The sequence below is a fragment of the Sphingomonas paludis genome (assembly GCF_053502515.1).
Window position 1 is genome coordinate 1,400,715 of record NZ_CP187558.1, and the last position, 110,500, is coordinate 1,511,214.

Genomic DNA, 110,500 nt, shown 5'->3' on the forward strand with positions numbered 1-110,500 from the left:
AGACGCTGTATCTGGTCGGCGACATCATCGATGGCTGGCGGCTGAAAAAGAAGTTCTATTGGCCGGCGGCGCACAACGACATCGTCTGGCGCATCCTGAAGCGCGCCCGACGCGGCACGCGGATTATCTATGTCCCCGGCAATCACGACGAAATGTTCCGCCAGTTCACGGGCCTGAATTTCGGCGGGGTGGAGATCAAGCGCCAAGCGATCCACGAAACCGCAGACGGCCGCCGATTGCTGGTGCTGCATGGCGACGAATTCGACGCGATCACCCTGTCCCATCGCTGGCTGGCGCATCTAGGCGATGCCGCCTATACCTTCATGATGGCGCTGAACCGGTGGGTGAATGCCTATCGGCGTTGGGCCAACATGCCTTACTGGTCGTTGTCGAAGCACGCCAAGAAGAAGGTGAAAAACGCGGTGGAGTTCATTTCGAACTTCGAGGAGATCGTGGCGCGCGAGGCAGCTTCGCGCGGGGTGGACGGCGTCATCGCCGGCCATATCCACACCGCCGATGCACGGATGATCGACGGTATCGAATATTATAATGACGGCGACTGGGTGGAGGGATGCACCGCCCTGGTCGAGCATTTCGACGGGCGGATGGAGGTGCTGCACTGGGCCGATGAGATCGCGGCCCGGGACGGGATTGCGCCGCCCCTTGTGGAAACCCGGGTCGCGGCATGATTCCAATGCGGATCGCACTCGTCACGGATGCCTGGGAACCCCAGGTCAACGGCGTGGTCCGCACCCTGAAGTCCGTCCGTCGCGTGCTGGAGGCACAGGGCCATCAGGTGATGGTGATTTCGCCCGACCAGTTCTATTCGGTCCCCTGTCCCACCTATCCCGAAATCCGGCTGGCGATGGCGCGGACCGCCACTATCGGTGCCCGGTTGGCCGCGTTCGGACCCGACGCCATTCACCTGGCCACAGAAGGGCCGCTCTGCCTGGCAGCGCGGCGGTGGTGCCTGCGCCGCGGCTTTCCCTTCACCACCGCCTATCACACCCAGTTCCCGGACTATGTCTCGGCACGCACCGGCATCCCGGCGGAGCTGATCTGGCGCTATATCCGCTGGTTTCACGCCCCGGCTCAGGCGATCCTGGCATCGACGCCCAGCATCCGTCAGACCCTGATCGACCATGGCCTGCCGCAGGTACGGCATTGGGGCAGGGGCGTCGATCTGGCGAAGTTCCAGCCGGGGCTGGCCCCCCATCCCGAACTCGCCGCCCTGCCACGCCCGCTGCAGCTTTATGTCGGGCGCGTCGCCATCGAGAAGAACCTGGAAGCCTTTCTGAGCGTCGATCATCCGGGAACGAAGGTGGTGGTGGGCGACGGACCCGCGCGCGGTGCGCTGGAGGCGGCTCACCCAAAGGCCGTGTTCATGGGGCCGCGTTTCGGTTCGGAACTTGCTGCCTGTTATTCGGCGGCGGACGTGTTTGTGTTTCCCAGCCGCACGGACACATTCGGGCTGGTGATGATCGAGGCACTGGCCTGCGGCGTGCCCGTCGCTGCCTATCCGGTCACCGGGCCGATCGACGTCGTGACGCCACAGGTGGGGGCGCTGGACCCCGATCTGGGGACTGCAATCGCCGCCGCACTGACACGCGACCGTGCTGCCTGTGCCGCCTATGGCCAGGGGTTCACTTGGGAAGCGAGCGCGGCCCAATTCCTGGACGCGCTGGTCCCGTTCGACAGCGCGTTCCGCCGCGCGGCCTGACGGCGCGGTTTGCTTTCCTTTCGTCCTCCCGGCGCAGGGCCGGGAGGACGGTTGGCGCTGGTCGGGCGCCTATTGGCCGACGGTTATCTTGACGAAACCGGTCACCGCCAGCGGATTGCGGCCATAGGCGTCATCCAGCGCTTCCGGCTTGAAATACGTCGCCACCGATCCGCCGAGCGCCAGTTCGACATCCTTGTTCAGCAGGATGCGATGGGCATAGCCACCCTCCAGCTTGGCGACGCGGAACGGCTGGCCGTGCAGGGGATCGCCCTCCGGAAACAGCTCGTCATTGGCGACATTCTCGTATCGCCCGAACAGGCTGTGGCGCGGCGTCAGGTTCCAGTTCGCCTCCGCCAGCCAGGCGGTGAGCACCGGGCCGGGCAGCCGATTCTTGGACGAAAAGGCCAGCGTGGCGTTCAGGTCGCGCGTGGCATAGTGCACGCTGGCGGTCGTCCGCGCTTCGTTCTCGTCCGGGTGAAGCGCCTCTGGGGCCTTCAGCCTCCCGAAACTGACCTGTGCGGTAAGGTTCTCGCTGGGTGCCCAGGTGGCGCGCACCGACCAGCTGTCCAGCGCCGGAGTCTCGATGCCCCAGCGTTCCTCGTCCGGCTCGCGCCCGCGAAAGGCCGATGCCTCCACCTGGAACCGCTTGGCCGCGATCCCGCCCGTCACGACGCCATAAGCGATATGCGTCGAATCGAACCAGTGATGGGTGATCGGCCCCAGCGCCAGATACTGCGCCGAACGGCGATGCATGAAGGCGGACGGACCAAGCGCCGGTTCGCCGACCGGGCCGCCATAGACAAACAGGCGAGTGTCATCCGTTTCGCCCAACGCCAAGTCGATCCGCGCGGCCAGTTCCATGAACAGGTCGTGCGGATGCTGACGGTCGATCAGCGCCTCGCCATTGGCGGTTTCGCCGGTGGTGAACAGGTTCGGGTATCCCCGCGCGCCCATGGTCGGGTCCGCGCTCATCCCCAGGCGCAGCTGAAACTGGGTGCGGTCGCCGAGCGCGCGGTCGGCCATCACCATCGCCATGCTGGGGGCATAGATCTGAGTGTCGCCGCGCGGGCCGGACTGGTCGGTCGCCGCGCCAAAGACGAAGCCATGGATCATCACGCCCCAGCCGCCCGCCTGGGTGTGGATCGCCCGCATCGGTTCGGCATCGGGCAGGCGGGCAGTGCCCGACCCGGCGTTCATCATGGCCGGGTGCATGGCATGGCCGCCATGGTCCATAGCGGAATGATCCATGGCCGAATGGTCCATGGTGCTGTGATCCACGGCGCCGTGATCCATGTTGGAATGATCCATCGGGGAATCGGTGGGGGCAGGGGCGGAGGCAGGCTGCTGATGGCCTTGATGATCCTGCGCCAACGCCGGAACAGGCGACAGCGCAGCCGCGACGCATGCCGCAAGCAGAACGGGTTTCATTGATGGCTACTCCGGTGATCTGAGATGACGCGCAGGCGGAATTGCCCGCGCCGGTTCAGACCATCGGTCGTGGCGGCGGGGTTGCTGGCGGCGGCGGGGGCAATGGATTGCCGCGAGCGCCGGTCATCGGGGCGAGGATCAGGCGGTGGCCGAGCGGCGCGGCCACCACTGCCGGGCGAAGGGTCGCCGGTGCGACACAGCCAATGCACAGGTCCGACGTACCGTCCCCCTGATCCGGCTGGTTCGGCATTTCCCGATCCGGCGCGTGCATTCCGCCATGGCCCGGGCCGTCAATCGTCATCGCGGCATGGCCGACCGCCCGGTCGGGCTGATGGCACGCCATCGCCGCCTGGGGCAGCGAAAGCATGGCAACTAGGGCCAACAGGAACAGGCGCACCAGCATCCCGTGCCCTTTACCTGGCCATCATCCAGATGGCCATGCCCACCATGCCCAGATTTTCGGTCAGGCTGACAAAGCCGAGCGGCACGTTGCTGCTGCCCCCCACACAGGCGCATTTCAGCGTCCTGCGGTCGACATAGACCGCCTTGAAGACCGAAACGGCCCCGATCCCGCCGATGAACAGCGCCACCGGCACGCTGATCCAGTGCAGTACGTCCGCCACCATCAGCACGCCGGCAAGCCCCTCTGCAAAGGGATAGATGCGACCATAGGGTACCCATCGGCGGGCGAGCAGATCATAGCCCAGAAACATGGTGGCGAACCGCTCCACATCCTGCAGCTTCAGCATGGCGAGCAGACACATCGCCATGCCGACGAACCATTCGGCCGCCCGGACCGTGAACGGTGTACCCAGGGTCGCCGTGCTGGCGGCCATCGCCATCGCGGCCGCCATGCCGAACAACGCGATGACCGGCCGATAGCTGGTGGCCGATGGGTCAGCGACCTTCAGCCCGAAAAACCGCCGCAGATCGTCATATCCGCCGATCCGGCGGCCATCGATGAATACCTGCGGCGTGGTTGCCACGTCATGCCGAGCCTTGAAGGCGTCGGTCGTCGGCCGGTCGGGCAGCAGATGATCGTCCACGGCATAGCCGCGGCTGCGCAGCAGGTGCAAAGCCTTCAGCCCATAGGGGCAGATGTGATCCGGCGTCGCCATGCGCCAGAGTTCAGCGTGTCGGTCCGTCATTGTCGCGCCCTGAGTTGCGGTGGCATGAAGTGCTGCGACCGCCCATATAGGGTCCGGACCATGGTACGGAGTCAAGCCGCATGTCGTCGCTGACCATCGCCGCCCTTGCCCGCGCTGCCGGCGTGGGCGTGGAAACGGTGCGCTATTATCAGCGCCGGGGGTTGCTGCCGGTTCCCGATCGTGCGCCGTTCGGTGGCATTCGCCGGTACGATGCGGCGGCGGTGCAGCGATTGCGGTTCATCCGCCATGCCCAGGCGGCTGGATTCACGCTGGAGGAAATCGGCGTGCTGCTGCAACTGGATGCGCTGGACGACCGGGCAGAAGCGCGGTCAATGGCCAAGGCGCGGATCGCGGCGCTGGATGCACGGATCGCCGAATTGCAGGCGGCGCGCACGGCGCTAGCGCGGCTGGCGGACGAATGCGGGTCGGGCGGTGCCGGGCCGTGCCCCATCCTGACCGCGTTCGATCAGGATGCGGCCGCGCTAGAAGGGGTCAGACGTTGAAGCGGAACAGCATCACGTCGCCGTCCTTGACCAGATATTCCTTGCCCTCCTGCCGCAGCTTGCCCGCATCGCGCGCGCCGGTTTCGCCGCCCAGCGCGACATAATCGTCATAGGCGATGGTTTCGGCGCGGATGAAGCCGCGTTCGAAATCGGTATGGATGGCGCCTGCCGCCTGCGGCGCTTTCGCGCCCGCCTCGACGGTCCAGGCGCGCGCCTCCTTTGGCCCGACGGTAAAGAAGGTCAACAGCTGGAGCAGCCGGTATCCGGCGCGGATCACGCGGGCGAGGCCGGTTTCCGACAGGCCCAGCTCGGCCAGGAACTCGGCGCGTTCCTCGGCCGGCATGGTGGCGATTTCAGCCTCGATCGCAGCCGAGACGACGACGGCCTGAGCGCCCTCTGCCTCAGCCTTTTCGAACACCTTGGCGGACAGCGCATTCCCGTTCGCCGCGTCTTCTTCATTGACGTTGCAGACATAGAGGACGGGCTTTGCGGTCAGCAGCTGCGCCTGGGCAAACACGCGCGCTTCGTCCGCATCCTTCGGCTCGGTCAGCCGGGCGGGTTTGCCCTGGCGCAGCAGGTCGAGCGCCTGACCCAGCACGGCGGCCGCCACCTTGGCTTCCTTGTCGCCCTGTGCCGCCTTTTTCTGGAAATTGGGGACGCGCTTTTCCAACGATTCCAGGTCGGCCAGCATCAGTTCGGTTTCGACCGTTTCAGCGTCGGCGATCGGATCGACCTTATTGTCGACATGCTGGATGTCGTCATTTTCGAAACAGCGCAGGACATGGACGATCGCGTCCACCTCGCGGATGTTGCCCAGGAACTGGTTGCCCAGGCCTTCGCCCTTGCTCGCCCCGCGCACCAGCCCGGCAATGTCGACAAATCCCAGCTGCGTCTCGATGATCTTGGCCGAACCGGCGATGGCGGCCAGCTTCTGCAGCCGCTCGTCGGGCACGGCCACGTTGCCGACATTCGGCTCGATCGTGCAGAACGGGTAATTCGCCGCCTGTGCCGCCGCCGTCTGGGTCAGCGCGTTGAACAGCGTCGATTTGCCAACATTGGGAAGGCCGACAATGCCGCAGCGAAAGCCCATGGGATACTCCGGGAAAAATGGGGGGTGGTCTGGCCGCCGCCCTTAAAGCCCGATGCGCCCATTGGAAAGGGGCGGTTCACCCCGCGCGATAGCGGGCCAGATCGCCTTCGACATAGGCGGTGTTTGCCTCCCGCTGAGCGGCACCCGCCTCGTCATACAGGAACGGCAGGAACGCATAACGCTGTCCGCTGGTGACCGGTGTCGCTTCGTGCAGCAGCGAACAGGAAAAGACGACCGCGCCGCCAGTGGGCGCGCGGTACAGGCGCCGGCCATATTCCGGAAACCTGAGGTCGCCGCCCGCATATGCTTCGCTGTTCAGGTTGATCGTCACCGCAAACCGGCGATGGGCGGTGCCCTTGGTCGTGTTGTCCCGGTGCGGGCGGAAATAGCCGCCATCGCCGTCCCCGTCGTAACAGGCGACGATGAACCGTTCGATTCGCGTTGCGTGAAACTGGAAAGCGCGGGCGATCATGGGGACCAGAAACCGGTGCAACCGGGCGCGAAGCTGGGCGATCAGCGCGGCATCGCCGATGACGTGATCGGCCCGACGCTTATGGGCCGGATCGGCCCTCAGCACCGTCCGCCCGTCCACTTCGCGCATGAACCCCGATTGCTCGCCGCCGTGATCCCGGTACAGCCCGATCAGTCGCTGACAAAGGTCCGGCTCGAATACCCGGGGGACGATCAAAACCGGTGCATGGCCCACCGGGTCGGGCTGGGCGATGGCGCGCTCCAGCATCGCCAGTGCCGCATCGCCCCGATCGATGGGCCATAGCCCGGCCACCCGCAGCATCGGATCGACCAACACCCAGTGCGGCCGATACTGATCGTCGCTGTCCAACGCCCCGAAGGCACGGGAAATGGCGCGGTCATGGTCCAGAAACCAGCGGATACCGGGCAGATGCGTGGCGATGCGCCCCGCGCTGACATCGGCCGGATCGACGGAAACGCCGAACAGGCAGGCCGAATCGTCGTCGAACATTGTCCGGCGGGCCATCGCCTGCTGGATCGCGGGGGCAACGGCGGGGTGACCCGCGCTGCCCGCCAGCAGCATCAGCAGCCAGCGCCCGCCCACCGATTCGAAAACGAATTGCGGATTGCCGTCCAGCACCGGCGCACGGAACCAGGGTGCGGGATCGCCGGGGAGCAGCGGGGCGGCATTGGCGGAGGGCATGGTGGCAAGGCTAATCCGGGCGAACCGGAACGCAAGCCGTCACCGGCGATAATTGAAGCTGATGCTGATCCTGTCGCCCTTGCCCGCATGGGGCATCACCTCGTGCCGCAGCCAGCTTTCCCACAGAAACACGGTCCCGGCGCGCGGCTGGGCGTAGACAAAGGGTTGTAGCGCCTCTTCGGAATCGGCCATGCGGGTCGGCGCAGCCATCATCAGGCCAAGGCGCGGATCCTCCAGCTTCAGCGCGCCCGCACCCGGTGGCACGGCGATATAGACGGTGCCGCTGACGACGCTGTGCGGATGGATATGGCCGCTGTGCGTCGCCCCCGGTTTCATCACATTGACCCACAGGCTGTCGAGTTTCAGCCGCTTGCCGCCAAGATCGAACGCGCAATCCTCGGCGAATGCGGCCACATGACGGTTCAGTTGCCGGACGAGATCGGCGATCGCCGGATCGCGCAGCGGCAGATCATTCAGCGACGCATAGCTGGTATAGCCGCGATAGCCGTGATCCCGGCTCCAGCGCTGGCCCGCGCGGTCCTCCGCCGCCAGCGCAAGCGCGCTGTCCTCCAATTCCGCCAGCAGGGCGGAATCGGCAAGGTCGGCTTCATAGAAACGGGTGGCAAAGAGCGATCGGCTGGGCATGGGCGGTTCAGTAATGCACTTTGCGGCAAATCTGAACCGTTCGTGCTGAGCGGGAAGGTCAGGGTTCAGGGCAGTGGCGGCAGTTCGTCGAGCGTCAGGTAGCGAGGCGAGTTGAAATCGCTGCGCAGTTGATCGGGCGTATTGAACTCGGCTTCGGTCAGCCACCTTGTGTGCCAGGTCATGAACCACAGCCAGTCCGCATCCGGCCCGAGCAACGCCGGGTCGGGCACCGGTCCGTTTTCATGGAGACAGATCGGCACGCTGTCGCCGACGATCGCCTTTACCTGACCGAACATCGCCGCCAGCGGGCCGTGGTCGGGGGCGTAGATGTCGGCACCGGCAATATCATAGCTGTCGCGGCCGGGATCGTAATCGGCGCTGACATTCTGGCCCGCCCAGCCCAGCACCCAGATCAGGTTATCAAGCCCGCGCCGATGGGTGAAATGATCGAAGATCAGCCGCCAAAGCGCCTTGAACCCGGCTGCCCCCCATTGGCCCCACCAGAACCATTCGCCCGAAAATTCGTGCAGCGGCCGCCACAGCACCGGCACGCCCGCATCGCGGATGACGGTCAGCTGATCCGCGATCTGATCGATGTCGCGCATCATTGCCGCGTGCTGGGGTGTGCCGGGCGTCATCGCGGCCTTCAGGTCGAATGGCTGCTTGCTGTTGTCATACCCCGTGCCCTTGTCCGGCGCGCCCCAGTGCCAGCAGATGGTGGGGATGCCGCCGCGCCGGTACCAGGCGATGGCGCGGGCGTTCACATTGGCGAAGTCGGCAGGCTCGATATAGTCCATCCCCAGGATGGCGGGCAGCTTGCCGGTATGGGTTTTCAGATAGTCCAGCTCATAAGTCGGCCCTTCGGCCCGCCAGAAGCTTTCCTGCTGGCCAGTCAGGGTGTGGCGGCCATAGATCGACCAGAGATAGCGATAGAGCGACCGCGCAGACGGACTGGCGGATGGATTGGCCAGGGTGCCGCGCGGCGGCAGGCCGGCGGCGCGAGCGGGGAGGGCGATCAGCGTGCCTGTCGCAGCGGCAGCGGCCAGCAGGTCGCGGCGAGTGGTCATCTTTTCCCCTCCCATTTCGTGGTCCCCGATGGTCGGGCGGGTCCGCGCGGGCGTCAAGTCAGGGCTGGTGCATCCTGAGCGCGACATCGTTCATGAATCGGATATCGTCGCCCGCCGCCAGCCAGGATGCCTCGGCAGCGATGGCACCCAGCATGTCGGTCAGCGGTTCGATCTCATCCTTCGCATAATTGCCGAGCACATGGCCAGTCACCCGGTCCTTGTGCCCCGGATGGCCGATGCCCAGCCGCACGCGGCGGAAATCCGGGCCGATATGCTGGTCGGTCGAGCGCAGGCCGTTATGCCCCGCCGTGCCGCCGCCTGTCTTTACCTTCACCTTGAACGGGGCAAGGTCGAGCTCGTCGTGAAAGACGGTGACGTCGGCAGGGGTCAGCTTGTAGAAATCGAGGGCCGCGCGCACCGCCCGGCCGCTTTCGTTCATGAATGTCGCGGGTTTCAGCAGGATCAGCTTGGTCGACCCGACGCGCCCTTCCTGTGTCCAGCCGCGAAACTGCTGGCGGGGTGCGGAAAAGCCGTGGATTTCGGCGATGGCGTCCAGCACCATAAAGCCGACATTGTGCCGGTGCATCGCATATTGCGCGCCCGGATTGCCGAGGCCGACCCAGAGCTGCATCGTGTGGACTCCCTCTCCCCTTCAGGGGAGAGGGCCGGGGAGAGGGGCTGCCACAAGCGAGCAGCTCGCCCGGAAACCCCTCTCCCAACCCTCGCCCCTGAGCCGCAGGCGAGCGCAGCTCAACGGGAGAGGGCTTTCGGCCAATGTTACTCGGCTTCCGCTTCTTCGGCGGCGGCTTCGCCTTCGGCCGACTTCAGCGCCGATGGGGCGGTGACGGTGGCGATGGTGAAGTCGCGGTCGGTGATCGCGCTTTCCGCGCCCTTGGGCAGGGTGACGGCGGAAATGTGGAGCGAATCGCCCACTTCCAGACCCTTCAGCGAAATCTCGACCTGTTCAGGGATTTCGGCTGCGTCGACGACCAGTTCCAGCTCGTGACGAACGACGTTCAGCACGCCGCCCTTCTTGATGCCGGGGGCCAGTTCCTCGTCGGTGAACACGACGGGGACGGCAACCGTGACGGTCGCGTGCTCGGAAATGCGCAGGAAGTCGACATGCACCGGACGGTCGGTCACGACGTCGAACGCCACGTCCTTGGGCAGGGTGCGGACGGCCTTGCCGCCAACATCGACCATGATGACGGAGTTCATGAAGTGGCCGGTCATCAGCGCCTTCATCAGCTCGCGCTCGTTCACACTGATCGCGGTGGGTTCCTGCTTGTTGCCGTAGATCACGGCGGGCACGCGGCCTTCACGACGAAGCGTGCGGGAGGCTCCCTTGCCAACCCGCTCGCGCGTCTCGGCCGACAGGGTGAGCACTTCGCTCATATGTCGTCTCCAATTGCGCTTGTTAATCCAGTTTCACCGGGCAGGCCTCCAGGGATGACCCTGCACGCGGCAAGCGGGGGCCGGTAGCGGAAAGCGGGCAGATTGGCAAGGTGGACAGGCTCCTGCCCTTGCAGGGGAGCATCAGTTGGATTTCACACGATCCACCTTGATCCCCATGCGCGCCAGTTCGGCCTGAACGCTGTCCGGACCGGCGAAATGGCCGGAGCCGACGGCCATGAAGACCGTGCCGGGGCGATCGAGGCGGGTGCGAATCCATTCAGCCCAGCGACGGTTGCGGGCGGTGACCAGCGGGTCGGTGAGCGCGCGCGGCGATTTCGCCTGATCCTCTGCCAGCACGGCGGCCATGTCGGTGGTGTCGGCGCTGGCCCATGCGGCGAGGGCGCGCTCCGTCCCCTGATGCACCGTCGCCTGATTGTCGAGGATGCGCGTCAGCATTGCGATCTGATCCGCTTCGGACAGGCCAGCGAAGATCGCATATTGATCGGTCGGCTGTTCGAGCCCGGACACCGGCTTTCCCGCCCTTTCGGCCGCGCGCGACAGAACGCGTTCGACACCCAGGCTTTCGTCATAGCCCAGTTCGCGCAAGGGAAGCACCGACAAGCTGGTCGCGGCCAGCCAGGGTGCTGTCCGGTCGAACGCCGTTTCGGCATAGCCGACGCGTTTGAGCGCCGCGCGCAGCTTGTCGGCATAGCCGGGCGGCAGGCGGTCGGGCAGGGCGGGGGTGCCGTCGGGCAGGGTGCCGAGCCGGGAAAGGTCATCGCGCGCTGCCCCAGTCGCGCCGGGGGCCAGTTCCATCACCAACTCGTCCGACGCCTCGAACGCGGTGGCAACTTCATCATTAAACCAGGCGAGTTCGGGTTTCAGCCAATGGACCGTGCCGAACAGGTAGATGGTCGTATCGACATCGCGCACCACCCAGACAGGCGGGTCGACGTCGCGCTGCGGCACCTGCGCGGTCGGCCCGGCCATGGCGAGGGCAGCCAGTACGAGGAGGAGCTTGGGCAGCGGCATGGGTACTGGCTTTACTCGTTGGTATCGTGCGAAGTCGAGGGAAGGCATTGCAGCCAAGATATACAGTCGTGCTCCCGCGAAAGCGGGAGCCCAGGGTTGATCGGCCCATGCCATTGCCAGCCTGGCTCTGGATCCCAGCTTTCGCGGGGACACGGTAAGCAAGCCTTGGCCTGCCGTCCAATCATTGACCATGCCCGTCCCATGGCCTTAAGCGGCGCGGGACATTTTCAGCCACCCGCGAACGGACCACAGCCTTGGCACAGCCGCTCAGTTTCCAGCGCATGATCCTGACGCTCCATGACTATTGGAGCCGCCACGGATGCCTGATCCTGCAACCTTATGACATGCGCATGGGGGCGGGCACCTTCCACACCGCGACGACGCTGCGCGCGCTGGGGCCGGAGCCGTGGAACGCCGCGTTCGTCCAGCCGTGCCGCCGCCCCACCGATGGCCGCTATGGCGAGAACCCCAACCGGTTGCAGCATTATTACCAGTATCAGGTGATCCTGAAGCCCAGCCCGGAAAACCTGCAGGAACTCTATCTGGGGTCGCTCGCCGAAATCGGCATCGACGCGCTGAAACACGATATCCGCTTCGTCGAGGATGACTGGGAAAGCCCGACACTGGGCGCATGGGGCCTGGGCTGGGAAGTGTGGTGCGACGGGATGGAGGTGACGCAGTTCACCTATTTCCAGCAGATGGGCGGGTTCGATTGCAAGCCGGTGGCGGGCGAGCTGACCTACGGCCTCGAACGACTGGCTATGTATATCCAGAATGTCGACAGCGTGTACGACCTGGCGTTCAACGACGCGGGCGTGACGTACGGGGAGGTGTTCCTGGAAAACGAGCGCCAGATGTCGAAGTATAATTTCGAGGTTGCGGACACCGAGACGCTGTTCGAGGGATTTCGCAAGGCGGTGGCCGAGTGCGAGAACTGCCTGACCCACAATGTCCCCATCGCGGCATACGAACAGGCGATCGAAGCGAGCCACTTGTTCAACCTGTTGCAGGCGCGCGGCGTCATCAGCGTCGCGGAGCGTCAGGCCTATATCGGCCGGGTCCGCGACCTCGCCAAGGGAAGCTGCGAGGCGCACATCAAGCACATGATGCCAGCGTGGCAGGCCAAGTTTCCGGAGTGGACGCTGTGACCGATTTTCTGCTGGAGCTGCGGTCCGAGGAAATTCCGGCGCGGATGCAGGATCGGGCGCGGGCCGATCTGGAAAAGCTGTTCGTCGCCGAGCTTGAAAAGGCCAGGCTGAAGGCCGGGGGCATCGTCACCTATGCCACGCCGCGCCGCCTGACCCTGATCGCGCGGGAGTTGCCGGAGGCGACGGCCGCGGTGAGCGAGGAGCTGAAGGGGCCGCCCGCCGATGCGCCCGACGGGGCGGTCGAGGGATTCCTGCGCAAGGCGGGGCTGACCCGCGACGCGCTGGAGACGCGGGACGTGAAGGGGCGCGCGACCCTGTTCGCGGTGATCGAGCGGGCGGGGCGGCCGACCGCGGACCTGCTGGCCGAGGCGATCCCGGCGATCGTCCGCGCCTTTCCCTGGCCCAAGTCGATGCGTTGGGGCGCAGCGTCGATTTCGACCGAATCCTTGCGCTGGGTTCGCCCGTTGCAGGGCATCGTCGGGCTGTTCGGCGACGATGTGGTCGAATGCGAGGTGGCGGGCATCCGGTCGGGCCGCGAGACGATGGGGCACCGGTTCCATCATGACGGCGTCATCACCATCGGGTCGGCGCAGGATTATGTCGAGAAACTGCGCGCGTGCCATGTGGTTGTCGATCAGGACGAGCGGCGGACGATGATCCGCTTGGCCGCCAAGGACCTGGCGGCCGAAGCGGGCCTGACCCTGATCGAGGATGAGGGGCTGGTCGCGGAGAATGCGGGCCTGACCGAATGGCCGGTGCCGCTGATCGGACGGTTCGATCCGGCGTTCCTGGATGTGCCGCCGGAAGTCATTCAGCTAACCGCACGGGTTAATCAGAAATATTTCGTTTGTGCCGATGCGGATGGCAAGCTGGCCAATGCGTTCGTGTGCACCGCCAACATCGCGGCAAGCGATGGCGGGGCCAAGATCGTCGAGGGCAACCAGAAGGTGCTGGCCGCGCGATTGAGCGATGCGCGGTTCTTCTACGACACCGACCTGAAGGTGCCGCTGGAGAAGCAGGCGGAAAAGCTGGCCAAGATCGTGTTCCACGAAAAGCTGGGCACGGTGGCCGACAAGGTCGAGCGCGTGGCAAAGCTGGCCCGGTGGCTGTGCGAGGAGGGGATTGTCCAATCTCCTTCTCCCCTTGCGGGAGAAGGAAGGGGCCCGCTCGCGTCAGCGAGTGGGAAGGATGAGGGGGCGGCCCCGGCCTCGACCCCTCACCCTTCCGCGCCTCCGGCGCTCCCTCCCTCTCCCGCAAGGGGAGAGGGAAGTTTGGCCGACCTTGCCGAACGGGCGGCGCGGCTGTGCAAGGCGGACCTGGTCACCGGCATGGTCGGGGAGTTTCCGGAACTGCAGGGCCTGATGGGCGGATATTACGCCGCCGCGCAGGGCGAGCACCCCGCGGTCGCAGCGGCGATCCGCGATCATTACAAGCCGGTCGGGCAGGGCGACGATGTGCCCACCGATCCGGTGACTGTGGCGGTGTCGCTGGCGGACAAGCTGGATACGATCGTTAGCTTCTTCGCGATGGGGCATCCTCCGACGGGCTCACAAGACCCGTTCGCGCTACGCCGTTCTGCGATCGGTGTCATCTCACTGATCAATCAATCCCGTTTACGCGTTTCGCTGAGCGCGTTAGTTCGTAAGGCATATCGACTGTTCGCAGAGAACCAGGCATCGCGAACCAGCTACGATGGTCTTGAGCACTTTGTTTTCTGGTTTGAGGAAATTCTTGTCTACGAAGCTGGGCAGGAACGATCAGTCTTTCGGTATCAGCCTCTTGATTTCGATAGCTACTCGACATGGGGACGTTTTGAACTTGGTCGAAGCTTAGCCGCACCGATATATGACAAGTCTTACGACGATCTCCACATCGATCACGAAGGTTTGCCTGAGCCATTTTACGTGGAAAGTTTCTGGGCCGCTGACAAGGTTGCTGATTTGCTTGGGCGTTTCTTCGCTGACCGCCTCAAGGTGCAGCAGCGGGAAGCCGGTGTCCGCCATGACCTGATCGATGCGGTGTTTGCGCTGGGCGGGGAGGACGATCTCGTTCGCCTGCTCGCCCGCGTCCATGCGTTGCAGGCGTTCATGGCGACCGAGGATGGGGCGAACCTGCTGGCCGGGTACAAGCGGGCGGCGAATATCCTGAAGAAGGAGGGCTATGGTGCTCCTGCGAAAGCAGGAGCCCAGGGTGGCGAGGGGCCTGACGGCTCTGGGCTCCTGCTTTCGCAGGAGCACGGGGGGGATGGTCGCACGTCCCCTCTCCCAACCCTCTCCCCTGAAGGGGAGAGGGCTTTGGCGCCCGCCGAAGCCGCGCTGATCGCGGCGCTGGATGCGGCCGAGCCGCTGGCGGCCGCTGCGGTGGCGGAGGAGCGGTTCGGCGATGCGATGGCGGCGCTGGCCAGCCTGCGCGCGCCGATCGATGCGTTTTTCACCGACGTGATCGTCAACGACCCCCATCCGGCGATCCGCGCGGCGCGACTGGCGCTGCTGGCGCGGATGCGGGATGCGGTGCACGCCGTCGCCGACTTCAGCCGGATCGAAGGTTAGCGATACCATCGGTCGCTCTGGCCTGTTGCAGCGCAATAAAGCTGTTGCATACGAATGTAGAGTCTGGTGAAGGGGCGCCAAAGCGCCGATGCAGCGACACCGGCGCGGCGTGCCATCCGGCAGGAACGAGGGGCAGGGACGACAGCATGACGCAGTATGTGTACCGTTTTGGTGGCGGCGTTTCGGATGGCGGCAAGGGCGACAAGAACCTGCTCGGCGGCAAGGGGGCGAACCTGGCCGAAATGGCGTCGATCGGCCTGCCGGTGCCCCCGGGCTTTACCATCGGCACGCCGATGTGCGCGGTCTATTACGATAATGGCGAGCAGTTTCCCGACGGCGTGAAGGCCGAGGTTCAGGGCGGCATCGCGCATATCGAGGGGGTGACGGGCAAGCGGTTCGGCGATGCCGCCGATCCGCTGCTGGTGTCGGTCCGCTCCGGCGCGCGGGTGTCGATGCCGGGCATGATGGATACCGTCCTCAACCTGGGCCTCAATGACCGGACGGTCGAGGGACTGGCGACGACGAGCGGGGACGAGCGCTTTGCGTGGGACAGCTATCGCCGGTTCATCCAGATGTATTCCGATGTCGTGCTGGGCCTGGACCATGGCCGGTTCGAGGAGGCGCTGGAGATCGCCAAGGAGGACAACGGATTCTACCTCGACACTGACCTGTCGGCGGCGGACTGGAAGAAGCTCGTCGCCGAATACAAGGCGCTGGTCGAGGAGATGTGGGGCAAGCCGTTCCCGCAGGACGTGCATGACCAGTTGTGGGGCGCGATCGGCGCGGTGTTCGGATCGTGGCAGTCGGAACGGGCCAAGGTCTATCGCCGCCTGAACGACATTCCCGGCGACTGGGGCACCGCCGTCAATGTGCAGGCGATGGTGTTCGGCAACATGGGCGATACCTCGGCCACGGGCGTTGCGTTCACCCGCGATCCGTCGACGGGGCACAATGCCTATTATGGCGAATTCCTGATCAATGCGCAGGGCGAGGATGTGGTGGCGGGCATCCGCACACCGCAATATCTGACCAAGGCGGCGCGCGAGGGCGCGGGGGCCAAGCCGCTGAGCATGGAAGAGGCGATGCCGGAGACCTATGCCGAGCTGGCATCGGTGTTCGACCTGCTGGAGCGGCATTATCGCGACATGCAGGACATCGAATTCACGGTCGAGCGCGGCAAGCTGTGGATGCTGCAGACCCGGTCGGGCAAGCGCACGGCCAAGGCGGCGCTGAAAATCGCGGTGGACATGGCGAACGAGGGGCTGATCACGCAGGCCGAGGCAGTGGCGCGGGTCGATCCGTCGGCGCTGGACCAGCTGCTCCACCCGACACTCGATCCCGCCGCCCCGCGCGATGTGCTGACCAAGGGGCTGCCCGCCAGCCCCGGTGCGGCAAGCGGCACCGTGGTCTTCGATGCCGACACGGCGGAGCGGCACGCGGCGCTGGGCGAGCATGTGATCCTGGTGCGGATCGAAACCAGCCCCGAGGATATTCACGGAATGCATGCGGCGCGCGGCATCCTGACGGCGCGGGGCGGGATGACCAGCCATGCGGCCGTGGTGGCGCGCGGCATGGGCCGCCCCTGTGTGTCCGGCGCGGGCGCGCTGCAGATCGACCCCAGGGCGAAGCTGTTCCGCGTCGGCGGGCGCGAGGTGAAGGAAGGGGATACCCTGACCATCGACGGTGCGACCGGCGAGGTGATGGCAGGCGAGGTGCCGACGATCCAGCCGGAACTGGCCGGGGATTTCGGCACGCTGATGGTGTGGGCCGATGCGGTCCGACGGCTGAAGGTGCGCGCCAATGCGGAGACGCCGCTCGACTGCCGCGCCGCGCGCGAGTTCGGAGCGGAGGGCGTCGGCCTGTGCCGCACCGAACATATGTTCTTCGACGGCGCGCGGATCACCGCGGTGCGTCAGATGATCCTGGCCGAGGACGAAAAGGGCAGGCGGGTCGCGCTGGACAAGCTGCTGCCCGAACAGCGGGCGGATTTCATCGAAATCTTCGAGGTGATGGCGGGCCTGCCCGTCACCATCCGCCTGCTCGATCCGCCGCTGCACGAGTTTCTGCCGCATGAGGAGGCCGAATTCGCCGATGTGGCGGAGGCGGCAGGCGTCGGCATCGAAACGCTGAAGCGGCGCGCGGCGGAGCTGCACGAGGTGAACCCGATGCTGGGTCACCGCGGCTGTCGGCTGGGCGTCACCTATCCCGAGATCTATGAAATGCAGGCACGCGCGATTTTCGAGGCGGCGCTGGCGGTGGCGGAAAAGTCGGGCGCGGCACCGATCCCGGAGGTGATGATCCCGCTGGTCGCCACGCGGCGCGAGCTGGAGCTGATGAAGGCGGTGGTCGACCGGGTGGCCGAAGCGGTGTTTGCCGAGGCGGGCGCGCGGGTCGAGTATCTGGTCGGCACGATGATCGAACTTCCCCGCGCCGCGCTGAAGGCCGGGGAGATTGCCGAGGTGGGTGAGTTCTTCAGCTTTGGCACCAACGACCTGACCCAGACGACTTTGGGCGTCAGCCGCGACGATGCCGCCCGCTTCCTGGGCGTCTATGTCGACAAGGGCATTTATGCCCGCGATCCCTTCGTATCGCTGGACATCGAGGGGGTGGGCGAGCTGATCGCGCTGGCAGCCGAGCGCGGCCGGGCAACGCGGGGCGACATCAAGCTGGGTATCTGCGGCGAGCATGGCGGCGATCCGGCCAGCATCGCGTTCTGCGAGACGCTGGGCCTGGATTATGTCTCGGCCAGTCCTTATCGGGTGCCCATCGCCCGACTGGCGGCGGCACAGGCGGCATTGAAACGATGAGCGAACGGCAACCGAATATCACCCCGGCGGGCTATGACCGGATCTACGGCCTGCATCCGTTCGTGTTCTTCGGCGCGGTGGTGATGATGCAATTGCTGTTCATCGCCCTGATCGTGACGGCGCTCCTGGCCGGGATCGACTGGACCGAGGATCTGATCTGGCCCGGCGGGCCGGAATTGCTGCCGTTCTGAAGATTCCCCTCTGCAAGGGGGAGATGGCGCGCGAAAGCGCGACGGAGGGGTGTCTCCCTCTCAGGTTAGCGCGTCACCCCTCCGTCAGGCCTGCGGCCTGCCACCTCCCCTTGCAGGGGAGGAGCTTGGCTCAGTTGCTCAAGAGCGCGTCGTTGATCGAGCAGGCGGCGGGGCCGAGAATGACGACGAACAGCGTCGGCAGGATGAACAGGATGAGCGGGATGGTCATGATCGCGGGCAGGCGAGCGGCCTTTTCCTCGGCGCGCATCATGCGTTCGTTGCGGAATTCGGCCGACAGCACGCGCAGAGCCGACGCCAGCGGGGTTCCGTATTTCTCGGTCTGGATCATGGTCGTGACCACGCCCTTCACCGCGTCGAGATCGATGCGCATGGCGAGGTTCTCGAACGCCTGACGCCGGTCGGTCAGGAAGCCCAGCTCGATCGCGGTCAGGCTGAATTCCTCGCCCAGTTCCGGGTACGCGCGGCCCAGTTCCCTGGCGACTCGGTGGAAGGCCGCATCGACGGTCAAGCCGGCCTCGGCGCAGATGACGAGCAGGTCGAGCGCATCGGGCAGCCCCTTTCGAATGGCGTCCGACCGCTTCTTGATCTTGTTCTGCAGGAACAGATCGGGCGCCTTGTACGACCCGATAAAGGCGATGGCGACCAGGCCGTATTTCTTCAGCGGAGTCCAATCCGAGAACGCATCGGTGCCATAGACGAAATAGACGGCCAGTCCGCCGATGATGATCGGCAGCACCAGTCGGCCGAAAATCACGGCCGGCGCCCATTGCTTTGCGCGGATGCCCGCCTGAAGCAACCGACGCTGCGCGGTTTTCAGCTGTTCGTCCTGCAACACCTTCAGACTGGACAGCAGCGATTTGATCTTGTCCGCCGTCTCGTGCTTCTGCACCAGCTTGACCCGGCGCTTGGACGTCGATGCGGTGATCCCGGCCTTTAGCTGTTCGCGCCGTTCGGTGAGCGCCTTGACCCGCTTGGCCATCGGATCGCGTACCGTCGTCGCCGCGTAAATGGCGACCAGCACCGAAAACGCGGCAACGGCCGACAACATGGTGGCGACGGAATAGACGTCGACGCCAAGGATGGTGGGGGCGGTATCGGGTGTCAGCATGGCGCCCTCAAATCTCGAAACTGACCATCTTGGCCATGATGAATGCGCCCAGGCCCATCCACACCATGCCGCCAAGTCCGGCCACGATCAGCCGTTCATCCACGAAGAAGCGCTGCATGTAATCGCCGGAAATCATGTAGATCAGGCCGAAGACGATGAACGGCAGCGAACCGACGATATAGGCCGAAGCCTTGGATTCCGACGACATCGCCTTGATCTTCAGCTTCATCTGCATCCGCTGGCGCAGCACGGTTGCCAGGTTGGCCAGGGTTTCGGCAAGGTTGCCGCCGGTTTCGCGCTGAATGGCGATGGTGATGACGAAAAACTGGAATTCGGGCGTGCCCAGGCGATCCGACGTCTCCTGCAGCGCCTGATCCATGGTCTTGCCGATCTTCATCTTGTCCGACACCGACCGGAACTCCTCGCCCACAGGGCCTTCGAGTTCGTTGCCGACGACGGTGATGGTTTCAGTGATCGGCAGGCCCGAGCGCAGGCCGCGGACCAGCAGCTCAATGGCGTCCGGAAACTTGGCGTTGAACTGCGCAAGGCGCCGCTTGATCATGAAATTGACGGCGAAATGTGGCAGACCCGCGCCCAGGAACAGGCCGACGAACAGGCCCAGGAGCGGCGGCAGTCCCTGCAGCCAGACCGCCGCAAAGATGACGACGAAAATGCCCAGGGTAACAAGACCGTACTGGCCGACGGTCCATTTGGTGCCCGTCATCGCCAGGCGTTTTTTCAGTTCGGCAGGGCGGGGCAGGAACCGGCTTGCGGCCACGTCCATCCGGGTTGCGCGCGCATTCGCGATCTTGCGCATCTGCGCTTCCATCGCCTTTTCGGCAACGAACGCCGAATGGCGCGAACGCACCCCGGCAGCACGCCTGGCAGCGATCCGTGCGGTCGACGGGCCGGTGAAGGCAAAGACGACCAGCCCGAGCATGATTGCCAGCCCGGCAGCGACAAAAATGATCGGCATTGCGTCCATGCGTCGTATCCGTCCTTCAAACCCGACGGCCCGGACCGGGTCGTTCCCCGGTCCGTGTCGTTATGCGGATGCCTTTTTACCCTTCAGCGCAACCAGCTTGCCCAGCAGCGACGTGCCGCCGCCGGACTTGGCACCCTTGGTCTTGCCATTGCCCTTGGCCTTGCCGGCATCGGCGGGAGCGCCCGCCTCCGACATCTGGGTGATGCGGGTGGTCAGTTCGATCAGGGGGGCGACTGTCTTGCCGCCCTTGCCCGCTTCGGCCATCGCCTTGCCGAGCTTGGCAGAGGTGACCGCCAGTTTCAGATCGAACGGGACGACGAAATCGACCTTGCGTTCGATCGACTGTTCGAAATCCTTGCGGCTGATTTCCAGCTGCGCCGCGGCCTGAACCCGATTGGCGACGATCAGCACCTGGGTCTGGGGGGCATTGCCCTTGAACCAGGACAGGATGCGGATGGCATCGCGCGCGGCGGCCAGCGTGAACTCGGTGACGATCACCGCGATCTGGATGTCGTTCAGGAGGTGGGGATGCTGAACCAGCATGGCCCGTGGCAGATCGACGACGGTGCATTCGAACGCCGACCGCATTTCCTCCTGCAGCTGATAGAATGCGCCGCCATCGGTCAGGATCGGGGCGTTGATCGGCGCTTCCGCCGACAGGACGGCCAGCCGGTCGCTGGCGCGCACCATGGCGCGTTCGATGAACAGCCCGTCGATGCGGCTGGGATTGTCGATGGCGTCGGTCAGGCCCCGGCCCGGTTCCAGGTCGAGCGCCAGCGCCCCCGTGCCGAAATGCACGTCCAGATCCAGGAACGCGGTCGTCCGGCTGAGCTTCTCGCTGAGCAGCCACGCAATCGACGTCGCCACCGTAGACGCGCCTGTGCCGCCGCGGGTGCCGATGACGGCCAGCGAGCAATGCGCCCGCGCCTCGGTCGGCTCCACCGCCTTCGGGGCGGACAGCATCGCCTGGGCGTTGGCAAAGGTGTCGCGCAGCATGTCGGGGTTGAGCGGCTTCAGCAGGTAGTCCTGGATGCCGCTGGCCACCAGATCGCGGTACAGACGCACATCGTTCACCTGGCCGGCGGCGATGACCACCGTGCCGGGTTCGCACACTTCGGCCAGCGCGTTGATGTCGTTCAGCGGATCGCCGCTTTCCGACAGGTCGACGAACAGGATGTGCGGGCTGGCCGATACCGACAGGGTCTGGACCGCGTTGCGCAGCCCGCCCTTGTTGACCTTTTCAGGCGGCCATCCCAGTTCGACGGCGATCGGGCGCAGTGCCTCCGCCGTGGTTTCGTCGCAGACAAAGGCGACGAAGGGATCGCGGTTGCCCGCGCGTGCCGGGTTCCAGGGCGCGTTCATCAGTTTCCTCCCGTCCCTTCGGACTTGATGCCGCCCGCGCCGGATGCAGGGGCCTTGCGATAGCTGTCGATCGCCTTGACCGCATTGGCCGGATCGGTGGTGCCGCTGCCCGGCTGGCCGCGGACCAGATCGGCCGGATTGGCGATCATGGAGGCCAGGTTGCCGTTCACCGCGCAACCGAAGCCGGGATGGGTGTGGCCATCGAAATTGGACGCATCGAACCCGCTATGGTTCGGGCAGTTCGGCACACTGGCGGTCAACCGGCTGATGACCACGCGGGCAGTGCCGGGGGTCAACGCGCCGGGGGTGACCGGGGCCACCGCATCGACGAACAGGCCGTAGCGCTGTGCCTCTGCCGCCACCTGGGCGCGCACGCCGGGATCGGCACTGGGATCGTCCAGCGCAACCCGGTCGCCATAGCGCAGCTGCAGCGTCCGCATCCATCCGGCCAGCCGGTCCGCCTCGCCATAGGCAAGGCCGGAAGGCCCGGTGGTCACGTCAAACGCATAGTCTGCGCGCGAAACGACCGGCTGATTGACCGTTTCGATGCCGCGCGTGGCATTGTTGCACCCGGCCAGCAGCAGCATCGCCGCCAGCGCCGTCATTGCGGGATAGGAAGTGGACATCATCGCGTTCCCTGTCAGTTGGCGGCGGAAAAGCCGGGCGCGGCGGCCGGACGGCGCGCCTTGCCGGGCTTGCCACTGGTGGCTGGAGTTTCGGTCGCGCGCTGGACCGGCATGGCCGGGGGCAGGGCAGGGCCGCTGGGCAATGCCCCATCGGGGGCGGCGGTCGCCTGGGCACCGATGGACGGGGCCGTCGGGCTTCCGGCCATGGTCGGCACCGGCCGCGGGCTGGAATCGCCGGTCGAAAGCTGGCCCAGCAGGATGCGGCCCAGATCGGTCGGCGCCTTGAACCCGTCGGTCGGCAGGTGGATGTCCGCCATGTTGTTGACCGGCTTGACCAGATAGGGTGTCACGACGATCACCAGTTCGGTTTCGTTGCGCTGGAACGCGTTGGAGCGGAACAGCGCACCCAGGATCGGGATATCCCCCGCGCCCGGCGTCTTGGTGATCGCATTGTCATGCTGGTTCTGGATCAGGCCGCCGATCATCAGGCTCTGGCCGGAACCCAGTTCCACGGTCGTTTCCGCCCGCCGCGTGGTCAGCGCCGGGATCTGCGTGCCGTTCAGCAACACCGCGCCAGCGCTAGACAGCTGCGACACTTCCGGGCGGACGCGCAGGCTGATGCGGCCGTCGGACAGGACCGTCGGCGTATAGGCGAGCGAGACGCCATATTGCTTGTATTCCACCGACACCGCGCCCAGCCCCTGGCTGATCGGGATGGGGATTTCGCCGCCCGCCAGGAACGAGCTGGTTTCGCCCGACATCGCGGTCAGGTTGGGATTGGCCAGCGTGGTCACCTGGCCGTTGCGCTCACCCAGGTCGAGCGAGCCGAGCAGATCCAGACCCAGCAGCCGGCCCGCGCCGTACAGCGCTGCACCCGTGGCCGGGCGGTTCAGAACCGTGCTGCCGGCAGGACCCGTGGTGCCGGGGGCCATCGGACCGCCGGGATTATACTGCGAAAAGATCTGGTTGCCCTGCGAGATCCCGAACTGGAACCCGCCGGTGGCATCCAGCGACGTCAGGTTGACGCCGATATTCTTGACGAAGGTGCGGCTCACCTCGGCAAAGCGCACTTGCAGGTTGACCTGCAGCGGCGTTGCCGTGCGCAGGCGCGACAGCACCTGGGTCGTGTCACCGACATAGGCCTTGACCAGCCGTTCGGCCTCCGCGACGTCGTCGGGATGCTGGACGGTGCCGGTCAGCAACATGATGCCGTTCATCGGCGTTGCGACGATCGCCGCGTCGGGCATCGCCACGTTCAGCATTTCGCCGACGCTGGTGATGTTGTTGCCGACGCGCACCGTGGCGGAATAGACGACCCGGCCAGCCTTGTTGGTGGCATAGACGGTCGTCTGTCCCGGTGCCTTGCCGAACAGATAGATCTGGTTGGGCGAGCGAACCTGGACATCGGCAACCTTGTCGTCTGCGACGAACAGGTCGGACATCGGTGCGCTCAGCGTGACCAGCCGGCCCTGGCCGGTCGACACCTGAACGACTTCCGGCGTAGCGGCGACGGACTGTGCGGCGAGTGGCGAGGCCATCGGCGCGGCGATGGTGGCGACCAGCGCGACCGCGCTGACGGCCGACTTCGCGGCTTTGACTGCGAATTCCATTACTTGGTCCCCCCGACCGGAACTTCGGTCACGTTATTGCCACGGGCCACGCGAACCACCGGCCCCTTGACGACGGCGGGCGCGGCTCCGCCCGGATACGGCACCGGCGCCATCGGGCCGGGACCTGCCACAGCGGCGGCGGCGCCGCCGCCCTTGCCGGGTACGGTCCGGCGCTGGAACCGCGACACATCGGCCCCGGTCGAAAAAGTGCTGGTGCCGGCAACCGGGCTGGACGCGACGCGGGCCAGCATTGCCTTTTCCGCCTTTGGATCGTCCGTGGCGGGCACATCGACATCGCCATTGGCGATTGCTTCTTCCAGTTCGCCGGCGTTGTCGGCGATCGAGCGCAGCGACAGCGACAGGCTGCCCAGCGTCTGGGCGACCGCGATCTGCTCGGCGATCTTGGGCGTGGATTCGACGGTGACGGTCGAATAGGTGGAAACGACGGTGTTGCCGTTTTCGTCCGTCTGCTTGTCGGTCCGCTGGTCGGTGGCCAGCACGCGCAGGTTGCGCAGCACCGTTTCCGACGCCTTCAGCGGCGGACCATCGCCCCCGCCGGCGACCGACTGGGTCAGGATCAGGTCGACCCGGTCACCCGGGAAGACGAAGCCGGCAACGGCGCTCTGTGCGGACACGGGCACGGTGACGGCGCGCATCCCCGGGCCAAGCGCCGCCGCCAGGAAGCCGCGGTCGCCCGGCTTGACCAGCCCGCCCTGCGTAATCGGCTGACCCGCCGGAATGGCGAAACGCACGACCGTGCCCTGCAGCTTGGTGACGTCGGTTTCCGGTCCCGCGACGAAATAGGCCCCCTCGACCAGCTCGGCCGGCCAGGGCTGAAACTTCATCGCCGCCGGATCCAGGATAGTGCCGACCGGCAAGGCGCGCGTGGCCACCAGCACCTTTGGCCCGGTGACGGGCGCGGGCTGGCCGCTGTTGGCCCCGGCCTGAGGCGCGGCCGATCCCATGATCAGGCTGCGTGCCATGAATGCGGTCAGCGCCGCGACAATCAGCGCGCCGACCAGAAGCAAGATTTTCCGTCCGTCCATGACGCAAGCAGCCTTTCCGATGCCGGTCCGGGATTTTCCCCGGAGCGATCAGTCACCCAAAATGGTAAAAATTCGGTTCTCTAAGAATCATTAGCGTGGCGGCCGCGATGGCGACGCCGTACGGAATCTCGGGCCGGCCTGTGCGCTTCAGCCGCCAATGGTCGATCAGCATGATGACGGTCAGCGCGCCGCCGATCAGCGACATCATCACCAGCATCCAGATCAGCGAGCCAAAGGGCAGCCACAGCGCGAGTGCGGCCAGCATCTTCACGTCGCCGCCACCCATCATCCCGAAATGGAACGCGCCGTAGAACAGGATCAGCGTGCCCAGCCCCAAGGCCAGTTGAGTGGCCATTTCGGGCCATGGCGACAGGCCGATGGCGAACCACCAGGGCACGGCCAGCAGCGCAATGCCGCCGTTTTTCCAATTGGCGATTTCGCGAGCGCGCAGATCCTCGATCCCGGCCGAAACCAGGAACACCAGCAGAATGCCGATCAGAAGATAGGCCGAGTAATCCCCCATGGACAAAGGGGTCTAGACGGGATGGCTTATCAAAACGTAACCAGCGCCATGCCCTATGAAGCGGACCCCCGGCGGACCATTCCCTCCACGGCGCGGATCACCCGCTGGGCGGCTGCCGATGGATGGCCGCTTCGCTGTCTGGCCTGGCCGCAGCCCCCGGGCATGCCGGTGCGCGGTTCCATCCTGTTCCAGGGCGGGCGCGGGGACATTTTCGAGAAATATCTGGAAAGCTTCGATCACTGGCATTCGCGCGGCTGGACCATCACCTCCTGCGACTGGCGCGGCCAGGGCGGATCGGGCCGCACGACGCCTGACCGGGCCTGTGGCCATATCGACGATTTTGCGCAGTATATCGCTGACTTTAGAGGGTTTTTCGAGGAATGGCGGGCGGCCGTGCCGGGGCCGCATATCCTGATCGCGCATTCGATGGGCGGCCATTTGATCCTGCGCGCGATGCTGGAACGGGCGGTCGCGCCCGATGCCGTCGTGCTGATCGCGCCCATGCTGGGGTTGAAAGGACCGTTCGGACCGTGGCTGGGGGAACGGGTCGCGCGGATGATGTGCCGCCTGGGTTCGCCGCAGCGTCGGGCGTGGAAGGGAAACGAAAAGCCGTTCACGACCGATACTCGCGCCGAATTGCTGACGCACGATCCGGACCGCTATGCCGATGAACTGTGGTGGCAACAGGCGATGCCCGATCTGGTGACTGGGCCGCCCAGCTGGCAGTGGGTAGCCCAGGCATTTCGTTCGACCAACGCGATGCACGTCGATTCGCGGCTGGCGGAAATCCGGACCCCCATGCTGATGCTGGTCGCCGATGCCGATGCGCTGGTCGATCCGCGCGCTGCCGTCGGCATCGCCCAGCGCCTGCCCGATGCGCGCATCGTCCGCTTCGGCCCCGAAGCCGCGCATGAATTGCTGAGAGAGGCCGATGCGGTCCGCAACCGGGCGCTGGCCGAGATCGACCTGTTCCTGGAAGCGCGCGCGCCGGCCAGAACGGCATCGGCGTGAGCGACGACCGGTTCGATATCGCCATTGTCGGCGCGGGGATTGCCGGGGCCAGCCTGGCCGCGTTCCTTTCCCCCCATGCCCGCATCCTGTTGCTGGAGGGGGAGGCGCATCCCGGCTATCACGCAACCGGTCGGTCGGCGGCATTCTGGTCGGAAAGCTATGGCGGGCCGGGCGTCCAGCCGCTGACGACGGCCTCTGGCCCATGGCTTCGCCAGCCTCCCGATGCCTTTGGCGGCAAGTCGTTCCTGAAGGATCGCGGCGAGCTATTCATCGGGCGGGACCAGGATCGGCCGCTGCTCGAGCGGTTCGTTGCCGATTTCGCCGCCACCGATGTGCCGCTGAGCTGGACCGATCCCAAGGGGCGGATACCGGGCCTGCGCGCCGAATGGACGCTGGCGGTGGTGGAGCCGACCTGCATGGACATCGATGTCGGCGCGCTGCACGGCGCGTGCCTGGGCGTCGCGCGGCGGGGCGGGGTGCGCGTGGAGACGCTGGCCGCGCTGGAACGGGCGGGGGCCGGCTGGCGGCTGGAGACGCGTGGCGGCGAATTTCATGCCGACCTGCTGGTCAATGCGGCCGGGGCATGGGCCGACGATGTGGCCCGTATGGCGGGCGTCGCTCCGCTGGGTATCCGCCCCTATCGCCGGACCATGGTGCAATTGCGGGTCGATCCCCCCGCGCCGATGGACATGCCGCTGGTCCGCGATGCGGAGGACGGGTTTTATTTCAAGCCGGAGGCGGGCGGGCGGCTGTGGCTGTCGCCGCACGACGAGATCCCGGACAGGGCGGGCGATGCCGCGCCGGAGGAACTGGACGTGGCCGTCGCCATCGACCGGTTTCAACGGGCGGTGGACTGGCGGATCGAGGCGGTGGAGCGGAAATGGGCGGGCCTGCGCAGCTTCGCGCCCGATCGCCTGCCCGTTTATGGTTTCGATCCGCAGGTGGAGGGGTTCTACTGGTTTGCCGGGCAGGGGGGCTTCGGCATCCAGACCGCACCCGCCGCCGCGATGATCGCGACCGCCCAGCTGCTGTCGCTGACCCCCGATCCGGCCGTCGCCATGATCGAGGCCGAGCGATACCATCCCGCCCGATTTGGCCACACCTGACTTGGCTTTCCCGTCCATGGGCCTAAACTGTTCCGGCAGGGAATCGACCTGAGCCGGGGAGGCAGGCATGGCGCACAAGTTCGTGATCGAGAAGAACAAGGCGGGCGAGTTCGTCGCCAAGTTCAAATACAATGCCGAAACGATCTTCTGGACCGAAGGCTATAGCAGCAAAGCGTCGGCGAAGAACGCGATCGAATCGATCCTGAAGAACGGGCCGGCGGCCGAGGTCGAGGATCATTCGGCGGACTGAACCCGGGCGATTGCCGTCTCCGTTCTCCGGCCTTCGCCGGGCGACAAGATTGGCTTCGCTGATGCTCAAATCGATAGGGGCAAAGGGGTGACGCGGCTTGGCTCGCTCGGCTAGAGAGCGGGCACGAAATGCCTGTCGGAGGTTCACCCATGCCGTTCGAAGTCCCCTATGTCGCCGATGCCAACCGCTATGACGGGCGGATGCCCTATCGCCGCTGCGGCGTGTCGGGACTGGACCTGCCCGCGATCACGCTTGGCCTGTGGCAGAATTTCGGTGGCACGGACGTGTTCGAGACGGGCCGGGCGATGATCCGCCGGGCGTTCGACCGGGGCGTCACCCATTTCGATCTCGCCAACAATTACGGCCCGCCCTATGGTTCGGCCGAGGAGAATTTCGGACGGGTGCTGGCCAAGGATCTGGCCGCGCACCGCGATGAACTGATCATCTCGTCCAAGGCGGGGTGGGACATGTGGCCCGGCCCCTATGGCGGCATCGGCAGCAGCCGCAAATACCTGATCGCGTCCTGCGACCAGAGCCTGAAGCGGATGGGCCTCGACTATGTCGACATCTTCTATTCGCACCGTGTCGATCCCTCAACGCCGCTGGAGGAAACGATGGGCGCGCTCGCCAGCCTGCATCAACAGGGCAAGGCGCTGTATGTCGGCATCTCCAGCTATTCGCCCGAACTGACGCGGCAGGCAGCGGCGATCCTGAAGGAACACAAGGTGCCGCTGTTGATCCATCAGCCGAGCTATTCGATGCTCAACCGCTGGATCGAGGATGAATTGCTGGGCACGCTGGAGGCGCTGGGGACCGGCTGCATCGCCTTTTCGCCGCTGGCGCAGGGTTTGCTGACATCCAAATATCTGAACGGCGTGCCCGACGATGCGCGCATCCGCCGGTCGGGTTCGATGAGCGAGGAGATGCTGAACGAGGACAATCTGACCCGCATCCGCAAGCTGAACGCCATCGCTTCGGCACGCGGACAGACGCTGGCGCAGATGGCGATCGCCTGGGTATTGCGCGACCCGCGCGTCACCAGCGCCCTGATCGGCGCGCGGACGGTGGAACAGCTCGATGATTCGCTGGATGCGGTAAAGAACCTGGCGTTCAGCGATCAGGAACTGTCCGAGATCGAACCCTGGGCCAGCGAGGGCGCGATCAACAAATGGCTCGATTCCAGCAAGATCGAGGCGCTGCCCGCCGTCTGACCGAACCAGACGAACAGCGGCGAACGATCAGCGGCGCAGGATCAGGTCGACATCCGTGGCGCCGGGGCCGTTCGCCGTCATCGTGACGATATAGGCGGCGTTACCGCGCCCGGTGCCGCCGATCAGGTGCTGGGTGCCGTCGCTCTGGTGTTCGGCGGTCAGCCCGGCCTGGGTGACGCGGGTATAATGCCAGTCGATCATCGTCTGCAGCGGCTGCTGCACCGAATAGCTGACGACGCGCATCTGGCATCCCGGCGCATCCGCGCCTGCCGCCTCGCGCACCGCGGCAGCCGGATGGAGCGGCAGATCGGGCGGCAGTTTCGCCGCCCAGCCGGCCGAATAGCGAAGCGGGCCGCAGACGCCCGACAATTGCTGGCTTTCGGCGAGGCTGGCCAGCGTTTCGCTGGCAGCGGTCCGTTTGCAGGAGGGGCAGGGGCCGGGGGCCGGCGCCTTCATCAGCCCGTCGGCATTAACCTCGGGCCGCTTGGCAACCGCATCGGGTGCGACCGGGGCCGAATAGGGTTCGGCGGGCGGGCGCACCGCATCGCCATTCGCCTGTGACGCCAGCGACGGATCGACCATGATCTGATCCTCCAGCGCGGCGGCGATCACCGGATCGGCGCTGTTGCCGGTATCGAGCAGTTCGGCATCCAGAGCGGCGAGGTTTTTCTCCGCCGCCTCCTGTCCGCCGCATGCGGAGACGAAAGCTGCGAACGCCAGGGCGAAACTCGGTCGGACGACGGCATTCATCACGCAACTCCAGCAGTTTTGATGGTTTTCGCGCCGTAAAGGTTAAGATTGCGCAAAGAAGTCCGGTTAATGGCGAAATAATCTGCGCGCCGCCCTGGCCCTTGGCACGTCCGGCCATGCTTCCCATCTGCATTGCAGGAAACAGGGAGCGTGCAATGGCGTCGACCGCGGATCGTCCGAACACCGACAATCGTCGCCAATGGCTGTGGATCGGCGCTGGCCTTGCCACCGCAGCGGCGGGCGCCTTTGCTCTGTACCGGCTTGGCAATGGCGGGGAGCGGCCCGATTACCAGGTGGAGAGGCAGGACGGCGCGTTCACCGTGCGGGTTTATCCGGCGCTGACCGTCGCTGAAACGCGCTCGATCGGGGTGCGCCGCGCCGCGCTCAATGCCGGGTTTAGCCGATTGGCGGACTATATCTTTGCAAAGGACCGGCCGGGAGAACGTGTTGCGATGACTGCCCCGGTGCTGAGCGATACCACCGACGGCGCTTGGCGCACCCGGTTCATTCTGCCTGCCCATTATACCGAACAGACCGCCCCCGCGCCGCAAGCAGGCGTGACGGTGACGACGCTGGCCGGACGGCGGGTGGCAGCGGTCCAGTTCTCCGGCAACGCCGACGATGCGTTGCTGGCGGATCGGGAGGCTGCGCTGGTCGAGTGGATGGCGCGGCACGACCTTAAAGCGACCGGGCCGGCCGAATACGCGTTCTACAACGCGCCGTTCGTGCCCGGCCCGATGCGTCGGAACGAGGTGATGTTTCCGCTGGCGGATTGACGGTCGGTGCCGATCGACCCGCTGCTCTGCCGGCCAAATATGATATGCGGTGATGGTTCCGCGCCCGCCGCCGGGTCACCATGCCCGTTCAGAAGGAGAGTTCCCTAGATGCTCAATCTGCTTTCGATCCTGATCGGCATCGTCACGCTGATCCTGGTCGCCATCGCCTTTTTCCCATTGCTTGGCTGGGCCAACTGGCTGTTCCTGCCGATGGCGGTCATCGGCGCGGGTCTTGGCGCGCTGTCCGACCGCAACACCGGCCGCAACCTGAACCTGGTGGTCTTGGCGATCGGCGCGTTCCGGCTGATGCTGGGTGGCGGGATTATTTGACGCGTCAGAGCCGCTGGTCGCCTGGATAGGCGAAATAGAGTTCAGCGTCCGCGCTGGCCGACAGGGTGGTCGTGCCCGTAAAGGTCAGGCAGTCGCCCGCCTTCCATTCGACGCCGCCTGCATCGCCCGAACCCGTGACGGGCACGAACCATCCGGTCACCCCGTCGGGCAGCGCAACGGTCCGTTCGCCGCCCGGCCAGCGTTCCAGCACGAATTTCGGCCCTTCGGCCAGCAATTCCCGGTCGTCAGCGACCCGGCCCGGCGCCGGAAGCGCCTGAAACGGGCGGGCGTCGGACACCGCGACCCCATCCTCCAGATGCAGTTCGCGCGGGCGTCCGTAATCGTACAGCCGATAGGTCAGATCGACATTCTGCTGCACCTCGACCAGCGTAATGCCCGCGCCGATGGCATGGACCGTCCCGGCCTCCGAATAGAAATAGTCGCCGGCCTTGACCGGTTTCCAGTCGAGCAGATGCTCGATCGACCCGTCGAGCGACGCAGCGCGCAGTTCGTCGCTGGTCATCGGGGCAAGCGTGCCGAGCGCGATGGTGGAATCTGCCTCGGCCGACAGGATGATCCACGCCTCGTCCTTGCCGCGCGGATAGCCGCGTTCCACCGCCTGCGCGTCGTTCGGATGCACCTGAACCGACAGCTTTTCGCTGGTGAACAGATATTTGACGAGCAGGTCGGGCTGGGCATCGCCCGGCGTCTGAAACCAGATTTCGCCGACAGGATCGCCGTCTGCCGCCGGATCGGCAAATCCGGGCCACAGCTTGTGCCGGCCCCAGGGTTTTTCGACGCGGTGGGTGGTCAGCTGGGTGGCTGGCATGATCAAGATCCTTCGTTCCGGCGAATCGGGCAATCGCTCAACGCGTGTTTCCACAATGCGCTGCACCGCGACAACGGGTCATCAAAAATCATTGGTAGGGCGGTGCGCGCTTCGCTACACAGCCGCCATGGCCATGTTCCCGTTCCGCCCCCTTACCGCCGCGGCGCTTTGCGCGCTTGTCCTGACCAGCGCCTGCAGCAAGACGACGGCAAATGCCGACACGCCCTATATCGCGCGCGACGTCGGCACGCTGTATTCCGCGGCAAAGGACCGGCTGGACCGCAACCAGTACAAGGTCGCCGCCGCCCTGTTCGACGAGGTCGAGCGGCAGCACCCCTATTCCGTCTGGGCGCGCCGGGCCCAGCTGATGGGGGCGTTCAGCTATTATCTGGACCAGGATTACACCAAGGCGATCCAGGGCGCTCAGCGCTTCCTGGCCATCCATCCCGGCAACCGCGATGCGCCCTATGCCTATTACCTGATCGCGCTCAGCTATTACGAACAGATTTCGGACGTTCAGCGCGACCAGAAGATCACCGATCAGGCGCTGGGCGCGCTGGGCGAGCTGATCCGCCGCTATCCGACAAGCCGCTATGCCGCCGATGCGCGGCTGAAGCAGGATCTGGTCCGCGATCACCTGGCGGGCAAGGAGATGGAGGTCGGGCGCTATTATCAGCAGCGCGGCCAGTGGCTGGCCGGCACGTTGCGGTTCCGCAAGGTCGTGGACGAGTTTCAGACGACCAGCCATGCGCCAGAGGCACTGATGCGGCTGACCGAATGCTATCTGGCGCTGGGGCTGCGGCAGGAAGCGGTGAAGTCCGCCGCCGTGCTGGGCGCCAATTATCCGGGGACCGAATGGTATGAACGCGCCTATGCGCTGGTCCGCGACAATGTGCCCGACGCGCCGGTGACGGCGGCGGCGGGCGGCTGATCCGCCGGGCCTGGATCGGCCGGGACAGGAAAACGCCATGCTGACCGCGCTTTCCATCCGCGACGTGGTATTGATCGAGGCGCTGGACCTGGAGTTCGGGCGCGGCCTTGGCGTGCTGACCGGTGAGACGGGGGCGGGCAAATCGATCCTGCTGGATGCGCTCGGCCTGGCACTGGGCGCGCGCGGCGACAGCGGGCTGGTGCGCCAAGGGGCCGCTCAGGCGGTCGTCACCGCAAGTTTCGACGTGCCGCCGGGTCATGCCGCGATCCGCGCGCTGATCGCCGACAACGGGCTGGATCCCGAACCGGGCGAGCCGCTGACCATCCGCCGGATCGTCAAGGCCGATGGCGGCAGTCGCGCGTTCGTCAACGATCAGCCGGCATCGGCCGGGCTGTTGCGCGAACTGGGCGGGATGCTGGTGGAAATCCATGGCCAGCATGACGATCGCGGCCTGTTGAACCCGCGTGGCCACCGCGCGATGCTGGATGCGTTCGGGCGGGTCGATGCCGGCGAAGTGGCGGCCCTGCACCGCGACTGGCGCGCGGCAGAGGCGCGGCTGGCCGAGGCGGTGGCGGAACAGGAAACGGCGGACCGCGACCGCGAATGGCTGGACCATGCGGTCGCCGAGCTGACCGCGCTCGACCCGGAACCGGGCGAGGAGGCCGAACTGGCGACACGCCGCGCGACCATGCAGCGCGGGGAAAAGGTGGCGGGCGAGCTGCAGGGCATTGCCGACCTGCTGGACGGCAGCGACGGCGCGCTGACCCGGCTGCGCCAGGCGGCCCGCATCCTGGAACGGGTGGGAGAGGATCACGAGGCGCTGGCCGAGGCACTGGCGGCGGTCGACCGCGCGATCATCGAGGCGGCCAATGCGCAGGACCAGGTGGATGTCGCCGCCGACGCGCTGGCATTCAATCCGGCGCAACTGGAAGCGGACGAGGCGCGGCTGTTCGAACTGCGCGGCCTTGCGCGCAAGCACCGGGTGCAGCCGGACGACCTGCCGGCGTTGACCGAACAACTGACGGCGCGGCTGGCGCTGATCGAAGGGGGCGGGGCGGCCATTGCGCGGCTGGAACGCGAGGTTGCGACGGCGCGCGCGGCCTATCTGGCGGCAGCCGAGGCGCTGAGCGCGGCGCGGACGGATGCGGGTGCCCGTCTGGATGCGGGGGTCGCAGCGGAGCTGGCCCCGCTGAAGCTGGATGCCGCGCGGTTCCGCACCGTGGTCGAGCCGCTGCCGGAGGCGCAATGGTCGGCGGCGGGGCGCGACCGGGTGGAATTCGAGGTATCGACCAATCCGGGCGCGCCGTTCGCGCCGCTGATGAAGATCGCATCGGGCGGCGAACTGTCCCGGTTCATCCTGGCGATGAAGGTGGCGCTGGCCGAGCGGGGCGGGGCGGCGACGCTGATTTTCGACGAAATCGACCGGGGCGTGGGCGGGGCGGTGGCCAGCGCCATCGGCGAACGGCTGGCGCGGCTGTCATCGGCTGCTCAGCTGCTGGTCGTGACGCACAGCCCGCAGGTCGCGGCGCGGGGCGCGCATCATTACCGCATCGCCAAGGCGCATGACGGGTTGGTGACGCGGACCGGCGTCGTGTTGCTGGACGAGGGCGAGCGCCGCGAAGAAATTGCGCGGATGCTGTCGGGCGCGGAGATCACCGACGAGGCGCGGGCACAGGCGGAACGGCTGCTAGAGGCGGCCTGACCCTTATCTCCCCTCCCCTTCAGGGGAGGGGTCGGGGGTGGGGGATGGGGCGCGTGACGGTCCTTCACCATCCCCCACCCCAACCCCTCCCCAAGGGGGAGGGGCTATCTGATCCGCCACACCCTCAGTGGCGTTTCCCCGTTCAGCGTCACCGGTTCCAGCCAGTCGAACCGCTCCCCCCGCATCAGCCGGGCATAGAAACCGTTCGGTCCCCGTGCGCGGTAGATGGTCGTTTCCGCCATGTTGGGACAGGCGGCCAGCAATGTCGCGCCGTGCGCGGCGGCAATACGCCTGAACTGTTCCGGGCTGCCGGCAAAGGCGTTGTGCACATCCAGGATCGCGCGTTCGTTGCGGTGATAGGGGCCGGCAATGGCGCTGTGCCGGGTCAGGGTGATCAGGCGCGGGCTAAGGTCGATATGGGTAAAGATCGTCTGGGCGGGAAGCTGGGCCAGCGGACGCATTGCGCTGAGCGTATTGCACTGGCGCGCCGCCTGCTGAACGACCTGGCGCCGGGCACCGCCCTTGTCCGGCACCGGCAGCTTGTCGATGACCAGCCCGATGGCCAACCCGGACAGGACCAGCGCGCCGCCGACCGTGCCGAACACGCGCACCGGCATCAGGCGGTGGGTCATGCACCATGGGAGCAGCCACCAGGCGAGTGCGACGCTGCCCACCATGCCGATCAGCTGCGCGGCGGGCGCGGAGCGGACCTGCCAGAGCATCATCGCCCCGGCAAAGGCGATGAAGGCGCTGGCCGCGATCCAGCCGGTCAGGCGGGGCGTACCGCGCGCGCGCCATGCGGCAATCATCGCGCCGATCAGGCCGATCATCGGCACCGATGCCAGCGACAGGCCGGTCTTGAGCGGATGCTGGAAAATCGGCTTGGCCTCTCGCACATTGCCCAGCCAGATCTTGACCAGTTCGTCGGACACGCCCTCCGGACGGGCCAGGCATTGTGGGAACAGGGTGACGAAGGTGCCGCCAACCACCGCGCCCGCCGCCGCCGCCAGCAGCAGCCGGGTCGTCCTGCCGGCTGGGTTCAGCCTGGCGATCAGAAACAACAGCCCGCCGACAGCAAGCATCGCCGATAGCCAGATCGGCGTCAGCGCGTCGCAGCGCATCGCCCAGTTTGCATGGCTGGCGAACACCGCAAATCCCGCCGCGACGCCGCCTGCCAACGTCAGGCCATAAGTCATCAGCCGGTCGCGCCGGCCATCGTCCCACACCCATTCCAGCGTCAGGATCGCCCCCGCCATCACGGCATAGGGCAGCAGCTCCAGCCCGATGGTCAGGCTGACCGCGCTGGCCGCGCCGACCACCGCGCCGCCCCGGCCCCCGCGCGGATCGGCCAGCCCGGCCAGCGTCCAGGCCAGACAGGCGAGTTGCCAGCCATGATGATCGACGCGCATCGGCATGAACATCAACAGCGCGCTGGTGCAGCCGAACAGAAACAGAATGGCCAGCGGCCAGGCGCGCGGCGCAACCAGCCGCCGCACGGTCAGCGACAGCGCGGTCAGCGTGACGCCCAGCGGCAGCAGCGGCGCGATGCCCGCCGCCCATCGCTCTGCCCACGCCCCGCCGACGAACGGCTTCAGCATCACGATCAGCGCGGCGATCGGCAGGTCGACAAGCCGCGACCAGTGAATGTCCAGGCCCCCGGGCGGGTTCAGCCGATATTGCCGCAGGTCGGCCCAGGGCTGACCCGCCAGCCAGGCGCGCACCTGGGCCATGCGCAGATTGTCGTCGGTGTCGGTCAGCACGAAATAGCGGATCTGCGGGTAACGCTGGACGATATAGACCAGCGCAATCGCGGCCCAGGCGATCAGCACCCAGCGCAGCCAGTGGCGATCCAGCTGACGCGTGATCCATCCCGTTCCGACCGACTGACCCGGCAAAAGCGCTTTCCCTTCCCCGCGCCCTTGACTAGGGCGGCTCGGCGCCCGCCCTACAGGCTGGACGGGCGGGAAGGAAGCGGGCACTGGCCCGGCGCGCAACGATGGGTCGGGCAATGATGCTCCAGCGGATGAACGAATTGAGGCAGCATCCCGTCACGGGCCAGTTGCTGCGCTTCGCCGTTGCCGGGGGCATTTCGTCGATCCTGTACACCGGCGTCTATCTGCCGCTGACGATGACCGTCTTTCCCGGCGACCGCGCGGTGCTGGCGGTGCCGTTCGCCTTTGCCGTGGCGGTGACGGCCGGGTTTTTCCTGCACAGCCGTTGGAGCTTCAAGGATCACGGCGTGCGTACCAGCGGCGGGGGTCAGCAGGCGAAATTCGTCGCGGTGCAGGGCGCGGGGCTGATGCTGCACCTGTTGCTCACCTGGGCAATGGTGGGGCAGGCGGGGTTGCCCGAATGGTCGCCGCTGGTACCGGGATTGACACTGGTCCCGCTGCTGACGTTCTGGATCAATCGCCAATGGGTTTTCGGAGGGTAATCGGCCAGCCATGGATCGCATCGTTTACGACCGCATGGCGGCGCATGACACGACGCACTGGTGGTATCGCGCCCGCCGCGAGGTGCTGGCGGACTACATCACCCGCAATGCCGGGCTGACGCCGGGCGCGCGCATCCTGGAAATCGGATGCGGCACCGGCCATAATCTGCCGATGCTGGCCCGGTTCGGCGAGGTGGAGGCGATCGAGATCGACGCTGCCGCTCGCGCCATCGCCAGCGAACGGCTGGGTCGCCCAGTAAACGATGCGCCGCTGCCGGAGCTGCCGGGGGTACCGCGCGGCGCCTATGACATGATCGCCGTGCTCGACGTGATCGAACATATCGCCGACGACGTGGCGGCGCTGAAGGCGATGGCCGATTGCCTGAAACCGGGTGGCGCCATCCTGATCGCGGTTCCCGCGCATCCGTGGATGTGGAGCGCGCACGACGTGGTGAACCATCACCAGCGGCGCTATACCAAGGGGACGCTGGACGCCGCGATCCGTGCGGCTGGACTGACGCATAACGGCCTGCGCTGGTTCAATTCGCTATTGTTCCCGGCCGCCGTAGCCGCGCGCGTGGCCGGCAAGCTGACCGGCAAGGACGACAGCGACGATTCCCCGCCGCCCGCACCGTTGAATGCGGCATTCCAGACCATTTTCCGGCTGGAACGGCATCTGGTCGGGCGCATGCCGCTGCCCCCCGGCCTGTCGATCCTGACACTGGCGCGGCGTAGTTAGGTCTTGGCATCTTCCTTCCCCGCCAGGGGGAAGGATCAATGATGTCGAGGGTCGTTCAATCCGCCTTGCGATAATAACGGACGTAATCGACCTCCATCCGTTGCGGAAATGCGGCGTCGTCAATGCCCTTGCTGCCGCCCCAGGTGCCGCCGACGGCGATGTTCAGGATGAGGCGAAAAGGCTTGTCGAACGGCCATGTCGCCCGGTCGCCCTTGCCGTCATTGTCGAACCGGAAATAGGGTTTGCCGTCCATGGCGATCTCCACGGCCTCCGGCGTCCAGGTGACGCTGTAATCGTGGAACGCTTCGCAGACGTCGGTGACGGGCTGGGTGCCCGTCTTGTGCGTGTTGCGGATATGGTTGAACGCATCGGTATGGACCGATCCGTGGACGACGCCGGGGGTGTGCCCGACATATTCCATGATGTCGATCTCGCCACCGCGCGGCCAGCCCGCATCGGATGCGGCGGGCAGCATCCAGATGGCGGGCCAGGTGCCGCGTCCGCAGGGCAACTTTGCCCGGGTGACGACATGGCCATAGGTCCAGTTCGTCGGCGCGCTGATCATGCGGGCGGATGTATATGCCTGGCCGCCGAAATCGCGAAAGCGGCTCTTGTCGAGCGTTTCCTTGCGCGCCTCGATGATCAGGTGCCCGTTTTCGACGCGGGCATTTTCGGCCCGGTTGGCGGCGTAATATTGCGCTTCGTCATTATACCACCCCTCGGCATTGCGATGGGTGTCATAGGTCCAGCGACCGGTATCGGGCAGGCCCGGCGCGTCGAATTCGTCGGCCCAGGCCAGGGTATAGCCGGTCAGCGGTTCCTGAGCCGATACGGCGGCGAACGGGGCGACAAGCGCGACAACGGGGGCGAGACGAACGATCCACATCGCATGACGATAGAACGGACGCACTTCGCCGCCAATGAAAAAGGGGGGCAAGCGCTCCCGCGCCGCCCCCCGTTTTCGTCCCATGATGGGGTGTGGTTCAGCCCGCCTGTTCGGCCAGCACGGTCAGGCCGCGCTCGTTCACCTCGGCAAAGCCGCCCCTGACGGCCACGACTTCCGGCTCGCCCCGCTCGCTGCGATAGATGGCAAGCTGGCCGTCGCGGATCGTCGACATCATCGGCGCATGGCCCTCCAGCACACCGAAATCCCCTTCGCTGCCGGGAACGACGACCATGTGCACCTGCTCCGAGCGGAGCAGCTTTTCGGGGGTTACGAGTTCGAAGTGCAGCATGTTCATTACCTTCTCCCTCTCCCCTTCAGGGGAGAGGGCTGGGGAGAGGGGCAGTCGGAGAGCGGGTGGCTTGCGGCACGCCCCCTCTCCCAACCCTCTCCCCTGAAGGGGAGAGGGCTAAATCCAATTAAGCGTCAGCCGCCAGCTTCTTGGCTTTTTCCACCGCCTCGTCGATGCCGCCGACCATGTAAAAGGCGGCTTCGGGCAGGTGGTCATATTCGCCGTTCACCACCGCCTTGAACGACTTCACCGTGTCTTCCAGCTGGACGAACTTGCCGGCGATGCCGGTGAACACTTCGGCGACGTGGAAGGGCTGCGACAGGAAGCGCTGGATCTTGCGCGCGCGGCTGACGGTCAGCTTGTCCTCTTCCGACAGCTCGTCCATGCCGAGGATGGCGATGATGTCCTGCAGCGACTTGTACTTCTGAAGGATCGACTGGACGGCGCGGGCGGTTTCGTAATGCTCCTGGCCGACGATGCGCGGCTCGAGCACGCGGCTGGTCGAATCGAGCGGATCGACCGCCGGATAGATGCCGAGCTCCGATATCGCGCGGTTGAGCACGGTCGTCGCGTCAAGGTGCGCGAACGAGGTGGCCGGCGCCGGGTCGGTCAAGTCGTCGGCGGGCACGTACACGGCCTGAACCGAGGTGATCGAGCCCTTGTTGGTCGAGGTGATGCGCTCCTGCAGCGCGCCCATGTCGGTCGACAGGGTCGGCTGATAGCCCACGGCCGACGGGATGCGGCCGAGCAGCGCCGACACTTCAGCGCCCGCCTGGGTGAAGCGGAAGATGTTGTCGACGAAGAACAGCACGTCCTGTCCCTCAACGTCGCGGAAATATTCCGCGATGGTCAGGCCGGACAGGGCGACGCGGGCACGGGCGCCGGGCGGCTCGTTCATCTGGCCATAGACCAGCGCGACCTTGGACCCCTCGGAAATCGCGTTGCCGTCGGCATCCTTGGCGATGACGCCCGCGTCGAGGAATTCGTGATACAGGTCGTTGCCCTCACGCGTCCGCTCGCCCACGCCCGCGAACACCGACGTGCCGCCATGGCCCTTGGCGATGTTGTTGATCAGTTCCTGGATGAGCACGGTCTTGCCGACGCCCGCGCCGCCGAACAGGCCGATCTTGCCGCCCTTGGCATAGGGGGCGAGCAGGTCGATCACCTTGATGCCCGTGACCAGAATTGCGCTGTCGGTCGACTGATCGATGAACTCAGGCGCCTTGGCATGGATCGGCGACTTGAGGTCGGTGGCGACCGGGCCGCGCTCGTCGATCGGCTCGCCGACAACGTTCATGATGCGGCCGAGCGTCGCGGGGCCGACGGGCACCGAAATCTGCGCGCCGGTATCGGTGACGGTCTGGCCGCGGGTCAGGCCCTCGGTCGAATCCATCGCGATGGTGCGGACGGTGTTCTCGCCCAGATGCTGAGCGACTTCCAGCACCAGCCGCTGGCCGTTGTTGCTGGTTTCCAGCGCGCTCAGAATGGCGGGCAGGTTGGTGTCGAACGTCACGTCGACGACGGCGCCGATCACCTGGGAAATGCGACCGACATTGTTGCTGCCGGTGGTGGGGCGGGTCAGTTCAGGCGCGGTTGCCATGGTTCAGTCCTCAGCTTGCGAAAGGTCAGGCGGACGCGGACGGCGTCGGCGGGGTTAGGGTGACGGTGATGGTCTCGCCCGTGGGCGCAACGGTAAAGGCGGCGGCACCGCTGATGGTGCCGCGAGCTTCCTGGCCCCCGGCAACGGCATCGAAAACGGCGTCGTCGGCCAGGTCGAACTGGCCCAGATAATCGCGGACCAGCGCGGCCGTCCGCTGGCGGGCGGCATCGGCATTGGCAGTGTCGGTCAGCAACAGCGTGAAGCGGATGGTATCGATCGCATCGCCCGACGGGCCGGTCGCTGCGAAATCGACGCGATTGGGGCTGGCGGCGGCGGGGTCCGAAATCACCGCCGTGCCGGTGCTGGTGAACCCGCCATCCTTTGCCGCATAGTCGGTCGGCTGGAACCCGAACTGCCTGGCCGCGCCGATGGCCGCCTGGGGCGCAGCGAACAGCCGATCCGGACCGGCCATCGCCGCCACGTCGTTTGCGACCGCCGCCTCATTCTCAAGCACCGTCGGCTGCGGCTCGCAGGCCGACAGCGCAAGGACGCCGAACAGGGAAAGGGCGACGGCGCGGATCATTACAGCGCCTCGGCACCCGAAATGATCTCGACCAGCTCGGTCGTGATCGCCGCCTGACGCTGGCGGTTATATTCGATGTTCAGCCGCTTGATCAGGTCGCCGGCGTTGCGCGTGGCGTTGTCCATCGCGGTCATCTTGCTGCCCTGTTCCGAGGCCGCATTCTCGCGCATGGCGCGGAACAGCTGGATGGCGACGTTGCGCGGCAACAGGTCGGCCAGGATCGATTCCTCGTCCGGTTCATATTCGACCACCGCGCCGCTGGCGTCGTTGACGGCGGCGGCTGGCACCTTGACCGGCAGGATCTGCTGTTCGGTCGGCACCTGGGTCAGCACCGACTTGAACGTGGCATAGAACAGGTGAGCGACGTCGAACTCGCCGCGCTCGAACCGTGCGATCAGATCATCGGCATAGCCCTTGGCCTCGGCAAAGCCCAGCTTGCCCAGGTCGCCCGGCTCGATCGAATGGACGATATCGCCCTTGTAGCTGCGGGCCAGCACGCCGCGTCCCTTGCGGCCGATGGTGTAGAACTTGACCGTCTTGCCCTCGGCGCGCAGCTCCTCGGCACGGCGGCGGGCGGCGCGGGCGATGTTGGTGTTGAACGCACCGGCCAGGCCCTTGTCCGATGTGGCGACGACGATCAGGTGCACCTGGTCCCGACCCGTGCCGGACAGCAGCAACGGACCGCCGGCCTGCTGGCCGACCTTTGCGGCCAGGCTGGCCACCACCGCTTCAAGCCGCTCGGCATAGGGGCGCCCGGCCTCCGCCGCCTCCTGCGCGCGGCGCAGCTTGGCAGCGGCGACCATCTTCATCGCCTTGGTGATCTTCTGGGTCGATTTGACCGACCCGATCCGGATTTTCAGCGCCTTCAGCGTTGCCACTTACCGTCTTCCTTCTTGTGCCCCTGCGGAAGCAGGGGCCCAGAGCATTTGGCGAGCCGCTCAGGGCTCTGGGCTCCTGCCTTCGCAGGAGCACGCTAGATCAAGCGAAGGTCTTGCCGAACGCCGCCAGCGCGTCCTTCAGCTTGGCGCGCGTGTCGTCGGACAGGTCCTTGCTGTCGCGGATCGTCGTCAGCACGTCGGCGTGGTTGGCGCGCATCCAGGACAGCATCGCCGCTTCATACCGGACCACGTCCTGCACTGCCACGGCGTCGATGAACCCTTGCGTGCCGGCAAAGATCGACACGACCTGTTCCTCGAACGGCATCGGGTTGAACTGCGGCTGCTTGAGCAGCTCGGTCAGGCGCGCACCGCGATTGAGCAGCTTCTGCGTCGAGGCGTCCAGGTCCGACCCGAACTGAGCGAAGGCGGCCATTTCGCGGTACTGGGCCAGCTCCAGCTTGATGGAGCCGGCGACCTTCTTCATCGCCTTGGTCTGCGCAGCGGAGCCGACGCGGCTGACCGACAGGCCGACATTGATCGCCGGGCGGATGCCGGAGAAGAACAGCTCGGTTTCCAGGAAGATCTGGCCGTCGGTGATCGAGATCACGTTGGTCGGGATATAGGCCGACACGTCGCCCGCCTGCGTTTCGATGATCGGCAGGGCGGTCAGCGAACCGGCACCCTCGGCATCGTTCATCTTCGCCGCGCGCTCCAGCAGGCGCGAGTGGAGATAGAACACGTCGCCGGGATAGGCTTCGCGGCCCGGCGGGCGGCGCAGCAGCAGCGACATCTGGCGATAGGCCACGGCCTGCTTGGACAGATCGTCATAGACGATGACCGCGTGCATGCCGTTGTCGCGGAAATACTCGCCCATGGCGCAGCCGGTATAGGGCGCCAGGAACTGCAGCGGGGCAGGCTCGGACGCGGTTGCGGCGACGACGATGGAATATTCCATCGCGCCGTTTTCCTCGAGCTGCTTCACGATCTGCGCGACGGTCGAGCGCTTCTGGCCGACGGCGACATAGATGCAATAAAGCTTCTTCGATTCGTCGGTGCCGGCATTGACGCCCTTCTGGTTGATGAAGGTGTCGATCGCGACGGCGGTCTTGCCGGTCTGACGGTCGCCGATGATCAGCTCACGCTGGCCACGGCCGACGGGCACCAGGGCGTCCAGCGCCTTCAGGCCGGTCTGCATCGGCTCGTGCACCGACTTGCGCGGGATGATGCCCGGCGCCTTCACCTCGACGCGGCTGCGCTTCTCGGCGACGATCGGCCCCTTGCCGTCGATCGGGTTGCCCAGGCCGTCAACGACACGGCCCAGCAGGCCGCGGCCGACCGGCACGTCGACGATGGTGTTGGTGCGGCGAACGGTGTCGCCTTCCTTGATCTCGCTGTCCGATCCGAAGATCACGACGCCGACATTGTCCGCTTCCAGGTTCAGGGCCATGCCCTGCACGCCATTGGCGAATTCGACCATCTCGCCCGCCTGGACATTGTCCAGACCATAGATGCGCGCGATGCCGTCGCCGACCGACAGCACCTGGCCGGTTTCGGAGACTTCCGCCTCGGTGCCGAAATTGGCGATCTGGTCCTTGATGACCTTCGAGATTTCTGCGGCGCGAATATCCATGAGAAGTGCCTTAGCCTTTCATCGCGTTGGCGAGAGAATTGAGACGGGTGCGGATCGACGAATCGATCATCTGGGATCCGATGCGGACGACGAGGCCGCCGAGCAGCGCGGGATCGACCGACAGGTCGACGGCCACGTCGCGGCCCATGCGGGTGCGCAACTGCTGCTTCAGCTCGGTGACCTGATCGTCGGTCAGGGGGTGGGCGGAGGTGACCTCTGCCGTCACTTCGCCGCGATGGCTGGCGGCAAGCTGGCCGAATGCGCGGATGATCGCGGGCAGGGCGGCCAGGCGGCCATTCTGCGCCAGCACACCCAGGAACTTGGTGGTGATGGGGTCGATCGCCAGTTCGCGCGCCACCGCGTCGATTGCCGCCATGCTGGCCGCACGCGCGATCAGCGGGCTGGTGGTCAACGCTGCCAGATCATCCGATTCGGCCAGCGCGGCCTTGATCGTCGCCAGGCTCACCTCGACCGATTCGATCGCCTTTGCTTCGCGGGCCAGATCGAACAGCGCGATCGCGTAGCGCCCGTTCAACCCTGCCTGAAGTCCGCCGGAATGATCCACCCGCCCTTTTTCCCCAACTGGAACGATGAAAGGGCGGAGCACCTGGCATCCACCCGAAGTCGCGGCGCGGTTAGCACCGGGATGCACCGGACGCAAGCACTGCCGGCCATCTGGTTGACTAGGAAACCAGTTGTCGTAAGTTTCCTTGGGATCATCGAATGGAATGACCATGCCTTCTGCGCTGCACGATCATCTGGGATATTGGCTGCGGCTGGTGTCGAACCATGTGTCGCACCGGTCCGCTCGCGCACTGGAGGCGAAGGGGGTGTCGGTGGCCGAATGGGTGCTGCTGCGCGAACTTTACGGCGCGGGGGCCGTGCCTCCGAGCGAACTGGCCAGCCGGATGGGCATGACGCGGGGCGCGATCACCAAGCTGGTAGACCGGCTGCGGGCAAAGGGGCTGCTGGTACGCGCGGCGGGGGGCCGGGCGGACCGGCGGTTCCAGACGCTGGCGCTGACCGGGCAGGGCGCGGCGCTGGTGCCGTTGCTGGCGGAAGTCGCGGACGCGAACGAAGCGGCGCTGTTCGGCGTACTGACCGGGGAAGAGCGCGAAACGCTCGACCGGCTGCTCAGTCAATTGGCGAGCCGCTGGGGCGTCAGCGCCCACTCGGTGGAGTGAGGAGGAAGGAAACGCCGATGATCGCGGCGGAACAGGTAGCCGCCCGCGTCATCCTGCGGGTTTTCCCTCCCCGCCTGTCGCGCTAGGCTGGGGACGGTCGATCGGGGGGATTGCTATGCGTAAAGTGATTCTGGGCGCTGCGGCAGTGATGCTGGGGGCGGGCGTGGCCCATGCCGAAAGCGTGACGATGGAGGGTTTCTTCCCTGCCCCCAACCGCGAGGCGAGCCTGTTGACGCGGATCGGCATCGACCGCTTCGACGGGCAGGACGGCCCGGCGACCGCGCTTGCGATCGAGCGGGCGCTCGCGGGTGGCAGGCATTTCACGGTGGTCAGCCTGTCGCGGCGCATGGGCGGCGGCACGGATGAGGTCGATGCGATCCTGTCCGGCGTCGTCACCTCAGGCGTCGAGACCAACCGAATCCAGCTCAGCCGCGAGGAATGCGTGGAGGAAAAGGACAAGCAGTGCGTCAAGAAGGAGATGAAGCCGAAGCAGTGCACCCGGCGCGTCATCAACCTGACCGCTGACCTGCGGCTGGTCCGCCGCGAGGATGGGGCGGTGGTGATGTCCGCCGAACGGCCCTTGCGCGACGAGGTGAGCTATTGTCCCGGCGAAAACCCGCAGCGCACCGCCGAGGAAACGGTGCGCGGCATGATCCAGACCATCGCCGCCAATCTGGCCAGCGATATCACGCCGTCCGTCCGCCGCTATTCGATCCGCTTCCGGGAAAGCCGGTCGGGGATGCCGAAGGATGTCGGCAACCGGTTCAAGGCGGCCGTCGTGCAAACCCAGCGCGATCTGCCCGGTGCCTGCGCGGCATGGGCGGCGATGGAGCCGGAACTGCCGGATCATCCGTCGCTGGCGTTCAACCTGGGCCTGTGCGCCGAATCGCGCGGCGAGTTTCAAGATGCGCTCGCCCGGTTCCAGCGGGCGAGCCAGCTGATCGGACGACGCGGCAATGAGGGCGATGTGGGCGCGGAACGGGTCGCCAGCCTGATCGCGGGCGAAGAGGACCGGGCGGCGCTGGCTGGGCGATAGGGTCGAGGGCCTGCCGGTCGGCCGAGGCGCCTGATCCTATCGTCCGCTCGTACTGAGCTTGTCGAAGCACTGCCCTTTCTGTTGGCCGTGCGCATTGCGGATCGAAGAAGTGCAGCCCTTCGACAAGCTCAGGGCGAACGGTCAGGCAAGCTCGCCCACATCCGCCGCATAATCGCGCTCGACATAGTCGAACCAGTCGAAATCGACCGACATTGCCGTGCCCGCCATGTCCTGTGCCGCCACACCGACGAAGCAGCCGGTGAAGTTGGGCGCGCCGGGCGTCGTCGCCTCGTCCGACAGGATGCTGGCGTCGAACAGTTCCGGCAGCCAGCGCCAGGCCGTCTCGCCAGCCGGTCGCCAGGCGCAGCGAAGCCGTTCGAAATCGATCGCCATGCGCAACTCCAGCGGCCCCGGCGGCACCGGCACGGGGGCAGAAAAGGCATCCGCCGTCGTCGCATCGGGCAGGGCGGACATGACGCGCAGATGCAGGCCGATCTCTGCGTCATGCGTCAAATGCAGGTAATGGAACTTGCCGCTGTTGTAATAGGCGACCAGCCCCGCCGCCTGCTGGTAATGCTGCGGCGACGCCTCGATCCGCGTCGTCACGGTGACACAGTGTGCCTGAAGCCGCCGGGCGACCAGTGCTTGCTCGAACAGGCTGCCGATCGTCTCCCGGCCATACAGCCGCAGATGGCCGGGCCGTTCGGTCAGCGAGAACAGCCGCTCGGGGTGCGGCGTGCGCAGCCACTGGAAGTCGACGGGCAGGTCCGGGCCATCGAAATTCTCGCGCGGTCCCGCGTCGAGCCAGGGCAGTTCCGGCAGGTCCGCCTCCGGCACCGCGATCTGCGGATCGCCGCTGCCGTCCAGCGTCTCCAGCCAGCCATCCTCCGTCCAGCGCATCGGCTGGATCGCGGTTTCGCGGCCCAGCGTGCAGCGCCCCCGATTGGGAATCGGCCGCCCGCACAGATAGACTAGCCAGGGGGTGCCGTCCGGCGTCTCGACCAGATCGCCATGGCCCGCCCGCTGCAAGGGTGCATGGGGACGGTCGCGTGCGGTCAGGACCGGATTGTGCGGGGCCACTTCATAAGGGCCGAGCAGGTCGCGTGACCGGGCCAGGGTGACGGCATGGCCCCAGCCGGTACCGCCCTCGGCCGTGATCAGATAATACCAGCCGTCGCGGTGGTAGAGATGCGGCGCCTCGGTCAGGCCAAGCTCGGTGCCGGGAAAGATCAGGTGCCGTTCACCCACCAGCCGCTGCTCGTCGGGCGCATATTCCTGTGCCACGATGCCCGCGAACCGGTTGCGGCCGGGGCGGTGGTCCCAAAGCTGATTGAGGAACCATTTGCGACCATCAGGCGCGTGGAACAGCGAGGGGTCGAAGCCGCTGGAATTGATGTAGACCGGGTCGGACCAAGGCCCCTCGATGCTGTCCGCCGTCACCAGATAATTGTGGAAGTCGCGCAGGCTCGCGCCCGATGCGCCGCCAACCGTTGTGCGGCCATAGCGTTTGACGTCGGTATAGATCAGCCAGAACCGCTCGCCATCATGGGACAGGCAGGGTGCCCATACCCCGCAGCTGTCGGGGTCTCCGCGCATATCCAGTTGGCTCGCGCGGGTCAGCGGGTGGGTGAGCAGCCGCCAGTGTTTCAGGTCGCGGCTGTGATGGATCTGGACGCCCGGGAACCATTCGAACGTTGAGGTCGCGATGTAATAATCCTCGCCAACTCGGACGATCGACGGATCGGGATTGAATCCAGGCAGGATCGGGTTGCGGATCATGCGATGCCCTTTCGGCTGCTGCGCGCGCGGAATTCGATGGCAATGCCCAGCACCAGCAGCAGTGCGCCGAACGCGAAGCCGACATAGCCCGCCACGCCCGCCGCATCGATCCCGGCAACAGCGCCCAGATAGATCGTCGTAGCGCCGCCCAGCAGGATCGGCACGATCCCGCTTTCCCGTTGTACCGCGCCGGGCTTGACCACCATCGTCCACAGAATGGCGGCGGCGATCAGGTCGAATACCGCCAGGGCGATGAAGAACGGCTCGTAGCCGATCCGCGTCACCAGCGCGCCGATCAGCAGGGTAAAGATCATCACGCCCAGATTTGCCATGGTCCCCGCCATGCCGGCGACCGTGCCCAGTTCGTCGCGGCGGAACAGGTCGCTGGCCAGCGTGATGCAGGTGACCGACAGCACCTGATGCGCGAATGCCCCGATGCTGAGCAGCGCGACGGCGACATAGGGGCTGGTGACCCCGCCGACGAACATCATCGACAGCATCAGCGCCGCGCCCAAGGTAAAGGTCCAGCGCCGCGCATCGATCAGGACGATGCCCCGCCGCTCCAGCCAAAGCACGATCGCGGGCCCCGCCAGACAGCCAAGGTCTGCCGCGACAAAGGGCAGGATGACGGCGATCGCCAGCTCGCCCAGGTTCAGCCCGCGCTCCTCCGACAGGTAGAGCGGCAACCAGAAGGTCAGCGTCGCCCAGGTCGGATCGGCGAGGAAGCGGGGGAGCGCGATGCCCCAGAAATTGCGGCGGCCGAGCAGCGCCAGCACCTTCGGCTTTTCGCCGCTGGCGCGCACATGCGCTTCCTGTCCCTGATCGATCAGCGCGCGTTCGGCATCGGTGACGTTCGGATGCGCTTCCGGTGTATGGTACCAGCGCAGCCACAGGACCACCCAGACCAGCGCCAGCACACCCGCAACATAGAATGCTGCGCGCCAGTCCCACCAGACGATGGAAATGGCGACCAGCGGCCCGGCCAGCGCGATGCCCGCCGATGCGCCAAGGTTATAGATGCCGCCCGCAAAGCCGCGTTCGCGCGCCGGAAACCATTCCGACACGACCTTCAACCCCAGCGTGTGCGACGTCCCCTCGGCAAAACCCAGCGCGGCGCGCAGCGCGGCCAGCCCCTGCCAGCTGGCCACCCAGCCATGCGCCATGGTGAGCAGGCCCCAGGCGGTGGCAAAGATCGCCATGCCGGTGCGCAGGCCGACGCTGTCCAGGATGTATCCGACCACCGGCTGCAACATGATGAACGCCTGGAACACGCCGGTCACCCAGCTATATTCCTCCTTCGTCATCGGCACATCGGCCTGGAACGGCTCGGTCGCCACCGCCACGCCCAGCGTCTGGCGGACCAGATAATTGATGATGGTGCCCAGCATCACGATGCCGATGATCCACCATCTCAGGCCCCTGATCCTGCCGGTCAGCATCCGCGATCGCTCCCTCTCCACGGCCGTCTAAGCCTGTTACCGGTAACCCATAGCCATGGGTGACGGCTTGGCAACCGCTCGCGCGCGGCAGCGATCAGGTGGGGTCGCCGCCTTTTTCCGCAGCGTCGGCCTTCTCCGCCGCCCCTTCAGCGCCCGGCTCCGGCGCTTCCAGCGCCTTGCGGGCTGCCTCCGCATCGCCGGTTTCGACAACCTTGAGGACACGGGCTGCGCGATTATCGGCGGGCGCGTGGGGATCATTGGCGAGCGGCCCCAGCAGGGTCGCCGCCTCCGGCAGCTTGCCGCTACGCACATATTCGGCCGCCGACATCCAGCGCAGCGACTGGTCCTCCGGCGCCAGCCGATGGGCATAATGCAGCGCCTCGATGACGCTGGGATGGGGCGGCGTGCCGACCAGCCCGGCGCTTTGATAGATCATCATCATCGGCACGGGATCATCGGGATCAAGCCGGTTGGCGCGAACCAGGGCGGCGCGGCCCTGCTTGATCAGGGGTTCGGCGTCGCTCGCATCGGCTGCCTGGGCGAGCTTGACCATCGCGACATAGATGTGGCCGCGCCGCTGCTTCGGGTCGATGGCGACCGCGCGCTCCGCAGCGGCCAGCGCCTCGGCCAGGTTGCCTGCATCGAATTCAGCTTCGGCAAGCGCGGTCTGTGCCCAGGCATCGCCGCTGTGACCGGCTGCTGCCTTGCGGACGCGCGGCAACAGCTCGGCCGCCGTCTTTTCGTTGACGCCGCGCGCCGATTCCATGTGCAGATCGATCAGCGCCGCCTCGCCGTCCGTCATCCGCCGCGTGGTTACCGCACCGGGGCGGATCATCGATGCATTGACGCGGTAGCCCGCCAGCTTCTGCATCCGGTAACGGTCCAGTTCCTTGTCCAGCTGCTTCAGGTCGCCGAACACCGCCTTTGCCGCATCCAGGCTGCGGCTGCCGGAATTGATCGCGGCGAGATAGGCGGCAAGCTGGCCCTTGCGGGGCTCCGAAAAGCTCAGATAGTGCGTGAGCAGCCAGGCGAGTCCGTAAAACTGGTCGATCTGCTCCGGCGTCATCTTGCGGTCGCCGCGATCGAGCACCCATTCCAGCGGGATTTGCTTGACCCGCATCAGGCCGTTGGCGCGCATCTGCGCCGGCCACCCGATCACCACGCTGCCGTCGCGCTCCATTCGGGCCGTTGCGAAGAATTCGGCAAAACCTTCGCTGAACCAGCCGGGCACTGCGCCGGTCGTTTCCCGGAACATCAGGTGATGGGCATATTCGTGGAACAGGACGGTCTGCGCATAATCCGTCTGGTCCGAAAACGCGCGGCTGCGAGGGACAAAGATCATGGAATGCCCGGCTCGCGGCACATAGAATCCGCCGACGTTGCGATTGCCGCCAGCCAGCCGGGCCATCTGGTCGTCGGTGCCGACGACATAGACGTTCAGCCGGTTGACCGGGCCTGGATCAGACGGCGCCATGCCGCGCAACAACCGGATGGCGGCATCGAATCGTTCGAGCTGTTCGGCCAGCTCGCGTGCCACCTGTTCGCGCCCTTCGGCATAGACGACGATGCGCGGCGTGCTTGCCTCGTGCCATTCTGCCAGTGCCGTGCCTGGCGCGCCGACCAGGATCAACAGACCGATCAACCAGCGCGTCATGTCCACCCCCATGTGATGCATCCCTTCCCGGCCGGAGCGTAGCGCGCATTGATGCTGGCTCAACCCGAAAAAGGGGAGGGGCGGGGCTTTGGCCGCAAGGCTCGGGATGCGTTCGCCGGACCTTGCAAACACAAGGCGGCATGAAGGAGATGGCATCATGATCGATCAGGACCAGGCATGGGCGGCGGTGACGACGCGGGACCGGGCGGCCGACGGGGCGTTCGTCTTTGCCGTGACGAGCACCGGCATTTATTGTCGGCCAAGCTGCCCGGCGCGGCGACCGGCGCGGGCCAATGTCCGCTTCTTTGCCGATGGCGCGGCGGCGCAGGCGGCGGGATACCGGGCCTGTCTGCGCTGCAGCCCGGACGCGGCGGGGCGGGACCGGGTCGCCGTGGAACGGGCGATCGCGCTGATCGAGGGGACGCCGGATGCAATTGCCCTGACGGCGCTGGCCCAGGCGGTCGGCTATGCCCCGCATCATTTCCTGCGCCTGTTCCGCCGGGCGACCGGGGTGACGCCCGCCGCCTATGCCCGGTCGCTGCGCGCCCGCCGGATGGAGGCTGCAATGAACGAGGAGGGCCGGGTGACGGACGCAATCTATGCCGCAGGCTATGGCGCACCCAGCCGCTTTTACGAAAGCGCCGCCGACCGCATCGGCATGACGCCGTCGGCCTGGCGGGCGGGCGGGGCAGGGGTGACGATCCGCTGGACCATGGCCGACACCGCGCTTGGCCCGCTGCTGATCGCGGCGACCGACCGTGGCCTGTGCCGGGTGGCGTTCGACGAGGATTGGACCAGCCTTGCCACCCGCTTTCCGCGCGCCGAACTGTTGCCCGGCGGCGAGGCGCTGGCTGCGCTGGCCGCGCGGGTGGTGGCTGAGGTTACGCGCCCGGGCAGCGATCCGGCCCTGCCGATCGATGTTCGCGGCACTGCGTTTCAGGAGGCCGTCTGGCAGGCGCTGCGCACGATCCCGCCGGGGGAGACGCTGAGCTATGCCGCACTGGCGGCGCGGGCGGGCAACCCGTCGGCCACCCGCGCGACCGGCTCTGCCTGCGGGGCCAATCCGGTCGCTGTCGTCATCCCCTGCCACCGCGCCCGCCGGGGCGACGGATCGCCCGGAGGCTATGCCTGGGGCCTGGACCGCAAGGCAGCCCTGCTCGCGCGCGAAGGACAGTCGGAGGATTAGGCGGGGCGGGTGCGGAGCAGGGCGATCGAGATGAAGCTGAGCACCGCCACATCGTTCTGGTTGAATACGGTCATGCGCGTCCGAACGCTGCCCATTTCGGGCCGGCTGGCCGACGGACGCTTGTCGAGCACCTCCGTCTCGCAGCGCAGCGTGTCGCCGGGAAAGACGGGTTTCAGCCAGCGCAGCTCGTCGATGCCCGCCGCGCCCAGCGATGCCTGCTGGTCCTGTTCGAACTGCTCGACGATCATCGCCATGGTCATCGCACAGCTATGCCAGCCGCTCGCTGCCAGTCGGCCGAAATGGGTCTGCGCAGCGGCTGCATCGTCCAAGTGAAAGGGTTGCGGGTCATAGGCGCGGGCAAAGGCGATCACCTCTTCCCGCTCGACCGCATACCGGCCGAACCGATGGGTCTCGCCGATCCGGATATCTTCGAAATAGCGCATGACATTAGGTTTCGATCAAAAACCAATATGCTGCAAGCCTCAAATGCTTGCCCTTCTGCGGCATAAGGATTAAGTCATCGGGGTCAGCGGCCATCCCGGAAGGGGTGGCCCTTGTTATTTCTAAAGGATTTTCGAGAGATGGCCCAGCCGCTCATGCCGCACGCGACCGCCGCCTGGCTGGTCGACAACACCGCGCTCAGCTTTCAGCAGATCGCCGATTTCTGCGGCCTGCACATCCTGGAGGTCCAGGCGATCGCCGACGATACCGCCGCCACCAAGCTGACCGGCCGCGATCCGGTGCGCGCGCACGAATTGACGCAGGACGAGATCGAAAAGGGCCAGGCAAACCCCGAATACCGGCTGGTGATGATGAAGGGGCCGGACCAGGTCCGCCGGACGAAGGGGCCGCGCTATACGCCGGTTTCCAAGCGTCAGGACAAGCCGGACGGCATCGCCTGGATCATCCGCAACCACCCGGAGATCAGCGACGGCGCCATCGGCAAGCTGATCGGCACCACCCGCACCACCATCGCCGCGATCCGCGACCGCAGCCATTGGAACATCGCCAACATCACCCCCAAGGATCCGGTCACGCTGGGCCTGTGCACGCAGCGCGAGCTGGACGCACTGGTGGCCAAGGCTGCCAAGGCTGCCGGGATCGAGGCACCGACCGACACGCGGCTGGAAGGCGACCGCGAGGCGTTGATCAGCCAGCTTCGGGCGGAGCGAGAACAGGCCGTGCGCGATGCCGAACAGGCCGCGCTGGGGGAGGCGGCGCCGCAGACGCCAGCCAGCGCCTGGGACAACGCGTTCAAGAAATAATCCCGGCCGGTCTTGTCGGTCCGCTTTCTATCGTTCATTCTTTGTTCCTGATCCGATTCGGAAGGAGGGACCGATGACGGCCGACCTGACGCTTTACACCAACCCGCAGTCGCGGGGGCGCATCGCCCGCTGGGCGCTGGAGGAGGTGGGGGCACCCTATGATGTCGTCGTGCTGGATTACGGCACGACGATGAAGGGCGCCGACTATCTGGCGATCAATCCCATGGGCAAGGTGCCGGCACTGGTCCACCGCGGCCGTGTCGTCACCGAATGTGCGGCAATCTGCGCCTATCTGGCCGATGCGTTTCCCGCCGCCGCGCTGGGGCCGTCCGACGATGAGCGCGCGGATTACTGGCGCTGGCTGTTCTATGCTGCCGGGCCGGCAGAGGCGGCAATTACCAATCGCTATGCCAAGTTCGAGCCGACGGCAGAGCAGGGGTTGATGTTCGGCTATGGCAGCTATGACCGGATGGTCGAGGTGCTGGCCGCGGCGGTTGGCGCTAACGACTATATTGCTGGCAACCGCTTCACCCTGGCCGATGTCTATGTCGGATCGCAGGTCGGCTGGGGTATCCAGTTCGGCACCCTGCCCCGGCACGATGCGTTCGTCGCCTATTGGGACCGGTTGCGGGAACGCCCGGCACTGGTGCGGGCGAACCGGGCGGACGATGCGCTGATGCCGCCCGCACCCGCCTGACCTGAACACTGGACAAGCGAGCGACTTGCCCGCCAAGGTCGGGCGACCGATATCGTCAGGAGGTTGCCCGCTTGTCCCCGTCCACCCAACCGCAATCGCTTCCCCGTTCGCTCGGCTGGCCGCATCTGCTTGCCCTTGGCGTCGGGTCGATCGTGGGGACCGGCATCCTGACGCTGATCGGCGTCGGTGCCGATCGGGCGGGGCCGGCGGTGCTGCTGTCCTTTGCCATCGCCGGGGCGATCTGCGCCTGTGCCGCGCTCGCCTATGCCGAATTGTCGACGATGATGCCGCAGGCGGGCAGCGCTTACAGCTACAGCCGCCGCGTCCTTGGTCCCATGATCGCCTGGATCGTCGGGTGGAGCCTGATCCTGGAATATTCGCTGGTCGTCTCGACCGTCGCCGTCGGCTGGTCGGGCTATGCCGCGCCGCTGCTGACCGCGATCGGTTTTCCCGCCGGACTGACCGAGGGGCCGGAACAGGGCGGGCTGGTCAACCTACCCGCCATCTTCATCATCGCGGTGGTTGCCGGATTGCTGATGCTGGGAACGCGGGAAAGTGCCCGGCTGAACAGCGTGCTCGTGCTGGTCAAGATCGCGACCCTGGCACTGTTCGTGGCGGTCGCGCTGCCCGCGTTCGATTCGGCCAACCTGGAACCGTTCATGCCGTTCGGGTTCGCCAAATCGATCGGGCCGGACGGGACCGAACGGGGCGTGATGGCCGCCGCAGCGATCATCTTTTTCGCATTCTACGGCTTCGACGCCATTTCGACCGCGGCTGAGGAGGCGAAGAACCCGGACCGCGATCTGGCCATCGGCATCGTCGGATCGCTGATCGTCTGTACGCTCATCTACGTCCTGGTGGCGGCTGCCGCGATCGGCGCCATGTCCTTCACCCGCTTTGCCGACAGCCCGGAGCCGCTTGCGCTGATCCTGCGCGAACTGGGTCAGGGCGATGTGGCGCGGATCGTTGGCATCGCCGCCGTCATCGCGCTGCCCACGGTACTGCTTGGATTCCTGTACGGCCAGAGCCGGATTTTCCTGGCGATGACGCGCGACGGGTACCTGCCGCTCTCCCTGTCGACAATTTCGGGGCGGGGGACGCCGGCTCGGGTGATTGCCCTGACTGCGGTTGTCGTTGCCATCATTGCCGGGATCGTGCCGTTGGCGGACATCGCCGCGCTGGCCAATGCCGGAACGCTGATCGCCTTTGCGGCGGTGGGCCTGTGCCTGATCGTGCTTCGCCGGCGAAAGCCCGATGCCCCACGCCCGTTCCGCGCCCCGGCGTTCTGGCTGGTCGGGCTGGGCGCGATTTTCGGCTGTGCCTATCTGTTCATCAGCCTGCCGCTGACGACCATCCTGTATTGCGCGGCATGGAACGCGATCGGCCTGGTCCTCTATTTGATCTATGGCCGCAGCCGCGCGGCGGCCAATCCCGGCTGATCACCGGGCGGTCGACCGCCCCGGCATCCCCGGTCTGACATCCCGTCTCAAAGGCTGTGCGCTAGTTCGCGCGCGGCGAACTCGCCGTTGATGCTGTCGCACGCCTCGGCCAGCAGGCGGGTCGATCCAGATCAACAGGGGTTTCATCGATGCGTACTTCTTCGACCCGTGCCGGCCGTTCGGCTGTCCGACTGATCCGTGCAACCGCGCTGGCTGGCGTTGCCGCCGTGCCGATGACCGCACAGGCGCAGGACGCCTGTGGACCCCTGGTCGATGGCAAGGTGACGTGCGACCCGGCGGGCAACCCCTATGCCGGCGGCATCCGCTATACCAGCCCGGCCGCCAATGGCGGCGCGTTGACGGCAGACAGCGCCGTGCTGGATCTGGAGGTTGCCCTGGCCGACGGCGTTGCGGTCCGGCTGGATCCGGCATCGGCGGCGCGTGACGGGGTGTCGCTGCGCGGGCTGAACGACGGCGATGTTCGCATGACGGGCGGCGGTGCCAGCGTGACGGTCGATGGTACGCAGCGCAGCGGCGTGCGCGCCGTGTCGGATCGCGGGTTCGTCAACATCGGCATCGGCACCGTCAGCGCAAGCGGCGTGGACAGCACCGGCATCCTGGCCGGTACCTTTGCGGGTGGCGCGGTCGATGTTCGGGCAAACCGCGTCATTGTGTCCGGAGAGGGCGCATATGGCGTTTATCTGGGCGGTCCTGCGGGCGGCGATCTGCGCGCAACCATCGGCACGGTTTCGGCGCAGGGCGATTTCGGCGCAGGCGTCTATGCGGAAACCCAAAATGGCGGGACCATCGACCTGTCCGTAGGCAGCGTCGACGCGGACGGAGATCGCAGCATCGGCATCGGCGCGTTTTCCACGGGCGGCGCCGTGTTGGTCGATGCGGGCAATGTGACGGCGACCGGCGATTTCGCAGTCGGCATTGACCTGTTCGGCATCGATGTCGCCGCAACCGTCGATCGGGTCAGCGCCAGCGGCCTGGGCGCGCGCGGCGTCGCTATCACGGCGAACGGAGACGCCGCGCTGACTGCGGGCAGCGTGCAGACGGTGGGCGACAACGCAGCCGCGCTCCGCATCACCGGCGATGCGGTCACCGTGAACATCGGCGATGTCGGCACGCGCGGATTCCTGGCGACGGGCATCCGTGCCACCGCCTTTACGGGCGACGCGGCAATCGTGGTGGATAACGTCACGACCGTCGGGGATTTTGCCGACGGGATCGTTGCATCCAGTTTCGAAGGCGACACCGCCATCCTGGCGCTCGGCACCGTGTCGGTCGATGGAGAAGCGGCCTATGCCATCGACGCCAGCGGTGACCCGGTCAATGTCGTGGCCACCGATATAACCGTGCGCGGCGTCGATGCGCTGGCGGTCGATGCCCGCGGCATCACCACGACCGTCAGCATTTCGGGTATTGTGGATTCCATCGCCGACCAGACGAACGAAGGTGTGGCAACCATCATGGCGCGGGCCGAGCTTGATCCGGCGGTGACGGAAATCCTGCCGCCAGACGGCGTGGCCACGGTGATCCTGAACGGTGCCGTGACGGCGTCGGGCACCGGCAATGGCGGCATCCTGGTCATGGGTGAGCGCGGGGCGACCGTGACGGGCACAGGCAGCGTCCAGACGTTTGGCCAGGGCGCAACGGGGGTGGCCGCGGCCTCGACAGGCGGCGACGTGACGATCGATCTGGGCAGCGTGACCACCAGCGGTGCCGATGCCGCTGCCGTCGCCTCTCAGGCCGGCGGCGGAGGGGCCGTGCGCATCGTGCTGGACCGGGTCGGTACCACCGGCGATGCAGCCGAGGGCATCCTGGCAACATCCGAAACCGGTGCCATCAGTGTTCAGGCTACCCTTGTGGAGACCACCGGAGCGGCCGCGACGGCGGTGTCGGTCGCCAGCCTTGGCGGGCAGGTATCGGTCAGCGGCGGCCAGTTTATCGCGGCTGGCGCTGGGTCGGGCGCGATCGATGTGCAAACGGGTGGCGGGGCGCTGATCGACATCGCCACCGCCGTTGCCAATGGGCCGGCGGCGACCGCGATCAGCGTGACGTCGGGCGCGGACCATCTGGTGCGGGCCGGTTCGGTACTGACGAACGGGGATCTGAGCTTTGGCGTGTCGGCCGCGTCGGCGGGCAACGCGCTGTTCGACATCGGCAGTCTGCGGACCCTGGGGGAGGGGTCGACCGGCCTGCTGGTCCAGGCGGGCGGCGATGCGCGCGGGGCGGCGCAGCTGATCTCGACTGCGGGCGGCGATTCCGCCGGCATCGTCGCGGTCGCCGGCGGCGAAGCGGCGCTGACGCTGGGCGCGGTCACGACCGTCGGCGACCGGTCGGATGCGGTCAATGCCGGTGCCGCCGGGGACGTGACCGTGTCCGTCGACACCGTCGGCACCAGCGGCGCGAACAGCACGGGGCTGTCGGCCAGCAGCGGTGGGGGCGACGTGAACATCGCCCTGGGCACGGCGATCGTCACCGGTGCCGGATCGACGGCGGTGCTGGCGCAATCGGCGGCAGGCAATGTCGGGCTGATCCATGACGGCGGCATCACCGCGTCGGGCGACGGCGGCACCGGCGTGCGCATCCAGGCGGCGGGCGATGTCGCGGCACGGCTGAACGACGTGACGGTATCGGGCAACGGCGCGACCGGCGTTTTCGTGGAAGCGGGCAATGACGTCGCCCTGTCCCTGAACGGCGCGATTGTGACCGACATCGCGAATGGCATGGACGGCGCGGTCAATGCCTATGGCTTTGGCCAGGTCGACATCGTGCTGGACGGGAGCATCGCATCGCGCGGCGACCTGCAGACGGGGATCGTCGCCCGGTCCGACAGCGGAATCACGATCACCGGCAACGGATCGATCGGGACGCGGGGCGAGAATGCACCTGCGGTCGATGCCCAGTCGGCGGCGGGGATCGTGCTGGTCAATCTGGACCGGGTCGAAACCTTTGGCCAGTTCTCGGATGCGATCGTCGCGCGCACCTTTGGCACCACCGTCGTCAATGTGGGTTCGATCACCACCAATGGTCCCACCGCCTTCGGCGTGCTGGCCGAAGGGGGCGAGGGATCGACCGTCATCGCGGGCACCGTCGTCGCGCGGGGTGCCGGTTCGTCGGGCGTGTACAGCAATTCGTTCGGCCTTTCCTCGATCACGGCGGACAGCATCACGGTGGACGGCGACGGCTCCAACGCCGCCTTTGCCGAAGGTGGCTCGACCTTCCTGGACCTGGGCACGGTGGTAGCGAATGGCGCGGCGGTGAACGGTGCGACCACCGCGATCTCCGGACAGGCATCTGCTGGCGACTCGGTGGCGGTCGTCGGATCGGTGACCGCCAATGGCACGGGCATGCGCGGGGTTACGCTCCGTGCCAGCGACGCCGCCAGCCTGACCGTGCGGTCGGGAGGCACGGTGCGTGGCAACACGACCAGCGTCTATCTGGTATCCGGTGCCGGATCGACCGTCCTGAACAACGGCACGATCCGCGCCGGCTCACTGGGTGCGATCTTGGCAGAGGGCGGCCCGGTGGCCATTGCCAATAACGGCGTGATCGAGGGGGGCATCGTCCTGACCGGGGGAAATGACCGGATCGACACGGCCGGCACCCTGATCCTGAACGGCCAGGGGATCGACATGGGGGCCGGAACCGACCGGATCGTCAATCGCGGTTCCGTGCGCCTGTCATCCGCGACCGTCCCGCAATCGTCGGCGATCATCGGCCTGGAGCAGTTCGACAATTTCGGCACGATTCAGCTGGCCAACGGCGTTGCAGGCGACCGGTTGTCGATCAGCGGCGGCTTTGCCGGTCAGGCCGGATCGACGCTGGCGGTGAACGTCGCCGGGTCGACCGCCGATGTCCTTGCCATTGGCGGGACGGCAACCGGCACGACGCGGATCGCCGTCCAGTTCGGGACGGCGGCACCCAGCCTGTTGGCCGGCGTGACGCTGGTCGAAACCGCCAGCGGCACCGCCCCGGGCACCTTTGTCCTGGATGGCATCGCCGACTGCGGGGCCGTTCGCTATGCGCTGGTCACCGATTCCGCCGCCGGCCAGGTTCGGCTGGTGGGCGCCCCGGGTGACAGCGCGGCGCGCCTGATGAAGCTGGTCGAAGGTGCGCGGACCATCCGGGCGATGGGCGCCGAATCGGTTCAGGCCCATCTGGCGACGGGCCGTCAGTTCGACCTGGCATCGGCGGAAACCGGCCGCGTCTGGGGCCAGATGTCGGGCGGCCTGGTCGATCGCGACGAACGCCGCGCGCTCACCAGTTTCGGCTCCACCCGCACCGTCGACCTGTCCTATGAACAGGATCAGTTCGGCGGAATGCTGGGCGTCGATCTGGTGGCCGGTGACGGACTGACCCTTGGCCTGGCCGGTCAGTACCGCGATTCCGCCCTGCGCTTTGGCGGCGGCGAGACGCGGTTCGATTATCAGGCGCTGGGCGGTGTCGTCTATCTGGGCGCGAGCAGCGGTGCGCTGTTTGTCGAGGGACAGGCGAGCTATGACCGGTTCTGGATCGGCGTGGCGGCACCGGCGGCAGGGCTGGCGGCGCGCACCCGGGGCGATGGCTATGGTGCCGAAGCGAGGGTCGGCCTGCGCTTCGGTTCGGCGGATGGCTTCATCGAACCGATTGCCGGGGTGCATTGGGACCGGATCGACATCGATTCCGTTGCGCTGCCGGGCCTGACAGCCAGCTTTTCCAATGGCGAGCAAGTCAATCTGTCGGGCGGGCTGCGCGCCGGCGGGCGGATCGGCGGCCTGATCAGCGCCTATGGCGGGGCAGAGGCGGTGCACCGGGTCCGGGGCGTCAACCGGATCGACTATGCCAGCGGCGGCGTGGTCGCCCGGTACGACAATGTGCCGCTGGACACGTTCGGTCGTGCCCGCATCGGCCTGGCGATCGACAGCGGTGCCGCATCGGGCTTCATCGAGGCGAACGGCGTGTTCGGCGATGGCTATGCCGGTGGGGGTGGCCGCGCGGGCATTCGCGTCCGCTTCTGATCCATCGCGGTCGAAGTGGGGGGCGATCCGTCCGGGGGGGCGGGTCGCCCCTTTTTTGCGCCGCCGGGGCCGTCTGGCTAGTTCAGCTTTTCAATTGCCAGCCGGCACGCGGCCCGCATCTCGGCGATCAGCACCGCGTCGCCACTGTCCAACGGCACGGCGCGCCGATGCGCCTCGATGGTGCGCAGCAACTGGCGCGGCGGCTGGCCGGTCGCCTGGTTCAACGCACGGGCAAAGGTTCGTTCGCTGGTAAAGCCTGCGGTTCGGATCACCGGTTCCAGCGGGGCTTCGGGGGGCATGTCGGACAACAGCGACAGGCCAAGCACCGTCCTGCGCTGGCGGATATAGTTGGATACGCCGTCCAGCGATTCGAACCGGCGATACAGGCTGGCCCGCGAAAGCCCATGGTCCATGCCCAGCTGTTCGGGATTCAGCCGATGATCGCCCAGCCGCAGCTCGATGTCGACCAGCAGGCGGGCAGGGGGCGGGGCGACCGCATCCTTCCACCGTCGCCCGGCCGCGCCCCTGAGCAGCGCCAGCGTGCCGCGTTCCACCATGGCCCCGGCCGCATCGGTCAAATCCGTCAGCTCGGTCCCGATCGCCGCCAGATGATCGGCGATGACCGCGACAAGGGGGTCGTGGGCGGGCAAGGCGGTGGCATGGAGGCGGGAAACCGGGATCCCGGCGGCTGCCGCCAGCAATTGGGGGACCAGCACGATTGGGCAGGAGCGTGTGCTGCCCAAAACGAGCCTGAACGGCCGCATCAGATCGGCAAGGAAGACGCTGCCCGGAACCAGCGCTTCCTCCCCGCCGGTACCCGCAACCGTCGCGCCATCGGGAACCACCAGCAGCATCAAATGGTCGATCGGATAGGCCGCAATATGCGCCGGATCCCGTCCCAGGGTGCCGCCCCCTTCGATCCGGCCCGCCAGAGTCCGGCCGATCCGTCCGTAGCGGACCATGGCCGAGCCATCCTCGACCCCCACCGGGGTACGCAGGAACAGCGAATGGGCAGTGGCTGACTGGTTGCCGAAAACGGAGCGGTCGGCAGGTACGATGAACGCTGCACCGTCGCTTCGCCAATCCTGATCCGACCCCTTCATCCGCCGACCATAACCTATCTGGATTGTCAAAACGTCCCGCTGAATTGCCCAAATGTCTCACATGGTTGCCAATTTATTGACAGGCCGTGGCGGGCCGGTGACAGGTCAGTCATGGCTCTGCATCGGCCCCGACCCGGCGATCCGCTTCCGCTGATCCGGTTTTCCACGCATGATTTTCCCGAACGCGAACGGTTCGGTGCGTGGCAGACGGCAATGGCGCCGATGTTCGATCTGGGCCGACCATCGGCGGATCAGCCCTTTTCCGGCAGTGCGCATACCTGGCTGGCCGGGCCGCTCGCCTTTGGCGGCACCCGCGTCGATGCCATGGACTATGCTCGTGGCCGGGGCAGGATCCGGTCCGACATGCTGGATCATTTCCTGATCCGGCTGGATTTCACGCCGCGGCGGCCGGGCGGCATCATTCGCGTGATCGACCTTGGCCAGCCGATCGACCTGCCGCCCGAACCGATGCATTGCCTGTGCGTCTTCATTCCGCGCGACGTGATGCGTGCCTATGCTCCGGGGGCGGAGCGGTTGCACGGCCAGTTCGTCGACCATGCCCGCGCCCGGCTGTTCGGGGCACATCTGCACTCGCTGGACCGGCATTCGGCGCAGTTCACCGTGGCGGATCAGCAGGTGCTGGTCGCGTCGACCATGACGCTGTTGTCCGCCTGCCTGTTTCCCGACGCGCCGGTGGACCAGCATCGGCTGCAGGCACTGGATGCCAGCCTGTTCGACCGCGCCTGTTCACTGGTCGACGAACGGCTGGAGGAACCGGCGCTGGATGGGGAGATCGTGGCCAGGGCGCTGGGGTTGTCGCGCGCCGGATTGTACCGGCTGTTCGGCGGGATCGGCGGCGTGCAACGCTTCATCCGCGACCGCAGGCTGCGCCGCGCCCATATCCTGTTGTCCCAGGCGACGGACGGCAGCCGCATCAGCCAGATCGCCTATCTGATGGGCTATGACAGTGAAGCGAGCTTCACCCGCGCCTTTCGCCAGCGCTATGGCTATCCGCCCAGCGACATGATCGGGCTCGGCTCCGACTTGGTGGTCCGCACCAATGCGGCGCTGGTCGGGTCGCTGTCGCCGCCCAACCGCCAGGCCCTGTGGGGCGAATGGATGATGCAATTGGCGGGATAGCGTATCGGCCCCCGCCGCAAGCGATCAAGCCTGCATCAGCTTGGGAAAGAACCCTTCATGCGCGGATCGCAGGTCGGTCAGCGGCACGATCCAGTCGCCCTCGTCCAGTTCGAACACGATCCGGTCCTTGATCGTCCGGCCGAGCGGATCGGCGGGTACGTCCGCCTTGTGCGCCGCAGCCATGAAATCGGCGAGGCAGGTGTCGCAGATGGTGACCAGATACAGGCCCTGATCCTCGCCGAAGAAGCTGCCCGCCACGCCGAAGGGTTGGGGCTCGTTCACCAGCACGCCGATGTCGGACGCCAGCGCCATTTCCGCCAGCGCGACCGCGACGCCACCGTCGGACACGTCATGGCATGCCGTGATCCAGCCCCGGTCGATGCAGTCGCGGATGAAGTCGCCGGTGCGCTTTTCGGCTTTCAGATCGACGGGCGGCGGCGGCCCTTCCTCGCGGCCGTGAATCTCGCGCAGCCAGATCGACTGGCCCAGATGCCCGCCGCGTTCGCCGACCGCCAGCACGACGTCGCCGGTTTTCTTGAAGCCGATGGTCACCGATTTCGACCAGTCGGCCAGGATGCCGACGCCGCCGATGGCGGGGGTGGGCAGGATGGCCGATCCGCCGCCCGTCGCCTTGGATTCATTGTAGAGCGACACATTGCCCGACACGATCGGGAAATCGAGCGCGCGGCACGCTTCGCCCATGCCCTCCAGGCAGCCGACGATCTGGCCCATGATCTCTGGCCGCTGCGGATTGGCGAAGTTGAGGCAGTTGGTGACGGCCAGCGGGCGCGCGCCAACGGCGGTCAGGTTGCGCCACGCCTCGGCAATCGCCTGTTTCCCGCCCTCGACCGGATCGGCGAAGCAATAACGCGGCGTGCAATCGGTAGTCATCGCCAGCGCCTTGGTCGTCTCGTGCACCCGCACCACCGCTGCATCGCCGCCGGGGCGCTGCACCGTGTCCGCACCGACCATATGGTCGTACTGTTCCCAGATCCAGCGACGGCTGGCGATATCGGGCGATCCCATCAGGCGAATGAGGTCGATGCCGATATGCTGCGATTCCGGCACGTTCGCCAGTTCCGCCGGAGGCGGGGTGGGGACGTGCGGCCGGTCATACAGCGGTGCTTCGTCGGCCAGCGGCGCAAGTGGGATGTCCGCCACCGTCTCGCCCTGCCATTTCAGCACCATGCGGCCGGTATCCGTCACCGTGCCGATCACCGCGAAATCCAGTTCCCATTTGGTGAAGATCGCCTCTGCCTCCGCCTCGCGGCCGGGCTTCAGCACCATCAGCATCCGTTCCTGCGATTCCGACAGCATCATTTCATAGGGCGTCATGCCCGTTTCGCGCTGAGGCACCGCATCCATGATCAGTTCGATGCCGACCCCGCCCTTGGACGCCATCTCGACGCTGGAGGAGGTGAGGCCAGCCGCGCCCATATCCTGAATGGCGACGATGGCGTCCGATGCCATCAGTTCCAGACACGCCTCGATCAGCAGCTTTTCGGTGAACGGGTCGCCGACCTGCACGGTCGGGCGCTTCTCGTCGGACTTTTCGTCGAAGTCCGCGCTGGCCATGGTCGCGCCGTGGATGCCGTCGCGCCCGGTTTTCGACCCGACATAGACCACCGGATTGCCGATCCCGGCGGCGGCACTGTAGAAAATCTTGTCCGTCTGCGCGACCCCCACGGTCATTGCGTTGACCAGGATGTTGCCATCATAGGCCTTGTGGAAATTCACCTCGCCGCCGACGGTCGGCACGCCGACGCAATTGCCGTATCCGCCGATGCCATGGACGACGCCGGAAATCAGGTGCTTCATCTTCGGATGATCGGGCCGGCCGAAGCGCAGCGCGTTCATGTTGGCGATGGGCCGCGCCCCCATGGTGAATACGTCGCGCAGGATACCGCCCACGCCCGTCGCCGCGCCCTGATAGGGTTCGATATAGCTGGGGTGGTTGTGGCTCTCCATCTTGAAGATCGCCGCCTGGCCGTCGCCGATATCGATGACGCCCGCATTCTCGCCGGGACCGCAGATGACCCAGGGCGCCTCGGTGGGCAGCTTCTTCAGGTGGATGCGGCTGGATTTATAGCTGCAATGTTCCGACCACATCACCGAAAAGATGCCGAGTTCGGTCAGGTTCGGCTCCCGCCCCAGCGCGTGCAGCACACGGGCATATTCTTCGGTGGACAGGCCATGTTCGGCGATGATTTCGGGCGTGATCGCAGTCATGACCGGTGCCTTTAACGGCGGCGGCGATGGCCCGCTAGTCCGCCAATGGAGCAAAAGCCCGGCCCCACCCGTTTTGTCGGCGGATCGATCAGGAGAAATGCGATGTGGATGGCCTTGCTTGCACTGGTTCAGGCCGCGACCGGCCCGCAACTGACCGGCGATTTCAACCGCGACGGCGTGGATGACCGTGCCTATTTCGTCTCTGCCCCCGGCAGAGTGGATCTGATCATGCAATCGGGGGTCGACGATGCAGCACCGATGACGATGCTCAGCATGGCCGATCCGGGGGATCGCCGCTTCTGGGTGGCCCGCCCTGGACGTTATCGGACGGCATGTCCTGACATGGCAGCCGACGACGGCGACCCGTGCCGGGCGGAGCGGATCGTGCTGACGGGGCCGACCGTCGCCTATGGCATCCAGGGGGGCGAGATGACGGCGCTGATCTGGAACGGCGCCGGCTTCGACGCGGTCGATTTGATCCGCTGACAAGCGCTTGCTTAACCCGATGTTGATGCGCAATAGCCATTTGTGCGGGACGGAGGGAGTGGCCGGATGTTCGCTATCGCCAAGCGGTTATGGATACGTCACCAGCCCGATCCGGGTATGGGTGCGGCGCCCGTGATCGCGCCCGCCCGGCCGGCGCCGTTGCCGGGGCGCTGGCAGTGCGATCTGGCGGACGACGGCCTGACATGGTCGCCGGGCGTGTTCGAATTGTTCGGCATCCCGCGCGGCGCGCGACTGGACCGGCGCGAAATCGTCACCCAGTTCGTCGACGAGTCCCGCGACCTTCTGGATCGGCTGCGGACCAATGCCATCGCCAATGCGGAAAGCTTTACGTTCGACGCCAGCATCCGCCGGCTGGACGGGGAGCAGCGCTGGGTTCGGATCACTGCGGACGTCGTGGTAAAGGGGAGGCGGGTCACCCATCTTTACGGTCAGAAACTGGACATCACCGCCGACGTCGGCTCAGTCGCCGCCTGATCCGGGAAATCAGGCTGCGGCGCTTGCCCAGCGGCTCGAACATCGCCCCCGGACCCTCCGGGTCCAGGATCTGATTGTCGGCCAGCCAGATTTTCGCATCGGTCATTTCCGGCATCTGAAACGGCATCAACCGACGGCCATTGTCCGATTCGAGCGATTCGATCGCGGCGACCAGCGATCCGTGGTCGTGCATCGCCCGCGCGACGGTTTCGGCATCGGTGCCGCAATGTTCGGCGATCAGGTCGTTCCGGACCGCTGCGATGGTGCTGAATTCATCCTCGTTCCCGCTGCGATTGGCATCGATCGTCACGTCGCATTCGCTATCCAGGCGCATGGAGCGGTTGTTGAAGTTCGATGATCCGATGCGCAGGATCGCATCGTCCACCACCACCACCTTGGCATGGACATAGATTGGCTGGCCGCCCGCCGTCACGGGATGATAGAGCCGCAGCCGTCCATGGCGGTCATGTCGCATCAGTTCGGCCATGATCAGCGCCCGGGCGCTGTCCATCGCAATCGGTTCCAGCCACCCCTCTGCCGTCACCGGATTGACGATGACGAATTCCGGCCCGTCCGGTTCGTCCAGCCGCCGGGCAATCGCCTCTGCCACCACGCGCGATGCGAAATACTGGCTTTCGGCATAGATGAACCGCTGCGCCGATCCGACCAGATCGACATAGAGCTGTTCGATCTCATGCACCCCGGCTTCGTCGCCCAGTGCCGGGATGGTGCGAGAAACCGCCAGTTCGACATCGGTGAACTGCACTGGAAGGTCGTCCAGCCAGGCAGGGTCGGCGGCCGGCGGTGCGCCGATCGACTGGCCCCCGGCGCGATGCCAGCGTTCGCGCCCAAGATCGCCCAGCGCCGCCGCTGCCTGACCCGACAACGCGGTCGTCACGTCATGCCACGGGCCATAGGGCGTCCCGTTCGGTTCCAGCCGCAGCGGCTGTTCGTCCAGATGCTCGCGCGTGTCCCACCGGTCGACGGTCATGTCGATGCCGCCGCAAAAGGCGATCCGGTCATCGACCACCAGGATCTTCTGATGGTGCGATCCCGCCGGAGGATGCGCGTGATCCAGTTTCAGGTGGATGCGCGGGTGCCGCCACCACCGCGCCATCGTTATCACCGTGGTCGGCTGGAACAGGCTTTTGATCGCGCCGGTATCCCAGCGCAGGATATGGACATGCAGTTTCGGGTTGTGCCGGACCAGCCAGTCGATCAGCTGGCCGATGGCCGCCGGGGCACCGTCCTGCGGCTCGTGCACCAGTCGGATGCGGGCATCGAAGTCCCAGCCGATCAACAGGATCTGGTGCTCCGCCCCCATCATCGCTTCACGCGCGCGGGCGAAATAATCCTCTGCATCGACAATGACCGTCGCCTGATGCGCGGTGGCCAGTCGCCAGCAATTGCGACCGGGTTCCAGGGAAAAGCGCGAATCGGCCATGATTGGCCCCTACAGGATTTCGTGCACCACGTCCTGCGGCCGGCACAGGCGAACGCCCCGATCGGTTTCGACCAGCGGACGCTCGATCAGTACCGGGTGCGCCATCATGGCGTCCAGCACCTGTTGGTCGTCAGCGTCGACGAGCTCCAGCGCGGCAAACAGTTCGGCGGCGGGGCCGTTCCGGGTGCGGAGCCCCTGGCGTGGCGTCATCCCGGCCCGCGCGTAAAGAGCCTTAAGCTGGTCGCGCGTCGGCGGGGTCTTGAGATACTCGATGATCATCACCTCGACACCGGGTGTCTCCTCAAGGATCGCCAGCGTCTTGCGCGACGTCCCGCAAGCAGGATTGTGCCAGATGGTCGCCTTCATCTCCGTTCCCTGACTGATATGGTGACAGGCGCTATCTCCCGGTCGTGCATGATTGCCGACCGGACACGTTCAGCGCGCCGGGGCGCCCTTCAGATACCGGTCGAACCAGGCGATGGTCCGGCTCAGGCTGTCGATCTGGTTTTCCCGCTTGGCAAAGCCATGGCCTTCGGCGGCATAGAATACCACGTCGTTCGGCGTGCCCTTGGCCTTCAGAATATCGGCAACCTCCTGCGCCTGTCCGCGCGGCACGCGAATGTCGTTTTCGCCCTGCAGCGACAGGAGCGGCGCCTTGATATCCTTGATGAAGGTCATCGGCGAAGTCGCTGTATAGACGCCCTTATCCTTGACCGGATCGCCCAGCAGCGAGACGATATATTCGCGCAGCAGCGGGTCCGCCTGTTCGTACATGCTGAACCAGTTGATGATGCCGAACAGCTGGACGCCAGCCGCGAACTCGTCTGGCGTCTTGGCCACGGCCATCAGCGTCATGAACCCGCCATAGGATCCGCCGGTGATGCCGACCTTTTTCGGGTTCACATAGCCGCTGTCGACCAGGAACTGCTTGCCGGCGATCACGTCGTTGAGGTCGCCGCCGCCCAGGTCCTGATAATTGGCGGTCTGAAACGCCTGTCCATAGCCGGTCGAGCCGCGCACATTGGGTTGCAGGACGATATAGCCGCGGCTGGCGAGCGCGGTCGCGGTGCGGTTGAAGCCGTCCTGGCTCTGCCCGGTCGGGCCGCCATGGGGCAGCAGGATCGCCGGGTTGCTGCTGTCGCGCTTCAGGTTGAACGGCATGGTCACGATCCCGCTGACCAGCGTGCCGTCGAAGCTCTTATAGGTCACGATCTCCGATTTCGGCAGGTTGGCGGGCGTCAGGCTGGCCAGGCCCAGCGCCGTGACCGGCGTCGGCTGGCCCGATACAGCGTCGACGATGTGCAGGTCCGCCGTGGTGTCCGCCCCCGAATGGATCGCCAGCAACCGGCGGCCGTCCGGCGAAAACGGCGTCTCTCCCCCGGTCAGGCCATTGAGGCCCGGCGGCAGGGCCAGCGGCCGTTCGGCGAGCGTCGCCACGTCGACCAGCGACACCATGGATCGACCATCCTCGACCGTGCGGACGGTCATCGTCCGGCCATCCGGGCTGAACCCGCCAGAAGACTGAGCCCAGGGCGTCGGTTTCAGCGCGCGCCACCGTTTGGTTGCCACCTCATACAGGGCGGCACGAAGCTGGCCGGTGCCGTCATTGGTGGTCACCGCGATCAGCCTGCCGTCCGGCGATACGTCGGTCGCCTCGAAAATCGTCCTGGCCTTGCCCAGGATCAGCGTCGCCTTGCCGCTGGGCACGTCCACCCGCCAGACCTCTGCCATGGTCGAATCGCTGTTTTCGCGGACTGCGATGATCGCCTTGCCGCCCTCGATCCAGGCGGTGGGGGACCAGCGGAGCTGCGGGTCGCTTTCCTTGACCAGCGGTGTCGTCTTGCCGGTCGTCAGGTCGAACAGCGCCAGATTGACCTGACCCTCGCTTTTCAGCTTGGTCGACATCACCGCCGTCCGCCCGTCCGGACCGATCAGCGGCGTCGTCTCGCGCAGGTCCGGCGTGTTGGTCAGGTTGCGCACCGCACCGCCCTGGGTGGGCACGGCATAGACGTCATATTGCTCGTTCCCGCCCTGGTCCTGCAGGAAATAGAGCAGCTTGCCATCGGGCGACGGGATCAGCCCCGACTGGGCATCGTCGGACCGGGTCAACTGCACCGGCCAGCCGCCCGTCGCCGGAATCTTCCAGATATTGTTGCGGCCGGTCAGGCTGGTGACGAGATAGATTTCCTTGCCGTCGCGGCTCCAAGAGGTCGCGCCCAGCGTGCGGGAATAGGCGAGGTCCTCGACCGGCACCGGCTGGGCATCGGCGTTCGACGGGCTTTGCAGGGCACGCGGATCAGTGACCGGGCGCTCCGGCGAAGCGATCTGCGCGACGGCCGGTGCGGCCGCGAACAGGAACGCGGCCGACGCCGCAAGCATGGATAGACGCATGACTTTCCCCCTGACACTTCGATGCAATGTCAGGGGTATGGCACGGCCCCCACGCCTCAGGAAGCGGTTTCGCCGCCCCCGTCAGCGTCGCGCGCAAGCCATTCCTCTAGCCATTTGATGGTATAATCGCCCGACTGGAAATCCGGCTGTTCGATCAGGCGCTGGTGCAGCGGGATCGTGGTCTTGATCCCCTCGACCACGAATTCTTCCAGCGCGCGCTTCAGCCGCAGGATGCATCCTTCGCGCGTGCGGCCATAGACGATCAGCTTGGCGATCATCGAATCGTAATAGGGCGGCATCCGGTATCCGGCATACAGGCCGCTATCGACACGGACGTGCATCCCGCCGGGGGCGTGGAAATAGCTGACCAGACCCGGAGAGGGGACGAAGGTGCGCGCATCCTCTGCATTGATACGGCATTCGATGGCGTGGCCGCGAAATTCCAGCTTGTCCTGCGTCACCGACAAGGGCTGGCCCTCTGCAACGCGGATCTGTTCGCGGATCAGGTCGACGCCGGTGATCGCCTCGGTCACCGGATGCTCCACCTGGATCCGGGTGTTCATCTCGATGAAGTAGAACTCGCCATTTTCCCACAGGAACTCGATGGTGCCCGCGCCGCGATAGCCCATATCGGCCATCGCCTTGGCACAGATCGCGCCCATCCGTTCGCGGTCGGCCTGGCCCAGCACGGGGGAGGGGGCTTCCTCCAGCACCTTCTGGTGGCGGCGCTGCAGCGAACAGTCGCGCTCGCCCAGGTGGATGGCGTTGCCGTTGCCGTCGCCGAACACCTGAAATTCGATGTGGCGCGGATTGCCGAGATATTTTTCGATATAGACGGTTGCGTCGCCGAACGCGGCCTTCGCCTCCGACCCGGCCTGCTGCATCAATGTTTCGAGTTGATCCTCGCTCTCGCACACCTTCATGCCGCGACCGCCGCCGCCGGACGCCGCCTTGATGATCACGGGATAGCCCGCGCGCGCGGCGATCTCCCGCGCCTCCGCCACATCGCTGACCGCGCCGTCGGATCCGGGCACCAGCGGCAGGCCCAGCGCACCGGCCGTGCGCTTTGCCTCGATCTTGTCGCCCATGATGCGGATATGTTCAGGCTTCGGCCCGACGAAGATCAGGTTATGCAGTTCCACGATCTCGGCGAACTTGGCGTTTTCCGACAGGAAGCCATAGCCGGGATGGATCGCATCCGCGCCGGAAACCTCGGCCGCGGAAATGATGTTGGGGATGTTGAGATAGCTGTCCTTGGCCGCAGGCGGGCCGATGCAGATCGCCTCGTCCGCTAGGCGGACATGCATCGCGTCTGCATCGGCGGTCGAATGCACCGCCACGGTCTTGATGCCCATTTCATGACAGGCACGGTGGATGCGCAGCGCGATTTCGCCGCGATTGGCGATCAGCAGCTTGTTGATCTTGCCCATCGGATCACTCGATGACGACGAGCGGCTGGTCGAACTCGACCGGCTGGCCGCTTTCCACCAGAATGGCCTTGACCGTCCCGCTGTTCGGCGCGGAGATGCGGTTCATCACCTTCATCGCCTCGATGATCAGGATGGTATCGCCCTCGCTGACCGTCTGACCCACTGCGATGAACGGCTTGGCGCCCGGTTCCGCGGTCAGATAGGCGGTACCGACCATGGGCGATTTGACCGCGTTGGTGGCCGACGGGGCGGCCGGGGCACCCGCAGGCGCCGCTACAACCGGTGCCGGTGCCGCAGTTGCGACCTGCATGGCGACCGGTGCAGCCGCCGCGACCTGCAACTGTCGGGCGACGCGAACCTTGCGATCGCCTTCCTCGACTTCGATCTCGCTCAGGCCGGTTTCATCCAGCACGGTGGCCAATGCGCGTACCAGATCGACATCGACCTGCATCGCGCTGCCTGTTTTGTTTTCTTCGCTCATCGACCCCTCGAAGCGTGAATGACAATAATATGGCAGTGTCTCTGTCAGAACCGGGCAGCGGCTTCAAGCGCAAGCAGATAGGACAGGGCGCCGAAACCGGCGATCGTCCCCTTTGCCGCCTGTCCCACCAGGCTGACATGACGAAAGGATTCCCGCCGGTGCGGATTGGACAGATGCACCTCGATCACCGGCGTGCGGATGCCCTTGATCGCATCGTGCAGCGCCACGGAAGTATGGGTGAAAGCACCGGCGTTCAGCAGCACGGCAAGGGCGTCCGATGCCTGCGCCTCGTGCAGCCAGTCGACCAGATGCCCTTCATGGTTGGACTGACGCAGATCGACGGTCAGACCCAGTTCGCGCCCGCGATCCTCCAGCATCCCGGCGATGTCGTCCAGGGTTTCCGACCCGTAAATCGCCGGCTCGCGCGTGCCGAGCAGATTGAGGTTCGGTCCGTTCAGCACATAAACGATCTGGCTCATGATGATGCGCTTTCTGAATGGGAAGCCACGCCATGACGCGGGCGGCGATGCAGGACAAGGTGATCGTCAAAATCTATCGGCGGGCCACGGTTTTTGCCTGTTCGTCAATATCGCGCCCCGATTGAACCTGTCCCGCCTACACGAAGCGGCTGGACATCGCCAGCCGCGTTCCTAAGTGCCACCGCATAGCGAGGACAGACATGACCCATATCGACGGCACCGTGACCATCACCCTGAACGGCGAACATCGCCGCGTGCGCGCCGGCATCAGCATCGCCGAACTGGCGGCGGAGATTGGCCTGGCGCCGGAAAAGGTGGCGGTGGAGCGCAATCTGGAAATCGTGCCGCGGTCGACGCTGGCCGATGTGCGGGTCGAGGATGGCGACGAGCTGGAGATCGTGCATTTCGTCGGCGGTGGCGATCATCAGCCGGTGGCGGAGGACAGCTGGACGGTGGCGGGTCGCACCTTTCGATCGCGCCTGATCGTCGGCACCGGCAAGTACCGGGACTTTGCCCAGAACGCAGCGGCGGTCGAGGCATCGGGTGCCGAGATCGTGACCGTGGCGGTGCGGCGGGTCAACGTGTCCGACCCGAAGGCACCGATGCTGACCGACTATATCGACCCCAAAAAGGTCACCTATCTGCCCAACACCGCCGGGTGCTTCGACGCCGAAAGCGCCATCCGCACGCTTCGCCTGGCGCGCGAGGCGGGGGGATGGGACCTGGTCAAGCTGGAGGTGCTGGGCGAGGCACGGACCCTCTATCCCAACATGGTCGAAACGCTGCGCGCGACGGAGGTGCTGGCCAAGGAGGGGTTCCTGCCCATGGTCTATTGCACCGACGATCCCATCGCCGCGCAGCAGTTGGAAAATGCCGGCGCCGTCGCCATCATGCCGCTGGGCGCACCGATCGGATCGGGGCTGGGCATCCAGAACCGGGTGACCATCCGCCTGATCGTCGAGGGGGCAAAGGTGCCGGTGCTGGTCGATGCCGGGGTCGGTACCGCGTCCGATGCGGCGGTGGCGATGGAACTGGGCTGCGACGGCGTGCTGATGAACACCGCAATCGCAGAGGCAAAAGACCCGGTGATGATGGCCCGATCGATGAAGCTGGCGGTCGAAAGCGGTCGCTTGTCCTATCGTGCTGGGCGGATGGGCCAGCGCCGCTATGCCGACCCATCCAGCCCGCTGGCGGGGCTAATCTGATCGGCCTGGCGCTTCGCGCCCGGTTGCGTTGCGCTGCAATTTTCGCCAAACGCCCGCCGGGGCACGTTTGCGCAACAAGGGGACATCAGCATGAGCCATAAACCGATCCGCAAGGCGGTCTTTCCGGTCGCTGGCCTTGGCACCCGCTTTCTGCCCGCGACCAAGGCGATGCCGAAGGAAATGCTGACGGTCGTCGATCGGCCGCTGATCCAGTATGTCGTCAACGAAGCGCTGGAAGCCGGGATCGAGGAACTGATCTTTGTCACCGGGCGCGGCAAGGGCAGCCTGGAGGATTACTTCGACATCGGGTTCGAGCTGGAAACCACGATGCAGGCGCGCGGCAAGTCACTGGACGTGCTGGCGCCGACCCGGATCAAGCACGGCAATCTGGTATCCATTCGGCAACAGGAGCCGCTGGGGCTGGGCCATGCGGTCTGGTGCGCCCGGCATGTCGTGGGCGACGAGCCATTTGCGGTGCTGCTCCCCGACGAACTGATGATCGGCCAGCCCGGATGCCTGGCGCAGATGGTCGATGCCTATCACAAGGTCGGTGGCAATCTGGTCGCGGCGCTGGAAGTGCCGGCGGACCAGACCCACAAATATGGCGTCATCGATCCCGGCACGACCGACGGCCCGCTGACCGAGATCAAGGGTCTGGTGGAAAAGCCCGCCGCCGGCACCGCGCCGTCCAACCTGATGCTGCCGGGCCGCTACATCCTGCAGCCCGAGGTGATGCAGGCGCTGGAGGCGCATGAAACCGGCGCTGGCGGAGAGATCCAGCTGACCGACGCCATGGCCAAGATGATCGGGGTCCAGCCGTTCCACGGCTTTACCTTTGACGGCGTTCGCCATGATTGCGGCGACAAGGCGGGATGGCTGCAGGCGAACATCGCGCTGGGTTTCGAGCGCGAGGATATCGGGCCGCAGGTCCGTGCCTATGCCGCCGGGCTGCTGAACGGCTGATCCGGGCGGTCAGCGTTCGCCGACCAACCCCGCGACATCGACGATCCGGCGATCCGCGCCTTCCAGTGCTAGCGCGGTGAGCCGTCCGCTGGCATAGGCTCCGGTATCGATCCCGATGCGGCTGTGCATCCAGTCCACCGACTCGGTGATGCTGTGCCCATGGACGATGATCCGCGGCAGCGCGTGGCGATGGTTCAGGAACGTCCCCCGAATCCACCGCAGATCAGAGATTTTCTGATCGGTCAGATCGCGGGCCGGATCGATGCCCGCATGGACAAAGGCATAATCGCCCATCTCGATCATGTCCTCGCACTGTTCCAGGAACGCGCGGTGCGATGCCGGAACGGCTGAGGCAAATGCGGCGTGCAGGTCGTCCCAATCGGCCTTGGCGATCATTTCGGCGGTGACGCCGTAGCTGTGCATCGTCGTCCGCCCGCCGATCCGGTCGAACAGGCGAAGCGATTCGCGGTTGCCGGCCAGCGCCATCAGCATCACTTCCTCGTGATTGCCGATCAGCGCCCGGACGTCTTCGGGCGACGTTGCTTTCAACGCCATGACTCGCTCGACGACCTGCGCCGAATCCGGCCCGCGATCGATCAGGTCGCCCAGAAAGATCAGGATGCGCCGGGCCGGTTCACGCCCGGCATGATCCTGATCGATCCGTTCCAGCAGGGCATCGAGCAGGTCGAGCCGCCCGTGAATATCCCCGATCGCATAGACCCGGCGCCCGTCCGGCACTCGGCCGGGACGGGTTGCCGGTTGATCGGCGGCACGCTTGAACAGGCGGGAAAAGACCACGATCGTTACCTCGGCCAATCAATAGGGCGGCTTGTGCAGGCCCCGGGCGCTGAGGGTGAAGATTTCGCATCCGGTTTCGGTGATGCCGATGGAATGTTCGAACTGGGCCGACAGCGAACGGTCGCGCGTCACTGCCGTCCAGCCGTCCTCCAGCAGTTTGACGTCAGGACGACCGATGTTGATCATTGGTTCGATGGTGAAGAACATGCCGGGGCGCAATTCCGGACCCGTACCCGGACGCCCGACATGCACCACTTCCGGCGCATCGTGAAACAGCCGTCCCAGCCCGTGTCCGCAGAAATCGCGGACGACGCCGTATCGATGCGCTTCCGCATGGCGCTGAATGGCGTGGGCGACATCGCCCAGCGTGTTGCCGGGCCGCGCCTGTTCGATGCCCAGCATCAGGCATTCGTGCGTCACCTCGACCAGCCGCCGGGCCTTTAGCGGGACGTCGCCGACCAGATACATCCGGCTGGTATCGCCGTGCCATCCGTCCAGCAGTGGCGTGACGTCGATATTGACGATGTCGCCGTCTTTCAGCACCCGGTCCCCCGGGATGCCGTGACAGACGACATGATTGATCGAAATGCAGCAGCTGTGCGTGTACCCACGATAGCCGAGAGTCGCGGGCACCGATCCGCCGTCCAGCATGGCCCGGCGCACCATCGCGTCCAGCTCTCCGGTGGTCACGCCCGGCACGACATGCGGCACCAGCATGTCAAGGATATCGGCTGCCAAGCGGCCTGCCGCGCGCATCCCGGCAAACCCCGCCTCGTCATGCAGCTTGATCGCGTTGCTGCGGGTCATCGGCAGATCGGCGGTTGCGGAAACATAGGTCGTCATGCCGATCACATAGCGACCTGGGGCCGTATTTGCGAGAGGGGGCGGGCACGCTATGCGCCTGCGCCATGACTGAACGCATCTGGACCGCCGGCCTGGCCGTGATCGGGGACGAAATCCTTTCAGGCCGGACGCAGGACCGCAACATCGCTCAGATTGCGACCTGGCTGAACGCACAGGGCATCCGGCTGGCCGAGGTGCGCGTCGTCGGCGATTCCCGCGAAGCCATTGTCGAGGCGGTGGACGCGCTGCGCAATCGCTATGACTATTGCTTCACGACTGGCGGGATCGGCCCGACCCATGACGACATCACGGTCGATGCCATCGCGGCGGCGCTGGGCGTGCCGGTGGTGACTCACCCGGCAGCCGAGGCGATGCTGGCCGGTTATTATGCCAGTCGTGGCGGATTGAATCCCGCCCGGTTGCGAATGGCCCGCGTGCCGCAGGGTGCCGAGCTGATCGTGAATGAAAGCTCCGGCGCGCCGGGCATCCGGATCGGCAATGTGCTGATCCTGGCCGGGGTGCCGCACATCGCGGCGGGGATGCTGGATGCGCTGACCGGTTCCCTGCAGGGCGGCCGTCCCGTGATCAGCGGCACGCTGGGCTGCTGGGTCGCCGAAAGCGAGGTGGCGGTGCTTCTGGCCGATGTCGAGCGGGCACATCAGGGCGTGTCGATCGGCAGCTATCCGTTTTTCAGGGATGGGCGCGTGGGGGCCAATTTCGTCGTGCGGGCAACGGACCCTGAATTGGTGAATCAATGTCTGGCGGTGCTCGCAGAGCGGCTTGCCGCTGGCGGCTGGCCGTCGGTACCGGGGGGGATCTGAAACCGTGGTGCGATTTCGACCGGATCGTCAGGCTGGCATGGCGCGCATGGACGCGTTCCGCGACGCGATGGGCGCGCGCTATGCCGCGACCCGCAATCATGATGCAGGGCCACCCGCCGACCCGGATGCGCCGATCCGCAGCAATGTTTCCGCGCTTTCGCCCTGGCTCCGGCATCGGCTGGTGCACGAACAGGAGGTGATTGCCGCCGCGCTCCCCCATGGCGAGGCCGCAGCCAAGTTCGTCAGCGAAGTGTTGTGGCGCGGCTACTTCCGGGGCTGGCTTGAACAGCGGCCCGAGATCTGGCGCCGGTATGTCGATGAACGCGATGCGGCGCTGGCCGAAGCGCGCGACAATCGCGGACTTGGCCATGCCCATTTCCAGGCCATGGCGGGCCGCACCGGCATCGATTGCTTCGATGCCTGGGCACGCGAACTGGTGACGCTTGGCTGGCTGCACAATCATGCCCGCATGTGGTTTGCCAGCATCTGGATCTTCACGCTGCGGCTGCCCTGGCAATTGGGGGCCGATTTCTTCCTGCGCCATCTGATCGACGGCGATCCGGCGTCCAATACGCTCAGCTGGCGGTGGGTTGCCGGCCTGCACACGCAGGGCAAGCATTATCTGGCGCGGGGCGAGAATATCCGCCGCTATACCGACGGCCGTTTTGCCGCGCGCGGGCTTGACGAAACCGCCGATCCGTTGCCGCCGGACGACCCTGCACCGCGGGTCGCACTTGCTCCGTCCGCTCCTTTTCCTACGGGCGATTATGCGCTGGTGCTGCATCCTGAGGATTGCGGATTCGAGGCGATGGCGCTGCCCCGCCCGCCGGCACAGGTCATCGGCGTGTGTCCGCCCGATCATCGTACCCCCGATGCTGCGGAGTCCGTCACCGGATTTTCGCGCGCAGCGGTGGCGGATGCCGCCACCCGCGCCGCCGCGCAATTCGGCTGCACCGTGTCGATGCTGGATCACTGGCCGGGCGATGATGGGCCATTGCCCCTGGTCGCGCCCTGGATGCCGGTCGGCTGGCACCGGGATGCGGTTCCGGATGCATCGCCCGTCCGCTGGCAGCGCGGGGCCTATGATTCCGCAATCTGGCCGTTGGCGACGGCGGGGTTCTTCAAGGTCAAGTCCGGGGCTGCCCGTGCGCTGGCCCCGCTCGGCATCGAACTGCCGCCGCTGTGACCGGATCTGCCGTGGAGCGTTCAGAACGATGATCTATATCTGGCTGAATATCGGGCCCATCGCTGCGGCGATGCTGGCCGGCCTAGCGATCGGGCTGGTGTGGACCCGGGCGGTCGCTACGCCGGTGCCCGGTATCCGTCAGTCGCTGGTGGCGGCAATCGCGCTATTTTGGCTGGCGGCGATCCTGGCCGGCGCGCTGATCCTGGCCCCGGCCAGGGCCGCCCCATGGATCATGGCGTTGGGCAGCGCATTCGTCATCTGGATCGGGTTTGTGGTGCCCGTGCTTGCGGTCAGCCTGTCCGCGCTGCGGATACCCGCCCGGACGGTCGTGTCGGTCGCGGGCTACTGGCTGGTGACGATGATCGTTCAGGCCGCGCTGATGACCGCCACAGGCCTCACCCCGCCCCCGCAATAGCCCGGCGCGATCCGCAGTCCGGATGTTGCGCGACGACGATCAAGCAAAAGTGGAGCGGGTGAAGGGAATCGAACCCTCGTCGTAAGCTTGGGAAGCTTCTGCTCTACCATTGAGCTACACCCGCATTTCAACGACTTGGCTGCTTCCATCGTGTAATTTTCACAATGGGTTTCGCAGCTGTTGTCGGGGCCCGGCTCATCTGCCGCCGCAAATCGGCTTCGTCAATGGCTGGGGCGCACCAATTTCTAGCTACGGCCGTCGTTGCCGCGTGACGATCATGCCATCTTGCGTTGGGCTCCGGCGTACTCACCGCAGTGCTGTTGTTGGGTGCCGACCATAGCGTGCGAGTGTTTCGCATGTTCCATGCCTGCATCGCCAGCCAGTCGATCCCTAGCCGTTGCAATGCGCCATCCCGTCACAGGTGATTGACATCGCGGCCGATCTTGGATGCAGTTGCGCGGGGCAATTCCTGGCTGGCGTACAGCCGGGCGGGGCGGGAGCAACCAGGCATGACGGATCAAGCGCAACCGGCCCCGATCAGCCGCCGGCAGCAGTTCGTCGATCTATGCGAGGAAACGACAGGGTTCGGCGAGATCGAGTTCCGAACGTTCCGCGACCTGCTGGTCCGGCCGCGGGCGGCACTGGAATCCTATCTGATCCACGGCCCGACCGGTGGCCGCATCTATTCCCGCCCTTTCGGTTTCTACATGGCGCTGTGCGGGGTGCTGATGTTCTACATTTTCCTCGTCGGCGGGCTGAAGGGGGTGATCGAGGCGCAGCCGCCGGCGTCGCTGGACCCGTGGATCGCGCGGTCCGGCAAAAGCCGGGAGGCGTTCATCAGCGATGCCGAAAGCTGGCTGTCGCTGGTCGTCACGCCGCTGATCGCCGTCTGCAACGCGCTGTTCATGACGCCGCTCTTGAAATGGTGGAGCGGCCTGGACTGGCGGCGCAGCCTGCGGTCCGCCAACGTGCTGATGTGCGTGTGGACCGTGCCCATTCTTTTCCTTGGGCCGCTGCCGCAGATGCAGGGATTTCAGCTCATCAGCATGGTGGTGATGTGGGCGGCACTGATCGTCGCCTTTCTCCGGCTGGGCCGCGGGCTGTGGTTCGTGCAATGGTGGGAAGGGGCGTTGAAGAGCGTCGTCACGATCGTGGTCTTGGGGCTGGCATCATGGGCGGGCATGGTCCCCAGCATGTTCATCGCGCTGTTGGGCGGATTGTGGAACAGTTGATGCGTGGATGGAATGGCGGCCATGGTCGAACTTGCGGCGTTTGAGGTGGGCCGGCCATTTGCCGGCGACTATTCCCGGTCGCTCAAGGCCGTTCAGGATCGGCTGGAGCGTATCCAGGTCGCGCACATCCTGCATCGGCGAAAGGCCATCGTGGCGCTTGAGGGGTGGGATGCGGCCGGCAAGGGCGGGATCATCAAGGCGCTGACCGCCCATCTGGACCCGCGCTGGTTTGCGGTGCACCCGGTTGCCGCGCCGACGCCCGAGGAAAAGGGACGGCATTTCCTGTACCGGTTCTGGACCCGGATGCCCGGCCCCGGCCACCTGCACGTATTCGACCGCAGCTGGTACGGCCGGGTGCTCGTCGAACGGGTGGAGGGATATGCCAGCGAAGCGGAATGGCAGCGCGGCTATGACGAGATCAACGCGTTCGAGGCGCAGCAGGTCGATTGCGGCACCACCCTGGTCAAGTTGTTCGTCCACATCACGCAGGCGACCCAGGACCGGCAATTCGCCGAACGGCTGGACGATCCGTGGAAGCGGTGGAAAACCGGGCCGGACGATTATCGCAACCGGGCCAGGCGCGCCGATTATCTGGCGGCCATTCACGACATGCTGCACCGGACGCACGGGCATGCGGCACCGTGGACGGTGATCGACGGCAACGACCGGAAGGCGGCCCGCATCGCTGCGCTGACCGCCATTGCCGACCGGTTGGAGGCGCATGTGTCGATGGAGCCGCCGCCGCTGGATGCGGACTTCGATGCCATGGCCCGTGCGGCGCTCAGTGAGGGCAGGAAATGACCACGGATTTCGTCATGGTGGATGTGTTTGCGAACGGCCCGTACAGCGGCAATCCGTTGCCCGTGCTGCGCCTGGACAGCGACCGGGATGCCGCCGAGCTTCAGGCGATCACGCGCTGGTTCAACCTGTCGGAAACCGCGTTCCTGCTGCCGCCGGACGATCCGGCCGCCGATTACCGCGTCCGGATCTTTACCCTTGATCGGGAATTGCCCTTTGCCGGGCATCCGACACTGGGGGCGGCTCATGCATGGCTGGCGATGGGGGGCGTGCAGCGCCAGCCGGGCCATATCATCCAGCAATGCGGCATCGGGCCCGTCGAGCTGATGCTGTTCGACGACGACATCGGCTTTGCTGCACCCCCGCTGATCCGATCCGGCCCCGTCGATCCGGACGATCTGGAGCGCGCGCTGTCGATCCTGCAGCTTGCCCCCGATCAGGTGGTGGCGGTCAGCTGGTCCGATAACGGTCCAGGCTGGATGCTGCTGATGCTGCGCGATGCTGCAGCGGTGATGGCGGTCGATCCGGTCCGCGCGCTGGGGCATCGCGCCGAATATGGGCTGGTCGGCCAGCACCCGGATGGCGGGCCGGCGGATTGGGAGATCCGGACCTTCTTCACCGATGCGGGCGGCATGGTGATCGAGGATCCGGTCACCGGCAGCTTCAATGCGGCCGCCGCATTATGGCTGCGCGATACGGGTCGGGTGGACGGCGATTATGTGGCGCGTCAGGGAACGATGATCGGCCGCGACGGGCGGGTTCGGGTTCGCTATATCGCCGACAGGGCGTGGATTTGCGGGCGGACCACGACCTGTTTCGACGGGCGGGTCCGAACGCCCCCAGGCGCTTACTGACCGAACCCCGGGGCGGCGGCCCGGGCAACCGCATCGCGCGCTGCGGCGAACAGCGCACCCGATTTCGCCTCGCACTCCCGCTGCTCATAGGCGGGATCGCTGTCGGCGACGATGCCTGCGCCGGCCTGAACGTGCATCACCCCGTCCTTGACCAGTGCGGTGCGCAGCACGATGCAGCTGTCCATCGATCCGTCCGGACTGAAATAGCCGACACCGCCCGCATAAGGCCCGCGGGTTTCCGGCTCCAGCTCCGCGATGATCTCGCACGCCCGCACTTTGGGTGCGCCCGAAACCGTTCCCGCCGGAAACCCGGCGAACAGCGCGTCGATGGCGTCGTTCGGCGCGGCCAGGCGCCCGGTGACGTTCGACACGATGTGCATCACATGGCTGTAGAATTCGACCATGTAGCTGTCGGTCACCTTGACCGTACCTGCCGCAGCCACGCGACCCACGTCGTTCCGGCCAAGGTCCAGCAGCATCAGGTGTTCGGCCCGTTCCTTTGGATCGTCGAGCAGGCTGTTGCGGTTCGCGGCGTCCTCTGCCCCCGTCGCCCCGCGCGGGCGGGTCCCGGCGATCGGACGGATCGTCACTTCGCCGTCGCGCACCCGCACCAGAATTTCCGGGCTGGATCCGATCAGCGCAAATCCCGGCAGGTCGAGGTGATAGAGGAAGGGGGAGGGGTTGATCCGCCGAAGCGAGCGATAGAGCTCGAACGGCGGCAGCGGGAAGGGCGCGGTGAACCGCTGCGCCAGCACCACCTGAAAGATGTCGCCCGCGACGATATAGTCCTTTGCCCGGGCAACCATCGCCCGATACGCCCCGTCGGCCAGCACCGGTTGCTGCACCACCGGCGGCAACTCGGCGGGGGCAGCGCGGCTGGCGGGCAGGGGCGCGGCCAGCCGCGCTGCCGTCGCCTCGATCCGCTCCGCCGCGCGCTCGATCAGCCGGTCGGCATCGGCATCCGCCCCCGGCCAGACCGGCGCGACCAGAAACAGGCTGTCCGCCAACCGGTCAAAGATCAGGATGACCGTCGGCCGGACAAAAATCATGTCGGGCACCGCCACCGGGCTGGGCGCAGGGCGGGGCAGCCGTTCGACCAGGCCGACGGTTTCATAGGCGAAATAGCCGACCAGGCACGCCAGCGCCCGCGGCAGCATGTCGGGCACGTCCATGCGGCACTGCGCCACCAGATCGCGCAGCGCGTCCAGCGCGGGCAATGTATGCGGCTGAAACGCATCGCGGTCGCTGGCCCAGTCGCGATTGATTTCCGCGTCATTGCCGACGGCGCGGAACACCAGATCAGGTGCCAGGCCGATCAGGCTGTGCCGCCCGCGCACCGATCCGCCCTCGACCGATTCGAGCAGGAAATCGCCGCGTCCCGGCTCGATCAGTTTCAGCGCGGCGGCAACCGGCGTTTCGGTATCGGCGACCTGCGCCTGCCACACCAGCGCGGGGCGACCCGCCGCCAGTGCCGCCCTTGCCTCCGCCCGCCCCTGGATCACTGGGCGGCGGATCCCGTGGCTGCACCGGCGCGCAGCCCATTGGTCACCCGGTCGATGGCGGGCTGGTTGCGGCTGACGCCGACATCCTTTTGCACTGCACGAACGAATTGCTGCGCCAGTTCGCGGCCGGACGTCTGCCCCAGTTCCTGCGCGCGGCGCTGGATCAGCTGCGTATTGCCGGTGGCATCGCCGCGTTTGATGCTGTCCAGATAGACGACATAATAGCCGCGGCGCGCCTCTTCCTCGGTCAGCTTCGCCTTTTTCGGGGCCATCGAGAACATCAGCGCCAGCGGGGCGGGAACGCGGCCCTGGTTCTGCTGCTGAATGGCCATCAGCTGCAGCCGCGATGCGTTGACCGGCTCCGGCTTGGGAAGGGTCACGCCGGCCGACGCAAAGGCTTCGGCCAGGGTGGCCCCGCCGTCCACCTTCTTGATGATCGCAGCGGCGGTCTGGCGCGCGCGGCCAAGCGCCCGCTCGACGATGAAGTCGCGGCGAACTCCTTCCTCGATCCGCGCCAGCGGCGGCGGCGCGGCTTCGACCACCCGGTCCAGCGCCACCACGGCAAAGGAACCGTCATCGCCCAGCGGCGCGATCTGGGGCGCATCGCCGGGATTGATCGCAAAGGCCGCGCTCGCCAGCTGTGCGGCCAGCGGATCGGGCTGCGCCTGCGGCTGTTCGGGGTCGATGCCACTGCCCAGCAACGGCGCGGTCTTCTGAGCCGACAGCTTGGCATCGGCGACGATCTCGTCGAACGTGCCGTTGGCGGTAATTGCGTCGTTCACCTTGTCCTGCAGCGCGTTCAGCTGATCGGCCAGCTTGCGGTCGGTCAGCTCCTTGACCAGCTCCTCGCGCGCTTCCGCCACCGACTTGCCGGCGACGCGGGTGATCCGTTCGACCCGCAGGACGTGCCAGCCAAGCGGCGATTGCACCGGGCCCACCACCGCATCCTGTGCAGCGCCGAATGCCGCGGTGGCAACCGCGTCAGCGCTTTGCCCGGCCAGGGCGGGGCGGGTGGTGTCGGTCAGCGTGCTTGCCTCCAGCCCGGCAGCGCGGGCGGCCGCCGTAAGCGTCTGGCCACCGCGCACCGCCTGGGCGATGCGGTTGGCCGTCGCCTGATCCGCTGCGATCACCTGGCCCAGCGTCCGCTTTTCGCTGGCGGCGTACCGCTGGCCAGCGGCGGCATAGGCCTTTTGCACCTCGGCATCGGATACGGTGATGCCCTGCCGCAGCGTTTCGGCCTGTACCACGGCATAGCGGATCGCGCGGCGTTCGGGGATGGTGTAGCGCGCACGGTTGCGCTGATAGAAGGTCTGCAACTGCTGCGGCGTCGGCGGATCGCCCATGCCGAACGCCTGAATCGGCACGAACCCGGCCTGGCCGCTGCGCTCCTCCAGCAATTGCGAGGCATAGGGCAGCACGACCTTGTTCGGCACCTGGGTCGATCCGATCGTGGGCAGCGTCAGCCAGTCGCGGACCATGTCGTTGCCGATGTTCCGCCGCAACTCGGCCAGGGTGATGCGGCGGCGCGACAGGAACTGGTCCAGCGCGGCCTGGTCGAACTGACCGCTCAGTCCCCGAAAGGCAGGCGCACTGGCGATTTCTGCATCGATCGCCTTGTCGCCGGGGTTCAGCCCGATCCGGGTGCCGAATTCCGCCAGCGCGGCATTGTCGATCAGGTCGTCGAGCAGCTGGCCGACGCCGCCCGCCGCGATCAGTGCATTCATGTCCAGGTTCGGATTGCGCTGCCGTGCCTGCTCCAGCGCGGCACGGATCGCGCGCTGCAGCTCGGTTTCGGTGATCTTGGTATCGGCCACCTGAGCGACACTGTCGCCCGTGGCAGCCGCGCCCGTCCGCACATTGCCGATATCGGCCAGCGCAAAGGCAAGGCCGATGACGACCAGAAAGCCCAGGGCGATCAGCTTGCCCCAGACGGAATTGATAAGACGGCGCAGGCCGGAGAGCATGGGGGCGTTACCAATCGAATAGCCGTGAAGGTCAGCGCGTCGCTCTAGGCGGAGTTTGGCCGCCCTTCAAGCTTGCGCAGGGCGATGGCGGCGCTATCGCGGGAACGATGGATCAGGGGACGACGATGACTCGACGCAAGCTGGTGGCTGGCAACTGGAAGATGTTCGGGCTGAAAGGGGATTTGCCCGAGGTGGTGGCGATCGGCGAAGCTGCGGCGCTGCATACGAATGTGGACGTGGCATTGTGCCTGCCCTTCACTTTGATCGAGGCCGGGGTCGCCGCCGCTCCGGGGCTGTGCGTGGGCGCGCAGGATTGCCACGAGAATGACCGGGGCGCGCATACCGGCTGCATCTCTGCGGCGATGCTGGCGGAGATCGGCGCGCGCACCGTGATCGTCGGGCACAGCGAGCGGCGGGCGGATCAGAACGAGACCAGCCACGATGCCTGGGCCAAGGCGGCGGCGGCGCGGCGGCACGGCCTGTCCGTCATCCTGTGCTGCGGCGAGACCGAGGCGGAGCGCGATGCGGGCCGCGCCGAACGCGTGGTTCAGGCGCAGATCGAGAAATCGGTGCCGGAGGGCGCGGACGGCAGCTGGTTCACCCTGTCCTACGAACCGCGCTGGGCGATCGGCACCGGTCGCACGCCGACCACGGATCAGGTCGCGTCGATCCACGCCATTGCCCGTGCCAAGCTGCGCCAGATGGTCGGTGACGCGGCCGACGGCATCCGCATCCTCTATGGCGGATCGGTGACGGGCGCGAACGCGGCGACGCTGCTTGCGGTGGACAATGTCGACGGTGCGCTGGTCGGCGGCGCGTCCCTGACGGCGGAGAAGTTCGTGCCGATCATCGAGGCCGCGGCGGCCCTGTAATTCCCGCTCCCCTTGCGGGAGAGGGTTGCGAAGACTTGGCGGCACGCCGCCTGGTCGAAGCTGGGAGAGGGGGGCGTACTGTAATCAGCGGCGGGTGTAGCGGGACAAAAGCTTCTGGACTCTTGGACAAGAGGTTCTGGACCACTGCGTAGGATCATCGGGGGGTGATAATCAGCTCGCGGGCCGGTGTCACCTTACCGCTCAGCCGATAATTCAGCGCCGCCGGCTCCAGCGTGTGCTGGGCGAAGATCGACCGCACTTCCGGGGTATCGTTGATCGACAAGATGAACCGCCCCTCAATGGCTTCTAAACGGGCACTGAGACGCTCGAAATCGGCCTTTGAGAAGACGCCTGGCCCATAGTCCGTCTCGCAGTCGAAATAGGGCGGGTCGAGATAGAACAGCGTCCCGGGCCGGTCATATCGCTCGATGAATCGCTCCCAGGGCAGCTGCTCGATCTGCACAGAGGCGAGCCGTTCGTGGACGTCCTCCAGCAACGGCACAAGCTTGGTCAAGTTGAACCGCGCGCCGTTCGCATAGTCGATCCCATAGGCCCGGCCGACCACCTTCCCGCCAAAGCCAGCCTTTTGAAGATAGAGGAACCGTGCCGCCCGCTCCAGGTCGGTCAGGGTGTCGGGATCGACCGACGTCAGCCGCTTGAACTCGGCCCGGCTGCACAGCCGCCACTTCAGCTCCTCGAGGAACGACTGGCGGTGACGCTGCAGGATGCGGAACAGGGTCACGACATCGGTAGAGATGTCGTTGATCACCTCCACCCTTGGCCGCATCCGACGCCGGAAAAACACGCCACCCATGCCGACAAAGGGCTCGGCATAGAGGGCATGCGGGATCGCATCGATGCGCGCGACGAGGCGCTGGGACAGGGCGCGCTTGCCACCGATATAGGGGGCGGGCGGCACGCAGGGGGTGACCGGCTCGAGGGTCAGGTCGGTCGTTATCGACTCCATAATCATTCATGCTCACAAAGCCCTCGCCGGTGCGCCGGTGGAGGGACGGAAGGCGGTTCGCGGCCGCCCATGTGCAGGCTCACTTCCTGCGGCTCGGCGGGTGCCAGCCCGCCAGCCCCCTCCCGCGATCTGCGGAAGGGAAATCGTGTCAGCGACCGCGTGCCCAGACCACCAGCCCCGAGGCGTTGGCGCTTGAGGCTTCGGTCGACAGGGAAACATTGACGCCTTCGGCAGACCAGCCGCGCACCGAGGCGAACAGATCCATTGAGGTGTTGCCGCTGGCGTTGAGGGGCACCGCGATCGCGCTTTCGCACAGCGATGGAAACGGGGTGATGAAGGGCACATAGTAGCTGCCCTCGGCATAAGAGCCGAACTGGTTGACCGTCTTGATCAGCACGGACCCAAGGCGGATGGTCTGACCATCGGGTTCCCCGATCAGGCCGCTGATCCGGCGATCGATCATTGCATTGATCGCGGCAACCATCTGCGCGCTATCGCCGGGATTCAGCGCTGCGCCGCCGCCTTCCGCCCGAGTGACCAAATTGACCAGCTCGTCCTGCACTGCGTTCAGCCAGGCGGCGGATAGCTTGGTCGCTGGCGATGGCGATTCCTTGAACCTGCCGTCCCCGGTCGCGCCGCTACTGTTGATCCTGAACATGACGATGCTCCTTAGGTTGGACCGAGTTCACCGCCACCGCCACCGCTGCCGGGCGACACTGGCGCGCTGACCGTCAGGGAAACCGAAGCCGTGTTGGAGGTGCCGCCCGGTCCGATCGCTGTGAAGGTGAAGGTGTCGCCGCCCGCGTAACCCGGGTTGGGCGTGTAGATCGCGTAGTTGCCGCTCATTTCGACTGTCCCGAACATCGCATCGGCGACGTCGATCGACGTGCACACGCCGCTGATCTGGGGTGCCAGATGAATGGGAATTGGCGTCTCGAACGGGGTGACCACGCCCGACAGATCGCTGGCAACCGGGGCCGGGGCTGCGCCGATGACCAACGAAACCGTCGCGGTGTTGGACGTGCCGCCTGGGCCGGTTGCAGCCCAGGTGAAGCTGTCTGCGCCGGTCTGATTCAAGCCGGGCGTGTAGGTAATGATCGATCCGGCTTCGGCCGTGGTGCCTCTTGCACCATTACCCGCCAGCACGCCCGTCCAGCTGCCCGTGATGAACGCGCTGACATCAATGGGCGTGGCAGCCCCGAACGGAACCTCGACGCCGGTGACATCCGCGATCGCTGGGGGTTCCGCCGGCGTCGGCAGTCCTTCTTCCGGATAGCTGAACACGACATGGGTATGGGCGGGCTTTGCAGCGGCGATGATGCACTCCAGGTCGATCTGGGCATCGCCCTCGAGCAGCAATCCACCGGCTGGATCGCCCGCGCGGAAATAGCTGACCGATCCGGCATTGATCACCGACACCCGCCAGACATAGCGATAGCGGCCACCATCGATCTGACCGGTCAGCGACGCGTCATAAGCATCGACGAACGGATCGAACTCAAAGATCTCGATCTCATAGCCCAGCGCTGCCGCCAGGCCGAGATAGAACGCCCGCGAGTGACCGGCAGCGAAAGCCAGTTTGCGCCAGCAGGCGAGCTGCCGGGCAGCTGTGCTGGTCGCGGCGGCTGTGCAGCCATCGGGCAGCCCCAGCGCGCGCTCCCAGTCGCCGAGCAGCTCATAGGCGGTGCGCGGATCGAATTCGTCGCGCAGCTGCTCGATGCGGGTTTCGACGCGCCAGAACTCATCACCGAACGCCAGGAGCAGGCGACCGAGCACGCTACCCGGATCGCGCGGCCAGGCCGCCCCGCTGGGGAGTAGCGCCATCAGCATCGCCTGCTGGGCGAGCGGCTGGTTTACGACCATGTGATGGCACCCATGACGGCGATCTCGCCCGAGGCGGCCGTTACGTTGGCGGAGGGTGCGGTCATCACATGGTCGGTCTCACCAGCGGCGACGCTGACCGCTTCGCGCAGGCGGCTGATCAACAGCGTGCCTCCGGGCTGTGCTTCCCTGGCGATCAGGTCGCGCAGGCTGGCTTCGACAGCGGCGCGGGTGTCGGGCGTGTCGGGCGTGACGGTGAGCGTGAAGTCGAGCGGATCGGCCACAGGGCCGCCGACCGTCACCTCGACGCAGACGGGCCGTTCTGCCTCAATCTTGGCAGCCACGGCATCGATGTCAGCACTGAGCGGGATGATGTCCGCGCGCCCATCCATCACGAACAAAAGCCGAAGCGTTCCAAGCCCGTCCCAGTTCTCCTCGACCCAGGCCCTGGTGACACCAGGAACCTCGCGCGCCCAGCCAATGTAATCGGCTGCCTTCCCCCCAGCTGGTGGATTGCGCAACGCGCCATAGACCCGGCTCGACAGTTCGGCGTCGCTCTCTTCGGCCAGGCCGCCGACCAGCCCGCCGGCGGCGACCACTGCCACAGCCGAGACGCCGGCGATCGGCGACACGAACGTCAGCTGCTGGCCCGCCGCCATATCGGTGATCCTGCCGCCCTGCTGGGCGACTACAGCCAGCTCGGCCGAACCTCCGGCGATCAACGCCTCGGCCGAGGTGGCGTAGCGGACGCCGTCGGCGCGGACGAGCACGGTGCCGGCCACGATCGCCGTGCCGTTCGTGCCCGTGACTGTCGCCGGACCGGATGCGCCGATCGCCGGTTTGCGAGAGAGCCCTTTGATAGAGGCCCAGCGTTCGATGGCATCGCGGTTCTCGGGATCGGGAAAGAAACCCGCATAATAATTGATCGCGCCATATAGCCCGTTCACCGCCTGGGCATGAACGCGCGCCAGCACATCCAGAACGCTCCTCCGCAGGCGGCTGTCGGCACCAGGCAGGCGCGCATCGATGTCGGCGCGGGCGCGGTCGATCAGGGCTGACAGGGTCGGGCGGGTGAAACTCATGCGATGCTCCGGCGGGTGAAATCCCAGACATAATCGAACCGCTCGGTCCGGCCGTCGGGGCGGGTGATGGTGACTGCGATCGCCAAAGCCGCAGACCGCCGCGTCGCGCTGATCGGCTGAATCATGGTCTGCACGTCGACGGCGCTGGCCACCCGATCGTCGATCAGCCAGGCAAGTGCTTCGCGCACGATGTCGCGGGCGCGAAGCGCCGTTGATGCCAGCGCCTTGCCCCTTTCCAGGACCAGCCACAGCCGGCTGCCGATGGCGTCATTTTCGACCGAGGCAAACCCGTCGCCCCACCAGCCACGCGGATCTGCACCATCGGCCAGCGCATCATCGGGCCGGGCGCGCGCGTCGGTGAACATCGACAGCAGGATTGCGGTGCGCAGGCCGTCATCGGCCGCCAACTGGCCATCGGCCAGCATCAGGTCGGCCGTCCAGTCGTCAGCACGAAAGACAAGGGCGATATCGGTCACAGTTCCGCCTTTCGACAGACCATGCGGATCGAGTAGCTGACCGAATAGCCACCGCTCAGGTGCAGGTTGACCGTCACGCGCCAGCCGTCGGCCCAGCGAGCGGCAATCCGTCGGCACCTGCCTTGGCGGTCAAAGCTGCCGGTCGCATCGGCGGGAGTGCCCCGATCGACGCCACATTCGGCAAGCATCTCGACCAGCTTTTCGGTGAGCTTCAGTTCGACCTTCTTCAGCTTGCTCATGCGATCTTCACCTTGGTCGAACCGCCCGTGATCGTGCCTCCGGTAGCGGTGTCCGTCTTGCGCGCAGCAAACAGGACCGCGCCGCTGCCGATCGACACGTCGTTGCTGTCAAGCACGATCGAGTTGGCGCTCATGGCAATGGTGTCGGCGTCGATCGACAGCTCGCCGGCCGTCTCGATCGACACGCCCAGGCCGCTCTCGATCCGGATGCCGTCGCGGCCGATCAGCACGCGCTGCCCCTGATCGTCATGCACCGCTACCTCGCCCTGGGCGAGGCCTTGGAGTCGATAGCGACGGTCGCCGACCGCGATGACCAAGCCATGGCTGCGCAGTCCGCCCACGGCCACCATCACGCCCTCCGCCCCCGCGACAGGATGCGCGGTCAGGCCGTAGGGCTGCAGATGCTCGACGCCATCAATCACCTCGTCGGCCAACAGCTCGACCTGGACCTCCTGGACGCCGCGCGCGTCGTTGACCGCAGTGACGATCGCCCGCGCGACCATCATGCGCAGCCGGTCCGCGAGCGGCTTGGTAACCCGCTCGATCATCGCGGCTCTCCTTCGGCCAGCTGCGTCCATGCCTCCGGCGGCACCAGAGCGAGCTGGGCGACTGTGCCGTTGGCGCCTTTCTCGAATGTCACGCTCTCGATCAGCATCAGGGCATCCGGAAACTTTGCCGGTGCGTGGCGGAGCCTTACCCGCGTATTTGGCCGCCACAGGGGTTCGCCAACGCGCGGCCGCCATCCTGGAACCGTGACCTGGCATCCGGCACCGCGACCTGCCCGCACGCCCGCTTCGAATCGCGCGCGCGCCGCAATGGTGGCAGGGTCGGACTGGTCTTCGGCGATGAGCAGGAGCGGACGATAGCGACGGACTGCCGGATCCCGCGCTTCGCCCTTCAGCTGGCTGACCGTTCGGCCGTTGCGATCGTCGCTGCCTCGCGCCTGACCCTTGACCAGATAGTCCGAATACCGCTCGGCCTGGCTGTGAAAGGCTGACCAGCTCTCGATCTGCTCGCCATAGGCCAGCGTCGCGATCGGCGCGGCCGAGGACGGCTCGACGATTGCCAGACCGCCCTGATCAGCGACCATCAGCAGGCCGCGGAACCGCAGCAGCCGCTCAATCGCGGCCTGGACCGTTTCGCCCTGCTGGAGCGCAAAGGCCCGGATCGGAGCGCCGGTACTGGCTTCGGCCCGGACCTCGATGCCGAACGGCTGGGCCAGCTCCGCCGCGATCTGCTCGATCCGACTGTTGGACCAGCTCCCCGGGCGATGAACGGCGGAACAATCGGCCAGGTCAGCCGTCCGATCCCTGCCGGTAACCTGTGCCTCGTTTGCGGTAGGCGATCCTGAAGGGTCGACGCGATCAACATGGCCGTCGATCACGACTTCGTCACCGATGCGGACTTGGCAGGCAGCGCCGGCATCGATTGGAAAGACGGCGTCGACCGCCGCCGCCTTCTGGGCGACCGTCAGGCTGAAGGTGCCGGTAATCTGGGCGATCGACCGCGTGATCGACACCGACGTCCAGCCGCCGAACAAACGCCCGCCGATGGCCAACGCTACCGGCTCGGCAAGTCGGGATGCCTGTTCGATGGCGTCAGCCACTGGTCAGCACCTCCAACGCCGCGCCGCCCGTAACGAAGTTGGGATGCCGCACGGCGTTCCTGGTCACGATCTCGTCGGCCCGGTCGCCGACGCCAGCAGCTCCATAAAGGCGGTTCGCAATGACGATGGCCGGCTCGGTAGTCCCCGGGGTGATGGATTTCAGGCGAGCCAGCGACCCGCCGCGCGCGGTGACATCGCGGACCATCGCCTGGCGCAACGCATCATAGGCCATGCTGCCGGCATCATCGCCCCGATCGGCCTGACGCACTGCCAGCAGATCCAGGCGTTCGACGACGCGATCGCGAACGGCGACGGCATCGGGATAGCTTGCAAAACGGATCCGGGCGATTTGGCGCACAGCTTCGGCGGCAGCCGCCAGATTAACGGCCTGGACGATTGCTGCCTGGTTGCGGCGCTCCTGCTCCCGGGGCGGGGTTGCACCGATAACCGGATCAAGGTCGCCGCCCCAGGCCATCAGGGGCTCGATCGCCGCCAGCGAGCGCTCGGCCGACGGCGCGATGGTGGCCACCGTTTGAACCAGCCGATTGATCGATTGCCCCAGTTTCAGCCCATCGCGGAGCGTGTCCGGCAAACCGAGCAGATCCGCGTTGGCATCGACCAGGGCGAGGATCGCTCCGGGGCCGCCAGCAATGGCTGCACGAGCTTGGGCCGCCAGGGCCAGTGCATCGGTCAGGTCGCGCGCCGCCTTATCGACAAAGTCGGTAACCTGCTCGATCGACCAATCTTCATCCAGCTGCTCCTCGGCGACAGCTGCCGCGTCATTTGCCGCAGCTGCCGCCTGAGCGCTTGTGTCGTCGGCCGGAGCAGGCACGGCCGGCAGGCCGGTTTCAAGAAAACTGATGGCAAATAGCGCCTGTCCGCCCTCGATCGCGCTGTCGCGGCGGCTGTAATTCTCGACCGCCACCTGCATCGACCCATACCAAGGGTGGATCAGCGTGCCAGGCCCGGGCGCGGACAAGGCAACCCGCAGCGCGTCCGCGTCGGCCGGATATCGATCGCCTACGATGTGGCAGTTGATCTGAAACCGCCCTGCCGCCCGGCCCAGGTCTTCCCAGACCGGTAACTCCGCTTGGGGAAACTCGTGCAGCACCCCGCGACGGCCACCCTGCTCGTCATGATCTTCGGTAAAGAACGGGACGCCGCGAAAGCTGCCTCGTTGCCATCCGGCCGGCGGGATCACTGGTCACCCCACATCGGCCTGCCAGTATTGACCGACAGGGGCGTCGAACCGGGAGCCATCTTGCTCGGCCAGGCTTCTGTGCCACGATCGGTGCGAATGCTGATCTCAAGCTTGCCCGGCTTGGAGGCCGGGGCCATGCTGGAGGCAGGTTGCAGCCAAAGCTTCTTGCGGTCGGTGGCGTCCCGAACGTTCAGCGAAACCGGGCCGGTGTTTTTCCCATCGAGACGATCAAGCTCGGACTGGATGTCCCACGCGCGCGATCGCGCCGCACGGCGGTCGGCATCTGTTGTCCAGGGCGCCCAGCTGTTGACGGTCGCATTGGCGTTCCGCAGGTCAGCCTCGAGCCTGAAGCGACGTACGCCTGAAATCGCCGATCCAATCAGTCCAACCACGGTTATCAAGGCATTTGCAATGCCCCCGAGCCCGTCGATGACGGCTTGCCAATCCGTTTCGGTGGTGAACTTCCAGGCGCGTTCGACGAGTTCCTCCATCCTATCAGAGATGGTCTCGGCCCACGCGGCCAAGGTGCCGTCTTCAGCTAGGCGAGTCGCTGATTTGAGGATTGCGTCGACCTTGGATTTGACCAGGTCGAAAATGCCGGCGTTGGCGATATCGAGTTGGAAACCCTTCACCGTGTCCATGAGATTGGCCCAAAGCCCGATCAACGTTGTCGACTGCCGGGCCATGCCTCCGCCGGACGTTTCGCGGAAAATTTCGAGGACGGCTTGCTGGATCGCGGTCTTGGTCTTTGGGACGGCTTTTCGGGCTTCCTTCTGCGCCTTGTCGAAATAGGTGAAAACTACCGTCCCCCCCTTCGAGCTCGACGTGATGTTAAATTCCTTGAGCCGCTCAAACTCACCATTCTGAGCATCCCCGACCGCCTCAATTGCATCGATCAGCTGTTTGGCGTTGGCACCGGCTGCGTCACCCATATCCCTCAGCGCGCCAGACATTGGGTTGATGCCCAATTTGTAGGAGCGAACGAATGCCTGGGTTACCTCTTCAAGCTCGTAGGGCGTTTGCTTGGCGAATTCTCGGACCCAGGCGAGTGCTTCCTTTGCCTTTGCAGCGCCGCCGAGTGTCCCTTCCAGTTGGACCTGCATCTGCTCGAAGGACGCGCCCGTGCTGACAATCCCTCCGACAAACCATGCTGCTCCTCCGGCGGCCGTGAGGGCACCGAGTTGCGCGATGCGAAGTGCAAGCTGAGTCGCCTGTCGGATCGTCCAACCAATCGCATAGCCCGCGCCATAGGCTGCTTTTTCCATCGCCCAGCTGCCGCCGATGCGCGCCAATCGAGCTACGCGAGTGGTCAGCTGCTCGACCCGGTTGATAAGGCGATTGCTAAGGACCCGCTTTTCGACGGCATCAACCCGCTGCAGCGCCCGCTCGACCGGCTTGATCGCCCGGTCGGTCAGCCGCTTCATGCTCGCCTCGACGCGGCGCACCGGTGCCGTGATCCGGTCGACGGCTTCAAGGATCAGCGATAGTCTCATTGCCCGGCAGCTTCCCTATTCCTGAGCGGCGGCGCGATCGGCGGCGATGCCGTCGGCCTGGTCGATCCAGGCCTTCACCTCATCCCAGGGCAGCGCCATCAGCTCGGACGGCGGCCAGCCCCATGCGGCGGCCAGCTCGGCTAGCGGCCGCCGCCAGTCTTCCGGCCAGCGTCCGCACTCTGCATCGCCGATGCGCCCAAAGGGAGCAGATCCTCCGCATCGAACGCCTCCACCGTTTTGACCGGCAGACCGGTCAGCGCCGCGACCATCTGGATGGTCAGTTCCATCGGCTGGGTGCGATACTGGTCGATCAGCTTCAGATCCTTGCCTGTCGGCCTCCGCAGGGTGACCTCATGGATCCAGTCGCTGGTCTCTTCGGTGCCGATCCGCTTGCGCTGCTCGACCGGGTGCCGAAGGCCATAGGGCACGTCGAACGGGTGCGGCTTGAAGCCTTCATCGGCAAGCTCGTCCAGATCGCCCTGCATCACAGCAGCTCCTCGGCCGGCGGCGACATCAGCACGCACTTGGCCAGGCCATCAGTCGTGGTGAGCTGCGGCGCGCCTTCGGAAAAGGCATTGACCATGACGAAATTGCGGCCGTTATCGAACTCGATGCTGACCGTCGCATTGTCGATCGCGCCGAACTGGGTGGCGCTGAAACTGCCCTTGTCGAGCACCGAGAACTCGAGCCGCGCCTCCTTGGTCGTCTGCCGAAAGCCGCCGATCGAATAGTCGCCATTGACCGGTTCGCGCATCGGCCCGCCCGGATCGAGGGTGACGCCGCCCGACACCTCGAGCGGGCTTCCATCGATCTTGACGCGCGCCCGGCCGGTCACTCGGTTGGGATTGGACATGGTTCAGAACCTCCTTTGCTGCCCCTGAAGCGTCGCTTCAGAGGACGAATTCGATGCGGGCGGCCAGCTGCAGCAGGCCGTTGACCGTGTTGGGCGTCATCAGCACGTTCAGCTGGGTGGCATTGGTCGCGTCGCGCTCGATCACCAGTCCGGCGATGAACCCGTCGGCATCCTCCATCAGGCCGGCCGCACTCCATTCCCGGGCGAGCGCAATCGTTTCCGCGCGGACCGACCGGATCGTGTCGTCGGTCAGCTTGGCGCGCGGGAACTTCGCCGCCATGCGTGCGCGCCAGCTGTAGCGATAATAGCCGAGGGTCGCCGTGGTGGTGACATCGAGGAAGCTGGGATCGTCGAAGGCGAAAGCGTTGACTTGATAGGTCGAGATCAGTCGCTCGATCGCCACGATTCCACCTGCCTGGATGCGCAGGGTGGAGATGCCGGAACCGAGCAGCTGATTGCGCTCGTTGCGACCGAACCGGTCGGCGATCGCTGGGGCAACCAACCCTGGCACCGCCAGATCGGTCAGTGGACGCGCCGGGTCGATCTGCAGGTGGAATGCCGCCACCGCTGCCACCGCCGCCGCGACCCGCCAGGGCGGCGTCGGCATCCGGTAGTTTCCAATCACGCTCGAATGAACGCCGTTGCGATTGCCGCCCAGGGTCAGCAGCGCCGACAGCGTCCCCGACGCGCCGAACCAGGCACGGCCCTCGATCTGACGACCAGGCTCCCATCGGCTAGCCATTTCGCCCTCGGCGATCGTGATATTGGTCGAGTCGTTGATGCCGATGGCGATCTGCTGGAACTGCTCGTCCCCGATCGCAGCGAATGCATCGGTCAGGTCCGGATTGGTCGCGCCGGCCGTCGCGGCAGCGACAACCAGCCCGACGCCGGCGGGGAGCACTTCGCCATCGTAGTGATTGGCCCGGACGTCGATGTCGTTGCCGAGCGTTCCCTTGTGGCGGCACGTCAGCGTGACGACCCCGGCCGCGCTCGCAGCGGTCACCAGCAGGTCCGGCTGAGCATTGACGGCGGCGGCCAGGGCGGTGGCCATGGCCGTGGCGGTGTCGCCTGGGGCAACGCTGGCGCGCACCCGCTGCCCATCGATCAGCAGTGCCAGCGCGCCGGCCGCCGTCGCCGGGCCGGTAATCGTGACCGTCCGCGTGGCGGCGACCCCCGCTGCATCATCGTCCAGGCCGAGTGCCCATAATTCGGTCTGGCTGTTGGCTGCGATGGCGGAGGCGATCATTGCCGCCAGCTGCGAGCCGCGACCGAAGAACCCAGCGCCCTGGTCCGCTTGGGTGATCCGCCGCGCCTGGCCCTGCGGCACGGTGCCCGTCGCCAGCCGCTGGCCGATCAGCAGGATCTTCTGTTCGGCCGGGGGCAGTCCGCCCAACGCCCGGACGTTGGAAAACTCCACCTGGCTCCCGGGCACCCGGTTGGCGGCACTGATCAGGTCAAAGGCAAAGCTGTTCACTTGGCGGCTCCCTTCTTGGGGTCGGACACGGTGATCTCACCGGCGTTGAGGCGGCGCTGCCACCAGGTGGACCAGACGACATCGATGCCGCCCGCCGGGATCGGCTGGCCCTGTTCGTCATTGACGGTCTGGCCCGCCTCGGGCGTGACGCGGCGCATCAGCTTCATTCTTGGTCTCCCAGGGTGACAATATCGGTGGCGTCGGCATGGGCGTCGTCGGGCAACTGGATGCCTGGCCGGCCAGGATCGGCGTCGATGGCGATCGGCGATCCGAACAGCGGCACGTCCCAGTTGGCATGCAGCGTCTCCAGCATCGTCAGGTCACCGTCCGCGACGATGGCGATCGGGAACGAACAGCGCAGCTCGCACGCCAAGCGCGACATACGCTGCTTATTGGACGCTGCCGTCGCTGCCACCGGGCGCATCGATCCGGGCACGATGGCCTTGACCAGGTCGAGACCGAGCGTCTGGTTGGCCAGCGAGGCGATCGCGGCCATCATCAGCCGATAGGTGCCCGGCTCCCTTTCGACATCGATTCCGCCGTGGCGCTGGTACTGCTCCTTCGGCCGCATGTTGCGATCGGCGACCATCAACCCGAACGACCCGTCGACGTGCAGCACGTCATCGCCATCCGGCCCGTAATCGATGCGGGGATTGTCCCAACCGGCAAACACGACCCATGCGGCCGGGCAAGCAATCTCGCCCTCGCTGTCGAGATAATCCTCCCACTGCTCCGGATAGGTGCCGAGCGTGCGCCAGCGAAAGCCCAGCGCGCCGGTGTCCGCCACGGCCTTTAGCCGGGCGAGCATCGCCAGTTCGATCGCCGCGATCATCGACCCACCGCCCGAATGATCAGCAAGATCGGCAACACGACTAGGAAGTAAATGAGAGCCAGCGGCCAGAGGACCGCGAGCCAGAAGCCGAAGAACATCATGACCACGCGGCCATGCTGCGTCGGCTCCCGCCGCGCCTGCCATTTGGCCACGACCAGCACGGCGATCAGCACGGCGAAATAGATGGCAGCGAGCGAACCGGCGCTCATGATGGCAACCCAGCATAGGTCTCGACCGCGTCCGCGATATCCTCGCGCAACGACGGCGACAGGCCGATGAACTGGCGGCGCGGCGTGTTCGCCGTGCGGCTGAACGCGCCGACCGTCACCTCGATCGGCTCAGCCAGGCGTACGCCGAACACCTGGCGCATGGTGCGCTTGTGACTGGCCACCTGTTCGGTGCCGCTCCAGCCCTCATTGTGCCGGCGGGCATAGATGACGTTGGTGCCCCACTCGGCCGATCGCGCATCGGCGCGGTGCGTGATCGACTTGTAGAGGCGGCGGCTGTCCTGCAGCGTCTTGCCCCCGGTCTCGCGGGCACGATTCGACGGCGGCCAGGGCGTGCCGTCGGGCGCATGCTCGCCCCCGAAATTGTCCTGGGTATCGACCTCGCCCAGCATCCCGATGGTCTGCATCAGCGGGGTCAGGTCGCCGAACCGGTCGGCCAGCACCGCCAGCGACCGGTTGATCTCGTCCAGCCCCTCGGCCTTCACCTGATAGGAAACGCCGGCCATCAGAAGCCGCCCATCCGGTCTCGGCTGAAAATGCGCTCGCGGTCGGGCACGATCACCGCGCCGTCGCGCGCGGGCAGATTGCCCTCGCCCTGGTCGAGCTTCACCAGCCCGCGCGAGATCATCTCAAGGGTGCGGATCGCATCCGCCTTGCGCTTGGCCGACTCCTCGGTCGGCGATTGCTGAAGGTCGGCAAAGGCGATCTCGCGGACCAGGCGCTTCAGCAGCGGCGGCGCTTCGACGCCGGGCGTCGCCTGATGATATTTGGCGACATAGCCATCGGCCAGCACGCACGCATCGGAGACAGCCGCGTTGACGGCGGCGATGGCGACCGCATCCCATGCGTCTGCGTTGGTGATCTGGACCAGCAGGCCCTCACCATAGCGCGCGCGCATCTCGTCGGCGGTCACATACATGGTCAGAACAGCGCGGGACGAGCGACGGCGCGAATCAGGGCCATCACACCGGTCTGCATATCGGTGCGACCGATGGACAACCACCTGGCATCGACGCCTGGCAGCTCATGCAGGTTTGAAATCAGGTCGCTGATCTCCTGCGCCTTCGCACGGATGTCGTTGATCGCTTCGACCTCTTGCTCCGTCAGCTCGCGATGTCCTGGAGTGTTGCCCATGGTGACCCTCTGAAACTGCCCTGGTGGAAAGCCCGGCGGGCCGGGCAATGCCCGCCGGGACGCCAGCCGGGGTATTCGGCCCCCGGCAGGTAATCAGCTTGCGTCGGCCTTCGGCTTCGCTGGTGCCGGCTTTGCGGCCTTCTTGGACGCAGCCGTCTCAAGCTCGGCGATGCGCTGGTCACGCTCGCCGATGATCCGGCCGGCATCGATCTCCGCCTGCGACAGCTTGGTTTCGAGCGCTGCGACCCGCGCGCGGAGCGACGCCACGGTGGCGACCAGGTCGATATCGGTTTCATCAACGCCGAGCGCCTGACGGATCGCGCCGGCAAAGGCGTCGGCCTGGTCACGGTTCGCTTCCAGCCCACCGATGACGTCCGCCTGGCGCTCGACCTCCTTGAGCAGGTCGGCGACCTCCTGCAGCACTGCGTCATGCCGCTCGGCCGAGATGACCCGCTCGGCAGTGCCCTCGGCCTCGGCCGCCGGCATCTGCGAGGCCAGCGTGTCGATCATGCCCTGCAGATCGTTGGCCGTGACGCTGGCCGGCACGATGGGGAACGGTTTCACCGCACCCGCCTCGTCCTCGATCTGCACGGTCAGGACGGGGTCGCTGATCAGGGCCAGCAATCGCGCGCCGTCCAGCTTGCGGATGTCGACCGGCTGGGCCGCCTTGGTCGACCATTCCAGGCCCGCACGCCGGAATGGCGCGCGGGCACTGGCGATGTGCAGGATCCCGCGCATCAGGGCAGCCGATCGGCTTCGACGATGATGATCTCGCCGGCGAGCGTGTTGCTCTCGCCGCCCGGCAGGTTCGGCTTGAACGTGTCCTTCGCCTTCTGCTGGTTGGACACGCCGACCACCAGGTGCGTCGGGCGGGTGCCTCGCGGCTCGCCGTTGTCGTCCTTGAACGCCTTCATCGCATCGCGCGCCAGAATGTAGTTTTCCGGCGTCAGGGGGCGGGTGGAGCGATAGGCAAGGAACGGCATGGTATAGCCGACCGCGCCGCGCGCCTCGCCATAGGCGGTCATGATCCCGGTGGATGCGACCACGCTGTCCATCAGGCTGTTGACCCACCAGAAGAACGGCTTCTTGCGTTCCTGCGCGATCAGGGGCTTCAGCGGCTGCGAGCAGTCGAGCAGATACCAGGGTTCGCCGCCGCCAGTGTTGTCGATGTTCGACCAGGTGCCACCCGCCTCTTGGTAGGTCGGATGATCGGTGTCGAAGAAGTTCTGCCCATCAAAGCATTCGCGCAGATGGCCTTCGGCCAGCGCCCGGAAGCGCAGCCGGTCCATCCACTGCTTGCCCTCGCGGCCCCAGCCTTCGAACAGCGCGGGATAGAGGCCGATCTCGTCGTCCTCGATCTGCTTCTTCGGGATCGGCAGGGTCGCTTCATAGTCCTCGTTGAGGAGCTGATAGACCTTTTCCCGGATCGCCTTGGCCCGCTTCTCGCCGACCCACTTCCGGAAGATCGGCAGGTCGCCCAGGAACCCATAGGTGTTGATCGCGGTGGTGGATGGGACGGGCGTCGACATGAACTCGCCGACGATCGGCGTTTCGGTCTTGCCCTTTTCGAACGCCTTGCTGAACGTGACGCGAAGCGCGTCGAGCAGCGGCTGAGTGACGATGCGTGCCAAGGTGGCGGCTCCTTACTTGAGGGCGATTTCGAGGATGCCGGACACGGCACCTGCGGTTGCAAAGGCGGCGGCGGGCGCGATCTGGATGCGATCGCCCGCCGCGACGACGGCGCTGGCATGGCCGGCAGTCGGCGTGTCGGTGACCACAGCGCCCTTCGCCGCACCATCGGCGATCGTGCAGGCCAGACCGTCGACGGCGGTAACTCCGACCAGGGCCGTGACGTCCCCACCGGTAGTCACGGCCTTCTGGACGATCACCGTGTTGCGCACGATCCGCCCTGCCGCCGGCGAGACCAGCTCGACCGAGGTGCCGGCCAGGGTATCGGTCTCGTTGATGCTCCAAGGCAGGAACAGAGTGCGGGGAGCAGCAGCTGCGGCGGCGGCCGAGATCTCGACCCAGACGCCCTCGCTGCTCACCTCGCGCACAACTCCGGCACGCGGACGGGTGCCGCCAGCGGAATGCGCTGCGACTGCCTCGTCATCGACGACGAAGCAATAGCGGTCGACATCGGCGACGGTGATCGCGTCGGCACCCACGCTGTTCTTCAGCAGGAAGGTGCCTTCATGAACCTCGACCGTCGCCGCGCCGTCGGCCGCGCCGCCGGTGACCGAATGCTCGAACACGCCAATGACGCGCGAATTGGCGACGTCGGCGATCTTCAGCAGATCGGTGCCGCCCTGGCCCGCGCGGGCCGGGCGGGCATAGCCCGAGGACACCATCGCCAGCCCGCCCTGCAGGCAGACGGCGGCCGCAGCGACACCCACGACGAGCATCCCGCCGCCGTGGAAACGCTGGACGGGCTTGGCAGCAGACAACGCCATTATGCGATCCCTTCATTCTTGGCCGCGAGGAAGTCCTCATGGCTCATGCCGGTCATCTCGCAGGCCGCGACCTCGTCGGCGGTCAGCGTGGTGGACTTCGCGCCGGGCTTGCCGCCCACCTGTTCGCCGGGGGCGATCATCGGCGGCATGTCCTTGAAGAAATTGCGGGCAACGACTTCCTCGCGCTCGAACCACGCCAGGGTGTCGGCATGCTTGGCGGGCGGCAGGATGCCGGCGGCGACCAGCTGGTCGACTTCCTTTGCCAGCCGGTCCTTGTTGAGCAGCGCCAGCTGCTCCTTCATCCCATCGACGACGCTGGCGGGGACCATGTCCTGCGTCAGCGTGGAGGCGCGGGCAGCCACTTCCTCGACGCTGGCCGTGCTGGCCAGGCCAAGGCTGGTGGCGATCGCCGTAACGCTGGCGGCGGATTTCTTCAGATCGGCGGCAGCTGCCGCGATCTGCTCGACGGTCGCGTCGGCCGAAAGGCCGAGCGCCGCCGCGATGGCAGTCAAATCCATGGGGTTTTCTTCCTCGGAAAGGCCCGCCGCAATGGCAGGCAGGTCGATCGCGCCAACATTGACCAGCGCGACATTCTTGAGATGCAGGACGTCGCCGCCGTCCTTGACCGGGCGGGCCATGAATAGCGGCGACAGGTACCGATATTCGCGCGCTGTCAGCGCAGCTGCGGCGACCTGGGTCCATTCGACCTGGTCGGCATAAATCCCGTCATCCTCGACGATCAGTCGATCGGCGGGAACCCAGCCGGCAGCGCGGGCATCGGCTCCGTTCGCCAGGACCTGATGATTGAAATCGAAATTCAGATCGGCGCTGCCCAGCCAGCGTTGCGTCTGCGCCACCACCTGCTCGGCATGCGCGCGATCGCGGATGCGATAGGGGCCGCGCCCATCACGCATGGCGATGGTACCGATCGGCAGCACCTTCACCCGGCGGGCGGGCGCGCCATCGACCAGCGCCACCTCGCTCGAGGCGGCGGCCGATACCTGTTCGGTGGTGATAATGGCCCGCTTCATGGGGCCAGCTATGGATCAGGCGGAGACCCCGCCTAACGTCGCATATGCGACCCACGCTGTGACATTGTGCCGCGCCCCTAGTATCGCTATATCGAAAGCCTCGCTAGCGTTTCGGACGTATAGCTCGGGGCTTCGGCATCGGGACGGCGAGACCCCCGATCATTTGATCCTGCGGCGAAACATGGTGTGAAGCATCAGCCCCCGGCGGCGCGCTTCAAACACCATGACGGTTTCTACTCTGCCAGAACGGTGAAACGCTTCCAGCCTCGCTGGAGTGTTTGACTTGGCGGAGCGGCTGAGATTGAACCGTCCAGAATGCTCCAGAATTGTTTTCACTCCAGCGATATCGCGCGGCCGGATGGGCAGCCGGTCGCTGCCGTGCGCCTGGTGGATGTGACGCACCCGACCGCTCTCAAGCCAAAGGGCCGGGCTCTTCAATCTCACGCCCGCCTCGGCAGCTTTGCCAATCACCACATCGCTGACATCGCCCAATCGCATCATGTCGACGTTCGGCGACGTCCCGTTGATGGCCGCGCCCACGAAACTGCTGGCCGATCCGCCAGACGCGAATTGTCCACCCCTGCCAGTGCCGGCGGGGTGGCGCTTCTGATAGCGATTGGCAGCGTCGACCTGATCCGCCGCCGACCAGCGCCAGCGCCAACTCTCCCGGCCGACATCGATCTGCATCGGTGTGCCGGCGACCCGCCGGACATAGCGGCGCATCAGTAGCGCCCGCCCGTCGAGGCCGCGCACCCAGACAAAGTTGATCGTGTCCGGCTGCTTCAGGGTCAGCGCGAGCAGGACAACCGGCACCTTCGGCAACCGCACCCTGCCGTCCCGCCCGATGAACCATCCCCGCCCGATCGACAGCGGCCATCCGTCCCGGTCCTCCCAGATCGCCTCGCCGCCCGGCTTGATCCCGAACTGGCCGAGGAAGCGGTCGACGGTCGCGGCCTGGGGCTTGGTGAGGCGGGCGGCTGCATCGACCTGGTCAGGGCCGTCGAAGCTTTCCGGCAGCGGCGACGGGGCGAGGCCGCGCAGATATTCCTTGCCGACGTTGTAATCCCAGCCCTTGCCGATCCCGCGCTCGATCATGCCGGTCTCGCCGGTCCGCGTGTTCGTCCAGGGCACGTCGGGATGACGCACCGGCGCCGTGGTCACCATCAGCCCCTTGCGATCGAGCATCCGCTGGGTGCGCGGGATGACGTCGCACCGGCATTCCCAGTCACATGGAGGATAGTGCGTGTCCCACCAGTCGCTGTCGACCGGCTGAATGGTGCCGTCCCAGGCGTGATGTTCGGGCCGCTCGCGCCCGTCCATGACCGAGCTGTATTCCAGGAACGGGAAAGCCGCCTTGGTCCGCTCGATCCGCTGCCATTTGCCGGCGGCATAGGCGGTGCGGACATTGGCGTTGAAGATCGTCTTCAGCCGGCGCGGGCTGCCCAGCTGGACGATTTCCTGCCGCCCGGTGGCCGGGTCGATCATGGGCTTGCGCCCCCACCATCCGCGCGCCTCCAGCTTCGGCCTCAGCGCCTTCTTGAAATCCTCCAGCGTGGTGCCGTCCGTGATGGCCTTGTCCACCTCGGCGCGGATGTCCTCCAGCAGGTCGCGGCTCATCGCCTTTGCGACGGTAAACCAGCGGGCGTGCTCGGCCCTGAACACGTCCTGCCAGTTGAAGCCGATGCGAAAGCCCTTCGCCCGGAAAAAAGCGATGGCTTCCTCCGGCGGCACCCCGGCGCTGGGCAGGTCAGCAGGGCCGGTCATACGGCCACGCCATGCGGCAGGAGCGCTAGAGCCGTTTCATTGGCAGCCGTTCGTCGATCCGGCCGAGCTGATCCATGAAGCGAGCGAGCCTGGCGGCAGCAACCAAACGGTTGGATTTGTCGGACGCCAAGATCGGCCCCGGACTTCCTAATCCGACAAGCTGGGCGGCGATGGCTGCATTCTTTGGAGAAATGCTCATCGACTATTGCTCCGTCGGCGGATCCACGGGTTCCAAAAAAACGCCCAGTTTTCGATCGATGACATTGATCGCCTCGGCGGGTTCGACCGTTCCGTCGATCAGCTGCTGCCAGCCAATGAGAAAAGTGAATTCCGACATGATCTGATGGATGCCAGGCCGCCTTGCCCTGCCGATGATGTGGACGCCCTCGCCACCGAGGAGAAGGTGGATTTCCTTCTCCGGAGACTTGGACAGGTTTGCCGCGAGGATTGCGCACTGCTCCAGCGCAAGTAGATGAGACGAAGCCATTCGATGGACCTTTCATCGGTTGGTTAGAGCCGGATGGGGTAGCCGCCCCGTTCGGCTCGCTTTTCGCATAGCACGTTGGCATCGACAGGGCCATTCTAGCTCTTCGGCCCCTCGGCCGAACCGCCGATCTTCATCTCCAGCTCGAAGCGAACCCCGTCCACGTCGAACGCCCAAGCCGCACGCGATCCAGGCACGATCTTTTGTGCGGTGCTTAGCCGGTCAGCCATCTCCAGCACTTTCTCACCGACACGGTGTGCAGCTTCGAAATCGTCCATGAGTTCGTCGTCCATGACCTACTCCTTAGGCCCCTCGACCAGCCCGGCGATCTGCGCGGCGAAGCCTGCCCGCTCGCCGAACTCGACGATCGTTCCGATGTCCATCTCCATAATCATGTCACCAGCGCGCAGCGCCAGCAGCTCGCGCACTTCCTCCATCGACGTGGCGGCAACGATCATCGCCTCAAACCCTTCGATAGCCGGGCCGGTCATGCCCTCCCAGTTGCCCAGTGCCTCCTCGACCATCCGGTCGATCGCGTCGGGTTCGCGAGCCGGCTGCGCGGCAGCGGCGACTTCGCCCCCCTCGGGTCGGGGCGGATTACCCTCTCTCGTCGGTTTAAGAGGGGTTAAGAAGGCCCTCGAGCCCTTTTCAGGCAACTCCCGGCCTTGGGCGTCTTCCTGGGCGTTCTGGGCCGCCGGTGCGGACGGCGTTTGCAACAGCTCCTCGTCCGGCTCCGGTTCGGGGATCTCGGTCACCTTCCGGAAGTAGCCGACGCCGATCTTGACCCCCGCCTGCAGCCCGGCGGCGATCGCTTCCAGCGCCGCCTTCACGTCGACTGGGTCAGCTCGGCCGATCAGCACCAGCGGATAACGATCGCGCATGCCGCGATTGAACATGACCATCGGCACCGCCAGGTCGCGGGTCAGCGTTGCGCTCAACGTCACGGCGTCGAACGCTTCAATATCGTGCCGCACCTCGCCGTGCAGATTGGCCTGGCCCGATCCAAGCCCGCCCGCCTTCGCATCCGACGAACTGGTCTGCCCCAGTACCGCCTTCGACAGCTGATCGTCGGCATAGGTGCACAGGCCCTGGAACATCTCCGGGTTGGCGGCACCGCCTTGGCTGGTGATGAATTCGATCATCATCGACGCCGGGATCACCGCGCCCGCGTCGGAGCCGATCTGGGCGACGGCCTGGGCCAGCTTGCGGATATCGTCTTCGCTGGTCCCGTTCTGATACTTGCCGACGCGGAGCGGCAGGCCATAGACCTCGAGGAAGGTCATCCAGTCCTTCAGCGTGTAATTCTTGAACAGGTAGAGCCAGGCGGCGGCGCGCGCCAGGCCACCCCGGATCGTCAGGCCCGACTTGGTCCCGTGTTCATGGACGATGAACTTCCACTGCGGCAGCGGCTGCGGAACACCCGAATGGCCCTCGATGCCGCCCTTCAACAGCAACGTCTCGCCCGTCAGCTGATCAAACTCGAAAAAGCGGGGGTCGCGGCGTTTCAGCTTTTCCGGCATCCATTTGCCGCCGCTGGTCGACCAGATGATCTCGGTGGCGCTGAAGCCCTTACCGATTGCGTCCAGGATGTCGAACAGCTCTGCCTGCAGGGTCAGCCGCTTAAGCCAATTGCGGATGATCAGGGCATCAGCTTCTTCTTCCGAGCTGTCGCCGGCAGCCTCAACCCGGATCGGCAGCTGCGCCACAGCCAGCCGGCGGGTCGCCAGGACGGAGCGGTAATGGAGATCCTTTTCCTCCATTTCTTCAGCCAGCTCGAGATACGCGGTCGCGTCGCCGGTTTCGGCCGCCCGCAGGATCTGCGTCAGCCGCGCTGGGTCGAGGCCCTGCGCGGGATGGTCTGACAGGATCGAGCGGACGCCCGCCATGGTCGGCCCGCCAATATCGGTGGTCAGGATCGTGGTGGCCGATCGCAGCGGCCGACCGCTGGTGTCGACCAGGACGGGCGGCGGCGGCGCGGCATATGGCACAGGCAGGTTATTCATCGGATTTCCTCGGTCACCAGGCACCGCTGCCAAATTGCCTGCCGCCAGATTGCTCATTGGGCGGACGGGTCACACCAGGGCGGTTTAGAAATCTATCGATCGATGCGCCGGCAGGTTGGTCGCCAAATCCGGTTTTGGGCACCGAGTGGTAAGCGATAACCTGAGGGTCGTTGAACGTCGCGGCGTTGGCCAAGGCCAGCGCAGGGGCAAAGTCGCCGTGGCGGGGAAGACCGTCCGTGCCTTCATTCTTCGCACCCTGCGGAACCATCGGGATGCCGCGCACCAGACGGACCATGCGCAGGTCGGACACGAGGTTGTCGTTCGCCGGATAAAGCAGCTTCCGGTCCTCGATGCCGGTCTTCATCTTCGGCATCCACTCGGCATACCAGGCTTGGCTCAGCTTGACGGCCTCGATCAGGCTGGGGCCGAACCGCTGCACCCCCACTTCACCGAGATACCCGCCGTTGCCCGTCGCATCGATCTTGCCGCCGATGAACCGGGGCAGGCGCTCGGTGACCCAGATGAACACCTGCTTCTGTTGCTCGAAGGGCACATTGCGCATCTCGATGACGAACGGGGCGCGCCGTGTCAGGTCCGCCTCGATTGCAAGCGGGACGTAGATCGAGGCGTCGCCCTCGCGCGCAAAGTCCTGCCCGCATCCGTGCCGGTGATTCCGGTTGAGCGCCGCCAGTTCGGGTGCGATGAGTTGATCAAGCCACGCCTGGACATAGTCTTCACGCTGGTGTGCCTCACGCAGTTCGAATCCTGCCGGGCATCGAAGCGTGAACACCTTGTCGGGGGGCACCGTGCATGCCTCCAGCAGCGCGCGGCTCAAATAGACGCCACTACCCTGGGCCGGAATGCAGTCCAGCTCCTCGGCAGCATTCGCGCGGTAGATCTTGCGGATGCTTTCGCGCCAGCGCGCTTCGCCCTCCGCCGTCCACTCAATACCCTTGCGCAGACAGACGCGCTCATAGAGACCATCGAGCACCGCATCGTCGAAGGTGCATCGTACGACATTTGCATCCGCGCCGAGCTCGCCCTTGCGAATGTCCTCGATCAGCAGGTTGAACGGGTTGTCCGCGCCATTATGGGTGGAGATGACGAGGATCTTGCCGCCCCAGATGAGCAGCGCCATGCATGCCTTTAGCAGCCCCTCGGGATCGTCATGAAAGGCGAACTCGTCCAGGATGACATAGCCCTGGCGGCCGCGCAGCGAACGCGGGCGGCTTGACAGAGCACAGATTTCGAACCCGGAGGCGAACCGGATACGGAACGCCTGGATGAACTTGTCTTCCTGGCCATCCTGCCCCTTGTCGTGGAACAGGAATTCGCCGACCTCGCTGCAGGCGGGCATGAACGCCTTGGCCCACATGGCGCAGGTGTCGATGAACTCCCGCGCCATATCGAGATTGTAGCCGATATAGAGCACGTCCATGCCGCCGGCGGCGCTGGACGATCCGGCGGTCAGGACGGCATCGCCGCCGATCGCCCAGGTGGCACCGGTTCGGCGCGCCTTGTCGGCAACCGTGACCGAGTATTTCGAAGTCGATTCGAGCAGCTTTTTCTGAAACGTCATCAGGACGTCTGGCAGCGACTTTCCCGAGAGATACGCCGGCAGTTCCTGACGCGAGGCAATGCGGTAGGCCGACCACTCTTCCTCGGTGATCGGGATGCCATCCCCGATCTTCTCCTCAAGCATTTCGCGGGTGAACGCCATCAGACCGCGATCCCCATGATCTGCCGTTTGATCTCGTCCACAGTTTCACGGGTCAGGCCCGCTGGGCGCGTCTTGGCCACTTCATCAACGGCCTTGGCAGCCGCACGTGCGGTCTCGGCGCGCAGCCGCAAAATGAAGTCCGCGTTGGTCTTCCGCGCCCCGGCGAGCTGCTGGATCGTTTTCGACAGCAGCATCGCCTCCATCGGATTGAAGGTGACGGGCTGCCCGTCCTCGCCGATCGACGTCTGCATCTTGACCAGCATCGATTGCATCAGCTCGACATTGAGCTCGAGCATCCGGTCTTCGTCGCCCTCACCCAATTGGCCCATCAACTGCTTGGCCATTTCGCGGGACGCTCGCAGCTCTTGGCCAATCTCGTCCAGCGACTTGGTATGGCGCGCCAGGGCGGATCGGGAGATATCGCTCTGACCGATCTCCTTCAGCTTTGCGTGGATCTCGTCGATCGTCCAGCCATGGTCGATCCGCAGCTGGGCAATCAGCTCGCGGACTTCGCCATCCTTGCGGTCGATGGTCGATGGCCGGTGCCGGCGCGGCGTTCTGAGCGCCATCTCAAAGGCCCATCAGCGGGTTGTGAACGCCGCCCACTTCGGTGTCGCCGGCCGCGACCATCCGTCCGCGCTCGGTCACGCGCGCCACCATCACCGTGTCGCGGATCATGTCGAGGGTCAGGCAGTCGCGCTGCTCCAGGTCGCGGAGCAGCTGCCGCAGCGCCGCCTGGTCCATGGCCTGGCGCTCGCCGATCGAACGCATCGCGGTCAACAGCGACCCGTCATTGGCCTGGCCGCCGTCCTGGATGATCAGCTGCAGCAGCTGAAGCCGACGACGCGAGGCAACCTCGCTCGCATAGGTCATTCGCCCAGTCCCTTACGCATCAGGATCGCGTTCATGGTCGAGACCAGCTTTTCGGTGCGATCGGCCGAGGCGCCGACAGCGTCGATCTTTGCCGCCATGATCTGGCCCTGGCCGGCCAGCCGCTCCTCGATCCGGTTCAGCTTGCCCTCCAGCGCGATGACTTCGGCCGATGACGCGGTCCGCGCCTCAAGCTCGCGAAGATCGCCTGCCAGCGCCTCCAGCTCAGCACGGGTCGCCATGCCCTTTTGGCCGGTCTTGATCTCGCGCAGTTCGGCGAAGATCCGCGCGACCTGGCGCGACAGTTTGCCTGTCGATTCGGGATTGGCGCTGCCGTGCTGGCGCACTGCCCACAGCACGGCAGCCAGGATCACTGCGCCGATCGCCAGCTGAAGCCAGTCATGCATTGGAATCATCCTTCTTCTTCGCCTCGAGGCGGGCGGAAATTGCGGTGATGAACGCGCCGCTGATCCGACGAACACCGTCGCTCGCCGCGGAACCGAGCGCTTCGGCTACCGCGAGGCCGGAAAAGCCAAGGCCGATCCCCCAGGCCATTGCCACCAGCGGTTGCTGACCGGTTGCGATAACGATCCCTAGCTCGATCCCGAGCAGCGCCGCGATCAACGCCACACGCCGTCGAAGACCCATGGTCACTGGCGGGGCGAGCAGCTGGCCCAGACCGATGCCGACGATGCCGAACCCGGCCGACAGCACCGGGACTGCCACCCCGGCGACGACGATCATGTGCGGCCCAGGCACCACCCAGATATCGGGTGCGGACATGGCCAGCGTCACGGACGTGACGAGCTGCACGCGCAAAGGGTCGAATGCAGCGGTCATAACGTGCGCAACGCCTGGTTCAGCGCCCAATCATCAGCGACCCGAACGGCGGGATCGAGCGCGGCAAAACTTCCAGCTGCCCCGGGGACCGGCACACGGGTAAACACCCGATCGACGCGGTAGATGCTGCCATTGCCCCAGCTTCCATATCCGGCCGCCTGGCCGATCGACGCTCGGCTGCCGCCGCCACCGGGAGGCGATGTGTTGACCGAGTGCTGGCTGGGTTTGTGAGCGCCCTGGACAACGGGTGCGCCGATTTCCTGCCCATCGAAAAAGGCACGACTTGTGGTCGTGTCGGCACCCGTATCGTAGGCATAGTGAACGGCCACCTGATGGACATCGCCGTCAAGCACGGCCCCAGCACTGACCAGGACGCCATGCGCCGCTTCGCGGATCGATCCATCAGTTTGCTGGACAAAGCCGAAGTGAAACCCCGAAGTATTGAAGGCCCCAATACCCGAGCCGGCCAGACCGGTGATCGCGGCGGGCGGCGTCACCTTCGACTTGAACCAGACGACGAACAGATGGTTGCGGAAACCCTCAGCAACTGGGTTCCAGACCTCATGGGTCGCTATGTCGCTCGCCAGCACGTAGAGCCCGGTCCGCCCATCGAACGACCATGCCCCTCCGATGTAATCGGCGCGCGATGCATCGGCGATTGGCACTGCCGAATAGGACCGATTGGCGCGACTGAGCAGGGGCATGGCGGTCGGCAATAGCCCAGCCAGCCCGAGCGATGGGATCTGCGCACCCACGACCGGCAGGGCACCGCCAGCATAGCCCGCCGCTGCCCGCGCGTCGAAGGTGCAGTCGCTCGAAGCCTTGGAGGCCAGCACCGGATCGTTGCTGGCGATCGGCAGCGTATTGTCGCCGCTGTCAAAGTCGAAATCGACCAAAAGGGATTGCAGGGTCATTGCTCAACTCCAGCGTGCGATGAT

At 66.1% G+C, this 110,500-nt stretch carries 114 protein-coding genes and 1 tRNA gene (2 of these 115 only partly in view); 36 read left to right on the plus strand and 79 right to left on the minus strand.

Annotation, left to right across the window (positions count from 1 at the left end; translation table 11 throughout):
- Together ACPVPU_RS06795 and ACPVPU_RS06800 are read left to right on the plus strand one after the other, a co-directional pair.
- Positions 1–689, plus strand: partial view of a UDP-2,3-diacylglucosamine diphosphatase gene (locus ACPVPU_RS06795; RefSeq protein ID WP_448660212.1) — the 3' portion only. Its footprint begins 199 nt before the window's first position; only the last 689 of its 888 coding nucleotides appear in the window; its start codon lies beyond the left edge, outside the window; it ends in the stop codon at positions 687–689.
- 5 nt (positions 690–694) lie between these two features.
- Positions 695–1,720, plus strand: coding sequence for a glycosyltransferase family 4 protein (locus tag ACPVPU_RS06800; RefSeq protein WP_448660213.1), 1,026 nt, complete (start codon positions 695–697; stop codon positions 1,718–1,720).
- A 69-nt stretch (positions 1,721–1,789) separates the two neighbouring features.
- Here the strand turns inward: ACPVPU_RS06800 and ACPVPU_RS06805 are convergent, their stop codons facing one another.
- The 3 genes from ACPVPU_RS06805 to ACPVPU_RS06815 form a co-directional block, all read right to left on the minus strand.
- A complete protein-coding gene (locus tag ACPVPU_RS06805) occupies positions 1,790–3,028 on the minus strand; it encodes a hypothetical protein (RefSeq protein ID WP_448660214.1) in 1,239 nt (412 codons plus the stop codon).
- A 175-nt stretch (positions 3,029–3,203) separates the two neighbouring features.
- Complete coding sequence (locus ACPVPU_RS06810) at positions 3,204–3,551, minus strand: hypothetical protein (RefSeq protein WP_448660215.1); 348 nt, start codon at positions 3,549–3,551, stop codon at positions 3,204–3,206.
- 10 nt (positions 3,552–3,561) lie between these two features.
- Positions 3,562–4,296, minus strand: a complete 735-nt coding sequence (locus tag ACPVPU_RS06815) for a MauE/DoxX family redox-associated membrane protein (protein ID WP_448660216.1) — start codon at positions 4,294–4,296, stop codon at positions 3,562–3,564.
- 80 nt (positions 4,297–4,376) lie between these two features.
- On the opposite strand from ACPVPU_RS06815, the gene ACPVPU_RS06820 reads away from it, so the two are divergent.
- On the plus strand, positions 4,377–4,799 hold the full coding sequence (locus ACPVPU_RS06820; RefSeq protein ID WP_448660217.1) for a MerR family transcriptional regulator: 423 nt from the start codon (positions 4,377–4,379) through the stop codon (positions 4,797–4,799).
- Here the strand turns inward: ACPVPU_RS06820 and ychF are convergent.
- From ychF to ACPVPU_RS06855, 7 genes are all read right to left on the minus strand, one after another.
- Positions 4,789–5,889, minus strand: a complete 1,101-nt coding sequence (ychF, locus tag ACPVPU_RS06825) for a redox-regulated ATPase YchF (protein ID WP_448660218.1) — start codon at positions 5,887–5,889, stop codon at positions 4,789–4,791. The genes ACPVPU_RS06820 and ychF overlap by 11 nt on opposite strands.
- 76 nt (positions 5,890–5,965) lie before the next feature.
- Entirely contained in the window at positions 5,966–7,063 is a 1,098-nt protein-coding gene (locus ACPVPU_RS06830; RefSeq protein WP_448660219.1) for a 2OG-Fe(II) oxygenase, read from the minus strand.
- A gap of 39 nt (positions 7,064–7,102) precedes the next feature.
- Positions 7,103–7,708 (minus strand): TIGR02466 family protein, encoded by a 606-nt coding sequence (locus ACPVPU_RS06835; RefSeq protein WP_448660220.1) that lies wholly within the window; start codon positions 7,706–7,708, stop codon positions 7,103–7,105.
- A gap of 65 nt (positions 7,709–7,773) precedes the next feature.
- A complete protein-coding gene (locus ACPVPU_RS06840) occupies positions 7,774–8,775 on the minus strand; it encodes a glycosyl hydrolase (protein ID WP_448660221.1) in 1,002 nt (333 codons plus the stop codon).
- Between the two features lie 58 nt (positions 8,776–8,833).
- Positions 8,834–9,406 carry an aminoacyl-tRNA hydrolase gene (gene pth, locus ACPVPU_RS06845; protein ID WP_448660222.1) on the minus strand — a complete coding sequence of 191 codons (573 nt, stop codon included), beginning with the start codon at positions 9,404–9,406 and terminating at the stop codon, positions 8,834–8,836.
- 146 nt (positions 9,407–9,552) lie between these two features.
- A complete protein-coding gene (locus ACPVPU_RS06850; RefSeq protein ID WP_448660223.1) occupies positions 9,553–10,170 on the minus strand; it encodes a 50S ribosomal protein L25/general stress protein Ctc in 618 nt (205 codons plus the stop codon).
- 141 nt (positions 10,171–10,311) lie between these two features.
- A complete protein-coding gene (locus ACPVPU_RS06855; protein ID WP_448660224.1) occupies positions 10,312–11,202 on the minus strand; it encodes a TraB/GumN family protein in 891 nt (296 codons plus the stop codon).
- Between the two features lie 281 nt (positions 11,203–11,483).
- On the opposite strand from ACPVPU_RS06855, the gene ACPVPU_RS06860 reads away from it, so the two are divergent.
- The 4 genes from ACPVPU_RS06860 to ACPVPU_RS06875 all read left to right on the plus strand — a co-directional run bounded on the left by ACPVPU_RS06860 (position 11,484) and on the right by ACPVPU_RS06875 (position 17,897).
- Complete coding sequence (locus ACPVPU_RS06860; protein ID WP_448660437.1) at positions 11,484–12,350, plus strand: glycine--tRNA ligase subunit alpha; 867 nt, start codon at positions 11,484–11,486, stop codon at positions 12,348–12,350.
- On the plus strand, positions 12,347–14,899 hold the full coding sequence (gene glyS, locus ACPVPU_RS06865; RefSeq protein ID WP_448660225.1) for a glycine--tRNA ligase subunit beta: 2,553 nt from the start codon (positions 12,347–12,349) through the stop codon (positions 14,897–14,899). Before ACPVPU_RS06860 ends, glyS begins: the two co-directional genes overlap by 4 nt.
- Positions 14,900–15,045: 146 nt before the next feature.
- Positions 15,046–17,706, plus strand: a complete 2,661-nt coding sequence (gene ppdK, locus ACPVPU_RS06870; RefSeq protein WP_448660226.1) for a pyruvate, phosphate dikinase — start codon at positions 15,046–15,048, stop codon at positions 17,704–17,706.
- On the plus strand, positions 17,703–17,897 hold the full coding sequence (locus ACPVPU_RS06875) for a hypothetical protein (protein ID WP_448660227.1): 195 nt from the start codon (positions 17,703–17,705) through the stop codon (positions 17,895–17,897). The genes ppdK and ACPVPU_RS06875 overlap by 4 nt, the downstream gene beginning before the upstream one ends.
- Before the next feature lie 130 nt (positions 17,898–18,027).
- Here the strand turns inward: ACPVPU_RS06875 and ACPVPU_RS06880 are convergent, their stop codons facing one another.
- Genes ACPVPU_RS06880 through ACPVPU_RS06910 form a run of 7 tightly spaced genes read right to left on the minus strand, consistent with a single transcriptional unit; the run spans position 18,028 to position 25,178 of the window.
- A complete protein-coding gene (locus tag ACPVPU_RS06880; RefSeq protein WP_448660228.1) occupies positions 18,028–19,026 on the minus strand; it encodes a type II secretion system F family protein in 999 nt (332 codons plus the stop codon).
- A 7-nt stretch (positions 19,027–19,033) separates the two neighbouring features.
- On the minus strand, positions 19,034–20,011 hold the full coding sequence (locus ACPVPU_RS06885; RefSeq protein ID WP_448660229.1) for a type II secretion system F family protein: 978 nt from the start codon (positions 20,009–20,011) through the stop codon (positions 19,034–19,036).
- 60 nt (positions 20,012–20,071) lie between these two features.
- Positions 20,072–21,373: an AAA family ATPase gene (locus ACPVPU_RS06890; protein WP_448660230.1), complete on the minus strand. Its 1,302-nt coding sequence runs from the start codon at positions 21,371–21,373 to the stop codon at positions 20,072–20,074.
- Positions 21,373–22,002 carry a CpaD family pilus assembly protein gene (locus ACPVPU_RS06895; RefSeq protein WP_448660231.1) on the minus strand — a complete coding sequence of 210 codons (630 nt, stop codon included), beginning with the start codon at positions 22,000–22,002 and terminating at the stop codon, positions 21,373–21,375. The genes ACPVPU_RS06890 and ACPVPU_RS06895 overlap by 1 nt, the downstream gene beginning before the upstream one ends.
- Before the next feature lie 11 nt (positions 22,003–22,013).
- Positions 22,014–23,609, minus strand: a complete 1,596-nt coding sequence (locus ACPVPU_RS06900) for a pilus assembly protein N-terminal domain-containing protein (protein ID WP_448660232.1) — start codon at positions 23,607–23,609, stop codon at positions 22,014–22,016.
- Complete coding sequence (gene cpaB / locus ACPVPU_RS06905) at positions 23,609–24,655, minus strand: Flp pilus assembly protein CpaB (protein ID WP_448660233.1); 1,047 nt, start codon at positions 24,653–24,655, stop codon at positions 23,609–23,611. Before cpaB ends, ACPVPU_RS06900 begins: the two co-directional genes overlap by 1 nt.
- A 52-nt stretch (positions 24,656–24,707) precedes the next feature.
- A complete protein-coding gene (locus ACPVPU_RS06910) occupies positions 24,708–25,178 on the minus strand; it encodes an A24 family peptidase (protein WP_448660234.1) in 471 nt (156 codons plus the stop codon).
- A gap of 21 nt (positions 25,179–25,199) precedes the next feature.
- On the opposite strand from ACPVPU_RS06910, the gene ACPVPU_RS06915 reads away from it, so the two are divergent.
- The 4 genes from ACPVPU_RS06915 to mgrA all read left to right on the plus strand — a co-directional run bounded on the left by ACPVPU_RS06915 (position 25,200) and on the right by mgrA (position 28,756).
- Positions 25,200–26,189 (plus strand): alpha/beta fold hydrolase, encoded by a 990-nt coding sequence (locus ACPVPU_RS06915; protein ID WP_448660235.1) that lies wholly within the window; start codon positions 25,200–25,202, stop codon positions 26,187–26,189.
- Positions 26,180–27,295 carry an NAD(P)/FAD-dependent oxidoreductase gene (locus ACPVPU_RS06920; RefSeq protein ID WP_448660438.1) on the plus strand — a complete coding sequence of 372 codons (1,116 nt, stop codon included), beginning with the start codon at positions 26,180–26,182 and terminating at the stop codon, positions 27,293–27,295. The genes ACPVPU_RS06915 and ACPVPU_RS06920 overlap by 10 nt, the downstream gene beginning before the upstream one ends.
- A gap of 67 nt (positions 27,296–27,362) precedes the next feature.
- Complete coding sequence (locus ACPVPU_RS06925) at positions 27,363–27,545, plus strand: YegP family protein (protein ID WP_260021878.1); 183 nt, start codon at positions 27,363–27,365, stop codon at positions 27,543–27,545.
- 149 nt (positions 27,546–27,694) lie between these two features.
- Positions 27,695–28,756, plus strand: a complete 1,062-nt coding sequence (gene mgrA, locus ACPVPU_RS06930; RefSeq protein WP_448660236.1) for an L-glyceraldehyde 3-phosphate reductase — start codon at positions 27,695–27,697, stop codon at positions 28,754–28,756.
- Between the two features lie 27 nt (positions 28,757–28,783).
- Here mgrA and ACPVPU_RS06935 read toward each other — a convergent pair whose 3' ends face one another.
- The gene (locus ACPVPU_RS06935) at positions 28,784–29,506 is read right to left on the minus strand and encodes a hypothetical protein (RefSeq protein WP_448660237.1); all 723 of its coding nucleotides are present in this window, start codon (positions 29,504–29,506) and stop codon (positions 28,784–28,786) included.
- 155 nt (positions 29,507–29,661) lie between these two features.
- Between ACPVPU_RS06935 and ACPVPU_RS06940 the strand changes: the two genes are divergently transcribed.
- Positions 29,662–30,282: an SOUL family heme-binding protein gene (locus ACPVPU_RS06940; RefSeq protein WP_448660238.1), complete on the plus strand. Its 621-nt coding sequence runs from the start codon at positions 29,662–29,664 to the stop codon at positions 30,280–30,282.
- A gap of 108 nt (positions 30,283–30,390) precedes the next feature.
- Entirely contained in the window at positions 30,391–30,612 is a 222-nt protein-coding gene (locus ACPVPU_RS06945; protein WP_448660239.1) for a hypothetical protein, read from the plus strand.
- 4 nt (positions 30,613–30,616) lie between these two features.
- On the opposite strand, the gene ACPVPU_RS06950 is transcribed toward ACPVPU_RS06945, so the two are convergent.
- Positions 30,617–31,441, minus strand: coding sequence for a class I mannose-6-phosphate isomerase (locus ACPVPU_RS06950; protein ID WP_448660240.1), 825 nt, complete (start codon positions 31,439–31,441; stop codon positions 30,617–30,619).
- A gap of 127 nt (positions 31,442–31,568) precedes the next feature.
- Here ACPVPU_RS06950 and ACPVPU_RS06955 point away from each other — a divergent pair, with 127 nt between their 5' ends.
- Complete coding sequence (locus ACPVPU_RS06955; protein WP_448660241.1) at positions 31,569–32,372, plus strand: outer membrane protein assembly factor BamD; 804 nt, start codon at positions 31,569–31,571, stop codon at positions 32,370–32,372.
- Between the two features lie 37 nt (positions 32,373–32,409).
- Positions 32,410–34,074 (plus strand): DNA repair protein RecN, encoded by a 1,665-nt coding sequence (gene recN / locus ACPVPU_RS06960; RefSeq protein ID WP_448660242.1) that lies wholly within the window; start codon positions 32,410–32,412, stop codon positions 34,072–34,074.
- Positions 34,075–34,178: 104 nt separating this feature from the next.
- Here the strand turns inward: recN and ACPVPU_RS06965 are convergent, their stop codons facing one another.
- Positions 34,179–35,969 (minus strand): AcrB/AcrD/AcrF family protein, encoded by a 1,791-nt coding sequence (locus ACPVPU_RS06965; RefSeq protein ID WP_448660243.1) that lies wholly within the window; start codon positions 35,967–35,969, stop codon positions 34,179–34,181.
- A 128-nt stretch (positions 35,970–36,097) separates the two neighbouring features.
- On the opposite strand from ACPVPU_RS06965, the gene ACPVPU_RS06970 reads away from it, so the two are divergent.
- Both ACPVPU_RS06970 and ACPVPU_RS06975 read left to right on the plus strand, forming a co-directional pair.
- Entirely contained in the window at positions 36,098–36,508 is a 411-nt protein-coding gene (locus ACPVPU_RS06970) for a GtrA family protein (RefSeq protein ID WP_448660244.1), read from the plus strand.
- Between the two features lie 10 nt (positions 36,509–36,518).
- A complete protein-coding gene (locus tag ACPVPU_RS06975; protein ID WP_448660245.1) occupies positions 36,519–37,247 on the plus strand; it encodes a class I SAM-dependent methyltransferase in 729 nt (242 codons plus the stop codon).
- A gap of 55 nt (positions 37,248–37,302) precedes the next feature.
- On the opposite strand, the gene ACPVPU_RS06980 is transcribed toward ACPVPU_RS06975, so the two are convergent.
- The 7 genes from ACPVPU_RS06980 to ACPVPU_RS07010 form a co-directional block, all read right to left on the minus strand.
- A complete protein-coding gene (locus tag ACPVPU_RS06980) occupies positions 37,303–38,133 on the minus strand; it encodes a glycoside hydrolase family 16 protein (protein ID WP_448660246.1) in 831 nt (276 codons plus the stop codon).
- Between the two features lie 97 nt (positions 38,134–38,230).
- A complete protein-coding gene (locus ACPVPU_RS06985) occupies positions 38,231–38,482 on the minus strand; it encodes an ATP synthase F1 subunit epsilon (RefSeq protein WP_448660439.1) in 252 nt (83 codons plus the stop codon).
- Positions 38,483–38,609: 127 nt separating this feature from the next.
- The gene (gene atpD / locus ACPVPU_RS06990) at positions 38,610–40,082 is read right to left on the minus strand and encodes a F0F1 ATP synthase subunit beta (protein WP_448660247.1); all 1,473 of its coding nucleotides are present in this window, start codon (positions 40,080–40,082) and stop codon (positions 38,610–38,612) included.
- 25 nt (positions 40,083–40,107) lie between these two features.
- On the minus strand, positions 40,108–40,665 hold the full coding sequence (locus ACPVPU_RS06995; protein ID WP_448660248.1) for a hypothetical protein: 558 nt from the start codon (positions 40,663–40,665) through the stop codon (positions 40,108–40,110).
- Positions 40,665–41,543, minus strand: a complete 879-nt coding sequence (locus ACPVPU_RS07000) for a F0F1 ATP synthase subunit gamma (RefSeq protein ID WP_448660249.1) — start codon at positions 41,541–41,543, stop codon at positions 40,665–40,667. Before ACPVPU_RS07000 ends, ACPVPU_RS06995 begins: the two co-directional genes overlap by 1 nt.
- A 100-nt stretch (positions 41,544–41,643) precedes the next feature.
- Entirely contained in the window at positions 41,644–43,173 is a 1,530-nt protein-coding gene (atpA, locus tag ACPVPU_RS07005; protein ID WP_448660250.1) for a F0F1 ATP synthase subunit alpha, read from the minus strand.
- A gap of 10 nt (positions 43,174–43,183) precedes the next feature.
- Positions 43,184–43,738 (minus strand): F0F1 ATP synthase subunit delta, encoded by a 555-nt coding sequence (locus ACPVPU_RS07010; RefSeq protein ID WP_448660251.1) that lies wholly within the window; start codon positions 43,736–43,738, stop codon positions 43,184–43,186.
- 163 nt (positions 43,739–43,901) lie between these two features.
- Here ACPVPU_RS07010 and ACPVPU_RS07015 point away from each other — a divergent pair, with 163 nt between their 5' ends.
- Positions 43,902–44,357: a MarR family winged helix-turn-helix transcriptional regulator gene (locus ACPVPU_RS07015; RefSeq protein WP_448660252.1), complete on the plus strand. Its 456-nt coding sequence runs from the start codon at positions 43,902–43,904 to the stop codon at positions 44,355–44,357.
- Between the two features lie 115 nt (positions 44,358–44,472).
- Positions 44,473–45,393, plus strand: a complete 921-nt coding sequence (locus ACPVPU_RS07020; protein WP_448660253.1) for a hypothetical protein — start codon at positions 44,473–44,475, stop codon at positions 45,391–45,393.
- Between the two features lie 141 nt (positions 45,394–45,534).
- Here ACPVPU_RS07020 and ACPVPU_RS07025 read toward each other — a convergent pair whose 3' ends face one another.
- The 3 genes from ACPVPU_RS07025 to ACPVPU_RS07035 all read right to left on the minus strand — a co-directional run bounded on the left by ACPVPU_RS07025 (position 45,535) and on the right by ACPVPU_RS07035 (position 50,265).
- Positions 45,535–47,172, minus strand: coding sequence for a glycoside hydrolase family 43 protein (locus tag ACPVPU_RS07025; protein ID WP_448660254.1), 1,638 nt, complete (start codon positions 47,170–47,172; stop codon positions 45,535–45,537).
- Positions 47,169–48,611: an MFS transporter gene (locus tag ACPVPU_RS07030; protein ID WP_448660255.1), complete on the minus strand. Its 1,443-nt coding sequence runs from the start codon at positions 48,609–48,611 to the stop codon at positions 47,169–47,171. Before ACPVPU_RS07030 ends, ACPVPU_RS07025 begins: the two co-directional genes overlap by 4 nt.
- 94 nt (positions 48,612–48,705) lie before the next feature.
- Positions 48,706–50,265 carry a DUF1570 domain-containing protein gene (locus ACPVPU_RS07035; RefSeq protein WP_448660256.1) on the minus strand — a complete coding sequence of 520 codons (1,560 nt, stop codon included), beginning with the start codon at positions 50,263–50,265 and terminating at the stop codon, positions 48,706–48,708.
- A gap of 157 nt (positions 50,266–50,422) precedes the next feature.
- Between ACPVPU_RS07035 and ada the strand changes: the two genes are divergently transcribed.
- The gene (gene ada / locus ACPVPU_RS07040; protein ID WP_448660257.1) at positions 50,423–51,451 is read left to right on the plus strand and encodes a bifunctional DNA-binding transcriptional regulator/O6-methylguanine-DNA methyltransferase Ada; all 1,029 of its coding nucleotides are present in this window, start codon (positions 50,423–50,425) and stop codon (positions 51,449–51,451) included.
- On the opposite strand, the gene ACPVPU_RS07045 is transcribed toward ada, so the two are convergent.
- On the minus strand, positions 51,448–51,894 hold the full coding sequence (locus tag ACPVPU_RS07045; protein WP_448660258.1) for a MaoC family dehydratase: 447 nt from the start codon (positions 51,892–51,894) through the stop codon (positions 51,448–51,450). The genes ada and ACPVPU_RS07045 overlap by 4 nt on opposite strands.
- A gap of 138 nt (positions 51,895–52,032) precedes the next feature.
- Between ACPVPU_RS07045 and ACPVPU_RS07050 the strand changes: the two genes are divergently transcribed.
- The 4 genes from ACPVPU_RS07050 (at position 52,033) to ACPVPU_RS07065 (ending at position 59,861) form a co-directional block, all read left to right on the plus strand.
- Complete coding sequence (locus tag ACPVPU_RS07050; protein WP_448660259.1) at positions 52,033–52,716, plus strand: DUF1013 domain-containing protein; 684 nt, start codon at positions 52,033–52,035, stop codon at positions 52,714–52,716.
- Positions 52,717–52,789: 73 nt separating this feature from the next.
- A complete protein-coding gene (locus ACPVPU_RS07055) occupies positions 52,790–53,413 on the plus strand; it encodes a glutathione S-transferase family protein (RefSeq protein WP_448660260.1) in 624 nt (207 codons plus the stop codon).
- A 71-nt stretch (positions 53,414–53,484) separates the two neighbouring features.
- Entirely contained in the window at positions 53,485–54,852 is a 1,368-nt protein-coding gene (locus tag ACPVPU_RS07060) for an amino acid permease (protein ID WP_448660261.1), read from the plus strand.
- Between the two features lie 149 nt (positions 54,853–55,001).
- A complete protein-coding gene (locus tag ACPVPU_RS07065) occupies positions 55,002–59,861 on the plus strand; it encodes a pertactin-like passenger domain-containing protein (RefSeq protein ID WP_448660262.1) in 4,860 nt (1,619 codons plus the stop codon).
- A gap of 77 nt (positions 59,862–59,938) precedes the next feature.
- Here the strand turns inward: ACPVPU_RS07065 and ACPVPU_RS07070 are convergent, their stop codons facing one another.
- Positions 59,939–60,964, minus strand: a complete 1,026-nt coding sequence (locus ACPVPU_RS07070; RefSeq protein WP_448660263.1) for a helix-turn-helix domain-containing protein — start codon at positions 60,962–60,964, stop codon at positions 59,939–59,941.
- Between the two features lie 111 nt (positions 60,965–61,075).
- Here ACPVPU_RS07070 and ACPVPU_RS07075 point away from each other — a divergent pair, with 111 nt between their 5' ends.
- Entirely contained in the window at positions 61,076–62,104 is a 1,029-nt protein-coding gene (locus ACPVPU_RS07075) for a helix-turn-helix domain-containing protein (protein ID WP_448660264.1), read from the plus strand.
- A gap of 24 nt (positions 62,105–62,128) precedes the next feature.
- On the opposite strand, the gene purL is transcribed toward ACPVPU_RS07075, so the two are convergent.
- The gene (gene purL / locus ACPVPU_RS07080; protein ID WP_448660265.1) at positions 62,129–64,333 is read right to left on the minus strand and encodes a phosphoribosylformylglycinamidine synthase subunit PurL; all 2,205 of its coding nucleotides are present in this window, start codon (positions 64,331–64,333) and stop codon (positions 62,129–62,131) included.
- Positions 64,334–64,435: 102 nt separating this feature from the next.
- Here purL and ACPVPU_RS07085 point away from each other — a divergent pair, with 102 nt between their 5' ends.
- Together ACPVPU_RS07085 and ACPVPU_RS07090 are read left to right on the plus strand one after the other, a co-directional pair.
- On the plus strand, positions 64,436–64,819 hold the full coding sequence (locus ACPVPU_RS07085) for a hypothetical protein (RefSeq protein ID WP_448660266.1): 384 nt from the start codon (positions 64,436–64,438) through the stop codon (positions 64,817–64,819).
- A 66-nt stretch (positions 64,820–64,885) separates the two neighbouring features.
- Positions 64,886–65,314, plus strand: a complete 429-nt coding sequence (locus ACPVPU_RS07090; RefSeq protein ID WP_448660267.1) for a PAS domain-containing protein — start codon at positions 64,886–64,888, stop codon at positions 65,312–65,314.
- Here the strand turns inward: ACPVPU_RS07090 and ACPVPU_RS07095 are convergent.
- The 6 genes from ACPVPU_RS07095 to aroQ form a co-directional block, all read right to left on the minus strand.
- Complete coding sequence (locus ACPVPU_RS07095; RefSeq protein WP_448660268.1) at positions 65,283–66,758, minus strand: phospholipase D-like domain-containing protein; 1,476 nt, start codon at positions 66,756–66,758, stop codon at positions 65,283–65,285. The genes ACPVPU_RS07090 and ACPVPU_RS07095 overlap by 32 nt on opposite strands.
- 9 nt (positions 66,759–66,767) lie before the next feature.
- Positions 66,768–67,124, minus strand: a complete 357-nt coding sequence (arsC, locus tag ACPVPU_RS07100; RefSeq protein ID WP_448660269.1) for an arsenate reductase (glutaredoxin) — start codon at positions 67,122–67,124, stop codon at positions 66,768–66,770.
- Positions 67,125–67,193: 69 nt separating this feature from the next.
- The gene (locus ACPVPU_RS07105; protein WP_448660270.1) at positions 67,194–69,149 is read right to left on the minus strand and encodes a S9 family peptidase; all 1,956 of its coding nucleotides are present in this window, start codon (positions 69,147–69,149) and stop codon (positions 67,194–67,196) included.
- Between the two features lie 56 nt (positions 69,150–69,205).
- Positions 69,206–70,579 (minus strand): acetyl-CoA carboxylase biotin carboxylase subunit, encoded by a 1,374-nt coding sequence (accC, locus tag ACPVPU_RS07110; protein WP_448660271.1) that lies wholly within the window; start codon positions 70,577–70,579, stop codon positions 69,206–69,208.
- A gap of 4 nt (positions 70,580–70,583) precedes the next feature.
- Positions 70,584–71,060: an acetyl-CoA carboxylase biotin carboxyl carrier protein gene (accB, locus tag ACPVPU_RS07115; RefSeq protein WP_448660272.1), complete on the minus strand. Its 477-nt coding sequence runs from the start codon at positions 71,058–71,060 to the stop codon at positions 70,584–70,586.
- A 44-nt stretch (positions 71,061–71,104) separates the two neighbouring features.
- Positions 71,105–71,539, minus strand: a complete 435-nt coding sequence (gene aroQ, locus ACPVPU_RS07120; RefSeq protein WP_448660273.1) for a type II 3-dehydroquinate dehydratase — start codon at positions 71,537–71,539, stop codon at positions 71,105–71,107.
- Positions 71,540–71,739: 200 nt separating this feature from the next.
- Here aroQ and thiS point away from each other — a divergent pair, with 200 nt between their 5' ends.
- Together thiS and galU are read left to right on the plus strand one after the other, a co-directional pair.
- A complete protein-coding gene (gene thiS, locus ACPVPU_RS07125; protein WP_448660274.1) occupies positions 71,740–72,744 on the plus strand; it encodes a sulfur carrier protein ThiS in 1,005 nt (334 codons plus the stop codon).
- A 90-nt stretch (positions 72,745–72,834) separates the two neighbouring features.
- Positions 72,835–73,707: a UTP--glucose-1-phosphate uridylyltransferase GalU gene (galU, locus tag ACPVPU_RS07130; RefSeq protein ID WP_448660275.1), complete on the plus strand. Its 873-nt coding sequence runs from the start codon at positions 72,835–72,837 to the stop codon at positions 73,705–73,707.
- A gap of 9 nt (positions 73,708–73,716) precedes the next feature.
- Here galU and ACPVPU_RS07135 read toward each other — a convergent pair whose 3' ends face one another.
- Both ACPVPU_RS07135 and map read right to left on the minus strand, forming a co-directional pair.
- Positions 73,717–74,523, minus strand: a complete 807-nt coding sequence (locus ACPVPU_RS07135) for a metallophosphoesterase family protein (RefSeq protein ID WP_448660276.1) — start codon at positions 74,521–74,523, stop codon at positions 73,717–73,719.
- On the minus strand, positions 74,524–75,348 hold the full coding sequence (gene map / locus ACPVPU_RS07140) for a type I methionyl aminopeptidase (RefSeq protein ID WP_448660277.1): 825 nt from the start codon (positions 75,346–75,348) through the stop codon (positions 74,524–74,526). It abuts the gene before it with no gap.
- A 65-nt stretch (positions 75,349–75,413) separates the two neighbouring features.
- Here map and ACPVPU_RS07145 point away from each other — a divergent pair, with 65 nt between their 5' ends.
- The 3 genes from ACPVPU_RS07145 to ACPVPU_RS07155 are packed head-to-tail and all read left to right on the plus strand — an operon-like array spanning position 75,414 to position 77,770.
- Positions 75,414–76,169, plus strand: a complete 756-nt coding sequence (locus tag ACPVPU_RS07145; RefSeq protein ID WP_448660278.1) for a competence/damage-inducible protein A — start codon at positions 75,414–75,416, stop codon at positions 76,167–76,169.
- 37 nt (positions 76,170–76,206) lie between these two features.
- Complete coding sequence (locus ACPVPU_RS07150) at positions 76,207–77,355, plus strand: FAD-binding domain-containing protein (protein ID WP_448660279.1); 1,149 nt, start codon at positions 76,207–76,209, stop codon at positions 77,353–77,355.
- Positions 77,356–77,383: 28 nt separating this feature from the next.
- Complete coding sequence (locus ACPVPU_RS07155) at positions 77,384–77,770, plus strand: hypothetical protein (RefSeq protein WP_448660280.1); 387 nt, start codon at positions 77,384–77,386, stop codon at positions 77,768–77,770.
- 50 nt (positions 77,771–77,820) lie between these two features.
- Here the strand turns inward: ACPVPU_RS07155 and ACPVPU_RS07160 are convergent.
- Positions 77,821–77,894, minus strand: a tRNA-Gly gene (locus ACPVPU_RS07160).
- 385 nt (positions 77,895–78,279) lie between these two features.
- Between ACPVPU_RS07160 and ACPVPU_RS07165 the strand changes: the two genes are divergently transcribed.
- The 3 genes from ACPVPU_RS07165 to ACPVPU_RS07175 are packed head-to-tail and all read left to right on the plus strand — an operon-like array spanning position 78,280 to position 80,654.
- A complete protein-coding gene (locus ACPVPU_RS07165; RefSeq protein ID WP_448660281.1) occupies positions 78,280–79,002 on the plus strand; it encodes a hypothetical protein in 723 nt (240 codons plus the stop codon).
- Positions 79,003–79,023: 21 nt separating this feature from the next.
- Positions 79,024–79,803 carry a polyphosphate kinase 2 family protein gene (locus ACPVPU_RS07170; protein WP_448660282.1) on the plus strand — a complete coding sequence of 260 codons (780 nt, stop codon included), beginning with the start codon at positions 79,024–79,026 and terminating at the stop codon, positions 79,801–79,803.
- Positions 79,800–80,654 (plus strand): PhzF family phenazine biosynthesis protein, encoded by an 855-nt coding sequence (locus ACPVPU_RS07175; RefSeq protein ID WP_448660283.1) that lies wholly within the window; start codon positions 79,800–79,802, stop codon positions 80,652–80,654. The genes ACPVPU_RS07170 and ACPVPU_RS07175 overlap by 4 nt, the downstream gene beginning before the upstream one ends.
- On the opposite strand, the gene ACPVPU_RS07180 is transcribed toward ACPVPU_RS07175, so the two are convergent.
- A complete protein-coding gene (locus tag ACPVPU_RS07180) occupies positions 80,648–82,156 on the minus strand; it encodes an anthranilate synthase component I family protein (protein ID WP_448660284.1) in 1,509 nt (502 codons plus the stop codon). The genes ACPVPU_RS07175 and ACPVPU_RS07180 overlap by 7 nt on opposite strands.
- Entirely contained in the window at positions 82,153–84,120 is a 1,968-nt protein-coding gene (locus tag ACPVPU_RS07185) for a SurA N-terminal domain-containing protein (protein ID WP_448660285.1), read from the minus strand. Before ACPVPU_RS07185 ends, ACPVPU_RS07180 begins: the two co-directional genes overlap by 4 nt.
- Before the next feature lie 125 nt (positions 84,121–84,245).
- Here ACPVPU_RS07185 and tpiA point away from each other — a divergent pair, with 125 nt between their 5' ends.
- On the plus strand, positions 84,246–84,992 hold the full coding sequence (gene tpiA, locus ACPVPU_RS07190; protein WP_448660286.1) for a triose-phosphate isomerase: 747 nt from the start codon (positions 84,246–84,248) through the stop codon (positions 84,990–84,992).
- A gap of 154 nt (positions 84,993–85,146) precedes the next feature.
- Here tpiA and ACPVPU_RS07195 read toward each other — a convergent pair whose 3' ends face one another.
- The 35 genes from ACPVPU_RS07195 to ACPVPU_RS07365 all read right to left on the minus strand — a co-directional run.
- Complete coding sequence (locus ACPVPU_RS07195) at positions 85,147–85,959, minus strand: DNA adenine methylase (protein WP_448660287.1); 813 nt, start codon at positions 85,957–85,959, stop codon at positions 85,147–85,149.
- Positions 85,960–86,107: 148 nt separating this feature from the next.
- Entirely contained in the window at positions 86,108–86,617 is a 510-nt protein-coding gene (locus tag ACPVPU_RS07200) for a hypothetical protein (protein ID WP_448660288.1), read from the minus strand.
- A gap of 11 nt (positions 86,618–86,628) precedes the next feature.
- Entirely contained in the window at positions 86,629–87,822 is a 1,194-nt protein-coding gene (locus tag ACPVPU_RS07205) for a putative phage tail protein (protein WP_448660289.1), read from the minus strand.
- Entirely contained in the window at positions 87,813–88,862 is a 1,050-nt protein-coding gene (locus tag ACPVPU_RS07210) for a baseplate J/gp47 family protein (RefSeq protein WP_448660290.1), read from the minus strand. The genes ACPVPU_RS07205 and ACPVPU_RS07210 overlap by 10 nt, the downstream gene beginning before the upstream one ends.
- Positions 88,859–89,338, minus strand: coding sequence for a phage GP46 family protein (locus ACPVPU_RS07215; protein ID WP_448660291.1), 480 nt, complete (start codon positions 89,336–89,338; stop codon positions 88,859–88,861). Before ACPVPU_RS07215 ends, ACPVPU_RS07210 begins: the two co-directional genes overlap by 4 nt.
- Positions 89,335–89,577, minus strand: a complete 243-nt coding sequence (locus tag ACPVPU_RS07220) for a hypothetical protein (RefSeq protein ID WP_448660292.1) — start codon at positions 89,575–89,577, stop codon at positions 89,335–89,337. The genes ACPVPU_RS07215 and ACPVPU_RS07220 overlap by 4 nt, the downstream gene beginning before the upstream one ends.
- Entirely contained in the window at positions 89,574–90,125 is a 552-nt protein-coding gene (locus tag ACPVPU_RS07225; protein ID WP_448660293.1) for a phage baseplate assembly protein V, read from the minus strand. Before ACPVPU_RS07225 ends, ACPVPU_RS07220 begins: the two co-directional genes overlap by 4 nt.
- Positions 90,122–91,183: a phage baseplate assembly protein gene (locus ACPVPU_RS07230; RefSeq protein WP_448660294.1), complete on the minus strand. Its 1,062-nt coding sequence runs from the start codon at positions 91,181–91,183 to the stop codon at positions 90,122–90,124. Before ACPVPU_RS07230 ends, ACPVPU_RS07225 begins: the two co-directional genes overlap by 4 nt.
- A complete protein-coding gene (locus ACPVPU_RS07235) occupies positions 91,176–92,384 on the minus strand; it encodes a DNA circularization protein (RefSeq protein ID WP_448660295.1) in 1,209 nt (402 codons plus the stop codon). Before ACPVPU_RS07235 ends, ACPVPU_RS07230 begins: the two co-directional genes overlap by 8 nt.
- Positions 92,381–93,877, minus strand: a complete 1,497-nt coding sequence (locus ACPVPU_RS07240; protein ID WP_448660296.1) for a tape measure protein — start codon at positions 93,875–93,877, stop codon at positions 92,381–92,383. The genes ACPVPU_RS07235 and ACPVPU_RS07240 overlap by 4 nt, the downstream gene beginning before the upstream one ends.
- Positions 93,878–94,017: 140 nt before the next feature.
- The gene (locus ACPVPU_RS07245) at positions 94,018–94,362 is read right to left on the minus strand and encodes a phage tail assembly protein (RefSeq protein WP_448660297.1); all 345 of its coding nucleotides are present in this window, start codon (positions 94,360–94,362) and stop codon (positions 94,018–94,020) included.
- Positions 94,362–94,730 carry a phage tail tube protein gene (locus ACPVPU_RS07250; RefSeq protein ID WP_448660298.1) on the minus strand — a complete coding sequence of 123 codons (369 nt, stop codon included), beginning with the start codon at positions 94,728–94,730 and terminating at the stop codon, positions 94,362–94,364. The genes ACPVPU_RS07245 and ACPVPU_RS07250 overlap by 1 nt, the downstream gene beginning before the upstream one ends.
- Positions 94,731–94,767: 37 nt before the next feature.
- Complete coding sequence (locus ACPVPU_RS07255; RefSeq protein WP_448660299.1) at positions 94,768–96,204, minus strand: phage tail sheath subtilisin-like domain-containing protein; 1,437 nt, start codon at positions 96,202–96,204, stop codon at positions 94,768–94,770.
- The gene (locus ACPVPU_RS07260; RefSeq protein WP_448660300.1) at positions 96,201–96,371 is read right to left on the minus strand and encodes a DUF2635 domain-containing protein; all 171 of its coding nucleotides are present in this window, start codon (positions 96,369–96,371) and stop codon (positions 96,201–96,203) included. Before ACPVPU_RS07260 ends, ACPVPU_RS07255 begins: the two co-directional genes overlap by 4 nt.
- Complete coding sequence (locus tag ACPVPU_RS07265) at positions 96,368–97,036, minus strand: phage protein Gp37 (RefSeq protein ID WP_448660301.1); 669 nt, start codon at positions 97,034–97,036, stop codon at positions 96,368–96,370. The genes ACPVPU_RS07260 and ACPVPU_RS07265 overlap by 4 nt, the downstream gene beginning before the upstream one ends.
- Complete coding sequence (locus ACPVPU_RS07270) at positions 97,033–97,245, minus strand: hypothetical protein (protein WP_448660302.1); 213 nt, start codon at positions 97,243–97,245, stop codon at positions 97,033–97,035. The genes ACPVPU_RS07265 and ACPVPU_RS07270 overlap by 4 nt, the downstream gene beginning before the upstream one ends.
- Positions 97,242–97,769, minus strand: a complete 528-nt coding sequence (locus tag ACPVPU_RS07275; protein ID WP_448660303.1) for a phage virion morphogenesis protein — start codon at positions 97,767–97,769, stop codon at positions 97,242–97,244. Before ACPVPU_RS07275 ends, ACPVPU_RS07270 begins: the two co-directional genes overlap by 4 nt.
- The gene (locus tag ACPVPU_RS07280; RefSeq protein WP_448660304.1) at positions 97,769–98,182 is read right to left on the minus strand and encodes a phage protein Gp36 family protein; all 414 of its coding nucleotides are present in this window, start codon (positions 98,180–98,182) and stop codon (positions 97,769–97,771) included. Before ACPVPU_RS07280 ends, ACPVPU_RS07275 begins: the two co-directional genes overlap by 1 nt.
- Before the next feature lie 2 nt (positions 98,183–98,184).
- Positions 98,185–98,397: an Acb2/Tad1 domain-containing protein gene (locus ACPVPU_RS07285; protein WP_448660305.1), complete on the minus strand. Its 213-nt coding sequence runs from the start codon at positions 98,395–98,397 to the stop codon at positions 98,185–98,187.
- Between the two features lie 93 nt (positions 98,398–98,490).
- The gene (locus tag ACPVPU_RS07290; protein WP_448660306.1) at positions 98,491–99,135 is read right to left on the minus strand and encodes a hypothetical protein; all 645 of its coding nucleotides are present in this window, start codon (positions 99,133–99,135) and stop codon (positions 98,491–98,493) included.
- Positions 99,135–100,028 carry a Mu-like prophage major head subunit gpT family protein gene (locus ACPVPU_RS07295; RefSeq protein WP_448660307.1) on the minus strand — a complete coding sequence of 298 codons (894 nt, stop codon included), beginning with the start codon at positions 100,026–100,028 and terminating at the stop codon, positions 99,135–99,137. The genes ACPVPU_RS07290 and ACPVPU_RS07295 overlap by 1 nt, the downstream gene beginning before the upstream one ends.
- A 12-nt stretch (positions 100,029–100,040) precedes the next feature.
- A complete protein-coding gene (locus ACPVPU_RS07300; RefSeq protein WP_448660308.1) occupies positions 100,041–100,850 on the minus strand; it encodes a hypothetical protein in 810 nt (269 codons plus the stop codon).
- Positions 100,850–101,881, minus strand: a complete 1,032-nt coding sequence (locus tag ACPVPU_RS07305) for a phage protease (protein ID WP_448660309.1) — start codon at positions 101,879–101,881, stop codon at positions 100,850–100,852. Before ACPVPU_RS07305 ends, ACPVPU_RS07300 begins: the two co-directional genes overlap by 1 nt.
- A gap of 159 nt (positions 101,882–102,040) precedes the next feature.
- Complete coding sequence (locus tag ACPVPU_RS07310) at positions 102,041–103,645, minus strand: phage minor head protein (RefSeq protein ID WP_448660310.1); 1,605 nt, start codon at positions 103,643–103,645, stop codon at positions 102,041–102,043.
- Between the two features lie 25 nt (positions 103,646–103,670).
- On the minus strand, positions 103,671–103,844 hold the full coding sequence (locus tag ACPVPU_RS07315; RefSeq protein WP_448660311.1) for a hypothetical protein: 174 nt from the start codon (positions 103,842–103,844) through the stop codon (positions 103,671–103,673).
- 3 nt (positions 103,845–103,847) lie between these two features.
- A complete protein-coding gene (locus tag ACPVPU_RS07320; protein ID WP_448660312.1) occupies positions 103,848–104,132 on the minus strand; it encodes a hypothetical protein in 285 nt (94 codons plus the stop codon).
- Positions 104,133–104,227: 95 nt separating this feature from the next.
- Entirely contained in the window at positions 104,228–104,422 is a 195-nt protein-coding gene (locus tag ACPVPU_RS07325; protein ID WP_448660313.1) for a hypothetical protein, read from the minus strand.
- Between the two features lie 3 nt (positions 104,423–104,425).
- Positions 104,426–106,132 carry a DUF935 domain-containing protein gene (locus ACPVPU_RS07330; RefSeq protein WP_448660314.1) on the minus strand — a complete coding sequence of 569 codons (1,707 nt, stop codon included), beginning with the start codon at positions 106,130–106,132 and terminating at the stop codon, positions 104,426–104,428.
- A gap of 13 nt (positions 106,133–106,145) precedes the next feature.
- The gene (locus ACPVPU_RS07335) at positions 106,146–107,852 is read right to left on the minus strand and encodes a hypothetical protein (RefSeq protein WP_448660315.1); all 1,707 of its coding nucleotides are present in this window, start codon (positions 107,850–107,852) and stop codon (positions 106,146–106,148) included.
- Positions 107,852–108,421 (minus strand): phage protein Gp27 family protein, encoded by a 570-nt coding sequence (locus ACPVPU_RS07340; RefSeq protein WP_448660316.1) that lies wholly within the window; start codon positions 108,419–108,421, stop codon positions 107,852–107,854. The genes ACPVPU_RS07335 and ACPVPU_RS07340 overlap by 1 nt, the downstream gene beginning before the upstream one ends.
- A 1-nt stretch (position 108,422) precedes the next feature.
- Complete coding sequence (locus ACPVPU_RS07345) at positions 108,423–108,725, minus strand: hypothetical protein (RefSeq protein ID WP_448660317.1); 303 nt, start codon at positions 108,723–108,725, stop codon at positions 108,423–108,425.
- Entirely contained in the window at positions 108,722–109,129 is a 408-nt protein-coding gene (locus ACPVPU_RS07350) for a hypothetical protein (protein WP_448660318.1), read from the minus strand. The genes ACPVPU_RS07345 and ACPVPU_RS07350 overlap by 4 nt, the downstream gene beginning before the upstream one ends.
- Positions 109,122–109,562 (minus strand): hypothetical protein, encoded by a 441-nt coding sequence (locus ACPVPU_RS07355; protein WP_448660319.1) that lies wholly within the window; start codon positions 109,560–109,562, stop codon positions 109,122–109,124. The genes ACPVPU_RS07350 and ACPVPU_RS07355 overlap by 8 nt, the downstream gene beginning before the upstream one ends.
- Positions 109,559–110,476: a hypothetical protein gene (locus ACPVPU_RS07360; RefSeq protein WP_448660320.1), complete on the minus strand. Its 918-nt coding sequence runs from the start codon at positions 110,474–110,476 to the stop codon at positions 109,559–109,561. The genes ACPVPU_RS07355 and ACPVPU_RS07360 overlap by 4 nt, the downstream gene beginning before the upstream one ends.
- A gap of 3 nt (positions 110,477–110,479) precedes the next feature.
- Positions 110,480–110,500: the 3' portion of a hypothetical protein gene (locus ACPVPU_RS07365; protein WP_448660321.1), read on the minus strand. It continues 2,400 nt past the right edge of the window; the window shows 21 of its 2,421 coding nt (coding positions 2,401–2,421); its start codon lies off the right edge, out of view; the stop codon is at positions 110,480–110,482.

What these genes read in the sequence shown, in the direction of transcription:
- ACPVPU_RS06800 (WP_448660213.1), top strand. Translation starts at nt 695, where the DNA reads ATGCGGATCGCACTCGTCACGGATGCCTGGGAACCCCAGGTCAACGGC.
- ACPVPU_RS06805 (WP_448660214.1), bottom strand. Translation starts at nt 3,028, where the DNA reads ATGGATCATTCCAACATGGATCACGGCGCCGTGGATCACAGCACCATG.
- ACPVPU_RS06810 (WP_448660215.1), bottom strand. Translation starts at nt 3,551, where the DNA reads ATGCTGGTGCGCCTGTTCCTGTTGGCCCTAGTTGCCATGCTTTCGCTG.
- ACPVPU_RS06815 (WP_448660216.1), bottom strand. Translation starts at nt 4,296, where the DNA reads ATGACGGACCGACACGCTGAACTCTGGCGCATGGCGACGCCGGATCAC.
- ACPVPU_RS06820 (WP_448660217.1), top strand. Translation starts at nt 4,377, where the DNA reads ATGTCGTCGCTGACCATCGCCGCCCTTGCCCGCGCTGCCGGCGTGGGC.
- ychF (WP_448660218.1), bottom strand. Translation starts at nt 5,889, where the DNA reads ATGGGCTTTCGCTGCGGCATTGTCGGCCTTCCCAATGTTGGCAAATCG.
- ACPVPU_RS06830 (WP_448660219.1), bottom strand. Translation starts at nt 7,063, where the DNA reads ATGCCCTCCGCCAATGCCGCCCCGCTGCTCCCCGGCGATCCCGCACCC.
- ACPVPU_RS06835 (WP_448660220.1), bottom strand. Translation starts at nt 7,708, where the DNA reads ATGCCCAGCCGATCGCTCTTTGCCACCCGTTTCTATGAAGCCGACCTT.
- ACPVPU_RS06840 (WP_448660221.1), bottom strand. Translation starts at nt 8,775, where the DNA reads ATGACCACTCGCCGCGACCTGCTGGCCGCTGCCGCTGCGACAGGCACG.
- pth (WP_448660222.1), bottom strand. Translation starts at nt 9,406, where the DNA reads ATGCAGCTCTGGGTCGGCCTCGGCAATCCGGGCGCGCAATATGCGATG.
- ACPVPU_RS06850 (WP_448660223.1), bottom strand. Translation starts at nt 10,170, where the DNA reads ATGAGCGAAGTGCTCACCCTGTCGGCCGAGACGCGCGAGCGGGTTGGC.
- ACPVPU_RS06855 (WP_448660224.1), bottom strand. Translation starts at nt 11,202, where the DNA reads ATGCCGCTGCCCAAGCTCCTCCTCGTACTGGCTGCCCTCGCCATGGCC.
- ACPVPU_RS06860 (WP_448660437.1), top strand. Translation starts at nt 11,484, where the DNA reads ATGATCCTGACGCTCCATGACTATTGGAGCCGCCACGGATGCCTGATC.
- ppdK (WP_448660226.1), top strand. Translation starts at nt 15,046, where the DNA reads ATGACGCAGTATGTGTACCGTTTTGGTGGCGGCGTTTCGGATGGCGGC.
- ACPVPU_RS06875 (WP_448660227.1), top strand. Translation starts at nt 17,703, where the DNA reads ATGAGCGAACGGCAACCGAATATCACCCCGGCGGGCTATGACCGGATC.
- ACPVPU_RS06880 (WP_448660228.1), bottom strand. Translation starts at nt 19,026, where the DNA reads ATGCTGACACCCGATACCGCCCCCACCATCCTTGGCGTCGACGTCTAT.
- ACPVPU_RS06885 (WP_448660229.1), bottom strand. Translation starts at nt 20,011, where the DNA reads ATGGACGCAATGCCGATCATTTTTGTCGCTGCCGGGCTGGCAATCATG.
- ACPVPU_RS06890 (WP_448660230.1), bottom strand. Translation starts at nt 21,373, where the DNA reads ATGAACGCGCCCTGGAACCCGGCACGCGCGGGCAACCGCGATCCCTTC.
- ACPVPU_RS06895 (WP_448660231.1), bottom strand. Translation starts at nt 22,002, where the DNA reads ATGATGTCCACTTCCTATCCCGCAATGACGGCGCTGGCGGCGATGCTG.
- ACPVPU_RS06900 (WP_448660232.1), bottom strand. Translation starts at nt 23,609, where the DNA reads ATGGAATTCGCAGTCAAAGCCGCGAAGTCGGCCGTCAGCGCGGTCGCG.
- cpaB (WP_448660233.1), bottom strand. Translation starts at nt 24,655, where the DNA reads ATGGACGGACGGAAAATCTTGCTTCTGGTCGGCGCGCTGATTGTCGCG.
- ACPVPU_RS06910 (WP_448660234.1), bottom strand. Translation starts at nt 25,178, where the DNA reads ATGGGGGATTACTCGGCCTATCTTCTGATCGGCATTCTGCTGGTGTTC.
- ACPVPU_RS06915 (WP_448660235.1), top strand. Translation starts at nt 25,200, where the DNA reads ATGGCTTATCAAAACGTAACCAGCGCCATGCCCTATGAAGCGGACCCC.
- ACPVPU_RS06925 (WP_260021878.1), top strand. Translation starts at nt 27,363, where the DNA reads ATGGCGCACAAGTTCGTGATCGAGAAGAACAAGGCGGGCGAGTTCGTC.
- mgrA (WP_448660236.1), top strand. Translation starts at nt 27,695, where the DNA reads ATGCCGTTCGAAGTCCCCTATGTCGCCGATGCCAACCGCTATGACGGG.
- ACPVPU_RS06935 (WP_448660237.1), bottom strand. Translation starts at nt 29,506, where the DNA reads ATGAATGCCGTCGTCCGACCGAGTTTCGCCCTGGCGTTCGCAGCTTTC.
- ACPVPU_RS06940 (WP_448660238.1), top strand. Translation starts at nt 29,662, where the DNA reads ATGGCGTCGACCGCGGATCGTCCGAACACCGACAATCGTCGCCAATGG.
- ACPVPU_RS06945 (WP_448660239.1), top strand. Translation starts at nt 30,391, where the DNA reads ATGCTCAATCTGCTTTCGATCCTGATCGGCATCGTCACGCTGATCCTG.
- ACPVPU_RS06950 (WP_448660240.1), bottom strand. Translation starts at nt 31,441, where the DNA reads ATGCCAGCCACCCAGCTGACCACCCACCGCGTCGAAAAACCCTGGGGC.
- ACPVPU_RS06955 (WP_448660241.1), top strand. Translation starts at nt 31,569, where the DNA reads ATGGCCATGTTCCCGTTCCGCCCCCTTACCGCCGCGGCGCTTTGCGCG.
- recN (WP_448660242.1), top strand. Translation starts at nt 32,410, where the DNA reads ATGCTGACCGCGCTTTCCATCCGCGACGTGGTATTGATCGAGGCGCTG.
- ACPVPU_RS06970 (WP_448660244.1), top strand. Translation starts at nt 36,098, where the DNA reads ATGAACGAATTGAGGCAGCATCCCGTCACGGGCCAGTTGCTGCGCTTC.
- ACPVPU_RS06975 (WP_448660245.1), top strand. Translation starts at nt 36,519, where the DNA reads ATGGATCGCATCGTTTACGACCGCATGGCGGCGCATGACACGACGCAC.
- ACPVPU_RS06980 (WP_448660246.1), bottom strand. Translation starts at nt 38,133, where the DNA reads ATGTGGATCGTTCGTCTCGCCCCCGTTGTCGCGCTTGTCGCCCCGTTC.
- ACPVPU_RS06985 (WP_448660439.1), bottom strand. Translation starts at nt 38,482, where the DNA reads ATGCTGCACTTCGAACTCGTAACCCCCGAAAAGCTGCTCCGCTCGGAG.
- atpD (WP_448660247.1), bottom strand. Translation starts at nt 40,082, where the DNA reads ATGGCAACCGCGCCTGAACTGACCCGCCCCACCACCGGCAGCAACAAT.
- ACPVPU_RS06995 (WP_448660248.1), bottom strand. Translation starts at nt 40,665, where the DNA reads ATGATCCGCGCCGTCGCCCTTTCCCTGTTCGGCGTCCTTGCGCTGTCG.
- atpA (WP_448660250.1), bottom strand. Translation starts at nt 43,173, where the DNA reads ATGGATATTCGCGCCGCAGAAATCTCGAAGGTCATCAAGGACCAGATC.
- ACPVPU_RS07015 (WP_448660252.1), top strand. Translation starts at nt 43,902, where the DNA reads ATGACCATGCCTTCTGCGCTGCACGATCATCTGGGATATTGGCTGCGG.
- ACPVPU_RS07020 (WP_448660253.1), top strand. Translation starts at nt 44,473, where the DNA reads ATGCGTAAAGTGATTCTGGGCGCTGCGGCAGTGATGCTGGGGGCGGGC.
- ACPVPU_RS07025 (WP_448660254.1), bottom strand. Translation starts at nt 47,172, where the DNA reads ATGATCCGCAACCCGATCCTGCCTGGATTCAATCCCGATCCGTCGATC.
- ACPVPU_RS07030 (WP_448660255.1), bottom strand. Translation starts at nt 48,611, where the DNA reads ATGCTGACCGGCAGGATCAGGGGCCTGAGATGGTGGATCATCGGCATC.
- ACPVPU_RS07035 (WP_448660256.1), bottom strand. Translation starts at nt 50,265, where the DNA reads ATGACGCGCTGGTTGATCGGTCTGTTGATCCTGGTCGGCGCGCCAGGC.
- ada (WP_448660257.1), top strand. Translation starts at nt 50,423, where the DNA reads ATGATCGATCAGGACCAGGCATGGGCGGCGGTGACGACGCGGGACCGG.
- ACPVPU_RS07045 (WP_448660258.1), bottom strand. Translation starts at nt 51,894, where the DNA reads ATGCGCTATTTCGAAGATATCCGGATCGGCGAGACCCATCGGTTCGGC.
- ACPVPU_RS07050 (WP_448660259.1), top strand. Translation starts at nt 52,033, where the DNA reads ATGGCCCAGCCGCTCATGCCGCACGCGACCGCCGCCTGGCTGGTCGAC.
- ACPVPU_RS07055 (WP_448660260.1), top strand. Translation starts at nt 52,790, where the DNA reads ATGACGGCCGACCTGACGCTTTACACCAACCCGCAGTCGCGGGGGCGC.
- ACPVPU_RS07065 (WP_448660262.1), top strand. Translation starts at nt 55,002, where the DNA reads ATGCGTACTTCTTCGACCCGTGCCGGCCGTTCGGCTGTCCGACTGATC.
- ACPVPU_RS07070 (WP_448660263.1), bottom strand. Translation starts at nt 60,964, where the DNA reads ATGAAGGGGTCGGATCAGGATTGGCGAAGCGACGGTGCAGCGTTCATC.
- ACPVPU_RS07075 (WP_448660264.1), top strand. Translation starts at nt 61,076, where the DNA reads ATGGCTCTGCATCGGCCCCGACCCGGCGATCCGCTTCCGCTGATCCGG.
- purL (WP_448660265.1), bottom strand. Translation starts at nt 64,333, where the DNA reads ATGACTGCGATCACGCCCGAAATCATCGCCGAACATGGCCTGTCCACC.
- ACPVPU_RS07085 (WP_448660266.1), top strand. Translation starts at nt 64,436, where the DNA reads ATGTGGATGGCCTTGCTTGCACTGGTTCAGGCCGCGACCGGCCCGCAA.
- ACPVPU_RS07090 (WP_448660267.1), top strand. Translation starts at nt 64,886, where the DNA reads ATGTTCGCTATCGCCAAGCGGTTATGGATACGTCACCAGCCCGATCCG.
- ACPVPU_RS07095 (WP_448660268.1), bottom strand. Translation starts at nt 66,758, where the DNA reads ATGGCCGATTCGCGCTTTTCCCTGGAACCCGGTCGCAATTGCTGGCGA.
- arsC (WP_448660269.1), bottom strand. Translation starts at nt 67,124, where the DNA reads ATGAAGGCGACCATCTGGCACAATCCTGCTTGCGGGACGTCGCGCAAG.
- ACPVPU_RS07105 (WP_448660270.1), bottom strand. Translation starts at nt 69,149, where the DNA reads ATGCGTCTATCCATGCTTGCGGCGTCGGCCGCGTTCCTGTTCGCGGCC.
- accC (WP_448660271.1), bottom strand. Translation starts at nt 70,579, where the DNA reads ATGGGCAAGATCAACAAGCTGCTGATCGCCAATCGCGGCGAAATCGCG.
- accB (WP_448660272.1), bottom strand. Translation starts at nt 71,060, where the DNA reads ATGAGCGAAGAAAACAAAACAGGCAGCGCGATGCAGGTCGATGTCGAT.
- aroQ (WP_448660273.1), bottom strand. Translation starts at nt 71,539, where the DNA reads ATGAGCCAGATCGTTTATGTGCTGAACGGACCGAACCTCAATCTGCTC.
- thiS (WP_448660274.1), top strand. Translation starts at nt 71,740, where the DNA reads ATGACCCATATCGACGGCACCGTGACCATCACCCTGAACGGCGAACAT.
- galU (WP_448660275.1), top strand. Translation starts at nt 72,835, where the DNA reads ATGAGCCATAAACCGATCCGCAAGGCGGTCTTTCCGGTCGCTGGCCTT.
- map (WP_448660277.1), bottom strand. Translation starts at nt 75,348, where the DNA reads ATGACGACCTATGTTTCCGCAACCGCCGATCTGCCGATGACCCGCAGC.
- ACPVPU_RS07145 (WP_448660278.1), top strand. Translation starts at nt 75,414, where the DNA reads ATGACTGAACGCATCTGGACCGCCGGCCTGGCCGTGATCGGGGACGAA.
- ACPVPU_RS07150 (WP_448660279.1), top strand. Translation starts at nt 76,207, where the DNA reads ATGGCGCGCATGGACGCGTTCCGCGACGCGATGGGCGCGCGCTATGCC.
- ACPVPU_RS07155 (WP_448660280.1), top strand. Translation starts at nt 77,384, where the DNA reads ATGATCTATATCTGGCTGAATATCGGGCCCATCGCTGCGGCGATGCTG.
- ACPVPU_RS07165 (WP_448660281.1), top strand. Translation starts at nt 78,280, where the DNA reads ATGACGGATCAAGCGCAACCGGCCCCGATCAGCCGCCGGCAGCAGTTC.
- ACPVPU_RS07170 (WP_448660282.1), top strand. Translation starts at nt 79,024, where the DNA reads ATGGTCGAACTTGCGGCGTTTGAGGTGGGCCGGCCATTTGCCGGCGAC.
- ACPVPU_RS07175 (WP_448660283.1), top strand. Translation starts at nt 79,800, where the DNA reads ATGACCACGGATTTCGTCATGGTGGATGTGTTTGCGAACGGCCCGTAC.
- ACPVPU_RS07185 (WP_448660285.1), bottom strand. Translation starts at nt 84,120, where the DNA reads ATGCTCTCCGGCCTGCGCCGTCTTATCAATTCCGTCTGGGGCAAGCTG.
- tpiA (WP_448660286.1), top strand. Translation starts at nt 84,246, where the DNA reads ATGACTCGACGCAAGCTGGTGGCTGGCAACTGGAAGATGTTCGGGCTG.
- ACPVPU_RS07195 (WP_448660287.1), bottom strand. Translation starts at nt 85,959, where the DNA reads ATGGAGTCGATAACGACCGACCTGACCCTCGAGCCGGTCACCCCCTGC.
- ACPVPU_RS07200 (WP_448660288.1), bottom strand. Translation starts at nt 86,617, where the DNA reads ATGTTCAGGATCAACAGTAGCGGCGCGACCGGGGACGGCAGGTTCAAG.
- ACPVPU_RS07205 (WP_448660289.1), bottom strand. Translation starts at nt 87,822, where the DNA reads ATGGTCGTAAACCAGCCGCTCGCCCAGCAGGCGATGCTGATGGCGCTA.
- ACPVPU_RS07210 (WP_448660290.1), bottom strand. Translation starts at nt 88,862, where the DNA reads ATGAGTTTCACCCGCCCGACCCTGTCAGCCCTGATCGACCGCGCCCGC.
- ACPVPU_RS07220 (WP_448660292.1), bottom strand. Translation starts at nt 89,577, where the DNA reads ATGAGCAAGCTGAAGAAGGTCGAACTGAAGCTCACCGAAAAGCTGGTC.
- ACPVPU_RS07225 (WP_448660293.1), bottom strand. Translation starts at nt 90,125, where the DNA reads ATGATCGAGCGGGTTACCAAGCCGCTCGCGGACCGGCTGCGCATGATG.
- ACPVPU_RS07240 (WP_448660296.1), bottom strand. Translation starts at nt 93,877, where the DNA reads ATGAGACTATCGCTGATCCTTGAAGCCGTCGACCGGATCACGGCACCG.
- ACPVPU_RS07245 (WP_448660297.1), bottom strand. Translation starts at nt 94,362, where the DNA reads ATGCAGGGCGATCTGGACGAGCTTGCCGATGAAGGCTTCAAGCCGCAC.
- ACPVPU_RS07250 (WP_448660298.1), bottom strand. Translation starts at nt 94,730, where the DNA reads ATGTCCAATCCCAACCGAGTGACCGGCCGGGCGCGCGTCAAGATCGAT.
- ACPVPU_RS07260 (WP_448660300.1), bottom strand. Translation starts at nt 96,371, where the DNA reads ATGAAGCTGATGCGCCGCGTCACGCCCGAGGCGGGCCAGACCGTCAAT.
- ACPVPU_RS07265 (WP_448660301.1), bottom strand. Translation starts at nt 97,036, where the DNA reads ATGATCGCGGCGATCGAACTGGCGATGCTCGCCCGGCTAAAGGCCGTG.
- ACPVPU_RS07270 (WP_448660302.1), bottom strand. Translation starts at nt 97,245, where the DNA reads ATGAGCGCCGGTTCGCTCGCTGCCATCTATTTCGCCGTGCTGATCGCC.
- ACPVPU_RS07275 (WP_448660303.1), bottom strand. Translation starts at nt 97,769, where the DNA reads ATGGCCGGCGTTTCCTATCAGGTGAAGGCCGAGGGGCTGGACGAGATC.
- ACPVPU_RS07280 (WP_448660304.1), bottom strand. Translation starts at nt 98,182, where the DNA reads ATGTATGTGACCGCCGACGAGATGCGCGCGCGCTATGGTGAGGGCCTG.
- ACPVPU_RS07285 (WP_448660305.1), bottom strand. Translation starts at nt 98,397, where the DNA reads ATGGGCAACACTCCAGGACATCGCGAGCTGACGGAGCAAGAGGTCGAA.
- ACPVPU_RS07290 (WP_448660306.1), bottom strand. Translation starts at nt 99,135, where the DNA reads ATGCGCGGGATCCTGCACATCGCCAGTGCCCGCGCGCCATTCCGGCGT.
- ACPVPU_RS07300 (WP_448660308.1), bottom strand. Translation starts at nt 100,850, where the DNA reads ATGGCGTTGTCTGCTGCCAAGCCCGTCCAGCGTTTCCACGGCGGCGGG.
- ACPVPU_RS07305 (WP_448660309.1), bottom strand. Translation starts at nt 101,881, where the DNA reads ATGAAGCGGGCCATTATCACCACCGAACAGGTATCGGCCGCCGCCTCG.
- ACPVPU_RS07310 (WP_448660310.1), bottom strand. Translation starts at nt 103,645, where the DNA reads ATGACCGGCCCTGCTGACCTGCCCAGCGCCGGGGTGCCGCCGGAGGAA.
- ACPVPU_RS07315 (WP_448660311.1), bottom strand. Translation starts at nt 103,844, where the DNA reads ATGAGCATTTCTCCAAAGAATGCAGCCATCGCCGCCCAGCTTGTCGGA.
- ACPVPU_RS07320 (WP_448660312.1), bottom strand. Translation starts at nt 104,132, where the DNA reads ATGGCTTCGTCTCATCTACTTGCGCTGGAGCAGTGCGCAATCCTCGCG.
- ACPVPU_RS07325 (WP_448660313.1), bottom strand. Translation starts at nt 104,422, where the DNA reads ATGGACGACGAACTCATGGACGATTTCGAAGCTGCACACCGTGTCGGT.
- ACPVPU_RS07330 (WP_448660314.1), bottom strand. Translation starts at nt 106,132, where the DNA reads ATGAATAACCTGCCTGTGCCATATGCCGCGCCGCCGCCGCCCGTCCTG.
- ACPVPU_RS07335 (WP_448660315.1), bottom strand. Translation starts at nt 107,852, where the DNA reads ATGGCGTTCACCCGCGAAATGCTTGAGGAGAAGATCGGGGATGGCATC.
- ACPVPU_RS07340 (WP_448660316.1), bottom strand. Translation starts at nt 108,421, where the DNA reads ATGGCGCTCAGAACGCCGCGCCGGCACCGGCCATCGACCATCGACCGC.
- ACPVPU_RS07345 (WP_448660317.1), bottom strand. Translation starts at nt 108,725, where the DNA reads ATGACCTATGCGAGCGAGGTTGCCTCGCGTCGTCGGCTTCAGCTGCTG.
- ACPVPU_RS07350 (WP_448660318.1), bottom strand. Translation starts at nt 109,129, where the DNA reads ATGCATGACTGGCTTCAGCTGGCGATCGGCGCAGTGATCCTGGCTGCC.
- ACPVPU_RS07355 (WP_448660319.1), bottom strand. Translation starts at nt 109,562, where the DNA reads ATGACCGCTGCATTCGACCCTTTGCGCGTGCAGCTCGTCACGTCCGTG.
- ACPVPU_RS07360 (WP_448660320.1), bottom strand. Translation starts at nt 110,476, where the DNA reads ATGACCCTGCAATCCCTTTTGGTCGATTTCGACTTTGACAGCGGCGAC.